Origin of the sequence: Streptomyces sp. SLBN-31, from assembly GCF_006715395.1 — a bacterium.
Lineage (GTDB): Bacteria > Actinomycetota > Actinomycetes > Streptomycetales > Streptomycetaceae > Streptomyces.
Window position 1 is genome coordinate 1,877,181 of sequence record NZ_VFNC01000001.1, and the last position, 113,772, is coordinate 1,990,952.

The following is a 113,772-nucleotide window of genomic DNA, read 5'->3' on the forward strand; positions in this document are numbered from 1 at the left end:
ATCAACCCGCGGGTGATCGAGTTGTACGAGGAGGGCGTGACGGTCGCAGCCGCGCTGCCCCGTCTCGGCGACGAGGGCGCGTACGGCATCCCCGCGACCCAGGGCCCCGCCGAACGGGCTGTGCTGCGCATGCTCCGGAACGGACACGCACCCGAGGGGGCGTAAGGAGCGTGGTTCTTTTCCCCGCAGCCCTCCGGTCCGATGTCCGCCTCGTCCAGCGCCCGCTTCCTGCATGGACCGCCCCGCCCCTTCCGGCTCGTACCGGCATGGCCGGCAGAGGTGACTCGGTGCTTCCGGGTACCCGTCCGCCGGCGGGTCCGGACACGACAGGCCGGGCAGGGGCCGAGCCGAGGAGGTACGGAATGGGACTGAGGAACCAGGTGGTCGTGGTGACCGGCTCGTCCAGCGGGATCGGACGGGCCACGGCCGAGGTGTTCGCCCGCAAGGGGTGCGCCGTGGTGCTGGCCGCGCGCCGCGAGGAGGCACTGGAAGCGACCGCCCGGGAGTGCGCGAAGCACCGTGGGGCGCGGACGCTGGTCGTGCCGACCGACACGACGGACGTCAAGGCGGTCGACGATCTGGCGCGGCGTGCCGTGGAGGAGTTCGGCCGGATCGACGTCTGGGTCAACAACGCGGCCGTCAACGCCTTCGGCCGTTTCGAGGACGTACCGCTCGAGGACTTCCGCAGGGTCCTGGACGTCAATGTGATGGGCTACGTGTACGGGGCCCGAGCGGCTCTGCGGGTGATGCGGGAGCAGGGTACGGGCACCCTGATCAACATCTCCTCCATCGCGGGCGCCGTCGCGCAGCCGTACAGCCACCCCTACAGCATGTCGAAGCACGCTGTCCAAGGGCTTGGATCGAGCCTCCGGCAGCAGCTACGGGTGGAGGGAGTGAAAGGCGTTCACGTGTGCACCGTGATGCCCGCGACCATCGACACCCCCCACTTCGAGCAGGCGGCCAACTACACCGGGCGCAAGGTGGTCGCCATGCCGCCCGTCTACAGTCCCGAGCGGATCGCCAAGGCCGTCGTGAACCTCGCCCGCCACCCCCGCCGTGAAGTGGTGGTCGGCCCCGCGGGCCGCGCACTGGTGCGCCAGGCGCGCAAGGCACCGGGACGCGCGGAACGGGTGATGGCGCGGCAGACGGACAAGAGCCACCTCGACCACGACGAAGAGGCCCCGGACACGCACGGAGTGCTGCACGTGCCGGCTCCCGGGGAGGGCGCGGTGCACGGCGGCTGGAACGGGCGGCGGCGCACCGCGGTGCGCAGGACAGCCGTCGCTGCCGCGCTGGCGGGAGCGGCCGTTGCCGCAGGGCGGCGGATGAGTCGGGGGCCGGTGGGCGTCTGACCCACACCCGGCCGTGTGCGGGGCGGGGACCGGCACACGGCCGGGTAAGTAGAGGTGCCCGCGTGGTGAGATGCCGTGGGGACGGGCGCTGGGACTCGTCTCGGGGCCGGCGAGTACGTGGGACGCCGCAGGCAGCCGACTGTACGGCCCCGGCCCTCTCGTTCCTCGACGTGGCCCTTGTGCCGACCGTGGATGTGGAGCGTGGCCGCCACCGCATCTGACCGACATTCACGCCGCGACAGCGGTCCGGTCCAACTCCGCTGGGCTCTGTCACCTCGGCCCGCCTCGGAGCCGCACGAGCACCGTGTCGCTCTCGCGGTTCACCAGTTCGCGGCATCGTCGCCCATGGTCTTCGAGCGGGCCCCTTTTCCACGTGGCCGTCAGCCCGCCGCCCGTCCTGCGCCGTGGACCGGCGCCGGAACACGAACGGATTCGATGACGAACCCGCTGCGTACGCGGCTCGGCACGCGGTTCAGGGGGATTCGCAGGTCCTGTTCGGGCACGTCGTACTCCAGCCGTGCCAACCGTGGCCCGAGGGTCCCCAGCAGAGCGATCGTGATGTCCTCACCGGGGCAGCGGTGGCCGGCGGTGCGGTCGCCGCCGCCCTGCGGGACGAGTTCGTCGCGGTGCGGCGGCCGATCGAAGAAGCGGTCCGGGTGGAAGGCGTACGGCTCGCCCCACAGGTCGGGGTCGTGGTTCTGCCCGTACAGGTCGAGCAGGATCAGCGTGCCGGACGGGATCGGCTCTCCCCGCCACTCCAGGTCGGTGACGGCCCGGCCGCCGAGGAAGGGGGCGAAGGGGTAGAAGCGCCGCAGTTCGTGGGCGAACGCCACGGCGTACGAGGGATCGTCCTCGCGCAGCCGCTCCCGGACGTCGGGCCTGGCACGCAGGGCGTGACCGGCGTAGGCGACGAACCAGCACACCGCCACCGTCGGACGGATGACATTGAGGAGTTCCACCGCGGCGGTGTGCGGGTCGAGGAACCCGTCGTCGGCGTCCCGGTGGCGGACCACCACGTCCAGCACCGACCCGGCCGGTGCGGTGACCGTCCCTTCCCTCACGTCCTCGACGAGGCGCCCCAGCCACGCCTCACACCGGGCCCGCGCGCGGCGAGCCCGCCAGTGGCGCGGTCCCGGCGTGGCGAAGCCGTCGACCATGGCGACCAGGTCCCGGGCGACCGGCCCCGCGTCGTCCAGGGGGACCCCGGCCCACTGGCAGACACCTCGGGTGAGCACCCGGCTCGCCTCGTCGAACAGCACGACCGACGGACGGCCGGGCCAGGACTCCACGACCTCGTCCCACGCCGCGGCGACTCGTTCCACCAGGCCGGCGACCGCCTCAGGGCTGGTGAGCAGCGACAGGAACATCCCCTTGCGTACCCGGTGAGCCTGCCCGTCCAGGGTGTGCACGGCTCCATGACCGAACAGTGTGCTCAGCACCGGCCCGGGAAGCGCCGTCCCTCGCTCCACATGCCGCTCGTCGTAGAAGAACCGCACTGCTTCGGGGCCGTGTACGGCGACGGCGTGCTGTCCCATCAGCCGGGCCCGCACGAGAGGTCCGGCGGTACGGCGCCGACGGTCGGGCAGCCAGGCGTATCCCTTGGCGAGGACGGCGAGTGAGCTGTCGACGATCGGGGCACCAGGATTTCGATTCATGGATCCTTGGGTCCCCGGCACCGCCCACCGAAAACGCGGGCCCGCTCACACTCACTCGAACCGGGAGTGCCCTGTCACTCCGGAAGAAACCGGGCAACCGCCGGACGGCCGAGTGCATGTCACCCGTGGATCACGGGTGGAGCTGGTCAGAGCCGGTCACGACGCTCGGTGCGGACCCGCTGAGCGATGTCGCGCAGCTTGATGTTGTGGTGCTGGGAGAGCCGGCGCAGCACGTCGAAGGCGTCGCTCTCGCTGAGCCGGTGGCGTTCCATGAGGATGCCCATGGCCTCGCCGATGGCGTGCCGGGTCTCCATGGCGTGCTGGAGCTGGTCGATGGTGCGGGCGTCGGCGAGGGCCACCGCGGCGTGCGACGCCAGCAGCCAGCTCGCCGTCTCGAATTCCTCGGTGAAGGCTCCCGGGCTGCGGGCGTACAGGTTCAGCGCGCCGAAGTCCTCGTCGAGGGTGTAGAGCAGGACCCCGGTCATGCTGCCGAAGCCCAGCTCGTGTGCCGCCGCGGCGAACTTCGGCCAGGTCGGCTGGGGCTGGGTCATGTCCGCGATCCGGTACACGCGCTCACCACCGGCATGACGGGCGAGATCGAAGCAGGGCCCCTCACCCAGTTCCCCCTGCAGGCGATCGGCCTCCTCGACCATCTCCCCGCACGCTGACACCGTCACGGCTCGGCCCTTGCGCACCGCCAGGATCCCGGCCGCGTCACAGCCGTCCACCAGCTTCACCGCCGACGCCGCGATCTCGTCCAGCGTCCCCTGCACCGAATCCTGCGCCAGCAGATCCCGGGCGAGCACCGCCATCGCCTCGGCAAACCCGCGCCACTCCATCGCTCACCACCCGCCCAGATCATCAGTGCGGTCACACTACCTCCAGCCGTTCGGCTCCGACTGGCCGAGCACCTCGACCCGAGCGCCGCCGAAAACGCACCCTCCTCGCCGGGCATCGCCTTTCCTCTCCGTCAACCTCTTGGTCAAGGGCCGCGCTGCCGCCCACGGCGCTGTGTCAGGGCGTCAGGTCGTCCTGGCCGGTGTCGCGCCATTCGGCCAGCAGGACGGTGGCGTCGTCGTCGAGGTGTCCGTCGTGGTGGTCCAGGACGGCGTGGGTGAGGCGGCGCAGTGTCTCGTGGACGGTGAGGCGGTCGGCGTGATGGCGGACGACGAAGTCGACGAAGCGGTCGAGGCCGAACAGTTCACTCTTCCTGTTGCGGGCTTCGACGACTCCGTCGGTGTAGAGCAGCAGCCGGTCACCGGGCTGGAGCTGTTCGTGGCAGACGGTCACCGGCAGGCCCAGAGCGACACCCATGGGGCCGGCCGGAGGGCATTGCAGCTCGCTCGACCACCGACCGTCGCGGATGAGTACGGGCAGGTGGTGGCCGCGGTTGATCCACTCCAGCCGGCCGGTGGTCAGGTCGAGGTCGGCCAGGATGCCGGTGACGTAGCGGCTGGTGCCGAACTGCTCGATGAGGGCTTCCTCCACCGCTTGGCTGGTCTCCGCCAGGTCGGCGCCCTGGCGGCGGGCGTTGCGGCAGGTGGCGACCGCCATGTTGGCGGTCAGCCCGGCGGTGGCGTCGTGTCCCATGGCGTCGAATATGGACAGATGCAGGGTGTCTCTGGAGACGGCGTAGTCGAAGGCGTCCCCTCCGACCTCGTACGCCGGCTCCGACGCGGCACCGACGGTGGAGGTACGGCCGGCGAAGGCCGAGGGCGGGGTGAGGTGCCACTGCATCTCCGCGGCCACGCTCATCGGCGCCGTACGGATCAGGCGGGCGTAGGAGTCGCTGTGGGAGCGTTTGCTCAGCAGCAGCAGCGCCACCATCGACGCCAGGGCCCGCAGCGCTTGGGGGACGGTCTCATCGTCGGCCGCGGTGTCCGCGCGCAGCACCCCGAGGCGCTCGACACCGTCGGTGATCGGTACCCACCACCGGCGCAGGTTCCGCCTGCCCGTCCGGTCCGGTTCCGTGACCAGATCCACGCGCTGGAAGGCCAGGCCGGCCACGGTGCCGTGCACCGTGAACCGCAGGCCGCCTTCTCCGGCGTCGGGCCCCCTTCCGGTCACCTGGCGCAGGATCTTCCCCTGCAGGTCCACCACGAAGAAGGCCACCTCGTGAAGGCCCACCGCGTCAAGGTGCGCGGCCACCATCTCGGGCAGGTCCTCCAGCGCCGCGACATGGCTGACCAGCATGAGGTCGGTGAGCGCGCTTGTCACCTTCGCGTAAGCGGTCACGAGGTGAACCTCCTCCTCCTGGTCCGGGACCGCCACAGCCCCTCCAGACGCGGCTGCGGCTGACGGCAGTGCCCGACGTGCCAATGCCACCACACACCCCGACCGCAGCACGGGGGAGGTCATTCCGCCTGCCCCTGTCGGCGCATCTACGAGGGGCGGGATCCGTCGGCTGTCCGCGAGCGGCGTCCCACGAGCAGGATCGATCACTCCGAAGGCGGCGGACGGCCCGCTGCCCGGCCATGACGGCCGCGACGGACAGCGGGTCGACAGCCCATGCTGGCAGGCATCACATTCCCCCACGTCGCCCAAAGTCGTGCACGGCGTCTGCCGGACCGATCGCGGGGGCGGGCATCCAGCTGTCAAGGCGACGAAGGGGCGGCCATCCACGCGGAAGCCGCCCCATCGTCATGTGAGTTCAGCCGCGCACGATGTTCTGGGCCTGTGGACCCTTCTGTCCCTGGCCGATATCGAAGGTGACATGCTCGCCCTCGGTCAGCTCCCGGTATCCGCTGCCCTGGATCTCGGAGTAGTGCGCGAACACGTCCGGGCCGCCGCCATCCTGGGCGATGAACCCGAAGCCCTTCTCAGAGTTGAACCACTTCACGACGCCGCTGGCCATACCACTCTTGTCCTTCATCTACGCTCGGGAGCGGCCCTGGAACGGGGCCCGCCCCAGCTCCTGCGTCTACAGGAACCCACAGCCGTTGTACCCCCGACCAGCCCACTTATCCGACGGACGACACGCTCCGCTCGGACACCGGGCTGTGCCGGGCTGCGCCGACTTCCGGGAGAACCCCCTGTGCGGCATGTCGTGCGGCACTGCTTGCGGGGTGGCCGGTTCAGGACGGCTGCAGTGATCTCGGCGAGTGTCTGTCCGAGCGAGGAACTGCTGCGGTACCTGACGGTCCACCAGGTCAATGTCGTGCGCACGGCCCTCGAGGACGTCAATCAGTAAGAGGGACGCGCTGTCGCTCGTGACGCTCGTTTGACGCTCCGGCCGCCTCGCAGCCCGTCTCCGAGGCGGGAAAACATCGTCTGACCTGCACTTTTTCTCGTCCGCTTCCTTATAACGTCTTTCCTATGACCCACCAGATCGGTGTGCCGCGATCCTTGGACCGGTCGAGAAGAGCTCCTGAACTGCGGTCGTGCGGGCGCACAAGAAGATGCGGTGCGGGCGTTCAGTAGATGGGGCCGTAGGGGCTCCAGTGCCCGAGGAAGGGTTTCAGGTCGTCGGCCCGTGGGTTGGGGATGTTGGGCAGCTGGGGCGGTGTGTTCAGTGGGTCGAGGCGCTCCACGGTGGCTGCTGCCCAGCTGATCCATGTTTCGGCTTCGGTTCTGGCCTGGACCGGTGGCATGGCCTCGACTCGTGTGCGTACGGCGCTCACGTATTGGGTCAGTCGGGTGGCGTGGCGCCATGCCGCTTCCTGGGCTTCAAGGTGCTTGACGCGGTAAGCCTCCGCGTAGCGGATGCGGGCTTGTTCCATGGCGGCTTCCCAGCGGATGTGCTTCTGGCGTGCTGCTTCGGCCTCGTCCTGGCGTCTGCGTTCGGCGGCTTGGCCGCGAAGCGTGACCTCCTGTGCGATCTCGGCGAGCCGGTCTTCGAGGGCGTGGCCGGGAGCGTCGGCCCATTCGCTCGCCCGGTGTGGCTGGCCGCCGCTGAGGATGATGCGGAGGCGTTCGGACGGGGTGTAGTCGAAGCGGGGGATTCTGACCCAGGAGTGCTTCTTGGCCTCGGCGAGTTCCTTCTCGGTGGCGACGTGCTCGGTCCGGTCCTGTTCCTGGAGGACGAGAATCCCCACGGGCTGGCCCTGTGCGGTGATGGTGAAATGAGGATGTGCCCTGCGGCGGCGATGGGACGGGGGTGCGAAGCCGGTTTGCCGGGCCGAGCAGGTGTGTCCTTCGGCCTCGGTGGTGGTGATCAGTGCCTGGATGAGTCGGAGAGCGCGTCCTTGGACGGGCTTGGTCAGGCCGAGCGGCTGGCGTTCGTTCTGCATGGCCCGGATAACGGTGTGCGGCCGAGTGAGCCGCGAGGGCACGGGGACGGGGTCGAGGACGGCAAGGCGCCAGGCGGGGATGTCGACGAGCTTGATCTCGTACCCGTCGCGGCACCAGTTTCCGTACAGTTCCTTCGTCTCCGGAATCCTTCCGGATCTGCGTGCGGCGGCGACGCGGGACGGCCACTTCTCCAAGTCGGGACCGCTGCCGCTCTTGACGATCCTGCCGTCGGCCTCCGCGAGTTCTTGCAGCAGCTGCTCCGTGAACGTCACGCGAGGCTGTGATGGAGGGCTTGGCTTCCGCTGGGTGGGCGACTTTTCCTGCGCTCGGATGGACGGGGGTCGTGGAGCGGCGACTTGAGTCTCCCGCGGGCGTGATCCGCGGGGAGGGTACGTGCCGTGTGCCAGGTAGTGCTGGCCGGCGCTCGTCAGGGCGACGCTCCACTGCCCGGCCTTCCGGGAGAGCGTTACCAGGCCCCGGTTGTGCAGTGCCTGACAGGTGGTCTTGTAGGAGCTGGTCTCCCAAATGCCGGCAGGACACCCGGCTTCCACCCACTGCAACACCGAGAGCTGCCGCTCATTGACCCGCCGTTCCAATGGTCCGGTCTCAACCGCGGCGGCGACCGCCAAGCTAACGCGACCCTGCACCGGATCGTGCAGACCCGCCTGCGCGTCGACCCGCGCACCCAGGACTACTACGAACGTCGCAGCAAGGAGGGCAAGACCCGGCGCGAGATAGTCCGAAGCCTCAAGCGCTATGCGGCCCGGGAGGTTTTCCAACTGGTCAGACTGTGCAGTCGTAACCTCCGTTATAGGGGCAGTGTGATCGCTCGTGACCACGTGAGGACCCCCGTCGGCTTGCTTCGCCGGGGGTCCGGCTGTTAGCCGGCGGCCCTCCGCGTGCCGGAACCGTGCCCGCTCCGGCCGCTCCCGCCTCATTCGCCCCTGCCGCCTCGCTTCACGGCAGATCGTCAGGGAAGGAGGTGAGGCCGACGGGAGCGCAGGCCGTTACTGGGGGCGGCGTCCGGTGATGTCCCCGCCAGGGTCGTCAGGCAGGGCGATGCGGGCGGTGATGCGTTTGCCGACCGGCTCCCGTTGAGCCTCGAAACCCTGGGCGACGGCCATGACGATCTCCAGCCCGTGCTGCCCGACTCTGCCCGCATCGGCGGCCCGCGCCACTGGCAGGACGGGATCGCTGTCCCACACGACCACTTCCACGACGGCGCCGATGACGCGCAGTTCCATCAGCACGGGCCCAGGGGCGTATTTGCGGGCGTTGGTGACGAGCTCGCTGACCACCAGTTGGGTCAGGTCCATCGCGCGAGCGGACACCGGAGGCCGTGCTTCGCCTGGACACGGGTGAGGAAGTCCACCGCCCGGTGTCGGGCCTCAGCGATCACGTGCCCGTCACCGTCCAGCGCGACGGTGTCCTGTATCCGAGGGGCGTCCGGCATCACGCTGCCCTCACCCTCGGGGACTGATTCAGCCGGGTCCACCCTCGTTCCCCCTTCAGTCGTCCTGCGCGTACCCGGCACTCTGCCTCACATGTCCCGTGAGAACGGCATAAAGGGCCGCACACGCGTTCGCCGTAGCATCGAGGCAGGTTTACCGGCGCACTGTCACGCCGGGCCTTGAGGTCCCATCAACGGGCGCGGTCGAGGGAACGGTGACAGATATCCGCGGAGCAGCCCGGCCCGGCCACTGTCGATCCGCCACACCGCCATCAGCGGCATCCGGGTGGTCACCACGCACGGCGAGATCGACCACGCCGTCAAGGACATGCGCAGCGAGGCCCTCCTGTCCTACGACGGCGCGGCTGCCGAAGCCGACACAGCGTCCGTGACCGCGGGGCTGCCCCTGAGCGAAGGCGCTGAGTCTTTCGAAGCCGCCGAGCTGCAACTGAGCCTGGTGATGTGCAGCCCTTCCACACCGGCGCACTGGCGCAAGATCCGTTCCACGCCCGCGGACTGGCCGTGGTGCGGGAAGGCACGGCTGGAGGCGCTGAAGGCGGCCGCCCGGTCACGGAAATCGGTGGCCGCATTCTGGAAGAACCTCTGCAGGAGCCCTCGGGGGGCTGGAACATCCGGTGCTCCCCACAGAGCTGATCGTCGGTGAGCTGGTCACCAACGCCGCCCGCTCCGGCGGCGCCCCAGTGGGCCTGCGGCTGATTCGGGATCATCGTCTGATCTGCGATGTCTCCGATCTGAGAAGGTCAACGCCGAGTGAATCAATATCTGTTCCCGAGGGATCAGTTTTTGGAGGGTCGCGCAGCGGGAGTTTTTGCCGCGAAGAGCGGAGTGGAATTATCCAACGCACAGGGGCGGCTCCGGCGTGCTACTGTCTATCTCAGTTGCAGTTGTGGTTCCCAAAACTTCAAGTGCCCCCGCCAGGCTTCTGCCGGGCGAGAGGACTTTTGTATTTCCGGTCATTTCCGGTCGGGGTAATCATCGCGGCGACACGGCGTCCGCGCAGTGCGGACGCCGATGCACTGCCCCAAAGGAGATATGACATGGCTGCTGGTACCGTGAAGTGGTTCAACGCGGAAAAGGGCTTCGGCTTCATCGAGCAGGACGGTGGCGGCGCCGACGTGTTCGCCCACTACTCGAACATCGCCGCGCAGGGCTTCCGCGAGCTGCTCGAGGGCCAGAAGGTGAACTTCGACATCGCGCAGGGCCAGAAGGGCCCGACGGCCGAGAACATCGTTCCGGCCTGACGCTCACGCGCAATCCGTAGCTGGGGCCCGCATCCCTCGGGGTGCGGGCCCCAGCTGCACGTGTATTCCGCAGCGGCTTTTGCCCGCGGGACGACTCGGAGGAACCCGCAGTACCACCACAAGCGGTTCCTCCCCCAGGGCGCAGGCGCGTCCTGAAGCGCTGCACCGCAGCGGGCGCCCGGATCTCAAGGTCCCCATCGCGTCACCCATTTCAGCACCTGTGCCCACGGATGTTTCCGCCGGCCAGATCTGCTTTCTTTTGTCACCGGTCCATACTTGTAATTCTCCGTGCCATGCATCGCGGCGGGAATTCCTTGATATGTGCCACATCGAGGAAGGTTCCGCATGAACCGCACGTACACGAACGACCGCTCCGCCCGCGCCCGCGCCCGTGACGGCCGTGCCGATGCCGGAAGGGGCGGCAGCGGCTACGGCTCGCGGGCACCGCGTCGTACCGGCGGCCCCGTCCGCTCCGGCGGTTACGGCCGTCGGCCCGCCGCCGTGCAAGGTGAGTTTGCGCTGCCCCGGACGATCACCCCCGCGCTGCCCGCCGTCGATGGCTTCGCCGATCTCGGCATGCCTGAGCAGTTGCTGGCCGAACTCGGCAGGCAGGGTGTGACCGCGCCGTTCCCGATCCAGGGAGCGACGCTGCCGAACTCCCTGGCGGGCCGTGACGTCCTGGGCCGCGGTCGCACCGGTTCCGGTAAGACCCTGGCCTTCGGCCTCGCCCTGCTCGCGCGTACCGCTGGGCAGCGTGCTGAGCCCCGTCAGCCGCTGGGGCTGATCCTCGTCCCCACGCGTGAGCTGGCACAGCAGGTGACAGACGCGCTGACCCCGTACGCCCGTTCCGTCGGGCTGCGGCTGGCCACGGTGGTAGGCGGCATGTCGATCGGCAGGCAGGCCGGCGCGCTGCGCGGCGGAGCCGAGGTCGTGGTCGCGACACCGGGACGGCTCAAGGACCTCATCGACCGCGGCGAGTGCAGGCTGAACCACGTGGGCATCACGGTGCTGGACGAGGCCGACCAGATGGCCGACATGGGTTTCATGCCCCAGGTCACCGCGCTGCTCGACCAGGTGCGCCCCAAGGGGCAGCGGATGCTGTTCTCCGCCACCCTGGACCGCAACGTCGACCTGCTGGTACGCCGCTACCTGACCGACCCCGTCGTGCACTCCGTCGACCCGTCGGCCGGTGCGGTCACGACGATGGAGCACCACGTCCTGCACGTCCACGGCGCCGACAAGCACGCCGCCACGACCGAGATCGCCGCCCGCGACGGCCGCGTGATCATGTTCCTGGACACCAAGCACGCCGTCGACCGGCTGACCCAGGACCTGCTCAACAGCGGGGTGCGGGCCGCCGCGCTGCACGGCGGCAAGTCGCAGCCCCAGCGCACCCGCACGCTGGCGCAGTTCAAGACGGGGCACGTCACCGTGCTGGTGGCGACCAATGTCGCGGCGCGCGGCATCCACGTCGACAACCTCGACCTGGTCGTCAACGTCGATCCCCCGACCGACCACAAGGACTACCTCCACCGCGGAGGCCGCACCGCCCGCGCCGGTGAGTCCGGCAGCGTCGTCACCCTGGTCACGCCGAACCAGCGCCGAGGCATGGTGCGTCTGATGTCGGACGCCGGAATCCGGCCGCAGACCACCCAGATCCGCTCGGGCGACGAGGCCCTGAGCCGGATCACCGGCGCCCAGGCCCCGTCCGGCATCCCGGTCGTCATCACCGCACCTGTGGTCGAACGCCCCAAGCGCAGCGCCACCTCCCGAGGCCGCCGTCGCCCCGCCTCGGCGACCAGGCGCACCCCCGGACGCCAGTCCGGCTTCGGCGCGGTGGCCTAGAACTTTCGTGATCAGGAAGCCGGCCCATCTCTGCAGGAGGCACCTTTTGACGCTGATTCAGACACAGTCCCAGTCGGCGGACGCCGACCCCGCCCACAGGACAGCGGTGGAGGCCATGGACGCGGCCGGACCGCAGGTCTGTGACGACATGAGCGTCGAGGTGGCGCTGGCCGTCATGGCTGCCGCCCGCACGGTCCGACTGGTCGTCTGCGACCAGGACGGCCAGTGCACCGGCCTGGTCACCCATGCCGAACTCGCCGCCGTCCGTGACAGCTCCGACTACACGGACCGTGTCCGCCTGCGAGACATCCTCGGCGACCACGGTTCGTTCGCCTCACCCGTGACCACGATGGCCGAAGCCGAGCACGCGATGCGCACCCGTCGGCTCGGTGTCCTGCCGGTGGTCGACGAGCAAGGCAGCGCCCTGGGCGTCCTCGCCCTCTCCCGCTGAAACACCCGGCCCCTGATCGGACCGTTCTTCCCTTCTCTCTGTGAGGCCACATGCGCTGCGTCATCGCCCGCTTCCCCTTCGAGCTCACCAAGGCTGGCGTGCTGGAATCGATGAAGGGCATCAAGCCCGAACCGGTCACCGGCCAATCGGTGATCATCGGCCGCCGCCACTACCCCGTCAAGCAAGTCGGCCAGGTCATCACGCGCCAGGACCGCCGTGACTTCAGCGCCGCCGAAGTCCTGCGGGCCATGGCTCAGCTCGGCTTCACCTGCCGCGCCGTTCCCAAGGCAGCGCCCCTGGGCATTCTCAGCACGATGCAGCACGCTTCCGCGATGCTCGGCACCCCCGTCATGGCCTGATCGGGTAAACAGACACGAGCCGACACCTGAGCAGCAATGTCGGCCCGACCCGTACGCCGGTCGGGCCCACACCTGTGCAGCGGGTTCCCGTCACCGTTGCCCTGCAGGATCCGGGCGACAGGGAACTGCAGGCGCGTGGGCGGCCCGTCCTCCTTCACGGGGCGTCGAAGACGGCGGGTGAACTCGCCCGAGTGGGCGAAATCCCACGGCACAGCCGACACCCTCTGCCTCCACAGCGCTTCGGCTGCCGGCCGACCGGGTGACGGCAGCGCCACCGGTGGCCGCGGCCAGGGACTTCTGGTGCTACCCGACCCCTGTGCCCCGCCCTCCACCTGCCAACCCCGCAGAGCCCCAGTGCTTGCCTGAGGGGGCGGAGGACCACGGCCGACGCATGACGGCACCCGCTGCCGTGAGCCCGTGTCTCCGCAGCCCGCGGACTGCTCGCGTCAGGGGCCGTACCGGTTCGCCACCAGCTGCTCGATCATCCCGGGATCGTCGAGGGCGGCCCAGGGCCTTCTGTCACGCTCGTCAACGGCCGACCTGGGGGCGTCACGGCTAGAAACGTCCGTGCCGGTCGGTGGTGTTCTCACGAGACGCAGTGTTGGCCGGTGCCGCCGACGGTAGCCGCGGCGCAGGCGCGGCGACGCCACGCCCAGCCCGACATGCCACGCGGTGGTGGGTCACTGTGAGCGCCGGACAAAGCCTCGCAGCTGCTTGAACCATCCATGGGTACCGGTCGAGGCGGAGCACCTCATCTTCCAGCGCCCGGAAATCTATACCCGCTGGAGTAGACATTGGCCGACGGTGTGGTTAGGGTTTCTGTCGTAGCCGAGATCAAGAGAGGCCCGGCAGAGATGAACTGCCGGGCAGCAGTACGCAGTTGCAGTTCGCAGGACGGTGCGGTGGTGGAGTTCCGAAGCCAGAGCGGTTGCAGGACGGCGACGGGACTGACGACCGGACCGGGTGGCCCGCAGTGATCAGGGGCCGCCATGAGCAGTACCGCAGTGGCAGTACCAGTAAGTGAAGGTTCGCTGTACCCAGCAGTGAAGTTAGTGAGCAGTACCTCGGTGAAGGCGTCGGCTGCGGGCGCGCGCACCGGGAGGTTCGGCAGTGGAGTTCCAAGCCAGAGCAGACGCAGGAGGGGCGACGGGGCTGGTTGCCGAAGAGTGGCGCTGTTCGAGGCCACCAGCAGTTCGCAATACCAGTAGTACGCAGTTCCCGTTAGTGAGTAGTTGATCAAGAGGGAAGAACGGAGGAGCCGAGCGCCATCAGGATCGCCCGGGCGGAAGTCTTGGACCCGGGTACCGCAGGACATCGATAGTGAGGTGGTCTCCGGTCGAGCAACCGCGATCCCCGCGCCCCCGACAGCGTCTCGGTCGGGTCTGCGGAAACAGAGGGCCGGTGCAGTATCAGGGCCGGCAGATGGTGTAGTAGTTCCTTCGGGGCCCTGGTGCCAGTACGGCGCCAGGGCCCCTCAATGCGTGCCACAGAACAGAGAGGTGCAATGACAGCAGACGACATGTTCGGCCGTCTCGATGACGACGACTACCCCGCCTACACCATGGGCCGGGCCGCCGAGATGCTCGGCACCACGCAGAGCTTCCTCCGTGCCATCGGCGAAGCCCGCCTCATCACCCCGCTGCGCTCCGCGGGCGGACACCGCCGCTACTCCCGCTACCAGCTGCGCATCGCCGCCCGCGCCCGGGAACTCGTCGACCAGGGCACTCCCATCGAGGCCGCCTGCCGCATCATCATCCTCGAAGACCAGCTCGAAGAAGCCCGGCGCATCAACGCCGAATACCGCCGCGCCACCGAGTCGGCGAACCAGACCGCAGCAGCGTGAGATGAGCGTGCCCCTCCGTGTCGGCGGGCACCGCACGCATGCTCTGCCGTGTGGCGTCGTTTCCTGTGGTGACGCGGCGTGTGGCCGTGTAGCGTCTGCCTCAGCTGTCGTGGTTCGGAATTCCCTCTTGCCCACGCCTTCGGTGTGGGCGTTTTGCTGTGCTGTGCCGCAGGGACCAGGGCGATCACCTCTGCCTTCCACATGGAGTGGTAGGCGTTCATCGACTGGAAGGCATCAGACATGGCAACGGGAACTGTGAAGTGGTTCAACGCGGAGAAGGGCTTCGGTTTCATCGCCCAGGACGGCGGCGGCCCGGATGTCTTCGCGCACTACTCCGCGATCAACTCCACGGGGTTTCGTGAGCTCCAGGAGGGCCAGGCCGTGACGTTCGACGTCACCCAGGGCCAGAAGGGTCCGCAGGCCGAGAACATCACCCCGGCCTGACCTCACAGACCCGCCCGAGGGATCGCGCACACTGCGCCCGGTGAGCGCCGCCCGTGTGGTCTTTGCCGTCCACCGGGCGAAGCGCCTGCTCTCGTGCAGGGCTGCAAGATCAGGGGCCGCGCAGCCGTGGCTGCGCGGCCCCTGATCTGTTGACACGGGTGTGACCTCGGCCGAACTACCTGACCTCAGTTGCTTCGAGCGTCGTCCGGTTCGTGTGCCGCATGCCCTGCGCCTCTGCGCGCGCAGTTCGGAGCGGTAGACGGTCAGGTGCCCGTCCAGGCGGCGAGGAAGGCTTGCCGTCCATCCGGATCGTCCCATCTGCGGTCCGCATGCAGAACGCGCCAGGCGGTGAGCTCGAGATCTCGGAGCCACAACTCGCCGATGACCTGGGTCTTGAGGTCGGGCAAATGGTCGGACTCGGCGAGGGCTTGACCGATCACCTCTCCGGCCGCCACGCGCTGGGGCGGAGTCATCTCATCGATGGCCGAGAGGATCTGCCTGGCCAGGGCCGTTCCCTCTCCTTCCAGAGAACGCAGCACCTGAGCCTTCATGTTGACGGGTAGCAGGTACGCGGTGCCCGACGACCTCCACAGGTCCGACCAAAAGCGTTCGCCTGCCTCGGTGGGGGCAGGCAGCGCGGCCAGCAGCCCGAGGAGACGGCCGGTGGCCGCGTAACCATCGGAGTGGGCGGCTGCGACGACTGCGATGCCGGCGACGCCCTCCACATCGAGCCGGCCGGCCTCGAGATGCGGAGCCAGGTCCAGTTGGTGTTCCAACTGGTCTGCGAGGGCGGTGGATACGTGGGGGCGGACGTCAGGAAGCATCGGCGATCCTTGCGCGTAGGCGAGCGAAGATGCCCGTTCGGAAGCCCTGATCTTTCCCATGGTCGGCCGTTTTACTCGGCTTCGGCAGGCCCGATCGGCGGGAGGGTCAACGGGACTGGAGTTCACGCGGTGGAGAGTCCGGGCCCGGCGACGTGGCTCTGGGGTTCTGGACCGACCTCCCATGAATGCCTGCCGGAGTGAGGTCTTTTAGCATTACCGCATTGCTGCCAGTGACGCCCAGTCGCCCGGGGGAGAACGAGAAGCAGTGTCCCGTGATGCCGCTGAAGTCGAATACGGTCACGCCGCCTCAGCGCGTGGAGAGCGCCGTGAAGGCGGGCTACCCGACGGATCGCAAGGCGGACACGCAGGGGAGAAGGCTCACTCGGTCTCCGCCCTGGCGGAGTGGGCGGCCGACCTCGCCGAACCGATCAAGCCTAAATTGCGTGGCTGGCTCCATGCCGGAATGGTCCCCGCCGCACTGATCGCGGGCGTCGTACTCGTCTGCCTGGCCCGTACTCCGCAGGCAGTCCTGGCCTGCGCCGTGTACTCGGTCACCGCCTTGCTGCTGTTCGCAACGAGCGCCGTCTACCACCGTGGCACCTGGGGACCACTGGGCGAGGCTCTTCTACGACGACTCGACCACGCCAACATCTTCCTGATCATCGCCGGCACCTGCACCCCCCTGGCCGTGCTCCTCCTGCGGCCTGAACAGCGGTCCATGCTGCTGTGGATCGTATGGACTGGGGCATTGGCCGGCATCGTGTTCCGGGTCCTGTGGGTCGGAGCCCCGCGATGGCTGTACACCCCGTGTTACCTGGCCCTGGGGTGGGCGCCGGTGCGCTACCTGCCCGACTTCCTGCACACCGGCGGAGCGGCCGTAGTCGTCCTGATCGTTGTCGGCGGTCTCCTCTACAGCGCGGGCGCGGTCGTCTACGCCCTGCAGCGGCCCGACCCCTCACCCCGCTGGTTCGGCTACCACGAGGTCTTCCACGCCCTGACCGTGGCAGCCTTCACCGCGCACTACATCGCCATCTCCCTGGCCACCTACTGAGGGCGCGGCGACGAGTACTGCCTCGCTCGCCGCTAATACTTCCTCCAACTTCCCCCACCACTCCGAGGATTGGTGGCGAAGGGCCTGTTCCACCTGCTCGTCACCGGTGTGGTGGTCCTGACCGCTGTCTTCGTCCCTGTCAGGCGGCGCCTGGGCCGCCTCCGGAGGCGCCTGCCCCGGTGAACGCCGCCATCCTGGGCAAAGCACCCCTGGGGCGTCCGCCCAAGGGCCCGCAGCAGCCGGGACCGGAGAAGGCCCGAGTCATCGTCCGGGAACGCTCTGCCTCGTCCGCGACGGGGCGGACGCGTCGGTGAGGTCGGCACCGGTGTCGTCGGCCCGCCGGGAGTGGCCGACGCCCTGCCAGTCCAGGCACATGACCGTCGCATCGTCCTGCAGGTGACCGTGGTGGGCCTCGACGATCGCCGCGATGAGGGTGCGGGCGGCCTCGCGGGGGTGGAGCGCGCGCGTGCGCACGATCAGGTCGGGCAGATCGAGGCTGCCTGCGTTGCACTCCAGCATGCCGTCGGTCAGCATCACCAGCCGGTCGCCCGGCCGCAGGTCCAGCGATTGGACCCGGTAGCTGTGAGGGGCAGGAAAGCCGAATGGCATATCGATCTTCGGAACGATCTCCCGCACCTGTCCGTCCCGCATCCGCAGCGGCCAGGGATGCCCGGCGTTGATGAACTCGGTCTCGCCGTCGATCAGGCTTATCCGCAGAAGCTGACCGTCACGTAACCCTGGCGGCCGTGCTCGCGCATGGCCTGGTCTGCCTGGCGGGCCTGTTCGGCCAGGCCGGCGCCGGCCCGTCGGGCCCGGCGCAGCGCGCCCACCAGCAGGGTGGCCAGCAGTGCGGCGTCGAAGTCGTGACCCATGGCGTCGGTGACGGAGAGCTGGACCGTGTCCCGGTCGATCACGTAGTCGAAGGTGTCACCCCCTACATGGTCGGCCGGCTCCAGCGCCCTGGCCACCGCGAATTGCGCCGCCTCACACGCCAGCGACGACGGCAGCAGCCGGTGCTGGATCTCCGCGGCCAGGCTCAGTGGGACGGTACGGCGGCCCCACTGGTACACGTCGGTGTAGGACCGGTTCGCGATGACGATGTAAGCCAGGGCGTGCGCGGTCTCGCCGATCTCCCGCATCACCTCCGCGTCCGGCGCCGCGGGCAGGAACAAGTGAAGTGGCGAAGCTGCGCCGCTCTATCGTCGGCTGCCTTCACCAGGGTTTGTGCGCGGGCGCGGACCCGGCGGAGGCCGCCCAGCGAGCAGGCAACAGCGTGGAGGTTCGCTGTCCCCGTACGCGAGGTGTCTCGATGACCGGCGCAGCGCAGCGTTCAGTATTGCTCGGTCTCCACGAAACCCGCGTCCGGTGCGTCGTCGGCGCCGAAGGCGTCGGCAGCGGCGGTCGGGTCGAATCCGGGCGGGCTGTCCTTGAGGCCCAGGCCCATGCCGGCCAGCTTCGCCTTGACCTCGTCGATCGACTTCGCACCGAAGTTGCGGATGTCCAGGAGGTCCGCCTCGGAGCGGGCCAGGAGCTCACCCACCATGTGAACGCCCTCGCGCTTGAGGCAGTTGTACGAACGGACCGTGAGCTCGAGCTCCTCGATCGGCAGCGCCAGGTCGGCGGCCAGGGCGGCGTCCGTGGGGGACGGGCCCATGTCGATGCCCTCGGCGTCGATGTTCAGCTCACGGGCCAGACCGAACAGCTCGACCAGGGTCCTACCGGCCGACGCCAGGGCGTCACGCGGACGCATGGCCTGCTTGGTCTCGACGTCGACGATCAGCTTGTCGAAGTCGGTGCGCTGCTCGACACGGGTCGCCTCGACCTTGTACGTGACCTTGAGAACCGGCGAGTAGATGGAGTCGACCGGAATACGGCCGATCTCCTGGCCCAGCTGCTTGTTCTGGACGGCGGAGACGTAGCCGCGACCGCGTTCGACGGTCAGCTCCATCTCCAGCTTGCCCTTGCCGTTGAGCGTGGCGAGGACGAGGTCGGGGTTGTGCACCTCGACACCGGCCGGGGATGCGATGTCGGCGGCGGTGACGAGACCCGGGCCCTGCTTGCGCAGGTACATCACGACCGGCTCGTCGTGCTCCGAGGAGACGACCAGCTGCTTGATGTTGAGGATCAGGTCGGTGACGTCCTCCTTGACGCCCGGCACGGTGGTGAACTCGTGCAGCACGCCGTCGATGCGGATGCTGGTGACAGCGGCGCCGGGGATCGAGGACAGCAGGGTACGGCGCAGGGAGTTGCCGAGGGTGTAGCCGAAGCCCGGCTCCAGCGGCTCGATCACGAACCGGGAGCGGAACTCGTCGACGACCTCTTCGGTCAGGGACGGACGCTGAGCAATCAGCACGGGGTATTGCCTCCAGTGGTTTGGCGCCCGCTGTGCGACGCCGTAGACACCACGAAGGGTACGGGCGGTACAGACGATACGGCCTCCGTGGGCTGCGCTGCACTTCCTCGTGGTGCACGGCCCCCGCAACCGCAACTGCCGCACGGGATGAGCCTCAGTGCTCATCCCCGATGGCGTGACCTTGTACTCGGGTCCTTCGGGGTGGGCTCCTGATCGAGGTGCACCGGGGATGGTGAGGCTGGAGTCCGCCGGTGGTGAGCGGAACATAGACCATGATCGCCGGTTGGCCAAACCGGCGATGGTGACGACCATTGAAGTTGTCCCATTCGGCTGAGCTCGGCGGGGGACCCGTACCAGACAAGGTGACCGCGGCGCCCTTCGCTGAAATGCAGCGGCGCCTGTGCCTGCGTGGAAGGGTTCCACGCCCTCGAGGAGAGTGAGCAGTCCTGTCTAATCGGGAGGCGAAGGTCGAGTACGCGCGCATCACGAACCGTCGCTACGAAGGGACGTTCATCGAGCCCAACGAGATCACGGTGATCGAATGCTGGATCAGTGGCTCGACAGGAAGGCGGAGGATCTGGAAGAGAGCACCGTTTACAGCTACAAGATGACCCTGGCTCGTGTCCGGGGGAAGCTCGGGCACATTCGGCTCCAGGAACTGACCGAGGACCACGCCGAGGCGTGGATGAGGTGGGCGCTTGGGGAGGGCCGCGTTCGTGGTGACAAGGCGGGTGCGGGCCTGGGGGTGACCTCGGTTGAGATGTCCCTGGCGCGGCTGAAGGAGGCACTGAACCGGGCAGTGGCCCGGCGCCGGATTGCCGCGAACGTTGCCCAGGAAGTCACGATCCCTCGGAAGGCGCGCAAGGCGGAACGCAGTGCCAAGGCAGTCGTGCAGCCCTGGAACGTCGAGGAGGTTCATGCCTTCGTGCGCGCGGTGAAGGACGACCGCCTCTACGCGCCTCTCCTTCTCTCGCTGATGGGCCTGCGGCCGGCGGAGATCTGTGGCATGTGCTGGGCCGATGTCGACCTGAGCGCGGCGACCTTGACTGTTGCCAACACGCGGATGCTGATGGGGAACAAGACCGTGGTGGAGAAGGACACGAAGTCCCTCGCCGGTGAGCGGCAGCTTCCCCTGCCCGATCTGGTTCGGGAGGCGCTGGCGCGTCTCAGGGCCATGCACGTGGCCGAGGAGCTGGCGGCGGGGAAGAGGTATGAGGACAGCGGGTACGTGCTCGTGGACGAACTCGGCAGGGCGCTCAACGGGCGGCAGCTGCGCGAGCGGGCGTACAAGGTCATGGACGAGCACGGGCTGCGCCGGGTCCGCTTGTACGACGCTCGCGCGAGTTGCTTCACGTACCTGGCGAACAACGGTGTGCCGGATCACCTGCTGGCCCGGTGGGCCGGGCACACCGACGTCAAGACCACGAAGCGCTGGTATGTGAAGCCGGGTGTGGAGGATCTTCGGCCGGCGGCGGATACGTGGGGAGGTCTGGCGAGCGTCTCCACCCCCGCTCCTGCATAGAGTGTGAGATGTGGGAGCGTGGGCGGGTGAGTGAGACGAACGTCGAAACCCTGCAATACCGCTTTGACGGGCCAGAACAGGCGCCGGTCCTGGTCATGGGATGCTCCCTCGGTGCTACATGGCACATGTGGGACCGCCAGGTCCCGGAGCTGACCAGGCAGTGGCGTGTCTTCCGCTTCGACCTGCCGGGACACGGCGGCGCACCCGCCTACCCGGCCGGGTCGGTCACCGAGCTCACGGAGCGGCTGCTGGCCACCCTCGACCGGCTCGGCGTGCAGCGCTTCGGCTACGCGGGCTGCGCGCTCGGCGCCGGCCTCGGCCTGGAGCTCGCCCTGCGCCACCCGGAGCGGCTGGCCTCGCTGGCGGTGATCGCCGCCTCGCCGCGCTTCGGCACGGCGGACGAGTTCCGCCAGCGCGGGGTGATCGTGCGCACCAACGGGCTGGACCCCATCGCCCGTACGTCCCCCGACCGCTGGTTCACCACCGGGTTCGCGGCGACGCAGCCCGCGATCACCGACTGGGCCGTGCAGATGGTGCGCACCACGGACCCCGGCTGCTACATCGCCGCCTGCGAGGCGCTGGCCTCGTTCGACGTGCGGGGTGAGCTCGGCCGGGTCGGTGTGCCGACCCTCGTCCTCGTCGGTTCGGACGACCAGGTCACCGGTCCCGCCGAGGCCCGCACCCTGGTCGCCGGCATCCCCGACGCCCGTCTCGCCGTCGTGCCGGGCGCCTCCCATCTGGTGCCGGTCGAGCAGCCCGCCGCCGTCACCGACCTGCTGGTCCGGCACTTCTCCACCGCCTGGCAGCCCGGCTACGTAGAGTCCTCCACCGGCCAGATCGCGATCCCGGCGGCCCCTCTCAAGGCCGCCATCGCCGCCCAGCCGCAGCCCCGGCAGCCCGCGCCCATCGCCGAGATCGCACCGCCCGCCGCCGTCCCCTCGCCGGCGGCCGGACACCCCGACCTGTACGACACCGGCATCAAGGTCCGTCGCGAGGTGCTCGGCGACGCGCACGTCGACCGGACGCTGGCCGAGACCGACGCGTTCTCCGGGGACTTCCAGGAGCTCCTCACCAGATACGCGTGGGGCGAGATCTGGAACCGGCCCGGCCTCGACCGTCGCTCGCGCAGCTGTGTCACCCTCACCGCCCTCGTCGCCGGCGGCCACCTCGACGACCTCGCCGCCCACACCCGGGCCGCCCTGCGCAACGGCCTCACCCCCCTCGAGATCAAGGAGGTGCTGCTGCAGGCGGCCGTCTACTGCGGCATACCGGCGGCGAACAGCGCCTTCAAGGTGGCGCAGCAGGTCATCCGGGAGGAGACGACACCCGAGGAGTGACCCCGGGCCCGGGTGGGTCGGCGGGCGGGTACGACGGCAGGATGGATCCATGAAGCTCACCAAGAAGTCGCACTCGTGCGTGCGCCTCGAAAAGGACGGGCGCACGCTCGTCCTCGACCCCGGGGGATTCAGCGAGGAGGACGCGGCGCTCGGCGCGGACGCGATCCTCGTCACGCACGAGCACCCCGACCACTTCGACGAGGGGCGGCTGCGGGCGGCCATGGAGGCCGACCCGGGCGCCGAGATCTGGACCCTGGCCTCCGTCGCCGGGCAGATCTCGGCCGCCTTCCCCGGCCGCGTGCACACCGTCGGCCACGGCGACACCTTCACCGCCGCGGGCTTCGACGTCCAGGTCCACGGCGAGCTGCACGCGGTGATCCACCCGGACATCCCGCGCATCACCAACGTCGGCTACCTGATCGACGGCGGCAGGGTCTTCCACCCCGGCGACGCCCTCACCGTCCCCGACCACCCCGTCGAGACGCTGATGCTCCCGGTGATGGCCCCCTGGAACAAGATCTCCGAGGTCATCGACTACGTCCGCGAAGTCCGGCCGCAGCGCGCCTACGACATCCACGACGCCCTGCTCACCGACCTCGCCCGCCCGATCTACGACCGGCAGATCGGGGCCCTGGGCGGCTCGGAGCACCTGCGGCTGACGCCGGGCGGCACGGCGGAGGTCTGAGCCCGGACGGCGGGCGGGAGGCGTTGTCAGTGCCGCCGGGTAGGTTGTGGGGCATGCGCATCGCGACCTGGAACGTGAACTCGATCACCGCCCGCCTGCCGAGGCTTTTGGCCTGGCTGGAGAGCAGCGGCACCGATGTGCTCTGCCTGCAGGAGGCCAAGCTGGCCGAGGAGCTGTTCCCGTTCGACCAGCTGCGCGAGCTGGGCTACGAGGCGGCGGTGCACGCGACCGGCAGGTGGAACGGCGTGGCGGTGCTCTCCCGCGTCGGCATCGAGGACGTGGTCAAGGGCCTGCCCGGCGACCCCGGTTACGACGGCTCCACCGAGCCCCGAGCGATCTCGGCGACCTGCGGCGAGGTCCGCGTCTGGTCGGTGTACGTACCCAACGGCCGTGAGGTGGACCACCCGCACTACGCGTACAAGCTCCAGTGGTTCGAGGCCCTGAGGACCGCCGTCGCCGGCGACGCGGCCGGCAGCCGCCCCTTCGCGGTCCTCGGCGACTACAACGTCGCGCCGACGGACGACGACGTCTACGACAGGGCCGCCTTCGAGGGCCTCACCCATGTCACCCCGGCCGAGCGCGCCGCCCTCGCCGCCCTGCGCGAGGCGGGCCTGTCGGACGTGGTCCCGCGCCCCCTGAAGTACGAGCACCCCTTCACGTACTGGGACTACCGCCAGCTGTGCTTCCCCAAGAACCGCGGCATGCGCATCGACCTGGTGTACGGCAACGAGCCGTTCGCGAAGGCGGTCAAGGACGCGTACGTGGACCGGGAGGAGCGCAAGGGCAAGGGCGCCTCGGACCACGCGCCGGTGGTCGTGGACCTGGACGTCTGACGCCTCACAGCAGCCTGAGGTCCACCGACCGGGCGAGCGCCGCCAGTCCCGCGTCCCCCGGGTGCAGATGATCTCCGCTGTCGTACACGGGCAGCATCCGCGCCGGTCGTGCGGGGTCGCGGACGACGGCGTCGAAGTCGAGGACGCCGTCGAACGCGTCCGTCGCCCGGACGAACTCGTTGACCGCGACCCGCTCGGCGTCCACGGCGGGGGTGCACCTGGCCTCGCCCTCGCACGGCAGGACGGTCGCCACCAGCATCCGCAGCCCCCGCGCGTGCCCCCGGCCGGCGATCTCACGCAGCCCGGCGATCACCTGCTGCGCCGTCGTGCCCCGCCGCACGTCGTTGACGCCCTCGAAGACGATCGCCGTGCGCGCCGAGGTCTGGGCCAGGGCGTCGCGGTCGAGGCGGTGCAGCGCGCTCACACCACCGGTGTCCGTGGACACGCCGTCCCCGGGATACCCGTCGCTCACCACCTTGTTCCCGGAGATGCCCAGGTTGAGCACCCCGTAGCGGGGGACCCGGTGCTGCTCGCGCAGCCGGTCGGCCAGCACGTCGGGCCAGCGCCGGTTCGCGTCCCGCGTCGAGTTGGTGCCGTCGGTGATCGAGTCCCCGATCACGGCCACCGCTCCCGGCCCGCCGCAGACGTCCACACCGGTCAGCAGCGGCCAGCCGGTCAGCGTCGTGGTGAACGCCGCCGCGGAGCCCTCCGCCGTGTGGTCGCCGGGCGCGCTCAGGTACGACCGCTGCATCGCGACCCGGTGCACGGGCGCGGCCGTCACCGGGTCCGGCAGGTGGAAGCTCACCAGCAGGTTGGTGTCCTCCGGCACCGCGAAGGACAGCGGGTCGCTGAACACCTGTGCCCCCGCGGGGATCTCGGCCCCGGCCGCTCCCCGGAAGGACACCGGCACCGGCGCGTCCAGTGCCGCCGCCCCGGCCGCCTGCACGGCCACGGTCGCGCTGCCGATCCGCACCGGAGCCGCCGCGAAGGTGTTGTCGAACCGCAGCCGAGCCCGCGGACCGCCCGCCGACGTGTGCACCACCAGCCGCAGCGTCCTGTCGCTCCACGGCCCCACGGCCGGATACCCGGACGTCGCCGCCGCCCAGCTCCCCGTCCAGCCCGCCCCGGACGCCCGGACGGCCAGCGCGAACACGTGCAGGCCGGTCGCCCGCGGCAGCCGGACCGAGGCGACCGGGCGATCCCCGACCAGCGGCACGGTCACGACGTACAGCCTGGCCCGCTCGGTGAGCCGGCCGCCCGGGGTGTTGACGTGGGGAAGTGCCACCGCCTTCGTGGCGAGCGGCCCGGTGCGCCAGTCGGGAGCCGTCAGCACGTACGAGGAGCGGGTGCCGTTCGTGTACGACACCGAGCCCGCGCCGCCCGGCTCGCCCCCGCCGGTGCCCGTGACCAGGAAGGCGAGCGCGTCGCCGCGCCCGCGCACCCGCACGGACTGTCCGTCGGCCCGGACGTTGTCCGGCTCGCCCGGCTGCCGGTCCGGCCAGGTCAGCCGGGCACCCTGCACGGTCAGCGCACGGCCCGGCGTCCATCCCGCGGCCGCCAGATCGGCCGCCGAAAGGGAGGCGCCCGAGCAGTCCAGGTCCGCCGCGGCCGGCCGGGAGTCGTCACTGACGGCCCTGTTGTCGAAGAGCCACTCCAGCGGCAGCGGCTTCGCCGGGCGGCCCGCGACGGCCTCGGCCTGGGCCGAGACGGCCGGCACCAGGGCGGCGAAGAGGACGATGGCGATCGTGAAGCCCCGAACCCGTCGGCTCACGCTCCGACTCCTCCCGCTCACCCGTGGGACGAAAGACGCAGGGTGAAGCTAGGGAGGCGGGAGGGGTCCGTCAACGAGGCGTGCACGGACTCGGCGCGAAATCACCCCGAAGTGACCATCCGCGCGCCTGTGGTGCGCACGCCGGTGCGAGTGACAGGCTGGACGTATGAAGATCCCTTTTCTGGGCCACCGGCACGAGGAGTACGGCGCCCTCGATCCCGAAGGCATCGCCGAACTCCTCGCCGAGTGTGAGCTGCTCCGGTCGCTGGCGTCCCGAGAGGGCGTACAACTCGACGACTCCGCCGCGTCGTTGGAGGACCTCGACCAGGTCGTGCCGCGCTGGCGGGACGACGAGGAGGTGCTGCCCTGGCTCGGCAACGACGCGGGGCTGTACCTGGGCACGGTCATCGTGCGCACGGTCCCCGGCGCCGCCTGGGAGATCCGCTCCGACGGCCAGCCCGTCGTCCTGCTCGAATCCGGCCGGGAGTTCGACGTCGTGGAATCCGGCCAGGAATGGGCGGCCAGCGGCGCGCCCGAGCTCTCGCAGCTGTACGCCGAGGTCGCGGAGTCGTAAATACGGCTAATGCCCGAAAAGTGCGTGTCGCGTATCAACTGGACGCCGGGCCTGGATAGTTTGCGGCAACCACGACACAGCTGAGAGTGAGTAGGGCTGCGTATGGCCGTCGATCCGTTGATCGAGCTGCGTGACGTCGACAAGAACTACGAGGAGGGGGAGGTGCTCGTGGTCCCGGCGCGGCTTACCGGCGGCCGTCGGCGGCGCGGGGCCGTCACCCGCGCCCTGGCCACGGAGCCGGAGGCGCCGCGGTGCGGCCGGCCTGCCCCCATGCCCACCCCGGAGGCGATCGCCGTCACCGACGAGCCGGGCCCCGCCCGCTCCGCCGCCGACCGGGTCCTGCTCCTGCGGCACTGAACCCCCACACGTACCGACAGAGCCGAACCCGCCCGGCGGCGGCCGGAGATCACTGCTCGCGCAACGGAATCGACACGTACGACGGGTCGTCCGCCGGTGAGGAGAAGGTCAGCTGCGCGCCGGACGGGTTGTGCTCCATGTAGAGCGGGTCGACCGTGTCGACGACCAGGGCCAGCCGGTGCCCCGCCGGGACGTCGTAGGCCGTGGAGAACAGCTCCAGGTCGACGCCGAACGATTCGCCGGGCGTGCGGCCGTGGAAGGTGTACGGCGCGTTGCTGACCAGCTTGCCGAGGCCGAGCGGTCCCACGTCGTACAGGTAGGCGACGAGGGTGCCGCTCTCCTTGGTCGGGGTGAGCGTCGTGTGCAGCTTCGCGGTGCCGCGCACCCGGCGGCCCGTGGCGTACTTCTCCGACTGCCATACGGCCGCCCAGCGGCGGGGGAGCAGGGGGATGGCCGCGACCGGCGGTATCCGGGCGACCTGGTCGAGGATGCTGGACAGGAAGACGATCCCGCCGTCCGCTCCGGAGTCGACGTTGGTGTGGATCGTGGTGGTGCCGCCCAGGGCGATCCTGTCACGTGTCTCGCCCACCGACTTCCAGTCCGGGTATCCCTCGTAGCCGCCCGTCGAACGGGGCTTGAGCTGGACCGGCTGCTCGCGGTCGATGCCGTTGTCCGCGCCCTTGAGGTAGTGGTCGAACCAGCGCTCGGTGTCCGTCCAGACGTCGTTGGGCAGTCCGAACAGCCCGGTCAGCTCGGCAGTCGCGTGGTCGCCGGGGCGGAACTCCAGTCTCTTCGGGACGGTCAGCTTCTCGTAGAAGTCGGCGTACTGGTTGGCGGGGAAGACCGTGTCGCCCCAGGCGTTGGCCATCAGGACGGCGGCGCCGTTCTTGTTCAGCTGGTCCACATATGTGGCGGCAGAACGTTTCTTCCCCCAGTCGATGAGGTCCTGCTCCTTGGCGAGGTTGGAGGCGTAGAAGTCGTCGAAGACCTGCCGGACCTCGGGGTCCTGCCGGCCGGTGACCACGCTCACGCCGTCCAGCAGGGCCGCCGCCTGGACGTGCTGGGTGCGGCCGGAGTAGATCGAGCCGATCAGGTCGGCCCAGCCGCTCAGCGAGGCGACCGCCTTGATCCGCTTGTCGTGCGCGGCGGCGAGCAGGCTGATCCCGGCGCCGTAGGAGACCCCGCCCATGCCGATGTGGGCCGCGTCGGCCGGGGTGTTGGCGAGCGCCCAGTCGATGACCTTGGAGGCGTCGGCCGTGTCCTGCGGGCCTGCCACCTCCACCTGCCCGCCGGACTGCCAGAAGCCGCGCACGTTGTAACCGACCACGATGTAGCCGGAGTCGGCGAGCTTCTGCGCCTGAGCGAGGTATTCGACCTGAGGGAAGCCCCAGCTCGTGGGGAGCACGATCAGCGGGTGGCGACGGGTGCCGTCGGCGCCCGCGGGCAGGGTGACGTTCGCCTTGAGGATCGTGCCGCCGTCACCGGTGATGTCGACGAATCGGACGGCGCTCGTCGCCTGGGCGGCGGGGGCGAGCCCGAGGACGCCACCGGCGATCAACGACGCGGAGACGGCGCCCACGGCGGTCGTGCGCAGGGCCCTGCGATGGTGTCCCACGGTCACTCCTCACTTGGTCAGAGCAAAGTGACCAGACGGTAACCGCACCGCTTTACCGGAAGTAACCCGTCGGTAAGTTACGTGCCAGTAACGATTGTTGGGATGTGAATCAATTCAGGACGACCGGTGGGAGTTGCGTGGAGCCGGTGTCGTCGTCGCGGCCGGGGCAGGCGGGGTGGTCTGGGCCGCCCGCGTCACGTCGGCGACCAGCTCCACCACATCGGGGCCGTAGGCCTGCGAGTTGACGACCTTGAGCAGGAGCACGAAGGACTTGTTGCCGTACTTGCGCGCCAACTGCTCGTGATGGCGGGCGAGATACCGCGTCGCGGCCTGGTTGGTGATCGCGCGCTGGCCGCAGAAGAGGAACACCGGGCGGGACTGTCCCGTGGTGATCCGGGCCAGCAGGACGAACTCGGTGATGCCGGGTTCCATCCGGTAGCGCTCGGTCCCGATCTGGAAGGCGCCCCGGTCCGGCCCCGGTTCGGGATCGATGTTGACCCGTACGCCCGGCAGCATGGCCGACATGTGGGCGAGCATCCGCCGGTTCGACCCCGGTCCGCCCACGCAGAACTCGGTGCGCTCGCCGAAGCCCTGCTGCGCCGCGTCCTGAGTGACGACCTGCGCGTTCGCCCCGCAGTCCTTGATGAGCGCGGACAGCTCCAGCAGGGCGAACACGTCGTACCGGTGCACCGCCAGATCCGGGCTGCCCGCGTCGCGGTTCACGACCAGCAACGTCTCGGAGTTGTCGGGCAGCCCGAAGAACGCCTGCTTGCGGCGGAGTTTGCGCTTCCACAGGTAGGTGCGGGCGAGCCAGCCGAGCGCGGCACTGATGCCCGCCGCGATCACTCCCAGCACGATGTTGCGCACGTCGTCATTCATGGGCGCGCATGCTAGCGGGCCCACGCAAACCCGTGTTCGAGGCACGCGTCCGCGCCTTCCTGACGTGGCCATGAGGATGGCATAGGCTGCCCGGACGGCCCTTCACTGGAGGTACGGATGCGTCGCCCTGTCGCGAGAAAACTGTCGGTCCTGGCGATCTCGGCCGCCGTGGTGACGGTGGGGGCGGCGGCGCCACCCACGGACGCGACGAGGGGCACCCCCGCGAAGGTCCCGGTCGCCGTCGGCTACGGGGGAGCCGTCGCGAGCGTCGACGCGGACGCCTCCGCGGCCGGTATCGAGGTCCTGCGCAAGGGCGGCAACGCGGTCGACGCGGCCGTCGCCACGGCCGCCGCGCTCGGCGTCACCGAGCCCTACTCCTCCGGCATCGGAGGCGGCGGCTACTTCGTCTACTACGACGCCAAGTCCCGCACGGTGCACACCATCGACGGCCGCGAGACCGCCCCGCTGACCGCCGGCTCCGACCTCTTCCTCGAGAACGGCAAGCCGCTCGCCTTCGCCGACGCCGTCAGCAGCGGCCTGAGCGTCGGCACCCCGGGCACGCCAGCCACCTGGCAGACGGCGCTGGACCGTTGGGGCAGCAGGAGACTCGGCACGGTGCTCAAGCCCGCCGAGCGGATCGCCCGCGACGGGTTCGTCGTCGACGACACCTTCCGCTCGCAGACCGCCGCTAACGAGACCCGCTTCCGCTACTTCCCGGACACGGCAGGGCTGTTCCTGCCGGGCGGGCAGCTGCCGGCGGTCGGATCCACCTTCAGGAACCCCGAACTCGCCCAGACCTACAAGGAGTTGGGCAGGAAGGGCGTCGGGGCGATCTACCACGGCGACCTCGGGCGGGAGATCGTGAACACCGTCGAGAAGCCCCCGGTGGACCCGGCCTCGGGCTGGAACGCGCGACCGGGCAAGCTCACCGAGAAGGACCTCGCGGCCTACGCCGCCAAGCTCCAGGCGCCCACCGAGACGGCGTACCGCGGCCTGAAGGTGTACTCGATCGCACCGTCCTCCTCCGGCGGCACCACGGTCGGCGAGGCCCTCAACATCCTGGAGAACGCGGACCTTTCGAAGGCGAGCGAGGTCCAGTACCTGCACCACTACATCGAGGCCGCCCGGATCGCGTTCGCCGACCGCGGCCGCTGGGTCGGCGACCCGGCCTTCGAGGACGTACCGACGAAGGAACTGCTGTCGCAGAAGTACGCCGACTCGCGAGCCTGCCTCATCAAGGACGACGCGGTGCTGACCAGCCCGGTGGCACCGGGCGACCCCCGGCATCCCGCGGCCTGCGGTTCGGGCGGCACGGCGGCCCCGACGACGTACGAGGGCGAGAACACCACCCATCTGACGGTCGCCGACAAGTGGGGCGACGTGGTGTCCTACACGCTGACCATCGAGCAGACCGGCGGCAGCGCGATCACCGTGCCCGGGCGCGGGTTCCTGCTCAACAACGAGCTGACGGACTTCTCCTTCGCCCCCGCCAACCCCGCTGTGCACGACCCGAACCTGCCCGGCCCCGGCAAGCGTCCGCGCTCGTCCATCTCCCCGATGATCGTCCTCGACCGGCACAACAGGCCCGTGGTCGCCGTGGGTTCACCCGGCGGGGCGACCATCATCACCACGGTGCTGCAGGTGCTGACCGAGTTCCTCGACCGTCACCTGCCGTTGGTCGACGCGATCGCCGCGCCGCGGGCCAGCCAGCGCAACGCCGCAAAGACCGAGCTCGAACCCGGCCTCTACGACAGCGACTTGAGGACCCGGTTGGAGGCCATCGGGCACTCGTTCTCGCTGAACCCCGAGATCGGGGCGGCCACCGGGGTGCAGCGGCTGCCGGGCGGCAAGTGGCTGGCGGCCGCCGAGACCGTGCGACGGGGCGGGGGATCGGCCCAGGTGGTGGATCCGGTCCGCTAGACCGCGACCGCGGGGACCGGTCGCCCGGTCCCCGCGGTCTCAGGCCACCTGCCCGGCGCGGAAGTCCAACGCACCGCCGGACACGTCCACCGTCACCCGGCCGCCCTTCTTGACCGTGCCGTCGAGCAGCAGCAGGGACAGGCGGTTGTCCACCTCGCGCTGGATCGTGCGGCGCAGCGGGCGGGCGCCGTACTCCGGCTGGTAGCCGCGCTCCGCCAGCCAGTCCACCGCCGCGTCCGTGAAGTCGACCGCGATGTCCTGGGCCTGCATCAGGCGCCGCGTCCGCTCCAGCAACAGTTCGGTGATGCGCCGCAGCTGATCACTCGTCAGCTGACGGAAGACGACGATCTCGTCGATGCGGTTGAGGAACTCGGGGCGGAAGTGCTCGCGCAGCGGACGCAGGATCTGCTCGCGCCTGGCCTCCTCGTCGGCGTCCGCGCCGCCCGCCCCGAAGCCGATGCCGGCGCCACGCCGGGTGATGGCCTCGGAGCCGAGGTTGCTGGTCATCACGATGACCGTGTTGGTGAAGTCGACCGTGCGGCCCTGGGAGTCGGTCAGGCGGCCGTCGTCGAGCACTTGCAGCAGGACGTTGAAGACGTCCGGGTGCGCCTTCTCCACTTCGTCCAGGAGAAGCAGCGAGTACGGGTGCCGGCGGACCACCTCGGTGAGCTGGCCGGCCTCCTCGTGGCCGACGTAACCGGGCGGGGCGCCGACCAGACGGCTGACGGTGTGGCGCTCCTGGTACTCGCTCATGTCGAGGCGGACCATGCGCTCCTCGCTGCCGAACAGGGCCTCGGCGAGCGCGCGGGCCAGTTCCGTCTTGCCCACGCCGGTCGGTCCGAGGAAGAGGAAGCTGCCGATCGGGCGGTCCGGGCTGGCCAGTCCGGCGCGGGAGCGCATGACCGCCTCGGAGACCACGGCGACCGCCTCGTCCTGGCCGACGACCCGCTCGTGCAGGTGCCCCTCCAGGCCGAGCAGCTTCTCCTTCTCCTCCTGGGTGAGGCTGGCGACCGGGATGCCCGTCTGCCGGGACACCACCTCCGCGATCGCCTCGGCCGTCACCTCCAACTGGCCCTCGTCGGCCTGGTCCTCGCCCGAGGTGTCGGCGATCCGCTGCTTCAGCTCCGCGATACGGTCCCGCAGCTGGGTCGCCCGCTCGTAACTCTCGTCGGCGACCGCCTGGTCCTTGTCGCAGGTCAGCTGCTCGATCTCGCGCTCCAGGGTCCGTACGTCCGTGCCCTTCGTGCGGGCGCGCAGCCGAACGCGGGCGCCCGCCTGGTCGATCAGGTCGATGGCCTTGTCGGGCAGGCGGCGTTCGGTGAGGTAGCGGTCGGACAGCTCGACGGCGGCGACCAGGGCCTCGTCGGTGTAACGGACCTGGTGGTGGGCCTCGTAGCGGTCGCGCAGACCGCGCAGGATCTCCAGGGCGTCCGGGACGGAGGGCTCGGGCACGAGGATGGGCTGGAAGCGGCGGGCCAGGGCCGCGTCCTTCTCGATCCGGCGGAACTCCTCCAGCGTCGTCGCCCCGACGATGTGCAGCTCGCCCCGGGCCAGCGCCGGCTTGAGGATGTTGCCCGCGTCCATCGAACCGCCCTCGCCGCCACCGCCCGCACCGACGACTGTGTGCAACTCGTCGATGAACACGATCAGTTGGTCGGAGTGGGCGCGGATCTCACCGACGATGTTGTTGAGCCGCTCCTCGAAGTCGCCCCGGTAACGGGTGCCCGCGACGACACCGGTCAGGTCCAGGGCGACCACCCGTCGGCCGATCAGCACGTCGGGGACGTCGCCGTCCGCGGTCCGCTGGGCGAGCCCCTCCACGATGGCGGTCTTGCCGACGCCCGCGTCCCCGATGAGCACCGGGTTGTTCTTGCCGCGCCGGGACAGCACCTCGATGGTCTGCTCGATCTCGTCGTCCCGGCCGATCACCGGGTCGATACGGCCCTGCCGGGCCAGGTCGGTCAGGTCGCGGCCGTACTTGTCGAGGGTGGGTGTGCCCGTCGAGCGCGGCCGTTCGGGGCGGGGCTGGGCCGTCTCCGGCTGCTCGGGCGGCAGTCCGGCCGGGGCGAAGCGGGCCGAGTTGAGGATGTGCCCGGCGGCCGAGTCGGGGTTGGCCGCGAGCGCGCTGAGGACGTGCTCGGGGCCGATGTAACCGGCGCCGCTCGCCCGCGCCAGGTCGTGCGCGTCCAGCAGGGCGCGCTTGACGGCCGGGGTCAGCGACAGCGAGGTGGGCGCCGGTGCCTCCTCGGGGGTGTGCTGGACGGGGCCGGAGCGTTCGTCGATCTCCGACGCCAGCGAGTCGGGGTCCGCGCCGGCCCGGCTGAGCAGGCTCCGGGTCGGCTCGGCGCTCAGCGCGGCCCGCAGCAGATGCTGGGTGTCCAGGTCCCGGCTGCCGTGCTCGGCCGCGTACTGGGCGGCGCCGCGGACCAGTTCCCGGGCAGGCTGACTGAGCAGACGGCCTATGTCGATCTGCCGGGGGCCCTGGCGGGGTCCGCCGAAGAAGCGGGCGAAGAATTCCTGGAAGGGGTCCGATCCGAAGTCGCCGGGACCGGGGAAACCGCTGGTCATGAGCGTTCGTTCCGTTCCGGCGTCCCGGCGCCTGGCGGGACGCGCTCGCTGATCGACGTGCCGGTCCACGCGGGTGCCCCTGCAGGGCCCGGTTACACCACCTTGGCACGGCCCCCGGACGGGGGCACGTCCAGCGGGGCCGACGGGGGCGGGCGGCCGGTACGCCGGGGTCCGGCGGCGGTGGCCCGGCAGTGGTCCGACGGGCGGGACGACGTCGGTGCGGGCGGTCAGTCGAAGGGCCGGAGTCCACGCTCGCGCGGGGTGGACGGGGGAGCAAGGCCGACTCAGGGGGCGGACGGAGGGGCCCACGCTCGCGCGGGGTGGACGGGGGAGCAAGGCCGGCTCAGGGGGCGGACGGAGGGGCCCACGCTCGCGCGGGGGTGGACGGAGGTGCAAGGCCGGTTCGGAGGCGGACGGACGGGCCCACGCTCGCGCGGGGTGGACGGAGGTGCAAGGCCGGTTCGGAGGCGGACGGACGGGCCCACGCTCGCGCGGGGTGGACGGAGGAGCAAGGCCGGTTCGGGGCGACCCGACAGGCCCACGCTCGCTCGGGGGCGGGATGCGCACCGCTTGGTCGGGCTCGGCGCTCGCGGCTTGTGCCGCCCGTGGGAATCACCGCTCGCTGAGGATCCGCGGCCCGTCGTCGGTGATCGCCACCGTGTGTTCGACGTGGGCCGCGCGGGAGCCGTCGTTCGTGCGCAGGGTCCAGCCGTCCGCCGCCTCGTGGTAGCCGTCCCGGCCGCTCGCGATCAGCATGGGCTCGATCGCGAGGGCCATGCCGTGGCGCAGTGGGAAACCCCGGCCCGGACGGCCCTCGTTGGGCACCGAGGGGTCCTCGTGCATACGGCGGCCGATGCCGTGGCCACCGAAACCCTGCGGGATGCCGTATCCGGCGTCCCGGCACACCGTGCCGATCGCGTGCGCGATGTCGCCGGTGCGGTTGCCGACCACCGCGGCCTCGATGCCGGCCGCCAGCGCCCGCTCCGCCGTCTCGATCAGTCGTACGTCGGCCGGGCGCGGCTCGCCCACGACGAAACTGATCGCCGAGTCGCTCGCCCAGCCGTCCAGTTCGGCCCCGCAGTCGATGGAGACGAGGTCGCCGTCGCGCAGCCGGTAGCCGGTCGGGATGCCGTGCACGATCGCGTCGTTCACCGAGGCGCAGATGACGGCGGGGAAGGGGACCGGCGCGAAGGAGGGGCGGTAGCCGAGGAAGGGGGAGGAGGCACCGGCCTCCCGCAGCACCCCGCGGGCCACCTCGTCCAGCTCCAGCAGGGAGACGCCCACGTCCGCGGCCTGCCGTACGGCCGTCAGGGTCCGGCCGAGCACCTGGCCCGCCGCGTGCATCGCGTCGATCGATGTGTCTGTCTTCAGCTCCACCATGCCAATTACTATACCGGCTTACTCGACCGGGTTGAAATGCGGGATTAGAATGGCGGCATGGTGCGCACCCCTCTCACCCCCGAAGAGCGCGAACGCGGCGAGCGTCTCGGGCGGTTGCTCCGCGAGGCCCGCGGCGGGCGAAGCATGACGGACGTCGCGGCGGCGGCGGGTATCTCCGCGGAGACGCTGCGCAAGATCGAGACGGGACGGGCGCCGACACCGGCCTTCTTCACGGTCGCCGCGCTCGCCCGCACGCTCGGTCTGTCGATGGACGACCTAGTGGAACGGTGCGCTCTGCTGGTCGTGTGACGCTCATCGGTCAAGATCCCGTAATGAGCTCTCCGCGCGCCCGATGCAAACTGCCCGTAGCACCGCCGTAACACAACTGGTGTTGCCTACGGAACCGGAGTGCTCCGGTCTGGCGGGAGTTGAGCGATGGCTGTGGATCAACTCCCGGGACAGGTACGGGAGTTCGCGAACTACCTGAGCGGCCTGCTGGCACGCCTGGACCAGCGTGGCGGCTGGTGCGCGGTGTTCTGGCAGCGCGACCCCGACGGCATGCGGGCCTGTCTCGACGGGCGCGAGGTGCCGCCCTGGGACGTCATGGAGGCGCTGCTGCACGACCTCGCGGCCGCGTTCGGCCCCGGCGCGGCCGCCCCGGAGCAGGAGCGGGCCCGCGCACTGCACACCGCAGCGCTCACCGCGTACGACGCCCGGCCCGGCGGCCGGGACGCCCTGAGCGACCGGCTCGACGTGATGCTCCGCGAACAGCGCTACGCGGCCGAACGGCAGGCCGGGCTGGGCCGCCTCCTCGCCTCCGCCGCCACCCGCCAGGAGGCCGAAGCCCTCCGCCTCGACCTCGCCTGGGCCCGCGACGACCACGACCGCGCCACCGCCCGGTGCGCCGAACTCCGCGCCCGCATGGCCGAGGCGGATCGGCGCGCAGCGGGCGAACGGGTGTCGGCGCTCCGTCACGGCCATCTGCCGGAGAGTGCCGGGTACCGCGTCGACGCCACCCCACCGAGAGATGCCGCACCGTCCGGCGACGCCACCCCACCGAGAGATGCCGCACCGTCCGGCGACGCCTGGGCGGGCCGAGGGACCGCGGGCGCGGACGACGGTGCGCGTCGGCAGACCGGGCCGTACCACTCCGGCGCTCCGGCCACGCGGCCGAACTCCGCCCCGCGCGCCGCCGCCGCATCGGCCTCGCACTCCCCGGACCCAGGGTTCCGGACCCCGTCCCAGGCACCCGACCTGCGCGAACGGCACGACCCGCACGCTCGCGAAGCCCCCGGAGCCGCGGGCCCCGCGCCCGCTCCCACCCCGTTCGCTCCCGAAGCCTCCGTCTTCGAAGCCCGCGGTTCCGATCCCCACGCCTTCGATGCCCGCGGTTCCGAGGCTCGCGGTTTTCATCCCGCCGCCCCCGAGGCTTCCGCACTCGAAGTTCCGGGGGCAGAAGCCCCGGCCCCCGAAGCCCCCACCCCTGAAACCCCCGCCCCCAAGCAACGCAAGCGCCGCCGCGGTAGCGCTCGGTTCGCCGGGATGGTGGAGGAGGCCGCTTCCGTCGTCGCGCCGCCGGCAGGCGTGCCCGGCGCTGCCGCTGCCGGTCCTGCCGCCACCGGGGGCCGCACCCCGCGCGGAGCCCGGTTCGCCGGGGCCGAGGAGGCTTCCGAGTGGCGGCCGGAGCCCGAGGCGGAGCCGGTGGACGCGGCCGGGCCGCGGGAGGTGGCCGAGGCGGTCGGGAGGCTGGTGCGGCTGCGTGCCGAGGGACGCAGCGGTGACGCGCACGCGCTGCTCGTCGAGGCCGCGCACTGGCCCGCCGCCCGGTTCCCGCTGCTCGCCGTGGAACTGCACGAGAAAGGGCTCGGCTTCGACTGGACGACACTGCTGTGGGAGGCCGCCTCGCTGCCCGCCGACCGGCTGGTCGCCGCGGCGGACGCGCTGGTCGCGGCGGGGCGTGCGGCCGACGGCGAGCAGATCCTGCGGCAGGGCGTCGTCCGGCCCGCCGCGGAGATCGGGCAGGCCGTGCTGGGCCTCGCGGCCGAAGGGCGACGGCGCGAGGTCGGCGCGCTGCTCGACGCCTACGTCCGAGTCCGCACCCCGGAGGAGGCGGCCCGCAGCGCGGAGCCCGATCCCGGCACCCTCGTACCCCTTCTGCTGGAGGCGGCGCACGGTGTGTCGGACGAGCGACACTGGGATCTGGTGCACGCCCTCCGGGTAGCCGGTTTCACCGTCTGACGACCGCCTGACAACCTGCGCAGAATCCGCCGACACCCTCCAACCACCGGCCCCTCCGATCACCCACAGGAGTGCGAAACATGATCGACTCAGCGGGTTGACGGCGATGGTCTTGGCAAGGCTCTCCCGGAGGCTTACGTTCATCCCTCTACGGCCGTGTCTACGGGCGTAGAGGCTCTGACGTCCCCGCCGAAGGAGCAGCTCATGGCCAACGTCGTACGTGCCGCTCTGGTCCAGGCCACCTGGACCGGCGACACCGAGTCCATGGTGGCGAAACACGAGGAGCACGCCCGCGAGGCGGCCCGACAGGGTGCGAAGGTCATCGGCTTCCAGGAAGTGTTCAACGCCCCCTACTTCTGCCAGGTCCAGGAACCCGAGCACTACCGCTGGGCCGAGCCCGTGCCCGACGGGCCGACCGTCCGTCGGATGCAGGACCTCGCCCGGGAGACGGGCATGGTCGTCGTCGTCCCGGTCTTCGAGGTCGAGCAGTCCGGTTTCTACTACAACACCGCCGCCGTGATCGACGCCGACGGCACCTTCCTCGGCAAGTACCGCAAACACCACATCCCGCAGGTCAAGGGCTTCTGGGAGAAGTACTACTTCAAGCCGGGCAACATCGGCTGGCCGGTTTTCGACACGGCGGTCGGCAAGGTCGGCGTCTACATCTGCTACGACCGCCACTTCCCCGAGGGCTGGCGACAACTCGGCCTCAACGGAGCCCAGTTGGTGTACAACCCGTCGGCCACCCACCGCGGCCTGTCCTCCTACCTCTGGCGGCTGGAACAGCCCGCCGCGGCCGTCGCCAACGAGTACTTCGTCGCCGCCATCAACCGCGTCGGCCAGGAGGAGTACGGCGACAACGACTTCTACGGGACGAGCTACTTCGTCGACCCGCGCGGCCAGTTCGTCGGCGACGTCGCCAGCGACTCCAAGGAGGAACTCGTCGTCCGCGACCTGGACTTCGACCTGATCCAGGAAGTGCGCCAACAGTGGGCGTTCTACCGCGACCGACGACCCGACGCCTACGAGGGGCTGGTGCAGCCGTGAGCGACCTCTACGCACGCCATCGATCCGTCCTGCCGGACTGGCTCGCCCTCTACTACGAGGACCCGATCGAGATCACCCACGGCGAGGGCCGCCACGTCTGGGACTCGGACGGCAACAAGTACCTCGACTTCTTCGGCGGCATCCTGACCACGATGACCGCGCACGCGCTGCCCGAGGTGACGAAGGCGGTGAGCGAGCAGGCGGGCCGCATCCTCCACTCGTCGACCCTCTACCTCAACCGTCAGATGGTGGAACTCGCCGAGCGCATCGCCCAGTTGAGCGGCATCCCGGACGCCCGCGTCTTCTTCACCACCTCCGGCACCGAGGCCAACGACACCGCGCTGCTGCTCGCCACCACCCACCGGCGCAGCAACACGATCCTGGCGATGCGCAACAGCTACCACGGCCGCTCCTTCAGCGCGGTCGGCATCACCGGCAACCGCGGCTGGTCACCGACCTCGCTGTCCCCGCTGCAGACGCTCTACGTCCACGGCGGCGTCCGCACCCGCGGCCCGTACGCCTCCCTGAGCGACGCCGACTTCATCGCGGCCTGCGTCGACGACCTCAAGGACCTCCTCGGCCACACCCGCCCGCCCGCGGCCCTGATCGCGGAACCGATCCAGGGCGTCGGCGGCTTCACCTCGGGCCCGGACGGCCTGTACGCGGCCTTCCGCGAGGTCCTCGCCGAGCGCGGCATCCTGTGGATCGCCGACGAGGTGCAGACCGGCTGGGGCCGCACCGGCGACCACTTCTGGGGCTGGCAGGCACACGGGCAGAACGGACCGCCGGACATCCTGACCTTCGCCAAGGGCATCGGCAACGGCAGCTCCATCGGCGGTGTCGTCGCCCGCGCCGAGATCATGAACTGCCTGGACGCCAACAGCATCTCGACGTTCGGCGGCACCCAGATCACCATGGCGGCGGGCCTGGCCAACCTCACCTACCTGCTGGAACACGACCTGCAGGGCAACGCCCGGCGGGTCGGCGGTCTGCTCATGGAACGGCTTCGGGCCGTCGCCGCGCAGGTTCCGCACGTACGCGAGGTGCGCGGGCGCGGTCTGATGCTCGGCGTCGAACTGGTCAAGCCGGGGACGGACCGGGCCGATCCGGACGCGGCGGCCGCCGTGCTGGAGGCGACCCGCGCGGGCGGGCTGCTGATCGGCAAGGGCGGCGGCCACAACACCAGCGCCCTGCGCATCGCCCCGCCGCTGTCGCTGACCGTCGCGGAGGCCGAGGAGGGCGCCGCGATCCTCGAATCCGCTCTGAGGAGCCTGTAGTAGCCGTGCGCTGAGCAAGGGAAGACCCTGATGACCACCACCTTCGGGACCCTCGAACCCGCGCTGTCGGTGCGCCAGGTGCTGACCCTGGAACGGGTGCTCGCCGGGGAGCCCGAGGTGGTGGCCGGCGCGGGCCAGCTCGACCGGCCGGTGCGCTGGGTGCACGTCGCCGAGGCACCCGACGTGGGCGTGATGCTCAGCGGCGGCGAGATGGTGCTCACCACCGGGGTGCTGCTCGCCGGCGACGAGGAGAAGCAGGCCGAGTACATCCGGTCCCTGCACCGCGCCGAGGCGGCGGCCGTGGTCCTCGGCCTGGGACGCGCCTTCCCGGCGCCCCCGGACGTGATGCGCCGGGCAGCCGAGCGGTGCGGGCTGCCGATGGTCGTCCTGCACCGGCCCTTCCCCTTCGCCGAGCTGACGGAGGAGGTCCAGGCCCGGCTGGTGCGGCGGAAGTTCGCCGCCGTCAGCCTGTCGGAGTCCGTACGGACCGCCCTGACCGGCCTCATCACCGCCGGCGCCCCGCTGCAACGCCTCCTCGACGAGGTCGCCCAGCACAGCGCCTGCCCGGTCGTCGTCACCAACCTCGCCCACCGCGTCCTGGCCACCGCCGGGGAACGGCCGGCCGTGGACGACGTCCTGCGCGACTGGGAGCGCATCGCCAGGCAGGCCGGCGGCAGCGAGGGCGACGGCTGGATCCGCGCCGAGCTGGGCGGACGCGGAGAACGCTGGGGACAGATCGTGCTGTGCGGGCACCGCGGGGACACCGCCACCGGACGGCTGCTGGCCGACCGGGCGGCCGAGGCCCTCGTCCTGCACCGCATGCTCGGCGGCAACTCCGCCCACACCTGGGAGGAGCAGTCGGCGCAGAGCCTGCTGACCGACCTCGTCAGCGGGGTCGTACCGGCACGGCAGCTGCTGCCCCGCGCGCGGGCCGCCGGGCTGCCCGTCAACCGGCGCACCTTCGTGCCGCTGGTCGTCCGGGACGGCGAGCCCGCCCAACTGGAGCGGGTGCTGAGGATGTTGGGACTGCCCGGCATCGTCGCCGAGCTGGCCGACGGGGCCACCGCCGTGCTGCTGAGCCTGGCGCGGGACCAGGACGCCACCGTGCTCGTGGCCAACTTCGCGGCCCGGCTGCGCTCGGAGGCCGCCCGGACGGCCGTGGCCGCCGCCGACCCGCGCACCGCCTGGGACGACGTGCCCGCCGGACTGCGCGAGGCCCAGCACGTCGCCGACGCCGTGGCGGACTCCTCGGCCGCCCTCGACCTCCCGGCCGTCGTCCGCCTGAGGGACGTACACCTGCGCGGCCTGATCCGACTGCTGCGGGACGACCCGCATGTGCAGTCGTTCGCGGAGCGGGAGCTGGACGGGCTGCTGTGCTCGGGTGACGACGACCTGCTGCCGGTGCTGCGCACCTACCTCGCCACCGGCCGCAACAAGTCCCGCACCGCCCAGCTCCACCACGTCTCCCGGCCGGCGCTCTACCGCCGGCTGGAGGCGATACAGGGCCGGCTGGGCGTGGACCTCGACGACTTCGAGCAGGCGGCCTCGGTGCACATCGCGCTCCTCGCGCATGACGCGCAACAGGGGTGAAACATACGACGACCTGGGAAAACGGCGGTGAAACATGGGCCCACGACAGGGTGACACCGTGACACGCGGCACCGCCGCAGACGTGACACCGTGCAACTCAAAGCCTCTTTCCGGACTTCCTAGTCTTCTCGCACACCGAGCGACCGGAGGTCCCGATGAGCAGAGTGATTCGTGCCGCCCTCTTCCAGACCGCGTGGACGGGCGACAAGGAGTCGATGATCCAGGTGCACGAGCAGGCGGCCCGGGACGCGGCCGCGCAGGGCGCCCAGGTCCTGTGCTTCCAGGAGCTGTTCTACGGACCCTACTTCTGCCAGGTCCAGGACAAGGCGTTCTACGAGTACGCGGAGCAGGTCCCGGACGGCCCGATCGTCAAGCGCTTCCAGGCGCTGGCCAGGGAGCTGGGCCTCGTCCTGATCCTGCCGATGTACGAGGAGGAGCAGCCCGGCGTCCTCTACAACACGGCCGCCGTGATCGACGCGGACGGGTCCTACCTGGGCAAGTACCGCAAGCATCACATCCCCCAAGTCCCGGGCTTCTGGGAGAAGTTCTACTTCCGCCCCGGCAACGTGGGCTGGCCGGTCTTCGAGACGGCCGTCGGCCGGATCGGCGTCTACATCTGCTACGACCGCCACTTCCCGGAGGGCTGGCGGGCGTTGGGCCTGGAGGGCGCCGAGATCGTCTTCAACCCGTCGGCCACCTCGCGCGGACTGTCCCGCTACCTCTGGCAGTTGGAGCAGCCGGCGGCGGCCGTCGCCAACGAGTACTTCGTCGGCGCGATCAACCGGGTCGGTGTGGAGGACCTGGGCGACAACGACTTCTACGGGACCTCCTACTTCGTGGACCCGGAGGCCCAGTTCGTCGGCGAGGTCGCCTCCGACAAGGAGACCGAACTCGTCGTACGCGACCTGGACCTGGCCAAGCTGCGCGAGGTCCGCGACCGCTGGCAGTTCTTCCGGGACCGCCGGCCCGACGCGTACGCCCCGATAACGGCGCCTTAGCAGCCGGCAGTCGTCCCCGTGCCCCGACGGGGCGCGGGGAACTGCGCGACCAGCCCCCGACGACCCGCACTTTTCGACAACCGAACGGAGCGTGAACCCATGGTCGGCCGCACCCTCGTCCGCGGCGGTCTCGTCATCACCGCATCCGACGAACTCCACGCCGACGTCCTCATCGAGGACGGCCGCATCACCGCCCTGGCTGTCGCCGGCACTTCCGCCGCCGAGGCCTTCACCGCCGAGCGGACGATAGACGCCACCGGGAAGTACGTCATCCCGGGCGGTGTCGACGCCCACACCCACATGGAGCTGCCGTTCGGCGGCACCTTCGCCTCCGACACCTTCGAGACCGGCACCCGGGCCGCCGCCTGGGGCGGCACCACCACGATCGTCGACTTCGCCGTGCAGAGCGTCGGGCACTCCCTGCGCGAGGGGCTGGACGCCTGGCACGCCAAGGCCGAGGGTAACTGCGCGATCGACTACGGCTTCCACATGATCGTCTCCGACGTCAACCAGGAGACGCTGAAGGAGATGGACCTGCTCGTGGAGGAGGGCGTCACCTCCTTCAAGCAGTTCATGGCCTACCCCGGCGTCTTCTACTCCGACGACGGCCAGATCCTGCGCGCCATGCAGCGCTCCGCCGAGAACGGCGGCCTGATCATGATGCACGCCGAGAACGGCATCGCGATCGACGTGCTCGTGGAACAGGCGCTGGCCCGCGGCGAGACCGACCCGCGCTACCACGGCGAGGTCCGCAAGGCCCTGCTGGAGGCCGAGGCCACGCACCGCGCCATCAGGCTCGCGCAGGTCGCGGGCGCGCCGCTGTACGTCGTGCACGTCTCGGCGATGGAGGCGGTGGCCGAGCTGGCGCGGGCGCGCGACGAGGGGCTCCCGGTGTTCGGCGAGACCTGCCCGCAGTACCTGTTCCTGTCGAGCGACAACCTCGCCGAGCCCGACTTCGAGGGCTCGAAGTACGTGTGCAGCACACCGCTGCGGCCGAAGGAGCACCAGGCCAAGCTGTGGCAGGGGCTCAGGACGAACGACCTCCAGGTCGTCTCCACCGACCACTGCCCGTTCTGCTTCGTGGGCCAGAAGGAACTGGGGCGCGGCGACTTCTCGAAGATCCCGAACGGCCTCCCCGGCGTCGAGAACCGCATGGACCTGCTCCACCAGGCCGTCGTCGACGGGCACATCAGCCGCCGCCGCTGGATCGAGATCGCCTGCGCCACCCCCGCCCGGATGTTCGGCATGTACCCGAAGAAGGGCACCATCGCCCCCGGCGCCGACGCGGACATCGTCATCTACGACCCGAACGCCGAGCAGGTCATGTCCGCCGAGACGCACCACATGAACGTCGACTACTCGGCCTACGAGGGGAAGCGCACCACCGGCCGGGTCGAGACGGTCCTCTCGCGCGGCGAACCCGTCATCACCGAGCGGGAGTACACCGGACGCGCCGGACACGGCGTCTACACCCCGCGCTCCACCTGTCAGTACCTCAACTAGGAGTGGCGCACATGGACTTCGGACTCGTCCTGCAGACCGACCCACCGGCCTCGAAGGTCGTCAGCCTGATGAAGCGCGCCGAGCGCAACGGCTTCACCCACGGCTGGACCTTCGACTCGGCCGTGCTGTGGCAGGAACCGTTCGTGATCTACAGTCAGATCCTGGCGAACACGCAGAAGCTGACCGTGGGCACGATGGTGACGAACCCCGGCACCCGCACCTGGGAAGTCACCGCCTCCACCTTCGCCACCCTCAACGACATGTTCGGCAACCGCACCGTCTGCGGCATCGGCCGCGGCGACTCCGCGATGCGCGTCGCGGGCCGCAAGCCCAACACGCTGGCCCGCATCAGCGAGGCGATGAAGGTCATCCGGGCCCTCGGCCGGGGCGAGGAGGCCGACCTCGGCGGCGCGGTCGTCAGGTTCCCGTGGATCAAGCCCGGCGCCGAACTCCCCGTATGGATGGCCGCGTACGGGCCCAAGGCCCTGAAGATGACCGGCGAGGAGGCCGACGGGTTCATCCTGCAGCTGGCGGACCTCTACCTGACGGAGTACATGGTCAAGGCCGTGAAGGACGCGGCCGTGACCGCGGGCCGCGACCCCGCCGACGTCCGCATCTGCGTCGCCGCCCCCGCCTACGTCACCGAGGACGACTCGCCCGAGGCCCTCGCCCACGCCCGGGAGCAGTGCCGCTGGTTCGGCGGCATGGTCGGCAACCACGTCGCCGACCTTGTCTCCAAGTACGGCGAGCACTCCTCGCAGGTCCCGGAGGAACTCACCGACTACATCAAGGCGCGGGAAGGGTACGACTACTCCCACCACGGCCGCGCGGACAACCCCGACACCCAGTTCGTGCCCGACGAGATCGTCGACCGGTTCTGCGTCATCGGCCCCGTCGAGAAGCACATCGAGAAGCTGAACGCCCTGCGCGAACTGGGCGTCGACCAGTTCGCCGTGTACGACATGCACGACGCGCAGGAAGCCGTGATCGACGCGTACGGCGAGAAGATCATCCCGGCCCTCAACGCCTGACCCTCCTCCCCATCCCCCCACTCCAGAACTCCCCTCCCCACCTCCCCGGGGAGGGGAACCCGGAGACCCGCACGGCCTTTCCGGACCACCCTTCATCGATTGGCCTGCCCATGACCGACACCGCTCCCACGGCCATACCGCCGACCGCTCAAGTCACCCTCGCCGACGGGCGCGTGGAGATCGCGCCCGGGGCTCCGCTGCCCAGCGGCCCGTACGCGAACGAGGACCTGCTTCCGGTCCCGATCGAGAAGCGCACCTGGACCACGTACAACTTCTCCGCCCTGTGGGTCGGCATGGCCCACAACACGGCCTCCTGGACCCTCGCCTCCGGTCTGATCGCCGTCGGCATGGACTGGAAGCAGGCGGTGCTCACCATCGCCCTGGCCAATGTGATCGTGCTGGTCCCGATGCTGCTCACCGGGCACGCGGGGCCGAAGTACGGCATCCCGTTCCCGGTGTTCGCGCGTGCCTCCTTCGGCGTCCGCGGCGCCAACCTCCCCGCTGTGGTACGGGCGTTGGTGGCCTGCGGCTGGTTCGGCATCCAGACCTGGATCGGCGGCGAGGCGATCTACTTCCTGGCCGGCAAGCTCATCGGCAACGGCTGGTCCGACGCAGGGAAGATCGGCGCCTACCCCTGGACGATGTGGCTGTCGTTCGCGATCTTCTGGGCGATCCAGGTCGCGATCATCTACCGCGGCATGGACACGATCCGCCGCTTCGAGAACTGGGCGGCGCCCTTCGTCATCGTCGGCGCGCTGGTGATGCTGGTCTGGATGAGCAACAAGGCGGGCGGCTTCGGCCCGTTGCTCGACCAGCCCTCCAAGCTCGGCTGGGGCGGCGACTTCTGGAAGCTGTTCTGGCCGTCCCTGATGGGCATGATCGGCTTCTGGTCCACTCTGTCGCTGAACATCCCGGACTTCACCCGGTACGGCAAGAGCCAGAAGGCCCAGACGTGGGGCCAGGCCCTCGGACTGCCCACCACCATGACGCTGTTCGCGCTGCTGTCGGTGCTGGTCACCTCCGGTTCGCAGAAGGTGTACGGCCAGGCGGTGTGGGACCCGGTACAGCTGGCCGCCAAGACCGACAACGTCTTCGGCCTGCTGTTCGCCCTGGTGACCGTACTGGTGGCGACCCTGTCCGTGAACATCGCCGCCAACCTGGTCTCGCCGGCCTTCGACTTCTCCAACATCGCGCCCAGGAAGGTCAGTTTCCGGGCCGGGGCGCTCGCCACCTGCATCATCGGCGTGCTGATCTTCCCGTGGAAGCTGTACTCCGACCCGCAGGGCTACATCTTCACCTGGCTCGGCCTGGTCGGCGGCCTGCTCGGCACGGTCGCCGGCATCCTCATCGCCGACTACTGGATCCTGCGCCGCGGAAAGCTGGACCTGGTCGACCTGTACCGCTCGGGCGGCCGCTACTGGTACGAGGGCGGCTGGAACTGGCGGGCCGTCGTCGCCTTCGTGACGGGCGGCGTGCTGGCGATCGGCGGCGCGAGCTTCAAGCCACTGATCGACGGACGGCCCGTCCCGGCGCTGAAGCCGCTCGCCGACTACGGCTGGGCGGTGGGCCTGGGCACCTCGATGGCCGTCTACCTGGCCCTGATGCTGCTGCGCGGCCGACAGCGCCTGGAGGCCTGAAAACCCTGCGGAGGGCGGCCGGTGAACGCTACCGGCTGCCCTTCAGCGCGGCCACGGCGTCCTTCGCGGCCTTGATGGCACCCTTGTTGATCTCGTCCGTGCCGGGTGCCTTCTTCGTCTCGAAGTCACTGCCGTTGTAGGTGGTGACCACCAGGACGTTGGACACCTGGGCGATCACCACGCCCTCCCGGGTCTGCTGCTTGTCCTCGGTGGTGAGGTTCACGACCGAGTAGCCCGCGTCCCCGAGCCCCGGTACGGCACCCCCGCCGCTCTTCTCCGCGGTCCGCTCCTTGAACTCCTTCTGCGCCGCCGCGTCGGAGTCCAGAACCTCGAAGGAGACGTCGAGCCAGCGGTAGTCGTAGCCCTTGAGAGCGTTCCAGGAGCAGGTGCGGCGCAGCTTCTCGTCGGTGGACCTGATCTCCTTCCCGGCCGTCTTGGCGCCCGGGACGAGCGACTTGACCGTCGCCGTGGCCACGCTGCCGCACGGCGCGGGGGCGGCGCCGTACGACTTGGTCGCCGCTGCCGCCGTCGACGGCGCGGGGGGCGCCGAAGTGCTCTTGTGCTCCGCCTCGTTGGTGTGCTGGTCGGCCGGCGTCGCCGGGCTCGACGACAGCGCCCAGCCCACCGCGGCGAGCACGACGACGGGGGACAGGCGCGCGGTCAGAGCGAGCGGCAGAGGAAATTCACGCACGGGCACACTTCTCGGTGGGGGACGGTGTGCGGAGGAGTCCGCACTGCGGACGGAGCGCCAGTCTCACATGAGTCCCTGTGAGACGGAAGTGTCAACTCGCTCCGTGCTCGGGCGGTCACGGAGGCCGGTGCCGACGGGCCGTGACCAACCGGGCGCCGCCCGAGCAAGCGGCGACGATCCCCTCGTATGCGCATAAAACCACTCTGGAACCACTGAAATCGGATAAAGGGTTCGCCGTCGTCAGGACGTGGCGCGCTGCGCGGCCGACAGCGCGAGTGCGCTCTCGATGCGGTCCACGGCCGCGAAGGCGCCGTACGCGACGAGCCGGAGCAGCTGCTCGTCGTTGTGCCAGGGCATGTGCCAGGCGGCCACGTCCTCGTCCGTGATCCGGTACGGCGCGAGCGCGGCGAGCAGCGCCAGGCGCGCGCCGGGCCGCTCACGCCGGGTCGGGAAGCCGCGCAGGACGGCCGAGGGGTGCTCGCCGTCCCAGTCCCGCAGGGCGTGATGGACGAGGGCGCGCTCGGCCGGGTCGAGAAGTTCGGCGCCGGTGCGGGCGGCCGCGCGCAGCGCCGCGTAGGCCGGGCCCACGGGGGAGCCGAGGGCCCAGTCCGGTCCGGGGCCGAGCGTGTCGAGCAGTGGCAGGGACGCGCCGGGTTCGGCTTCGCGGCGGACGGTGCGCCCCAGGGCGCGGCCCGCGAGACTGCGCACCGCGCGGAACCGCTGGACGCCGCCCGGCATGAGCTGTTCGGACAGCAGCGCCGAGGCGACGCGGTTGATGAAGTGGAAGGTGAGCATGGTCCCCAGATAGGCGGGCGCGTGCTCCTCCGGGAACGGGTACGGCCGCAGCGCGGCCCCCGGGGCGCGGCTGGCGAGCCCCCAGTCGAGCACGCGCGTGTGCTCCTCGCTCTCCGGATCGTCCCCGCGGGCCAGCCGCTCGGCCAGCGCGTGGTCGCCCGTCGCGTGCAGCAGGACGGTGTGCGCGTCGACGCAGAACGGGCAGTTGTTGGACAGCGAGACCCCGAGCGCCGCCAGCTCCTTGCCGGTGCGGCTGCCCGGGCCGGCGATCAGCGACTCGCGCATCAGCGCCCAGGCGGGAACGAGGAGTTCGGGCGCCGAGGACAGGACCATGAAGGTGGCGGGCCGGTCGATGCCGAAGTCGGCGGCGATCTGCGCGTGGATCTCGGCGACCCGGCCGGTGGCCGACTTGGGCGACGGTGGCTGTGTGTACCTGAACGGTGTGGACATGCACAGCAGCATGCGTGGCGCGGGCGGCCCCGGGCGTCGTCCCCGTGGAGGCACTTGGCGGTACGACGACGAGGCCGCCGGGACCGCGCACTACTGCGTGGGGAGTAGCCGGGGAGCCGTCCACAGGGGTGACGCCGCTGTCGGCGCCGCCCTCTACTGTGCCTGCATGAGCGGGCACTTCACCCCACGCAAAGGGCTCGCCGACGTGGCCCTCGCGGTCGTCGTCGGTGCTCTCGCCGTGACCACGGCAGCCTTCGGCCGGGACACCACGGCCGTCGACTACGCCCTCGTCGCCCTGTCCTCGGCCGTCCTGGCGTTCCACCGTGTGGCCCCGCGCACGGTGGCGCTCGTCGCCGCGCTGTGCGGTGCCGGATACGTGCTGCACGCGCACCCCGGTCCGCTCTCGGCGCTGCCGGTCTTCGTCGCCGTGGCGACGGCGGCCGGCGCGGGACACCGGGGGTGGGCGGCCGTGGCGAGCGGGGTCTTCCTGGGAGGATGGCTGGCGACGGGCCCGACGACCCACGACGTGGTCGAGCGGACGGCGCTGCTCGCCGGCTGGTTCCTGTGCGCCGTGGTCGCGGGACAGGCCGACCGCAACTGGCAGGCGTACCTCCGCCAGACCGAGCGGCGAGCGCTGGAGGCCGAGCGGACCAGGGAGGAGGCCGCCCTGCGCCGCGCCGGTGAGGAACGCCTGCGCATCGCAAGGGAGTTGCACGACTCCCTCACTCACAGCATCTCGATCGTCAAGCTCCAGGCGGGCGTCGCCGTCCACCTGGCGAAGAAGCGCGGCGAGGAGATACCGCCCGCGCTGCTCGCCATCCAGGACGCGAGCGGCGAGGCCATGCGCGAACTGCGCGCCACCCTGGAGATCCTGCGCTCCGACGACGAGCCCACCGGCACGCCCGCGCTGCTGGTCGAGCGGGCCCGCGCGGCGGGCCTCACCGCCGAACTCACGGTGACCGGCGAGGAACGGCCACTGACGGCCACGGTCGACCGCGCCGTCTACCGCATCGTGCAGGAGGCCCTGACCAACGCGGCCCGGCACGCGGGCCCGGCCAAGGTGAACGTCCGGCTCGACTACGGGGACGACGACCTGGCGATACGCGTCGAGGACGACGGCACCGCCGACCCGTCCCGACCTCCCGCCCCCGGCGTGGGTCTGACCGGCATGCGTGAACGCGTCACGGCACTGGGCGGCACACTGGACACCGGCCCGCGCGCGGAGGGCGGTTTCGCGGTACGGGCGCGGCTGCCGCTGGGGGAGACGCGGTGAGCGGGGCGGGCTCGGGGGTGCGGGGACGGTTGCCGTTGGGGGAGGCGGGATGAGCGGGGCGGGCTTCGGGGCGCGGGCGCGGCCGGGTGAGTGGGGGGCGGCTTCGGGGTGCGGGGACGGTTGCCGTTGGGGGAGGCCGGATGAGCGGGGCGGGCTTCGGGGCGCGGGCGCGGCCGGGTGAGCGGGGGCGGCTTCGCGGTGCGGGGACGGCTGCCGCTGGATGGGAGGCGGGCTTGGGGGCGCGGGCGTGGCCGCCGACCGGGAGCTCGGGCGGCCGGGGCGGCTTCGTCCCGCGCATCCCGCTGGCGAAGGGGGAGTGGAGATGATCCGGGTCGCGCTCGTCGACGACCAGGCGCTGATGCGCGCGGGGTTCCGCGCCCTGCTGGAGGCCGAGGACGGCATCGAGGTGGTGGGCGAGGCGGCGGACGGCGAGCGGGGCCTCGCCCTCGTCCGCGCGCACGTCCCCGACATCGCGCTGATCGACGTCCAGATGCCGGTGATGACGGGCATCGAGGCGACGCGGCTGATCGCCGCGGACCCCGCTCTGGCGGCCGTACGCGTAGTGATCCTCACCAATTACGGCCTCGACGAGTACGTCTTCGAGGCGCTGCGGGCGGGCGCCAGCGGCTTCCTCCTGAAGGACACCGAACCGGCCGACCTGCTCCAGGGCATCGACGTCGTCGCCCGGGGCGAGGCGCTGCTGTCCCCGTCGGTTACACGCACTCTGATCGGCGAGTTCGTCTCCCGGCCGCCGGACCGGGCGACGGCACCCGGCCTCGACTGCCTGACCCGCCGCGAACGCGAGGTGACGGCTCTGGCCGCCCGGGGCCTGACCAACGAGGAGATCGCCGGGCACATGGTCATCAGCCCGTTCACGGCCAAGACCCACATCAGCCGCGCCATGACGAAACTAGGGGCCCGCGACCGGGCCCAACTGGTCGTCTTCGCCTACGAGTCGGGGCTGGTGGAGCCGCGCCGGCCGTGAACGGTCGCCCGCGCACCGGACTGGAGGGCGGCCCGAGCAGTGCCCGAGGGATCGCGAAAATCTTCGTGGACCCCTCGGACGGGTAGAGGCAGCCCCACAGGTGTGATCGCACTCCGGAACGACCGGGGCGCGCGAGCGGCGAGGTGAGAGATGCAGTTCACGACCCGGCCGACCCTCCAGGGCACCTTCGGCATGGTGTCCTCCACCCACTGGCTCGCCTCGCAGTCCGCGATGGCCGTGCTGGAGGACGACGGCAACGCCTTCGACGCGGCCGTCGCCGGGGCGTTCGTGCTGCATGTCGTCGAGCCGCACCTCAACGGCCCCGCCGGCGAGGTGCCGATCCTGCTCGCGCCGGCCGGCGGCGAGGTGCGGGTGCTGTGCGGACAGGGCGTCGCACCCGCCGCAGCGACCGTCGCCCACTACCGGGGACTCGGCCTGGACCTCGTGCCCGGCACCGGACCGCTCGCCGCAGCCGTCCCCGGCGCCTTCGACGCCTGGATGCTGCTGCTGCGCGACCACGGGACGAAACCCCTCGCCGACGTCCTCAAGTACGCCGTCGGATACGCCGAACACGGGCACGCGCCCGTGGAGAACGTCGGCGCGACCGTCGAGACGGTCCGCGAGCTGTTCGAGACGGAGTGGACCTCGTCGGCCGAGGTGTACCTGCCGGACGGTCGGCCCCCGCATCCCGGCGAGCTGCTGCGCAACCCCGCCCTCGCCGCCACCTGGAAGCGGCTGCTCACCGAGGTCGCCGGCAGCGGGGACCGGGTCGCCGAGATCGAGGCCGCGCGCGAGGTGTGGCGCTCCGGCTTCATCGCCGAGGCCCTGGTACGCCAGTCCGCCCGCCCCACCATGGACACCAGCGGCGAGCGCCACACCGGCACCCTCACGGCCGCCGACCTCACCGGCTGGTCCGCCACCTACGAGAGCCCGGCGACGTACGACTGGAACGGCTGGACCCTGTGCAAGGCGGGCCCCTGGAGCCAGGGCCCCGTCCTGCTCCAGCAGCTCGCCCTGCTCCCGGCCGAGCTGCCCGCCCACGGCTCCGCCGACTACCTCCACCTGCTGATCGAGGGCTGCAAGCTCGCCATGGCCGACCGGGAGGCCTGGTACGGCGACGCCGCCGAGGTGCCGGTCGACGAGCTGCTGTCCGCCGAGTACAACACCGCCCGGCGCGCGCTCGTCGGCGACAAGGCCTCGTACGAGCTGCGCCCCGGCAGCCCCGGCGGACGCGCACCGCGGCTCAGCGCGCACGCGCACGTGGTGGTCACCGATGAGCCGGGGTTCAGCCCCATGGGCGCGGGAGAGCCCACCGTGGCGAAGAGCCCTGCCTCCCCGGTGCCCGGTGAGCCGCCCGTCTCCCCGGACGGCACCACCCGGGGCGACACCTGCCACCTCGACGTCGTCGACCGTTGGGGGAACATGGTCGCCGCCACCCCCAGCGGCGGCTGGCTGCAGTCCAACCCCGTCGTGCCCGAACTGGGCTTCCCGCTCGGCACCAGGCTGCAGATGACCTGGCTGGAGGAGGGCCTGCCGAACTCGCTCACCCCCGGCCGCCGCCCCCGCACCACCCTCACCCCCTCCATCGCCCTGCGCGACGGCGTCCCGGTGATGGCGTTCGGCACGCCCGGAGGCGACCAGCAGGACCAGTGGCAGCTGCACTTCTTCCTGGCCGTCGCGCTGCGCGCACCCGTCCGCGGGGGCCTCGACCTGCAGGGCGCGATCGACGCCCCGAACTGGCACAACGACAGCTTCGCGGGCTCCTTCTACCCGCGCGGCATGCGACCGGGAAGCGTGACCGTGGAGTCACGGACGGGCTCGGACGTCGTCGAGGAGCTGCGCCGGCGCGGCCACCACGTCACCGTGGGCGACCCGTGGTCCGAGGGACGGCTGTGCGCGGTCGCACGCGATCCACGTACCGGCATCCTGTCGGCGGCGGCGAACCCGCGCGGGATGCAGGGATACGCCGTCGGCCGGTGAGCCGGAATCTCCGAGTTCACTCCGATTCCACCGGGTGTCCACCGGCCGGGCGGGGATTGTCAGTGGCGCGTGTTCTCATGGAGCCATGATCGACGACACGGAAACCAACGAAGAGTTTCTCGCCGGACACGAAGAGTTCCTCACCAAGCACGCGGCCGACGTCGAGGAGGCGGTCCGCGCCGCCGCCGCGGCCGAGATCATGCCGCGCTTCCGCCGGCTCGCCGCCCACGAGGTCGACCAGAAGAACGGACCGCACGACCTCGTGACCGACGCCGACCGGCTGGCCGAGCGGTACCTCACCGGGACGCTGGGCGCCCTGCTGCCCGGCTCCGTCGTGGTCGGCGAGGAAGCGGTGCACGCGAACCCGGCGACGTACGAGGCGATCGGCGGCGACGCCCCGGTCTGGATAGTCGACCCCGTCGACGGCACCCGTCAGTTCGTGCACGGCGACCCCGGGTTCTGCACGCTGGTCGCCCTCGCGCACCACGGGGTCCTGCTCGCCTCCTGGACGTACGCACCGGCCCGTGGACAACTCGCCACCGCCGTGCGGGGCCAGGGCGCCTTCCTCGACGGCGAGCGACTCCACGCCGGCTCACCCGCACCCGGCCGGGACCTCCAAGTGGCCACCTCCCACCCGGACTACACCACCGACGACCAGAAGCGCGCCCTGCTCGGCCTGTGGACCGACGGCGTCGCGCCGCGCGCCTGCGGCTCGGCCGGCCTGGAGTATCTCGCCATCGCCCGCGGCGAGTCCGATGCGACCGCCTTCTCATGGGAAGCGGCATGGGATCACGCCGCGGGCCTGCTGCTGGTCGAGGAGGCGGGCGGCGCCCACCTGACCGTCACCGGCGAGCCCTTCCGTATCACCGGGGGCAACGCCCTGCCGTTCACCGCGGCCCGTGACGCGGCCACGGCCCGCAGGGTGGTGGGGCTGCTGTCGGCCACTGCCTGACCCGACGGGCCGTCCCGGCAGTCGGTACCCGAGCCCCGGGGCTGTCAGACCCCCGGCATATCCTGATGCCCAGTGGCCATCGGCTGACGAAGGGGTCCGAGGTGCCGTCGATGCTGGATGCTGTCGTGGTGGGTGCGGGGCCGAACGGACTGACGGCCGCCGTGGAGCTGGCCCGCCGCGGCTTCTCCGTGGCCGTCTTCGAGGCCCGCGGCACCGTCGGCGGGGGTGCCCGCACCGAAGAGCTCACCCTGCCCGGCTTCCGGCACGACCCGTGCTCCGCCGCCCATCCGCTGGGCATCAACTCCCCGGCGTTCCGCGCCCTGCCCCTGGAGCGGTACGGCCTGAGGTGGCTGCACGCCGAGCTGCCCATGGCCCACCCCTTCCTCGACGGCAGCGCCGCCGTGTTGTCCCGCTCGGTCGCCGAGACGGCCGCGTCGTTCGGCTCCCGGGACGCGGGCGCGTACCGCAGGCTGGTCGCGCCGTTCCTGTCCAAGTGGGACACCCTCACGCGCGACTTCATGTCCCTGCCGCTGACCGCGCTGCCCCGCGACCCGGTGACTCTCGCCCGCTTCGGGCTCGCCGGCCTGCCCCCGTCGACCTGGCTCACCCGCCGCTTCCACGACGAGCCGGCCAAGACCCTCTTCGCCGGCCTCGTGGCCCATGTGATGGCCCCCCTGAACGGTTTCGCGACCGGCGCCATCGGTCTCGTCTTCGCGCTCGCCGCCCACGCGCGGGGCTGGCCCGTCGCCGAGGGCGGCTCCCAGTCGATCTCGGACGCCCTGACCGCCTACCTCAAGGACCTCGGCGGCCTGGTCCATACCGACTACGAGGTCAAGCGCCTCGACGACCTGCCGCCCGCGCGGGCCTACGTCTTCGACACCTCACCCACCGCCCTGGCCCGCATCGCCGGCTTCGGCCGCTACTACGAGAACTACAAGTACGGCCCCGGCGTCTTCAAGATCGACTACGCGCTGGACGGCCCGGTCCCGTGGACCGCCGAACCGGCCCGGGCCGCCGGCACCGTCCAGATCGGCGCGGACAGCAGGGAGATCGGGGCCGCCCTGCGCGCGGCCTCCCGGGAGGGCAGGGCACCCGACCCGCCCTTCATGATCACCGTCCAGCCCGGCGTCGTCGACCCCACCCGCGCACCCGAGGGCAAGCACGTCTTCTGGGCGTACGCGCACGTCCCGAGCGGCTGGACGGGCGACCTCACGGACGTCATGGAGCGCCAACTGGAGCGTTTCGCCCCGGGTTTCCGCGACCGCGTCCTGGCCCGCGCCACCGCCGGCCCGGCCGAACTCGCCGCCCGCAACGCCAACTACATCGGCGGTGACATCGGCACCGGCGCGGTGGCGGGACTGCAGATCCTGCTGCGCCCCAAGCTGTCCCTGTTCCCGTACCACACCCCCCACCCGGCGGTCTTCATCTGCTCCTCGGCGACCCCACCGGGCCCGGGTGTACACGGCATGTCCGGTCACAACGCGGCGAAGGCGGTCTGGCGCAGGCTGCGGCAGACGGGCTGACGCGCCCACCCGCCCTCGACGGCCCTGCGCCGCCCAAAGCGGGCCCCGCCCGGTGCCGTCGGGTATACAGGCAGCCATGACCAGCATCACCCTCGTCCGGGGCGACATCACCCAGCAGTCCGTCGACGCCGTCGTCAACGCGGCGAACTCCTCCCTCCTCGGCGGCGGTGGCGTCGACGGCGCCATCCACCGGCGGGGCGGCCCGGAGATCCTCGAGGAGTGCCGCAGGCTCCGCGCGTCCCTCCCCCACTCTCAGCTTCGCTCGAGCGGGGGGACCCCCATCGGCAAGGGCCTCCCCACCGGCCGGGCGGTCGCGACGACCGCCGGCCGGCTGGACGCGCGATGGGTGATCCACACGGTCGGCCCGGTCTGGTCGGCCACCGAGGACCGCTCCGACCTGCTCGCCTCCTGCTACCGCGAGTCGCTGCGCGTCGCCGACGAACTGGGCGCCGTGACGGTCGCCTTCCCGGCGATCTCCACCGGCGTGTACCGGTGGCCGATGGACGACGCCGCCCGTATCGCGGTCGAGACGGTACGCGGGACGCCGACGGCCGTCGAAGAGGTGCGGTTCGTCCTCTTCGACGACGCCGCGTACGAGACCTTCGCCCAGCGACTCGGCTGACCCACGCTGCCGTCCCTTGCCGTCAAGGGCCTGTCGTTGAACGCCTTCCCGCCTTCTTGGACGGCGTACGTCATTCACGAGCGGCTGCCGGCCCTCGGAGGACCGGCAGCCGCGTCGTGCGGTCGTCCGGCTCAGCCGTCGATGCGGTGCGTGCTCCAGAACGACGTCAGGTCCGTGGTCGTCGCGGCCTGCGCCGCCGCCTTGAACTCGGCCGTGGTCGACACGCCGTACCAGTGCGAACCGGCGTAGTCCTTCAGCAACTTGGTCATCGCGGTGTCGCCGATCAGCCGGCGCAGGTCGTGCAGGGCGCACTTGCCGTAGCCGTAGACGACGGTGGAGTAGCGGGAGGAGTGGGCGTCCCAGTACGCCATGGAGTTGGTGATCTTCTCCGCCGACGATGCCCAGGAGACGCTGTTCCAGCAGCTGGTGCCGGTCTTGCCGAGGGCGAGGTCGGTGGCGTAGTCGGTGAACGCCTCGTCCAGCCAGGGGCTGTTGTACTCGTCGTCGCCGACGATGCCGTACCACCACTGGTGGCCGATCTCGTGGGTGAGCGCGGTGGTGCTGACGAGGTCGAGGACGAAGCCGGGGTACTCCATGCCGCCGAACCAGTAGTTGTTGTCGATGACGGCGTCCAACTCCCCGTAGGGATAGGCCCCGAAGCGCGCGGCGTGCGCGTCGACGGCCGTCTTCGCCGTGCTGAGCATCGACTGGGCGTCGGAGGAGCTGATGTTCGAGACGGAGTAGACGTTGATCGCGGTGCCGGCGGTGGAGGTGCCGGAGATCTTGCTGAACGGCCCGGCCGCCCACGCGAAGTCACGCACCTTGGAGGCGGTCGCCGTGGTGACGGTGCGTCCGCTGGAGCCGGGGGTGTCGACCGAGGTGCCGGTGGCCGGGACCAGCAGGGTGCTCGGGTGGTCGAGGGTCACCTTGAAGTCGGCGGCCAGGGAGTAGAACGACTCGCCGTTGTTCGTGTACGGGTCCAGGTGCCAGCCGGCGCCGTCCTTGACCGCGAGGACGGGCAGCGCGTTGCCGATGAAGCTGAACGCCCCGTCGTGGCCGAACCGGTCGGCGCCGCTGGGCACGGTGATGCCCAGGTCGAAGCCGATCGTGGCGGACTGCCCCTGCGCCAGGGGTGCGGGCAGGGTGACGGGCAGGGCCGTGCAGCCGACGGACGGCGAACCGGCCGTACCGCCACTGACGTTGGTGACCGTGATCGGCATCGCGTCGCAGGTGCCGTGGTAGTTGTCCCACAGCCGCAGGTACACCTCGTTCAGCGCCGTCGAGGAGGCGTTGGTGAAGGTCGCGCTCTCGTGGCCGGTCCAGACGGTACCGCTGGTGTTGCTGCTCAGGCTGACGGTGTACGAGGGTGCGGCCGGGGTCCGCGTCGAGTCGGCCGGCGGGGTCGTGCCGCCCGAGGTGTCGAGGGCGACGTCGTCGAGGACGAAGCTGGTCTGGAGGCTGGAGTCCTCGGTGCCGGTGAAGGCGAGGCTGACCGTCTGGCCCGCGAAGGACGAGACGTCGAGGGTCTTCTTGACGTACCCGGTGTTCTTGTCGAGGTTCGAGTAGGTGGCCAGGGCCGTGCCGCCGATCTTCGCCGTCAGCTTGTCGTAGGCGGTCGAGGAGGTCGTCTCGGTGGTGTCGATGTGGAGCCAGAAGGACAGGGTGGCGGTGGAGCAGCCGGACGGGATCGTGACGCTCTGGGAGAGCGTGTCCGTGTGCGTGGCGCCGGTGCCGTCCAGCCAGGCGTAGCTCGTGCCGCCGTGCGGGGTCTCGCCGGAACGGCTGGTGATCACGCTCGTGGACGACTGCGTCCACGGTGAAGTACCGCTCTCGAAGCCGCCGTTGGCGACGACCTGGGCCGGGGTGCAGGCGGCCGCGGCGTCGGGCGCGGCGGTCGCCGGACCGGCGGGGAGAAGGGACACCCCGGCCAGTGCGGTGACGGCGAGGGCGCGCACGGCGACGGATCTGTGGGGGATGGTTCTCACGCGTGACTCCTTTGCGGCGGCCGTGGTTACGGCCTGCTCGGCGACCGCCGGACCGGCTGGGGTGCGCCGGGGGCGGCCATGGACTGCGTGCATCGATCGATTGACGGGAGCATGCCACACCTCCTCCGTCGTGAACCCTCTGTGTGGCAAAGGTCCTTTGAGCCTGACGTGCCCTCGGCACAGCGAGCGTCGCCGACCGCCGGCCGTGCAGGGACGTCGAGTGGCGGCGTGGGCCCCCGGTGGGTGTCCGTCAGCCGCGATGTGTCGAGAGGTGGCCGGTCTCGCCCTGGGCGGTTTCGATGCCGTTGTGGAGGTCGGTGGCCGCTTCGAGGGCCGCGCCGGCCGAGAGGGTGACGCAGGCCAGGAGCAGGCAGGCCAGGGCACGCGGGAGGAGCTGGCCGACGGGCGCGGAGCGGTTCAGCAGGGCGGTGACGCGGCGTGGGACCGGGCCCGCGGTGGCCGTCAGGGACAGCCGCGGCCGGGGCGCGGGGCCCGCCGCACCGGCGGCGAGCGCGGCGCGGCCGACCGCGCGGGCGGTCAGGGCGCGGTCGCCGGTCGCCCGCGCCGCGGACTCGTCGGCCCAGCGCTCCAGGGCGTACGACAGCGGCGCCCGCAGGCCGCGCAGGGCGGGATGCAACGCCACGGCCAGCTCCGCGCCGGCGAGGAAGAGATGGTGGCGGCCCATGAGATGGGCGCGCTCGTGCGCGAAGAGCACCTCACGCTCCCGGGCGCTGAGGGCGCGCAGCATCCCGGTGGTCACCACGATGCGGCCTGGCCGGCCGGGCAGCGCGTAGGCGTCGGGACGTACGTCGCGCCGCACCCACAGGTCGCCCGCGCCCGGCTCGCACGCGCACTGGCGATGGGCGGCGCGCAGTTCCCGCAGATGGCGGCGGGCCCGCCAGGGCACCAGCACGCCCAGGCCGGCCAGCGCGAGGGCGGCCAGGACCGCGGCCGGCACGGTGGCGGGCGAACCGTCGCCGAGCAGGTGCGGGGACAAGTGGCCGAGCGCCGCCACGAAGGGCAGCCGCAGGGCGCCGTCCAGCGCGAGCAGCGCCAGCGCCGCCGTACTGGAACCGGCGAGGACCAGCGCCAGGGCGGTCAGCGCCCACGCGGCCGTCCGCGGCGGCAGCAGCTCGGCGCCACGCCGGGCCACGGGCACCGCGAGCAGCGGCACCAGGAGCGGGAGCCACACGGCGTACATCACAGGGTTCCTCCAGAGACCGCCGTCGCGCCGGACGACTCCGAGCGGCCGGTCACGCGGTGTCGTCCGCGCCGGCGGCACCGTCCGCCAGCAGACCGCGCAGCAGCCGCTCGTCCTCGGGGCTCAGATCGGACACGAAGCGGGCCAGGACGGTGCCGCGGTCCCGGTCCTTGTCGAGTTCGGCGTGCATACGGCGGGCGGTGAGGCCGGGGGAGTCCTGGGTGGGGGCGTAGGCGTAGCCGCGCCCGGAGCGTGCCCTGGTCACCACGCCCTTGGCGTGCAGCCGGGTGAGAATCGTGGTGACGGTGGTGCGGGCCAGTCCGTCGCCGAGCTCCAGCTGGACGGCGCCGGGGGTGAGCGGACCGTCGGCCGCCCACAGCGCGGCCAGGACGCTCGCCTCCAGCTCGCCCGCCGGCCGTCGTTCCGGGCGCCCGTCGTCCGGGCCGTCGAACGGCTCGTCAATCTGCCCGTGGGGCATGGGAACGCTCCTCGACACTTATTCGTCTACAGTTCAGTAGACGGTCTACATGACTGTAGTCGCCAGGCGCGGGCCGCCGCCCGCTCCTTCCACGTTCAGTACGAGTTCCAGTATGAGAGGGGTCGCCCGCATGGCAGCTGCCCAGTTCGCCGTGGCCCAAGCGGTGAACGTCCTGGACGCGGGGTCCCTGCTGTCCGCCTTCGGCGCAATCGGCGTCGCCGCGGTGCTGTTCGCCGAGACCGGCCTGCTGGTCGGCTTCTTCCTGCCCGGGGACTCGCTGCTGTTCACGGCGGGGCTGCTGTGCGCGAACGGCGTCCGCGGCTCCGTGCACCTCTCGCTCGGGCAGGTGCTGGCCGCGGCCGTGGTGGGAGCGCTGCTCGGGGCGCAGACCGGGTACTGGATAGGGCGTCGCGGAGGCCGTGCGCTGCTGGCGCGCAGCAGGGCGAGGAAGCTGCACGAGGGCGCGGCCCGGGCCGAGGAACTGCTCGCGCGGTACGGCCACGCGAAGGCCGTCGTGCTGGCCCGCTTCGTGCCGGTGGTGCGCACCGTACTGAACCCGCTGGCCGGCGCACTGGACGTGCCGGTGCGGGTTTTCACGCTCTGGCAGGTGGCCGGCGGCCTGGTGTGGACGATCGGTCTCGTGCTCGGCGGCTACGCCCTGGGCTCCTCGGTTCCGAACGTCGACCGCTACCTCCTTCCCATGGTCGCCGTCGTGGTCCTCGTTTCCCTGACCCCGCTCGCTCTCGAGGCACGCCGCGCGCGTGCCCGCCGCGCCTCTTCGGAGGTCTCCTCATGACTGCCCTCGCGTTCGGCGGCGCCTCGGTCGACGGCGGCCTCTACCTCTGGATCACCGGTCTGGCCCTTGACTCGCCGCACGTCGTGGACACCACGGTCGCCGTCTGGTCCGACTACGGCCTCGCCCTGTTCGGCGTGCTGATGCTCGCCGCCTGGTGGCGGGCCCGCGGCGCGGGGCAGGCCCGGATGGTCCGGTCGCTGGCGGCCCCCGTGATCGTCGTGCTCTGCTACGTCGCCGACGTCCTGGTCAAGTCGGCCGTCGCCGAGAACAGACCCTGCCGCATGCTGCACACCGTCACCGTCGAGGCGTGCCCGGCGGTGGGCGACTGGTCCTTCCCCAGCAACCACGCGGTGATCGCCGGAGCCGCGGCGGTGGTCGTGGCCCTGACGGACCGGACGCTGGGCCGGGTCGCGGCCGTGGCCGCCCTCCTGATGGCCGTCTCCCGGGTCTGGATCGGCGTGCACTATCCGCACGACGTCGCGGTGGGGCTCGCGTTCGGCGCCCTGCTCGCGTGGCCGCTGATGCTGCTGGCGGACCGCGGGGCGCCCTTGGTGGAACGGGCGGCCGGGACCAGGTTCGGGGAACTGGTGACGGGCGCGCAGAGCGGTGGCTGACCGCATGGCGCGGCCGGGTCGGTCGGAGCCGCCGACGAGCGCGGCCGCGGGTGCTGGTGCGGGGGAGCCGGGCGCGCGGTTCCCGCGCAGGTGAGAGGAGTCGTCGTGGGCGTCTGCGTCGAAGGTCCCGCGTGAACGAGGCGTGGCGGGCGGTGCGGTCCGGGACGGTCCGGGCCGGAGTCCTGTGTGCCGCGTTGTTCGGATGCCTCGCGGTCCTGGTGGGCGTACGGCACGGGTCCCCGCTGCCCGGGGACGGGGCCGTGCACACGTGGGCCATCGGACACCGGCCACCGGTCGCGCAGGCCCTCGCACGGGGCATCACCGCGACCGGGACGGGAATCTGGCCGTACCTGGTCGTCGCCGTGGCCGGGCTGATCGCGGGGCGGGACGCCGGGGAGCGGTTGAGGACGGTGCCGTGCGCCCTCGCCGTGCTGCTCGCCGGGCAACTGCTGCGAGAAGCGGTGATGGAGTCCTTCGCGCGGGCCAGGCCCGACCCGGCCGACTGGGCCGCGTACGCCTCCGGGTACGCCTTCCCCTCCGGCCACACCACGACCTCCGCCCTCGCCGCGGGCCTGCTCTGCTGGGCCGTCACCCGCCGTTCGCGCCCCGACCTGGCGCGTACGACCTGTGTGCTCGCGGTGTGCTGGGCGGCCGCCGTCGGAGCGACCCGGGTCTACCTCGGCGTGCACTGGACCAGTGACGTCCTCGGGGGCTGGCTGCTCGCCACCGCCTGGCTGAGCCTGTGCGGCTGGGGTCTGACCCGGTGGCGGCCGCGGTGGTGGCGGCCGGCCGGGGACTCCGGTCCGACGCCGCGGGACACCGAACCGCCGCGGACACCCGCGGCGCCCTCCCGGCCCTCACCGGAACCCCCGCCCGCGCCGACGTCCCCGGAAGACTGAGCCCCCGTCGACGACGCGAGCCGCCACCGCCTCACAGGGCCCTGGCGCGCACCAGCCCGCCCAGCACCAGCAACCCCGGCACCAGGGGAAGCCACACGGTCAGCAGCCGGTAGCCGATGACCGCCGACACGCTGACCCCCGCCGGCGCCCCGGCCGCCGTCAACGACCAGGCGAGCGCGGCGTCCAGGGAACCGAGCCCACCCGGGGTCGGCAGCAGTACGGCGGCGCTGCTCGCGGCGAGATACGCGAGGGCCACCCGCCCGGCCGGAAGAGGCACGTCCAGGGCCCGTACGACGGCCAGGACGACGCCCGTGTGCAGCGCGGCGAACAGCAGCGAGCCACCCCACAGGGCCACCGCCCGCCCCGGACGCTCGTGCACACCGCGCACATCGGCCACCGCGCAGGCCAGTCCGCGCCGCAGCCGGGTCCGCAGCAACAGGGCCGCACCGGCGACCGCCACCGCGGCCCCCGCGCCCACGAGCAGCGGCAACCGGCCCACCGCCGGCGCCCGCAGGGTCCCGGGCCAGGCCATGGCGAGCCCCGCGATCAGAGCACCCCGGACCACGGTGCCCGCCGCGCCCTTCACCGCGAGAGCCGTCGCGGCGCGGCCGGGCGGCAGTCCGCACCGCATCAGGAAGCGCACGTTGACCGCACCGGCGCCCAGTCCGGCGGGCAGCACGTGGTTCGCCGCGGACGCAGCGAACTGCGCAGCCACCAGCCGGCGTACGGGCAGTGCCTCCCGTACCGCCCCCTGCAGCGCGAGCGCCGCGCATCCCCAGGTCAGCACGCTGAGCAGGGCGGCGAGCGACAGCCAGCCGCGGTCGGCGACGGCCAGCCGGTCCGCTCCCGCGTCCAGCACCGGCCAGTGCCGTACGGCGAGCCCCGCGGCCCCCGCTGCCACCGTGACCCCCAGCAGGCTCTGCCACGGCAGCCGCCGGCCGACACTCGTGGACGGGCCGGCCGGCGTGCTCATGCCCCGTTCCGAATCGCCGCGGATGGCCGCTCCGGCGAGGGTGCGGAAGAGGCGGGGGACGTTCTCGTCATCCTCATCCCTCCCGGCCCTACAATCTGTAAGGTCCCGTTTCACCCTACAACCTGTAGGTCGAGGAGACGCCGGAGGCGGGTAAGGGGCAGGTGCGAGTCGGTGACCGAGGGAACCTACGCACCGTAAGGTGGTGGCCATGGCAGGCACGACCCCTCGCGGCAGAGCCGAGCGACGCAGCCCCGGGGAGCTGGAGAGCGAGATCCTCGCCACCCTCTGGGCCACGGAACACGCCCTCACCCCCGCCGAGATCCAGTCCGAACTCGGCGACGGGCTCGCCTACAACACCGTGCACACCATTCTGCGCCGCCTGCACGACAAGGATCTCGTCCTGCGCGACGCCGACGGACGGCGCGGCGCCTACCGTCCCGTCAAGAACGCCGCCGAGATGACCGCCGAGGCCATGCATCGGGCCCTGGACCGCGGGCCCGACCCGATAGCCGCCCTGCAGCAGTTCGTGACCGGGCTGAGCCCCGAGGAGGAGAGCGCCCTGCGCCGGCTGCTGGGCGACGGCGGTGCGTGACGGGCCCGGCCGGCGCAGTCGTACGGCATACGGGTTCAACGGCGGGACAGGAGGCGGCACATGAGGATCGACGTCTACACCCCGCTGCTGCTGTCGCTGCTGCTCGGCGTGGCCGGTCCGCGGCTCGCCAGGTTCGGGACGCCCGCGGCGGCGGCCCGTGCGCTGACCGGTGCCGCGGTGCTCACCGCAGGCGCCTGTCTGTGGGCCCTCGCGCTGCTGACCGCGACCCTGGCCGGCGAGGCCCTGCCGGTCGTCGCCCACGCCCGCGCCGGTGGCCGCGCGCTGCCCGAGCCGGTTCCGGACGCCGTGGCACTCCTCGCGCTTGTCGTCCTCGCGGTCGCCGTCGGCCGGATCCTGCGCGCGGTCCGGGCTCATCGCGCCACCCGCCGCACCCTGCGCCGGCTGTGCGAGGGCCACCCGCCCGGCACCGAACTCGTTGTCGCCGCCTCGCCGCGACCCCAGGCCTTCGCCGTGCCCGGTGATCCGGGCCGGATCCTGGTCACCAGCGCCATGCTCGCCGCCCTGCGCCCCGCCGAACGCCGGGCCCTGCTCGCCCACGAGCGCGCCCACCTCGCCCACCGGCATGCGTTCTACGTCCACGCGGCGACCCTGGCCGCGGCGGCGAACCCGCTGCTCCTGCCGGTCCGCGGGGCCGTCGCCTACCTGGTGGAACGCTGGGCCGACGAACAGGCCGCCGGCGCGGTCGGCGACCGCGGCACCACGGCCCGCGCCCTGGCCCGAGCCGCCCTGGTCTCCCACCGCGCCGACTGCGCCCTGCACTTCGCCGACCGCGCCGTCACCCGCCGCATCGCCGCCCTCCTGAGCACCCCACCGCGCCGCCTGCGTCCCGTCGCCGCGGCCATCCTGACCGTGGGCGCCCTGGCCGCCCTGGGAGCGGCGGACGCCACGGGGGATCTACTGAGCCTGCTGACGGGAGGGGCACTGTAGGCACACGGGCCGGTCGGAGACCCGGGCCGAAGCCGGCCATCCTGCCCCGCCGGCACACACGCGGCTCGCGCCCCCACCGACGGCGCTGCCGCGCCCCACAGGTGCGAGCAAATCCCGCCCCGGCCCACCGCCCGATGCTCCCGGCCGACGCCAGCCGTCCCGTCCCCCGGCCCCGCGTGCCCCGCCCCGGGCGGCCGCCCCGTGCTCTCGGCCGACGTCAGCCGTCCCGGCTCTCCGTCACGCGTGCCTCGCGTCGCACACCCGCGGCTGCGACCACCGCCGTTCCGGCCGCCAGTACCACCGCCAGTGCCGCGTACCCGTACGCCAGTGTCGCCGTCGTGGCGACCGTGGCCACCAGCAAGGGGCCGCCCGCGTCGCCCAGTTCGCGTCCCAGTTCGGCCGCGCCCATGGTCTGTCCGAGCCGTTCCGGCGGGGTGGCGGAGGCCAGGGCCGCGAAGCCGAGCGGTGTGATCAGGCCGGTGCCGACGCCGATGAGGACGGCGGCGAGCAGGAGGCCCGCAAGACCGGGCAACATCGCGCAGGCCAGACCCGCCGCGGCCAGCAGCAGCCCCGCGGTGAGCCCGGTGCGCGCGCCGAGCCGCCCCGCGTCCAGCGCCCGGCCGGCCCGCGGCTGGACGACCGCCGCGCAGGCGGCCAGCACCGACACCGCGGCCCCCGTCGCCACCGTCCCGAGCCCCGCCACCCTGCCGGACACCGGCAGGAACCCCACGCCGACCGACAGCGCGGCCGTCGCCCCTGCGAGCGCCGCCGTCGGCACGACGAACGCCTGGTCCGCGAGCCGCCGCGCCAGGTCCAGCACGGTCTGCCGGGCCCGGGGGAGCGGCGGTACGACGGGTACGGCGACCAGCGCCCACACCGCGACGGCCGCGCCGAGCACCGCGAGCACCGTGAACAGCAGCCGCAGCCCGCCCGCCCACACCAGCACCCCGCCCAGCAGCGGACCCAGCGTGTACCCGATCGACTTGTAGAAGCCGTAACTCCCGAACGCCCGCCCCTGCTTGGCCGCCGGATTGAGCCGCGAGACCAGCGCGGAGGCGGCCGGCGAGAACGCGGACGCAGCCGCCCCCTGCCCGAGCCGCGCCGCCCACAGCCACCCCGGGCTGTCCGCGAGGACGTACACCGCGGACGCGACCGCGAAGCCCAAGAGCCCGCCCAGCAGTACCGGCCGCGCCCCGATCCGGTCGGCGATCGTGCCGAACACCGGCTTCAGCAGCACCTCGGCACCGTCGTACAGGGCCAGCAGACCGCCCAGGACCAGCAGCGAGGTGACGGCGTCACGACCGGCGCCCCCGAGGTTCGCGGCGATGCCGTGCGCCCCGAAGGCGGTGGTGAACCCGGCGGCGTACAAGGGCCACATCCGCCCTCGCGCGGGGTCACTCCCCGGCGTCACTGATCCCCAGCCGCAGGTGCTCGACGTGGTACACGGCCTGGTCCAGGAGCTCGGCGACATGGTGGTCGTGCAGCGCGTAGACCACCGACCGCCCGCGGCGCTCACCGACGACCAGGCCCAGGTTCCGCAGCAGCCGCAACTGGTGCGAGCACGCGGACTGTTCCATCCCCACCTCGGCCGCCAGCTCGGTGGCCGGCAGCGGCCCCTCGCGCAGTCGTGCGAGGATCAGCAGCCTGGAAGGTGTCGACAGGGCCTGAAGCGTGGTCGCCACCTTGGCGACGTTGCCCGCGTCCAGACGGACGCGCTCGGTGACGTCCTGCGCGGCGGCGGCTCCATGACCCATGCGGGCATCCTACCCAGCGGGCGCCGGCGGCCGAAGGGCCGTTCACGCGCATGGTGCTCCCGGTGATCCGCGCCGTCCCAGGGCAGCAGAGGTTCATGTCGGATTCTCGCCAGCCCGGCCCGCGCCCATCGCCGATGCTGGACCCATGCAGAACGGGATGCACACCGACCGAGAGCGCTGCGTACGGGCCGTCCAGTCCAAGGACGCCCGCTTCGACGGCTGGTTCTTCACGGCAGTCCTGACGACCCGCATCTACTGCCGGCCCAGCTGCCCGGTCGTCCCGCCCAAGCCCCGCAACATGACCTTCTACCCGAGCGCCGCCGCCTGCCAGCAGGCCGGGTTCCGCGCCTGCAAGCGCTGCCGCCCGGACACCAGCCCCGGCTCCCCGGAGTGGAACCAGCGCGCCGACCTCGTGGCCCGGGCGATGCGCCTGGTCGCCGACGGTGTCGTCGACCGCGAGGGCGTCCCCGGCCTCGCCGCCCGCCTCGGCTACAGCACCCGGCAGATCGAACGCCAGCTGCTCGCCGAACTCGGCGCGGGCCCGCTGGCCCTCGCCCGCGCCCAACGCGCCCAGACGGCACGCCTGTTGATCGAGACCACCCCGCTCCCCATGGCGGAGATCGCCTTCGCGGCCGGCTTCTCCTCGATCCGCACCTTCAACGACACCGTCCGTGAGGTCTTCGCCCTCTCCCCGAGCGAGCTGCGCGCCCGCCTGCCGAAGAACAGGAACCCGGCGACCACGCCCGGCACCCTCGCCCTCCGCCTCCCCTTCCGTACCCCGCTCAACCCCGACAACCTCTTCGGCCACCTCGCCGCGACCGCCGTACCCGGCGTCGAGGAGTGGCGCGACGGCGCCTACCGCCGCACGCTGCGCCTCCCCTACGGCCACGGCATCGCCTCCCTCACCCCGCAGCCGGACCACATCGCCTGCCGCCTCACCCTCAGCGACCTGCGCGACCTCCCCGTCGCCATCAGCCGCTCCCGCCGCATGCTCGACCTTGACGCCGACCCGGTCGCGATCGACGAACAACTGCGCGCGGACCCTCTGCTCGCCCCGCTGGTCGACAAGGCCCCCGGCCGGCGCGTCCCACGCACCGTCGACGAGGCGGAGTTCGCCGTACGGGCGGTCCTCGGCCAGCAGGTCTCCACGGCCGCCGCCCGCACCCACGCCGCCCGCCTGGTCACCGCCCACGGCGATCCGGTGGACGATCCCGAAGGCGGTCTCACCCACCTCTTCCCGACCCCCGAGGCCCTGGCCGCCGTCGACCCCGAGACCCTGGGGATGCCCCGCAGCCGCCGCACCACCTTGACCACCCTCGTCGCTCAACTGGCCGCCGAAGAGATCCACTTGGGCCCGGAGAGCGACTGGCCCCAGACCCGCGCCCGCCTCCTCGCCCTCCCCGGCTTCGGCCCCTGGACGACGGACGTCATCGCGATGCGCGCCCTCGGCGACCCCGACGCCTTCCTCCCCACCGACCTCGGAATCCGGCGCGCCGCACAGGAGTTGGGCCTGCCCTCCACCCCGGCGGCCCTCACGGCCCGCGCGGCGGCCTGGCGGCCCTGGCGGGCGTACGCGGTCCAGTACCTGTGGGCGACCGACAGCCACCCGATCAACTTCCTCCCGGTGTAAGAAAAAAGCAGGGACCTCCAGTGAGACGACACACCGTCACCGACAGCCCGTACGGCCCCCTCACCCTCGTCGCCGAGGACGGCACCCTCTGCGGTCTCTACATGACCGACCAGCGCCACCGCCCACCACAGCAGACCTTCGGCGACCGTGACGACAGCCTCTTCGGCGAGGCGCGGGAGCAGCTGAAGGCCTACTTCGCGGGCGAGTTGAAGCAGTTCACCCTCCGACTCCACCTCCACGGAACCCCGTTCCAGCGCACCGTCTGGGACCAGCTCCGCCGCATTCCCTACGGCGAGACCCGCTCCTACGGCGAACTCGCCGACGCCCTCGGCAACTCGGGCGCCTCCCGCGCGGTCGGCCTCGCCAACGGCAGGAACCCGATCGGCATCATCGTCCCCTGCCACCGCGTCGTCGGCGCCGACGGCAGCCTCACCGGCTACGGCGGCGGCCTGCCCCGCAAACGCCGACTGCTGGACTTCGAACGGGCGTCGGCCCTCTTCTAGCGCCGACCGCGCCGACCGCGCCGACCGCGCCGACCGCGCCGACCGCGCCGACCGCGCCGACCGCGCCGTCCGCCTACGAAAGCGGACGCACAGGACCGTCCCCGCCCCCATCGCCCAGCGTGCGCAGCAATTTCGGCAGGGCGGTGCCGATCGGCTCCCGGATCACCTCGTCCGCGATCTCGTCGTACGGCGTCGGCTCGGCGTTGACGATGACGAGCCGCGCGCCGTGGTCGGCCGCGACACCGGCGAGTCCGGCGGCGGGCTGCACCTGGAGACTGCTTCCTACGGCGACGAACACCTGGCACGCCTTGGCGATGGCGACAGCCTGGCCGAGGACCTCCGGGTCGAGACGTTCGCCGAACATCACGGTCGCCGACTTCAGGACCCCGCCGCACTGCAGGCAGGCCGGGTCCGCCTCCCCGGCCTCGACCCGGGCCAGGGCGTCCTCCATGGACCCACGGGCGCGGCAGCCCGTGCACACCACCTGCCGTGCGGTGCCGTGCAGCTCCAGCACCTTGCGCGCGGGCATCCCGGCGAGCTGGTGCAGCCCGTCCACGTTCTGCGTGATCACCCGCACCGGCACCCCGGACCGCTCCAGCTCGGCCACGGCCCGGTGCGCCGCGTTGGGTTCGGCCCCCAGCGCCCGGCTCTCGAGCCGCATCAGCCACGACCGCCGCCGGATCTCCGGATCGCCCATGTAGTACTCGTACGTCACGAGCTTCTCGGCCTCCGGGTCCCGCCGCCACAGCCCGTTCGGCCCGCGGTAGTCGGGAATGCCGGAGTCGGTGGAGATACCTGCGCCGCTGAGGACGGCGACGAGGGGCTTGGACATGGCACCGAGGGTAGATCGCGCGATCCGGGCCCGGCCAGCGGATATCGGCCGCTGTCGGACCCTGCCTCTACGCTCGGCACATGAGCGTCTCCCTCTACTACCGCGCGCGCCGCGCCCTGCCGCCGTCCGAGGCCGAGTCGGCCGAGGTGGAGCGCATCGTCGCCGCGCACCTGGCCGCGTTCCCCTACGACGACCAGGAGTGCCTCACTCTGTACGCGAAGAACGCCGACGAGCCGGACGAGCTGCTCGCCGGTTCCACCAAGATGCCGCTGGACCCGGGCCGCCTGCTGCCGGTCGTGGCCTCGGTGCTCGACGCGCTGACGGAGCTGCGCCGCGCCCTGCCGGACGGCGAGTGGCACGTGCACATGGACGACCTGGACATCCCCTGGGACGAGGACGCGGGATACGCCCTGCCCGGTATGAGGGACCCCGACCTCATCGCCGAACTCGGCGGCCCCTGAAAGGTGCACCGGGCGGTGTCAGCCCACCCGCCGGCCGTTCTCCAGCTCCGCCGTCCCCGAGCCCTCGGCCAGGACGTCCAGGGCGGCCAGGACGCGGCCGCCGAGGGTGCCCAGGAGGTAGTCGCCGAGCTCCGCGCGCTCCACCAGCCGCCAGGACAGCAGTTCCTCCTCCTGCAGGCGGATCGCCTTCAGCTCGTCCTCGCCGAGGACTCCGCCGTCGTAGAGGTAGGCCACCAGCGGCGGCCAGCCCGGCCGGTACACCCAGTCCACCGCGAGCAGCCGTCCAAGCTCGCGGTCGAGGCCGATCTCCTCCAGCGTCTCGCGGCGCGCGCCCTGGCGCGGGGTCTCGCCGTCGTCGGACTCGATCGTGCCGCCGGGCAGGGCCCAGCCGTCACGGTAGTTGGGCTCGACGAGCAGGACCCGGCCCGCGGTGTCACGGAACAGGGCGGCGGCACCGGAGAGGATGCGGGGCAGACCCGCGACGTAGGCGGCGAAATCTTCAGAGCTGCTCATCCAGGAAGGGTAACCAGCCACCGCGCTCACTCCTCCTCGCCCGCCAACCGGACCGTCCGCTCCGCCAGATCGCTGATGCGGGCGCCGTCGAAGCCGAAGACCGCGCTGCGGACGGTGTCCTCCAGGGGGTCCGTCCACTGCGGCGGGATCGCGGCCGCCCCGGTCAGGACGCCGGCCACCGAGCCCGCCGTCGCGCCGTTGGAGTCGGTGTCCAGGCCGCCGCGGACGGTGAGCGTGATGGTCCGGGTGAAGTCGCCGTCGCCGTACAACAGGCCCGCGGTGAGCACCGCGACGTTCGGGACGATGTGGATCCAGCCGAGCCCGGCGGTCTCCTCGGCGACCGTCGTCAGCGTGTCCTCCCAGGTCATCCGGGTGTCGTGGAGCGAGACGACCCGGCGCACGGTGCGCGCCAGACGGCTGCTCGCCGGGATCACGGCCAGCGCGGCGTCCACCGCGTGCCGGACCGTGGTCGCCGTGAACGCCGCCGAGATCAGCGCCGCCGCCCACATCGCGCCGTACACGCCGTTGCCGGTGTGCGACAGCACCGCGTCCCGCCGTGCGAGGGAGGCGGCCCGACGCGGGGCGCCGGGACAGGTCCAGCCGTAGATGTCGGCGCGGATGAGGGCGCCGATCCACTCCTGGTACGGGTTGTCGTAGGTCGCGGTCAGCGGCGGTTTGAGACCGTTCGCGAGATTGCGGTACGCCGCCCGCTCCGCGGTGAACGTCTGCAGGTACGGCAGTCTCAGCAGCCACAGGTCGCCGACCTGCTCGGTGCTGAAGCCGAAGCCGTGGGTCTCCAGCAGGTCCAGGCCGAGGATCGCGTAGTCGACGTCGTCGTCCCGGCAGCTGCCGTGGATGCGGCCGCGTACGCACTGGCGCCACTCGGGGCGCAGTTCGAACCCGTCGCTCTCGACGGCCGGCTCGGGGAGGTAGTCGGTCAGGGGCAGGGCGGCGGCCTGCCGCAGATAACGGTCGATCCGGTCCCGCGTCCACAGGTCGCCCCGCTCGACCGGCTTGCCGAGCATGTTGCCCGCGATCCGGCCCAGCCAGCCCCCGAGGACGCGGTCGGTGAGCTCTTGTTCGGTGCCCACAGGGGTCATGCTTCCGGTTTACCCAATTCCGGGGGCGCGTGTGCGGTTTCGGGCGTCCGCACAGGCGCTCCCCACGGCGCTCGTACGGTGCTCCCACGCCGTTCTCAGGCTCTGGGCGGGGCATGACGGCGGGGGTGTGCTCCGGTTAAGGTCGCAGCGGCGCGACTGGCCTTGACGTGCGCGAGGCCCGGAGAGCGAGGGGAAAACAGGTGACACAGCGCGTGCTCATCGCCGCGGACAAGTTCAAGGGGTCGCTGACGGCCGTGCAGGTCGCCGAGCGCGTGACGGCCGGCCTGCGCCGGGTCGTGCCGGCCGTGGAGGTGGCGTCGCTGCCGGTCGCGGACGGCGGCGACGGGACCGTGGACGCCGCGGTCGCCGCGGGCTTCGAGCGGCGGGAGGTGCGCGTCGCCGGGCCCCTCGGGCACGAGGTGACCGCGGCCTTCGCGCTGCGCGGCGACACGGCGGTCGTGGAGATGGCCGAGGCGAGCGGGCTGCAGCGGCTGCCCAAGGGCGTCTTCGCGCCGCTGACGGCCTCCACGTACGGCTCCGGCGAGCTGCTGCGGGCCGCCCTCGACGCGGGCGCCCGCACGATCGTGTTCGGTGTCGGCGGCAGCGCGACCACCGACGGCGGCGCCGGGATGCTGTCGGCGCTGGGCGCACGCTTCCTGGACGCGGACGGCGAACCGGTCCCGCCGGGCGGCGGCGGGCTGGACGACCTGGCCACGGCGGACCTGTCGGGCCTGGACCCGCGGTTCGCGGACGTGGAACTGGTCCTGGCAAGCGACGTCGACAACCCGCTGACCGGCCCGAAGGGTGCCCCGGCCGTCTACGGCCCGCAGAAGGGCGCCTCTCCGGACAACGTGGCGGCCCTGGACTCGGCCCTCGCGCACTACGCGAAGGTGCTGGAGGAGGCCGTGGGCCCGAAGGCGGCCGAGTACGCGGCCTCCCCGGGCGCGGGCGCCGCCGGCGGCATCGGGTACGGCGCCCTCCTGCTCGGGGCCCGCTTCCGCGCCGGCATCGAGGTCATGCTCGACGTACTGGGCTTCGCCCCGGCCCTGGAGCGGGTGGACCTGGTCATCACCGGTGAGGGGTCCCTGGACGAGCAGACCCTGCACGGCAAGGCCCCGGCCGGCGTCGCCGCAGCGGCCCGCGCGGCGGACAAGGAGGTCGTCGCGGTCTGCGGACGGCTCGCCCTGCCCCCGGAGGCCCTCGGCCGGGCGGGCATCCGCCGGGCGTACGCCCTGACGGAGATCGAACCGGACGTCGCGAAGTGCATCACCGACGCCGGCCCGATCCTGGAACGGGTGGCGGAGCAGATCGGGCGTGACTTCCTGACCTGACGGTCGGCCACGGGACGTCCCGGCCCGGCCGAGAGGCCACGGGAGCGGGCATGACGAAGGGGCCCCGAGCCGTCCGGCTCGGGGCCCCTTCGTCGTCGTACGACAGCGTCCGCTACGGCAGCTGTGCCGCCCGTGCCTCGCGGCGGTTGTCGCGGAAGTTGTTCACCCGGCGGGCCGTGGCGAACAGCGGGATGACCGCGCCCGTGACCAGCTGCAGCGCGCAGCCGGTCTGCAGGAGCAGCTGGCCGCTGGGGGCGTCGAAGGCCCAGGCGGCGAGCAGACCCATGGACACGACGATCCACGACAGCATCGCGACCGCGAGGCGGCCCCGCGGCTTCGGATACTCGACCCGGCTCACCATCAGCCAGGCGGTGCCCAGGATCGCCAGCAGCGTCGCCACGAAGGGCAGCTCCAGCAGGACGATCGAGACGACCGTCAACGCGCCGAACGGCGAGGGCATGCCCTGGAACATTCCGTTCGGGACGGTCACGCACGAGAAGCGTGCCAGGCGCAGTACGACGGCCAGGAGCACCACGATCGCCCCGACCGCGGCCACTCTCTGGTGCGCGTCGTCGGCGACCATGCCGTACACGAGGACGAAGTACGCCGGCGCCAGGCCGAAGCTGATCAGGTCGGAGAGGTTGTCCAGCTCCGCGCCCATGGGGGAGGAGCGCAGCTTGCGCGCGACCAGGCCGTCGAACAGGTCGAAGACGGCGGCGCAGAGCATGAGGATGACCGCCGTGGCCGCGCTGTGGCGGGCCATGCCGGTCTCCTGGTCACCGGTGAGGTGCGGGATCAGGATGCCGGTGGTGGTGAAGTACACCGCCATGAAGCCGCACGTGGCGTTGCCGAGGGTGAGGGTGTCCGCTATCGAGAGGCGGAGAGAAAGAGGCATCTCCTCCTCGTCGTCGACCTCGTCCGCCCCGGGCACCCAGCCCGCCTGGGTATCAGGATCAATCACGGTCAATGCGAGTCACCCCAGCCACGGTCTTCTGACCGACCTCGACCGCCACCTCCACACCCTCCGGCAGGTAGATGTCGACGCGCGAGCCGAAGCGGATCAGACCGATACGGTCGCCCTGCTCGACCTTCGTGCCCTGCGGGATGTAGGGGACGATACGGCGGGCCACCGCGCCGGCGATCTGGATCATCTCGATGTCACCGAGTTCGGTGTCGAAGTGCCAGACAACGCGCTCGTTGTTCTCGCTCTCCTTGTTGAACGCCGGAACGAACCCGCCGGGGATGTGCTCGACCGACGTCACCGTGCCGGAGAGCGGCGCCCGGTTGACGTGGACGTTGAGCGGGCTCATGAAGATCGCGACGCGAGTGCGGCCGTCCTTCCACGGCATGATGCTCTGCACCACACCGTCGGCGGGGGAGATGACCCGGCCCGGGGCGATCTCACGCTCGGGGTCGCGGAAGAACCACAGCATGCCGGCCGCGAGCGCGGTGGCGGGCACGGCCACGGCCTTGGCGACGCCGGAGCGGCGGGCGCGGGCCAGGCTGAGGGCTGCGGTGGCGACGGTCGGGAGAAGCCACGGCGATGCTCCGCGCGCAAGACGTACGCCTGCCAGGCTGTCGCGTGGTGCAGAGGTTTGGCTGTGGGGCATGGATGACCTTCGTAGCGGATGATGCCGCGCTGTAACGGGGGACGGCGGCTTTCCGGGGATCGTACCGGTCGACGGCCACAACTGGGCAAGCCAAGAAGCCGAGTCGGCGGCCGAAGAGTGTTGACGGGGTGTGATCTTCTTCTCCAAGAAAACACCCCGTATCCGGACATCTAACCCTGGAATCGATACTCTTCGAGCAACCTGCGACCGATGATCATTTTCTGGATCTCGGCGGTACCTTCACCGATGAGGAGCATCGGTGCCTCACGGTAGAGACGCTCGATCTCGTACTCCTTCGAGAAGCCGTAACCACCGTGAATCCGGAACGCGTCCTCCACGACCTCCTTGCAGTACTCGGAGGCGAGGTACTTCGCCATGCCGGCCTCAAGGTCGTTTCGTTCCCCGGAGTCCTTTTTGCGTGCGGCGTTCACCATCATCGCATGCGCGGCCTCGACCTTGGTAGCCATCTCGGCGAGCTTGAACTGGATGGCCTGATGCTGGGCGATCGGCTTGCCGAAAGTGTGACGCTGCTGGGCGTACTGGACCCCCAGCTCAAAGGCACGCTGAGCGACGCCGCAGCCACGCGCCGCCACGTTCACGCGGCCAACCTCGACGCCGTCCATCATTTGGTAAAAACCTCGGCCGGTGACGCCGCCGAGCACCCGATCGGCCGGAATCCGCAGGCCATCCATGATCAGCTCGGTGGTGTCGACACCCTTGTAGCCCATCTTGTCGATCTTCCCGGGGATGGTGAGGCCGGGGCGGACCTCTCCGAAGCCGGGCTCCTTCTCGACGAGGAAGGTCGTCATGGACTTGTGGGGCGCGGTGCCCTCGGGGTGTCCTTCATCACTTCGGACGAGTACGGCGACCAGACTCGACGTTCCGCCGTTCGTCAGCCACATCTTCTGGCCGTTGAGGACGTATTCGTCACCGTCCTTGACCGCCTTGGAGGTGATGGCGGACACGTCCGAGCCGAGACCCGGCTCCGACATGGAGAACGCGCCGCGGATGTCGCCGGCCGCCATGCGCGGCAGGAAATGGTCCTTCTGCTCCTGCGTGCCGTGCTGCTTGAGCATGTACGCCACGATGAAGTGGGTGTTGATGATGCCGGAGACCGACATCCAGCCGCGGGCGATCTCCTCGACGCAGAGCGCGTACGTCAGGAGCGACTCGCCCAGACCCCCGTACTCCTCGGGGATCATCAGGCCGAACAGGCCCAGCTCCTTCAGGCCGTCGACGATCTGCTGGGGGTACTCGTCGCGGTGCTCCAGCTCGGTGGCGACCGGGATGATCTCCTTGTCCACGAAGTCGCGGACGGTGGAGAGGATCTCCTGCTGGACGTCGGTCAGACCGGCGGTCTGGGCGAGGCGTGCCATCGGGCTCAGCCCTCCTGAAGTTCCGGGCGGCCGGGCTGCTCGCCGCCGCGCTCCTTGATGTACGTCTCGGTCGGCACCATCACCTTGCGGCGGAAGACGCAGACCAGCGTGCCGTCCTGCTTGTAGCCCTTGGTCTCGACGTAGACGATGCCGCGGTCGTTCTTCGACTTGGACGGCCACTTGTCGAGCACGGTCGTCTGGCCGTAGATCGTGTCGCCGTGGAAGGTCGGCGCCACGTGCTTGAGCGACTCGATCTCCAGGTTGGCGATCGCCTTGCCGGAGATGTCCGGCACGCTCATGCCGAGCAGGAGGGAGTAGATGTAGTTGCCCACGACGACGTTCTTGCCGAAGTCCGTCGTCTTCTCCGCATAGTTGGTGTCCATGTGGAGCGGGTGGTGGTTCATGGTGAGGAGGCAGAACAGGTGGTCGTCGTACTCCGTGACCGTCTTGCCCGGCCAGTGCTTGTACGTCGCCCCGACCTCGAACTCCTCGTAGGTGCGTCCGAACTGCATCGCGCTCAGGCCTCCGGGATCTCGAACTTCGACGTACGGGTCATCCCCGCCGCGCGGCCCTTGCCCGAGATGACCAGCGCCATCTTGCGGCTGGCCTCGTCGATCATCTCGTCGCCGAGCATCGCCGAGCCCTTCTTGCCGCCCGCCTCGGACGTGTAGTAGTCGTACGCGTCCAGGATCAGCTCGGCGTGGTCGTAGTCCTCCTGGGAGGGCGAGAAGATCTCGTTGGACGCCTCGACCTGGCCCGGGTGCAGCACCCACTTGCCGTCGAAGCCGAGCGCGGCGGCGCGCCGGGCGACCTCGCGGTAGCCGTCGATGTTGCGGATCTGCAGGTAGGGACCGTCGATCGCCTGGAGGTTGTTGGCGCGGGCGGCCATCAGGATCTTCATCAGGATGTAGTGATAGGCGTCCGCCGGGTAGCCGGGCGGCTGCTCGCCCACGACCAGCGACTTCATGTTGATGGAGGCCATGAAGTCGGCCGGGCCGAAGATGATCGTCTCGACGCGCTGGGAGGCCTGCGCGATCTCGTTGACGTTGTTCAGGCCCTGCGCGTTCTCGATCTGCGCCTCGATGCCGATCTTGCCGACCTCGAAGCCCATGGTCTTCTCGATCTGCGTCAGCAGCAGGTCCAGCGCCACGATCTGCTGGGCGTCCTGCACCTTCGGCAACATGATGCAGTCGAGGTTCTGGCCGGCGCCCTCGACGACCGTGACGACGTCGCGGTACGTCCACTCGGTCGTCCAGTCGTTGACCCGCACGACCCTCGTCTTGCCGGTCCAGTCACCTTCGTTGAGGAACTTGACGATGGTGTGCCGCGCCTCGGGCTTGGCGAGCGGCGCGCACGCGTCCTCCAGGTCGAGGAAGACCTGGTCGGCGGGGAGACCCTGGGCCTTCTCCAGGAAGCGGGGGTTCGAGCCCGGCACGGCCAGGCAGGAGCGCCGCGGGCGGAGACGGTTGACGGTCATGCGGGGACCTCCAGGGGGTCGAGCTTGTTCGCTTTCCGGATCTCGTCGACGATGCGGCCGATGATCCCGGTGATGTCGAAGTCCTTCGGGGTGAAGACGGCGGCCACTCCGGCGGCCCTGAGCTGCTCGGCATCTCCATTGGGGATGATCCCACCGGCGATGACGGGTATATCTGTGGCACCGGCCACACGCAGCCGTTCCAGGACGTCCGGCACCAGCTGGGCGTGCGAGCCGGAGAGGATGGACAGGCCGACCGCGTGCACGTCCTCGGCGAGGGCGGCGTCCACGATCTCCTCGGGCGTGAGGCGGATGCCCTGGTAGACCACCTCGAAGCCGGCGTCGCGCGCCCGCACGGCGATCTGCTCGGCGCCGTTGGAGTGCCCGTCCAGGCCGGGCTTGCCGACCAGGAAGCGCAGCTTGCCGACACCGAGGTCGCGGGCGGTGGCGTCGACCTTGCGCCGCACCTCGCTCAGCGCAGAGCCCGCCTCGGCGGTCACCGCGACCGGCGCGGAGGAGACTCCCGTCGGTGCCCGGAACTCGCCGAACACCTCGCGCAGGGCCCCGGCCCACTCGCCGGTCGTGACACCGGCGCGGGCGCACTCCAGGGTGGCCTCCATGAGGTTGTCGGTGCCCTTGGCGGCCTCCTTCAGCCTCTCCAGCGCCTTGCAGGGGCGTGGGTAGTTGAAGGGCGGCTGGTAGCGGGTGTCGCGCCAGTGCTGCAGGCCCGCGATCACCCGTGCCTCGACGGCCGGGTCGACCGTCTGGATGGCCGTGTCGAGATCGGCCGTCAGCGGGTTCGGCTCGGTCGTCTCGAAGATGTTGACGCCGACGATCTTCTCCTGCCCGGACTCGATGCGGGCACGCCGCTCGGCGTGCGAGGAGACGAGCTGGGCCTTGAGGTAGCCGGACTCGACGGCGGCCATCGCGCCGCCCATCTCCTGGATCCGCTCGATCTCGGCGAGGGAGTCCTCGACGAGCTGGGCGACCTTGGCCTCGATCACCTTCGAGCCCTCGAAGATGTCCTCGTACTCCAGCAGGTCGCTCTCGTGGGCGAGCACCTGCTGGATGCGCAGCGACCACTGCTGGTCCCAGGGGCGGGGGAGGCCGAGGGCCTCGTTCCAGGCCGGGAGCTGCACGGCACGCGCGCGTGCGTCCTTGGAGAGGGTCACGGCCAGCATCTCCAGCACGATCCGCTGGACGTTGTTCTCCGGCTGCGCCTCGGTCAGACCGAGGGAGTTGACCTGGACGCCGTAGCGGAAGCGGCGCTGCTTGGGGTTCTCGATGCCGTACCGCTCCAGCGTGATCTTCTCCCAGATCCGCCCGAACGCCCGCATCTTGCACATCTCCTCGATGAAGCGGACGCCCGCGTTCACGAAGAAGGAGATGCGGGCGACGACGTCCCCGAACTTCTCCTCGGGGACCTGTCCGGAGTCGCGCACGGCGTCGAGGACCGCGATCGCGGTGGACATCGCGTACGCGATCTCCTGGACCGGCGTGGCGCCCGCCTCCTGCAGGTGGTAGCTGCAGATGTTGATCGGGTTCCACTTCGGCATGTGGGAGACCGTGTACGCGATCATGTCCGTCGTCAGGCGGAGCGAGGGGCCCGGCGGGAAGACATGCGTCCCGCGGGACAGGTACTCCTTGACGATGTCGTTCTGGGTCGTGCCCTGGAGCCTGGTGACGTCCGCACCCTGCTCCTCGGCGACGACCTGGTAGAGCGCCAGCAGCCACATGGCGGTGGCGTTGATCGTCATCGAGGTGTTCATCTGCTCCAGGGGGATGTCCTGGAACAGCCGGCGCATGTCACCGAGGTGCGCGATCGGTACGCCGACCCGGCCGACCTCGCCGCGGGCGAGGATGTGGTCGGAGTCGTAGCCGGTCTGCGTCGGCAGGTCGAACGCCACCGACAGACCGGTCTGGCCCTTGGCGAGGTTGCGCCGGTACAGCTCGTTGGACGCCTCGGCCGTGGAGTGGCCGGCGTACGTGCGCATGAGCCACGGCCGGTCCTTCTCCCTCGCCGCTTCGGCATTCTGACGCTCAGTCATCTATGACCCCGGGTGTCTCAGATGTTGCGGAAGCGGTTGATGGCGTCGATGTGCTTGGCGCGCATCTCCTCGTCGCGCACGCCGAGGCCCTCCTCGGGGGCGAGGCACAGCACGCCGACCTTGCCCTGGTGGAGGTTGCGGTGCACGTCGTACGCGGCCTGCCCGGTCTCCTCCAGGGAGTAGGTCTTCGACAGCGTCGGGTGGATCTTGCCCTTCGCGATCAGCCGGTTGGCCTCCCAGGCCTCTCGGTAGTTGGCGAAGTGCGAGCCGATGATCCGCTTCAGCGACATCCACAGGTAGCGGTTGTCGTACTCGTGCATGTAGCCGGAGGTCGAGGCGCAGGTGGTGATGGTGCCGCCCTTGCGGGTGACGAAGACGCTCGCGCCGAAGGTCTCGCGGCCGGGGTGCTCGAAGACGATGTCGATGTCCTCGCCGCCGGTGAGCTCACGGATGCGCTTGCCGAAGCGCTTCCACTCCTTGGGGTCCTGGGTGTGCTCGTCCTTCCAGAACTTGTAGCCCTCGGCGTTGCGGTCGATGATCGCCTCGGCGCCCATCGAGCGGCAGATGTCCGCCTTCTGGTCGCTGGAGACGACACAGATCGGGTTGGCGCCGCCGGCCAGCGCGAACTGGGTGGCGTAGGAGCCGAGTCCGCCGCTGGCGCCCCAGATCAGGACGTTGTCGCCCTGCTTCATGCCGGCGCCGTTGCGGGAGACCAGCTGCCGGTAGGCGGTGGAGTTGACCAGGCCGGGGGCGGCGGCCTCCTCCCACGACAGGTGACCGGGCTTCGGCATCAGCTGGTTGGACTTGACGAGCGCGATCTCGGCGAGGCCGCCGAAGTTCGTCTCGAAGCCCCAGATGCGCTGCTCGGGGTCGAGCATCGTGTCGTTGTGACCGTCGGAGGACTCCAGCTCGACGGAGAGACAGTGCGCGACGACCTCGTCACCGGGCTTCCAGGAGTTCACGCCCGGGCCGGTGCGCAGGACGACGCCCGCGAGGTCGGAGCCGATGATGTGGTACGGCAGGTCGTGGCGCTTGGCCAGCTCGCTGGTGCGGCCGTAGCGCTCCAGGAACCCGAAGGTGGACAGCGGCTCGAAGATCGAGGTCCACACGGAGTTGTAGTTGACCGAGGAGGCCATGACGGCCACCAGGGCCTCGCCCGGGCCGAGTTCGGGCAGCGGCACCTCGTCGAGGTGCAGCGACTTGCGGGGGTCCTTCTCGCGGGTCGCCATGCCCGCGAACATCTCCGTCTCGTCCTTGTGCACGGTCATCGCGCGGTACGACTCGGGGAGCGGCAGAGCGGCGAAGTCGGCCGACGTCGAGTCGGTCGACTGGATCGCGTCCAGGATGTCCTTCACGGTCACGGTGTTGCCTCCGGCGAATGGCGTCTTGAGGGGAGACGCTGAGGGTCACGTCGGTGTGCTGCTGAGGGTTTTATGAAGGTGCCGTCGGTTCGGCGGTCGTGCTGTTCGGCAGCGCTTTGTGGCGCGGGAGGGTGCCTGTGACGCAGGCGTCCGGGCGCGCAAGCCATGGGCTTGAGGGGACAGCCGACGTGCGCATGGTCTCTGCACGCCGGCCGCCCGGACTCCTTCAAGGTATGACACCGCGTGTCACGTGACAAGGCACTGAGTGCCAGGACTTGCTCTCAGGTGAAATCTTTACGTAACAAATGAGCGATGATCGATCGAATCGCCTCTGAAATCCGCGTGAAAAGGGGCGCTGACATGGCAAAACGGCCACCCCGAGGGGTGGCCGTCATCACAGGTCGATCTGCCGCTCAGCGCTCCTTGAGGGCCTGCTCGATGGTGCGCATGACCTCGTCCAGCGGCGCGTCGGTACGCGCCACCGCCACCAGGACCTCGCCCTGGGCGGACACCGAGGCGGGGGAGGCGGCCGCCTTCGGCGCGCCCGACCGGCCGGCCCCGATGCCGGTCCCGAACGTCTTGCGCACGATCGCGAAGGCGTGGTCGAGCTGCGCCTCCACGTCCCCCTGCCCGCCGGCCCGCAACCAGCGCCGCAGCACGTGGTTGTGGGCCGTGACCACCGCCGACGCGGCGACCTCCGCCAGCAGCGGGTCGTCGTTGGCGTCGTCGTCGTGCGCGTGCTCGTCGAAATGACCCAGGAGGTAGCGGGTGAAGAGGCGCTCGTAGCGGGCCACCGACGCGATCTCCGCCTCGCGCAGGGTGGGCACCTCGCGCGTCAGCTTGTAGCGGGCGACCGAGATCTCCGGCCGGGCCGCGTACATCCGCATGACTTCCTTGATGCCGCGGCACACCGTGTCCAGGGGGTGCTCGTGCGCGGGAGCCGCGTTCAGCACCGCCTCGGCCCGGATCAGGGTGTCGTCGTGGTCGGGGAAGATCGCCTCTTCCTTGGAGCGGAAGTGACGGAAGAAGGTGCGGCGGGCGACCCCGGCCGCGGCCGCGATCTCGTCGACGGTGGTCGCCTCGTACCCCTTGGTCGCGAACAGCTCCATGGCCGCGGCCGCCAGTTCTCGGCGCATCTTGAGCCGCTGGGCGGCGGCACGGCTGCCTGCGGCACTCTCCGGCGCGTCGGGCGTAGCTGGTGTACGTGAGGACTTGGCGGGCTGGGACATGACCCGAACGTACTGCATGTGCGCAGCTTGGCGCGCATGTACCGGGGTTCCCCCGCCCGCCGCGGGCGGGGGAGTGCCGGGTCCGGCGGACGCGGGGTGGCCGCCCGGTTCGAGCAGTCCGCCCCAGTCCTTCTCGCCTCTGAACCAGTCGCCGACGCCGTCAGCGCCGGGCATACTCACGGAAGCCACGGCCGGTCTTGCGGCCCAGGCAGCCCGCGGCCACCAGGTGCTCCAGGAGCGGGGCCGGCGCGAGGCCCGGGTCGCGGAACTCGCGGTGCAGGACCTTCTCGATGGCCAGGGAGACGTCGAGGCCGACGACGTCCAGCAGCTCGAAGGGGCCCATCGGGTAGCCGCCGCCCAGCTTCATCGCGGCGTCGATGTCGTCAAGGGACGCGTAGTGCTCCTGCACCATCTTGATCGCGTTGTTGAGGTACGGAAAGAGCAGCGCGTTCACGATGAAGCCGGCCCGGTCGCCGCAGTCGACGGCATGCTTCCTGATCTTGACGCAGACCTCGCGGACCGTCGAGTGGACGTCCTCGGCCGTCAGCACCGTACGCACGACCTCGACGAGCTTCATCGCCGGTGCCGGGTTGAAGAAGTGCATGCCGATCACGTCCTGCGGGCGCGAGGTGGCGCGGGCGCAGGCGACGACGGGCAGCGAGGAGGTCGTGGTGGCCAGGACCGCGCCGGGCTTGCAGACCTTGTCCAGCGCCTGGAACAGCTGCTGCTTGACCTCCAGGTCCTCGGCGACCGCCTCGACGGCCAGGTCGACGTCCGCGAAGGCCTCGTACGAGCCGGCCGGGGTGATCCGCTCCAGGGTCTGTGCGGCGGCCTCGGCCGTCATCCGCCCCTTGTCGACCGAACGCGAGAGGGACTTGCCGATACGGGCCTTGGCGGCCTGCGCCTTCTCCTCGCTGCGGGCGGCCAGGACGACGTCGTAGCCGGCCTTGGCGAAGACCTCGGCGATGCCGGACGCCATGGTGCCGGAGCCGGCGACGCCGACGGAGCGGACCGGACGGCCGGGCACCGTCAGGTCACCGGAGGCCGGCGTCAGCGTGTCCGGGATGACCGTCGCGCTGCCGGGAGCCTCGTAACTGTAGAAGCCGCGGCCCGACTTGCGGCCCGTCAGACCGGCCTCGCTGAGCTGCTTGAGGATCGGCGCGGGTGCGTGCAGCCGGTCGTGGGACTCGGCGTACATGGCCTCGAGGACCGTGCGCGCGGTGTCGATGCCGATCAGGTCGAGCAGGGCGAGCGGGCCCATCGGCAGACCGCAGCCCAGCCGCATCGCGGCGTCGATGTCCTCCCGGGAGGCGTACTTCGCCTCGTACATCGCGGCGGCCTGGTTGAGGTAGCCGAACAGCAGCCCGTCGGCGACGAATCCGGGCCGGTCGCCGACCGCGACGGGCTCCTTGCCGAGGTCGAGGGCGAGGTCGGTGACGGCCGCGACGGCGGTGGGCGCGGTCAGGACCGAGGAGACGACCTCGACCAGCTTCATCGCGGGCGCCGGATTGAAGAAGTGCAGGCCGAGCACGCGCTCCGGGCGGGCCGAGTCGGCGGCCAGACGGGTCACGGACAGGGCGTTGGTGCCGGTCGCCAGGATCGTCTCCGGGCGCACGATCCCGTCGAGCTCACGGAAGATCTGGTGCTTGATCTCGTACGACTCCGGCGCCACCTCGATGACCAGGTCGGCGTCGGCCGCCGCACGCAGATCGGTGGAGGTGCGCACACGGGCGAGGACGTCGGCGCGTTCCTGCTCGCTCAGCCGCCCCTTCTCCACGGCGCGGGCGGTGGCGGCCTCCAGGGCGGTGACCGCCTTGGTGGCGGCGGCCTCGCTGATGTCGATGCCGACGACCTCGCGGCCGGCCTTGGCGAGGACCTCGGCGATACCGGTGCCCATGGTGCCGAGACCGACGACGGCAACGGTCCGGAGCGGGGACTGAGGGGGCTGGGACAGGGGAGTGGCCATCGCGGACTCCAGGAATGAGGGTGACGACTGGGAGCGCCCCCGGGTGCGCCAGGGGGGCCCGGCCGAAGCCGTGCCATGGCGCACCGGGTGCGTGGATGAATGCGGGTGTTGCCGGGCTGCGAGCGCACACGCCCGGTGCCGTCACCGAGGGCGTGCACACGCCCGGAGCGAACGGCGGGAATCCGACCGGCCCTGTCCCGGGGCCGGGTCGTGCTGCGGTACATGAGGTACCGAACCGACTGCTCTCACGACGGCTGCGTCACCAGGCCGCCGCAAGGGGGTGCGAGTGGTAACTCGCTCGTCTGAGCTTAACCGGTGGGTAACGAGCGCGCCAGACCTCGTGTTTGTGATGTGCGTCCCGAGCGGTCGGCGGCCCCTCTAATCTCGGTGCCATGGACGAAGAGTTGCGATCACTCACGGAGCGTTTACGGCAGGAGTCCGGAGGGTCCGTCGCGTACGACCGGCTGGTGGCGACCGACGACCTCGACGAGCTGGCCGGCGTCCTCACCGAGCCGGGGCAGCCGCTGTGGGCCAGGGAGCTGGCCGGGTTCCGGCTGGGCGTCGCCGGCGACCGGCGTGCCTTCGAGTCCCTCGTCCTGCTGCTGAACCACCGTGACCCGCAGCGCTGCGCCTCCGCCGCCTACGCCCTCGCCCGGCTCGGCGACCCCCGCACGGCACGCGCCGCGGCCGCCCTCGCCACCAACGAACTCCGTGTCGCCTACGCCCTGCACCCGGTCCGCCTGCTGACGCGGCTGCGTGCCCCGGAGTCCGTACCGGCACTGATCACGACGCTGCAGCGCAGGCTGCGCCCGCACGATCCCTACCGCCGGGTCGCCCTCGCCTGCGTGGAGGGGCTCGGCACGCTCGAGGACGCCCGGGCCCGGCCGGTGCTCAACGACGCCCTGGCGCATCCGGCCCTCGCGGAGGCGGCGGTGCGGGCGCTGGCGCGGATCCCGAAGCAGCGGTGACGTGGGGCCGGCCGCCCTGCCGATCACTCGGCGAGCACGGCGAGCGCCTCGACCTCCAGCAGGAACTCCGGCCGGACCAGCGCCGCGACCTGCACCGCCGAGGCCGCCGGCAGGCGGTCGTCGGGTATGTGCTCGGCGCGGGCCGCGCGGATCGCCGGCATGTGGGCCATGTCCGTGACGAAATAGGTGAGTTTGACGACGTCGTCGAAGGAGGCGCCGGCGGCGGCCAGACAGCGGCGGAGGTTCTCGAAGACCTGGCGGGCCTGGGCCTCGGGGTCGCCCTCGCCGAACGGCTTGCCGTCCTCGTCGACCGCGACCTGTCCGGCGACGGCGACGAGGCGGCCGGTGCCCATGACGACATGGCTGTACTGGGCGGCGGGGAAGACCCCGTCGGGGGCGGGAATCCTGGTCAGCTCACTCATGCGTCCATGGTGGACCAAGGGTCTGACAACGCCCGCCCCCGACCGGGCCGCCGGCCGGTCAGCCGCGGAAGCCCACCAGGCCGTGCAGCGCGGAACCGCGGGCCGACGGCGAGGCCGCCTTGGAGGTCGGCGGCTTGGGATCGGGCAGCTTCGGACAGGCCGCGTCGATCTCGCCGCCGCCGCGCGGCACCGTGCCGTCGGACAGGTACTTCGCGAGGTGCTTGTCCAGGCAGGTGTTGCCGCTGAGCGTGATGCCGTGGTTCCCGCCGCCCTCCTCGACGACGAGGCTCGAACCGGCCAGCATCCGGTGGACCGTCAGACCTCCCACGTACGGCGTCGCCGCGTCGTTCGTCGCCTGGAACAGCAGCACCGGCGGCAGCTTGCCGTTGGCGATGTTCACCGGGCGCGGGGAGTCCGTCGGCCAGAACGCGCACGGCGCGTTGTACCAGGCGTTGTTCCACGCCATGAAGGGGGCCTTGTCGTACACCTCCCAGTTGTCCTTGCGCCACTGGTTCCAGTCGCGCGGCCAGGCCGCGTCGCGGCACTGCACCGAGGTGTAGACGCTGTAGCCGTTGGCCCCGGAGGCGTCGACCGCGCCGAAGTTCTCGTACGCCTCCACCAGCGGATCGGTGTTCTTGTCGTTCACGTAGGCGGCGAACGCCTCGGCGAGGTAGGGCCAGTAGCCGTTGTAGTAGCCGCCGGGCATGAAGGTGTCCTCCAGTTCGGAGGCGCCCACCTTGCCGCCGGCCGGCTTCTTCGCGAGCGCCCCGCGCATCGCGTACCACTCGGCCTCGATCTTCTCCGGATCGGTGCCCAGCTTGTACGTCGAGTCGTACTTGGCGATCCAGGACATCAGGGCCCGGTGGCGGTCGTTGAACGCCTGGTCCTGTGCGAGGTTGTCGTCGTACCAGACACCCGTCGGGTCGACGATCGAGTCCAGGACCAGGCGCTTGACGCGCTGGGGGAAGAGCTTGGCGTAGACCGCGCCCAGATACGTGCCGTAGGAGTAGCCGAGGTAGCTGGTCCGCCGGTACCCGGTCGCCGCCCGGATCGCGTCCATGTCCCGCACGGTCTGGACGGTGTCGATGTACGGCAGCACGCTCGCGTACTTGCGGCCGCAGGCGGCGGCGAAGGACTTGGCGCGCTGCAGGTTGGCCCGCTCGATCACCGGTGAGCTCGGCACGGAGTCGGGGCGCACCGCGTCGAAGTGGCCCGGCTCGCAGTCGAGGGCGGGCCTGCTCCTGCCCACCCCGCGGGGGTCGAACCCGATGACGTCGTAGCGGGACGCGACCGACCTGGGGAGCGAGGACGCCACGAACCCGGCCAGGGTGAGGCCGCTGCCGCCCGGACCGCCGGGGTTGACCAGCAGCGGGCCGAGGCTCTTCCTCGTGGTGTGCTTCACCCGCGACAGGGCGAGGGTGATCTGCTTGCCGTACGGGTGCTGGTGATCGAGCGGGACCTTGAGGGACGCGCACTGGAGCGTCGGATGGTCGGTGGTGCCGCAGCTCTTCCAGGTGAGTGTCGCGGCGTGGGCGGTGTCCGCGGTGCCCGGGGCGCTCGCGTCGGCGGGGACGGCCGTGACGGTCCCGGCCACGACGGCGGCGGCGCACAGCACGGCTGCGCGTTTTCTCATGGAGTCCTCCCAGGACGGAGGGGGTCGGGCCGCGAATGTCACGGTCCTCGCCGAATCGTCCCGGACCGTGGCCCCGGAAGAACTCGTTCTGGCGATACTTGACCCGATCGGGCCGAGGGATGCGCTCGATTGCTCTCAGATCAGCGAAAGTTGGGTCGGTTCGGACACGGCGGGCTCGGCCGGCTCCGGCTGCCGGATCCGCCGGGGCATGCCCGCACGCGCGGGGCCGATCCCGTACTCCTGGGCCAGCTCGTGCACCTGACGGGTGATCCGGCGCTGGTACCACTTCGGGGCGTAGGCGCCGTCCGCGTACAGGCGCTCGTAGCGCGCCACCAGGTGCGGGTGCCGCTGGGCCAGCCAGGCCATGAACCACTCGCGGGCGCCCGGGCGCAGGTGCAGCACCAGGGGGGTGACGGAGGTGGCGCCCGAGGCCGCTATGGCCCGCACGGTGGCGCGCAGTTGGCCCGGCTGGTCGCTCAGGAACGGCAGCACCGGAGCCATCAGCACGCCGCACCCGATGCCGTGGTCCGTGAACGCCCGCACCACCTCCAGGCGGCGCTCCGGCGCGGGCGTGCCGGGCTCCACCGTGCGCCACAGCTCGGGGTCGGTGAAACCGACCGAGACCGAGATACCGACGTCCGTCACCTGGGCCGCCTGCACGATCAGGTCCAGGTCGCGCAGGATCAGCGTGCCCTTGGTCAGGATCGAGTAGGGGTTCGCATGGTCGCGCAGGGCGGAGAGGATGCCCGGCATCAGGCGGTAGCGGCCCTCGGCGCGCTGGTAGCAGTCGACGTTGGTGCCCATCGCGATGTGCTCGCCCTGCCAGCGGCGTGAGCCCAGCTGGCGGCGCAGCAGCTCCGGGGCGTTCACCTTGACCACGATCTGGGAGTCGAAGTCGAGCCCCGAGTCGAGGTCCAGATAGGTGTGCGTCTTGCGGGCGAAGCAGTACACGCACGCGTGCGAGCACCCCCGGTAGGGGTTGACCGTCCACTCGAAGGGCATCCGCGAGGCGCCCGGCACCCGGTTCAGGATCGAGCGGGCCCGCACCTCGTGGAAGGTGATCCCGCGGAACTCCGGCGTGTCGAAGGTCCTGCTCACGACCGCGTCCGCGCCGAACAGCGCGGCGTCGGCCGCCCGGCTGTGGCCGCCGGACTCCACTGTGAGGTTCTCCCAGCGCATGACGCCTCCTCGGTGCCGCTACCCCGAGAGTGAAACACGTGTTCGAATTATCGTGCAAGGCCTGTTTCTGATCGCTTCCGACGCCCTCGAGACGCCTCCGTGGCGACCTGCGCCACCCCGATTTGGGTGGTCGTGGGCGGGGGTGGTTGGCTTGCCCCAACCCCGAGAACGCAAGCCCTGGAGGAAATCGATGGCGCAGGTCGAGGCCACTACTGAGCGGGTCGTCGCGGCGGACGCGGAGAAGGTGTTCGACGCCCTCGCCGACTACAGCGGCACGCGCGCGAAGCTGCTGCCCGAGCACTTCAGCGAGTACGAGGTGCGCGAGGGCGGCGACGGCGAGGGCACCCTCGTCCACTGGAAGCTCCAGGCCACCAGCAAGCGCGTCCGCGACTGCCTCCTGGAGGTCACCGAGCCCACCGACGGGCAGCTCGTGGAGAAGGACCGCAACTCCTCCATGGTCACCACCTGGACGGTCACCCCCGCGGGCGAGGGCAGCTCCCGTGTGGTCGTCACCACCGTGTGGAACGGCGCCGGCGGCATCGGCGGCTTCTTCGAGAAGACCTTCGCGCCCAAGGGCCTCGGCCGTATCTACGACGCGGTGCTCGCGAAGCTCGCCGCCGAGGTGGAGAAGTAAGTCGGCGGTGAACGGGGGGCGTTGCCCCTCGTGGCTCCCGGCACCGGTGCTCTCACCGGTTTGAGTGGATCTCCGCTCGGCGTGCCCGCATTCCGTAACTCGCCGCGTTTGCTCGCAGTTGTCGCTTACGCGGGAATTGTGCGGCAGGCGCGACGAGGGGAGCGGTACGTGGGCGGGACCACTCTGGCGCACGAGGAGGCGGCGCCCGCGCGGACCGATGCCCCGGCACCGGCGGCGACGGCCGAACTGAGCCCGCGCCGGGTGCGGTTGGTCTTCCTCGGGCTGATGCCGGCGCTGCTGCTCGCCGCCCTGGAGCAGATGATCGTCGCCACCGCGCTGCCCCGTATCGTCGGTGAGCTGCACGGCCTCGACCGGATGTCCTGGGCGATCACCGCCTACCTGCTCACGGCCACGGTCGGACTGCCGGTCTACGGCAAGCTCGGCGACCTCCTCGGCCGCAAGGGCGTCTTCCAGTTCGCCATCGTCGTCTTCGTGATCGGAGCCGGACTCGCCGGCCGCGCGCAGTCCATGGACCAGCTGATCGCCTTCCGAGCCGTCCAGGGCGTCGGCGCGGGCGGCCTGATGACCGGCGTGCAGGCGATCATCGCGGACATCGTGCCGCCGAGGCGGCGCGGCCGCTTCATGGGACTCATCGGCGCTGCCTTCGGGCTCGCGTCGGTCGCCGGCCCTCTGCTGGGCGGCTACTTCACCGACCACCTCTCCTGGAGGTGGTGCTTCTACTTCAACGTCCCCTTCGGACTCGTCACCCTCGTCGTCGTCACCGCCGTACTCAAACTGCCGAAGCCGCGAGGCCGACGGTCCATCGACGTCACGGGCGCCCTGCTGCTGACCGCGGTCTCCACCTGCCTGGTACTGCTGACCAGTTGGGGCGGCACCGAGTACGCGTGGCGCTCGCGGACGATCCTCGGCCTGGGCGCCGGGGCCGCGGTCGCCGCCGTCCTCTTCCTCGTGGCCGAGCACTTCGCCGCCGAACCCCTCATCCCGCTCAGGCTGTTCAGGGACCCCGTCTTCGTCGTCACCGGCCTGGTCGGCCTGGTGACCGGGGTGGCGCTGTTCGGCGCGGCCGGCTACCTGCCGACGTACCTGCAGATGGTCGACGGGGCCGGCGCCACCGAGTCGGGTCTGCTCATGCTGCCCATGATGGGCGGCATCGTGGGCGCATCCGTCGTCTGCGGCCGGCTCATCAGCCACACCGGGCGTTACAAGGCCTGTCCCGTGCTCGGCAGCGCCGTCTCCTGCGTCGGCATGTGGCTGCTGTCCCGCCTCCAGGCCGACACGCCCCGGCTGCAGTACAGCCTCTGGATGACCGTCCTCGGCGCCGGCATCGGCATGGTGATGCCGGTCCTGATCCTCGCCGTGCAGAACTCCGTGCGCCCCGTGGACCTCGGCACGGCGACCAGCGCGAACAACTACTTCCGGCAGATCGGCGGCAGTGTCGGCGCCGCGGTCTTCGGCACCCTCTTCGCCGGCCGGCTCGCCGACGCGCTCGACGAACGCCTCCCCACGGGCGCGGGCGCCCGGCTCCCCGACCCGCAGTCCCTCACCCCGCAGCTCGTGCATGCGCTGCCCGCACCTCTGCGGGAGGACTACATCCGGGCGTACGCCGACGCCATGCCCCGCATCTTCCTCTATCTCGTCCCGGTGCTCGCCCTCGGTGTGCTCTTCGCCTTCTTCCTCAAGGAGAAACCACTGGTGTCCCACAACGCAGCCGAAACGGACCCGGCGACCGCGGACGCCAGGGTCCCGCGGGTCCGCTCGCCGCACATGGGCGGCATCCCCGTCTGCGGCACGGTGCAGCACTCCGACGGGACCGGTGTGGCCCGCGCGGCGCTCACCCTGATCGACGTGACCGGGCAGCAGATCGGCCGGGGCGCGAGCGGCGAGGACGGCCGGTACGCGCTGTCCACGCCCGGCACGGGCTCGTACGTGCTCATCGCCGCCGCGGGCGGCCACCAGCCCCAGGCCGTCACCGTCACCGTCGGCGAGCGCCCCGTCGAGCTGGACATCGTCCTGGGCGGCGCCGGACGCCTCGCCGGCCAGGTGCGCACCGCCGACGGGACACCCGTACCGGACGCCACGGTCACCCTCACCAACGTGCACGGCGAGGTCGTCGCCACCACCCGCAGCGGACGCGAGGGCGGTTACCTCGTCACCGAACTCGTCGCCGGCGAGTACACCCTGGCCGCCAGCGCCTACACCTACCGCCCGGTCGCGCTCCCGGTCACCGTCCAGGCCGCCCGCGAGACCCGCCAGGACATCGAACTGGCCGGCGGCGCGCTGCTGCGCGGCACCGTCCGCGCGAGCGGCGGACGGCTCGTGGAGGACGCGCGCGTGACACTGCTCGACGCGGCGGGGAACGTCGTCGACTCGCTCACCACCGGAGCGGACGGCACCTTCCGCTTCGTCGACCTGGCGACCGGCGAGTACACCGTCATCGCCTCGGGTTACCCGCCGGTCGCCACCGTGCTCCAGGTGGCCGGCGGCGGCCGTACCGAGCGCGACCTGCAGCTGGGCCACGAGGACTGACCGGGCCCCGGTGTGCGCCCCCCGCGCGCGGGCAGTCGCGCCGGGCATCAATTCGCGCATTGCCGCACACCGCCACCGGCGGGAGCCGTACGGTGGAGCAGGCGGCACAGATCTTGCCGAGCCATGGGGAGAGAGGGCCTGGGCCATGGAAAGTGGCGCTGACCGTGGCACCGAGAGGGACACACCTCCCAGCCTCGGAACCGGGAACGGCGCGGCGGACGGCCATGGCGCGACCGGCCGGGTCCCGCTGGCCGTGGTCGTCGTGGACCGCGGCGGCCTCGTCTCCCACTGGAGCACCGGCGCACGCCGTCTGTTCGGCGTCCCCAAGGAGGAGGCGATCGGCCGCGCGGCCGTCGACCTGCTGCCGGTCTCCGGCGTGCTGCCCGAGGAGGAGGACATCCCGGAGTACGGGGCGTTCGCGGCCTACGACGGACTCGGCCCCGGCCTCGAGTCGTCGCTGGACGGCAGGTTCTCCTACCCGGCAGCGGGCCGCGCCCGCCTGACCGTCCCCGGGCGGGGCGAGCCGGGCCGCGTCGACGTGCTGTGGTGGGCGTACCCACTGGTGGGCCCCGGCCGGGAGCGGCTGCTCGTGCTCGCCGCCGACACCGCGCGGCTCCACCGGGACGAACCCGACGACGACCCGGCCTTCGAACGGATCGCGCCCGGCTTCGCCCTGCACACCGACTTCCCCGGGGCCGAGGAGCTGGCAGGTCGGCTGCCCGAGATCCTGCCCAGCATGAGCGTCGGCGAGAGCGCCCGGATCGTCGCGCAGGTCCTCGAACTGGGCTACCCCGTACTGGAGTTCAGCCAGAACGACCGGGTGCCCGTCACCCCCGACTGGGGTGTGCCCCGGCGCGCGCAGCGCCGGGCCCGCCGCGAGCGCGCCGCGCGCGCCGTCGCCGAAGGATTACCGATACCGCGGGAACTCGCCGACGACGGCGAGGACCTGGAGTACGCCGCCGTACGCGAGCGCCTGGAGTTCCTCAACGAGGTCAGTGGCCGCATCGGCACCTCCCTCGACCTGGCCACGACGATCCTCGAGGTCAGCCGTGCCGTCGTACCCCGCTTCACCGACGTCGCCGGCACCTATCTGCGCGAACAGGTCGTCGCCGGCGAGGGGTTCCCCGAGGGCATCCCCGACACCACCACCATGTGGCACCGGGTGGCCGTGGAACACACCGACGAGCCGGGCCGCTGGGACGACGTCGTGCCGGTCGGCGAGGCCATGCCCTTCCCGGCGCACACACCGTTCTTCCAGTGCATGACCACCGGCGAGCCCGTCCTGGTGCCGCGCATCAGCGAGGAGATGGGCCACGCCATCGCCTCGCAGTTCGAGAAGCGGGACATCCGGCCGCTGATCAACCACCGGTCGATGCTGGTCGTACCCCTGAAGGCACGCAACGTCGTCCTGGGCTTCATGATCCTGCTGCGTCACCCGGAGCGGCCCGTCTTCAACGACATGGACCGCGTCACCGGCGCCGAACTCGCCGCCCGCGCGGGCCTCGTGCTCGACAACGCGCGCATGTACACCTACCAGGAGAGCGTCGCCGAGACCCTCCAGGACAGCATGCTGCCGCACATCCCGCCGCGCATGCCGGGCTGCGACATCGCCACCCGCTACCTGCCCGGTACCCTGCTGGGACGCGTCGGCGGCGACTGGTTCGACTCCGTGAAACTGCCCGGCGCCCGCACCGCCCTGGTCGTCGGCGACGTCATGGGCCACGGCCTCAACTCGGCCGCGATGATGGGCCAGTTGCGTACCGCCGTGCAGACCATGGCCGCCCTCGACCTGCCGCCCGCCCAGCTCCTGCGCAACCTCGACGACCTCGCCCAGCGCCTCGGCGACAACTACCTCGCGACCTGTCTGTACGCCGTCTACGACCCGATCGCGAGCGAACTGCACCTCGCCAACGCCGGACACATCCCGCCGGTGCTGGTGCGGGCCGAGGACGGCCGCAGCGAGCTGCTCGATCTGCCGACCGGCGCGCCCATCGGCGTCGGCGGGGTGCCGTTCGAGGCGGTACGCGTGCGCGTGGAGCCCGGCGACCGGATCGTGATGTGCACCGACGGGCTGGTCGAGGTGCGCGGCGAGGACATCGGCGTGGGCCTGGCGACCCTCAGCGAGTCCGCGGCCCACCCGGCCGCGTCGATGGACGACGCCTGCGACGCCATCATCCGCGCCCTCGCCGCGACCTTCTCGGCAGCGGGCCGCGGCGGCCGCAAGGACGACGTCGCCCTCCTGATGGCCCGGCTCAACGGCATCGACGCCGACGACGTCGCCGAGTGGCGGCTCTCCCTCGACCCGGTCGAGGTCTCACGCGCGCGTGCCGTGGTCCGCGAACAGCTCTACGACTGGGGGCTGGCCGAACTCGCCGCCCAGACCGAGCTGTTGGTGAGCGAACTCGTCACCAACGCCGTACGGCACTCCCACCGCCGGCCGGTCCTGCTGCGTCTGGTCCGCGGCGACACCCTGCTGTGCGAAGTGGACGACGACGACCACGAACTGCCGACCCTCCTCAGCGCCGGACCGGGCGACGACTCCGGGCGCGGACTGCGCGTGGTGAGCACCCTCGCGCGCGAGTGGGGCACCAGCCGTACGACGACCGGCAAGACCGTGTGGTTCGAGCTGACACTGCCCCGGCGCTGACGGCCCACCGGTCACTCACGCACCACAGGACGGCGTGCGTCGCGCCACGGGCGCACAGGTGTCGAAAGCGGCGTGAAGGAATGCGTCACGCGCTTGTAGCCGTGCCGGGGGCGCGGTAGACCGTACTGGCCCGTCACTCGGGACGGGTTCGCGGCGCACCCTGGGGAGTCGGACATGAGTGTGACGAGCAGGTACCGGGAGGCCTGGGAGGGCTTCTGGCGTGAGGCCCCCGAGGACGAGGGGGCCGTCTTCTGGGACGCGGAACCGGCCCTGACCGCCGGCGTCCATCTCGGCCTGTTCGCGCCCCATCTGGTCGACTCGGGGTTGGCCATGGTGGACCTGGGCTGCGGCAACGGCACCCAGACCCGTTTCCTCGCCGACCGCTTCCGGCACGTGGTGGGCGCCGACCTGTCGCCCGCCGCCGTGGAGCATGCCCGGTACGCCGACCCCGCGGGCCAGGCCACCTACCGGGTGCTGGACGCCGTGGAGAAGAACGAGACCGAGGCGCTGCACGCGGAACTCGGCGACGCCAACGTCTACATGCGCGGCGTCCTGCACCAGACCGAACCCGACGACCGGCAGGCCATGGCGGACGGCATAGCCACGCTCGTGGGCGAGCGGGGGCGTGCCTTCCTCGTCGAGCTGTCCGAGACCGCCAAGCCCGTCCTGCTGGGCCTGGCGCAGAGCCCCTCCGGCCCGCCGCCCAAGCTGGCACCGGTCTTCCGGCACGGCCTCGCACCCGGTGAGGTCGCCGACGACGACGTGCCCGGCTATCTGGAGGCGGCCGGCCTCACGGTACTGGCGGCCGGTGAACTGCCCCTCGTCACGACCGAGTTCACCGTCGACGGCACCCGGATCGAGCTGCCCTCGAAGTGGCTGGTGGCGGGCCGCGCGGGCTGAGGGCGCCGCGTCAGCGCACCAGTGAGATCCGCGGCGGCCACAGCACATCGCCCGCCATCAGCAGGCACGGCCCCAGATGCACCGGGCACACGGCCAGCGCCGGCCGCCGGGACGCCGGTCGTCCGCCGCCGGATCGTGCTTCGTCATGGGCCCTCGCCTTCGGCATCGACGGAACTCCCATCCGACGCCGCCGCGCCCGCCGGCGCAACCCGGGGCTCCTCCGAAGCAGCGAGTCCTGGAACCGGACCCGTCCCGGCGCGTAACGTGGCGCATCATGAAGATCCTGATCAGCGCCGACATGGAAGGTGCCACGGGCGTCACCTGGCCGGCCGACGTGCTGCCGGGGACACCGCAGTGGGAGCGCTGCCGCTCGATGTTCACCTCCGACGTGAACGCGGCCGTGCTGGGGTTCTTCGACGGCGGGGCGGACGAGGTCGTCGTCAACGAGGCCCACTGGACCATGCGCAACCTGCTCCTGGAACGGCTCGACGAGCGGACGCAGATGCTCACCGGACGGCACAAGTCGCTGTCCATGGTGGAGGGCGTGCAGCACGGCGACGTGGACGGGATCGCGTTCGTCGGCTACCACGCCGGCGCCGGCGCGGAAGGCGTCCTCGCCCACACCTACCTCGCCAACTCCATCACCGGGGTGTGGCTGAACGACGTCAGAGCCAGCGAGGGACTGCTGAACGCGCACGTCGTCGCCGAGTACGGGGTGCCCGTCGTCCTCGTCACCGGCGACGACGTGGCCTGCGAGGACGCCCTCGGGTACGCGCCGGAGGCGCTGAAGGTCGCCGTCAAGGACCATGTCTCGCGGTACGCGGCCGTGTGCCGCACGCCGGCCAGGACCGCCGCCGACATCCGCGCCGCGGCCAAGGAGGCGGCCCGGCTGGCGGTCCGTCACGAACCGCTGCGAGCGGGCCCGTTCACCATCGCCCTGGAGTTCGACGCCGAGCATCTCGCCATGGCCGCCACCGTCGTGCCCGGCGTGGACCGGATCGGGGAGCGCAAGGTGGCGTACACCAGCGGGACCATGTACGAGGGCATCCGTACCTTCAAGGCGGTCACCACGATCGTCTCGGCCGCGGTGGAGGAGCAGTATGGCTGACCAGCAGGCACTGGACGAGGTGGTCCGGTTCACCTCCGACCTGATCCGGATCGACACCAGCAACCGGGGCGGCGGCGACTGCCGGGAGCGGCCCGCCGCCGAGTACGCGGCCGAGCAGCTGGCCGGGGCGGGTCTCGAACCCGTCCTGCTGGAGCGGACCGAAGGGCGCACGAACGTCGTCGCCCGCGTCGAGGGCAGCGACCCGTCCGCCGACGCGCTGCTGCTCCACGGTCACCTGGACGTCGTCCCGGCCCGGGCCGGGGACTGGAGCGTGCCCCCCTTCTCCGGCGAGATCCGCGACGGGGTCGTGTGGGGGCGCGGCGCGGTCGACATGAAGAACATGGACGCGATGATCCTCGCCGTGGTGCGGCAGTGGGCGCGCGAGGGAGTCCGGCCCCGGCGGGACGTCGTCGTCACCTTCACCGCCGACGAGGAGGACAGCGCCCGCGACGGCTCCGGCTTCCTCGCCGACGAGCACCCCGGCCTCTTCGAGGGGTGCACCGAGGGCGTCAGCGAGTCGGGCGCGTTCACCTTCCACGACGGCAGCGGCCGGCAGCTCTATCCGATCGCCGCCGGCGAGCGCGGCACCGGCTGGCTGAAGCTCACCGCACGCGGGCGCGCCGGGCACGGCTCCAAGGTGAACGCCGAGAACGCCGTCACCCGCCTCGCCGCCGCGGTCACCCGCATCGGCGAGCACGAGTGGCCACTGCGGCCGACCCCGACCGTACGGGCCGCGCTGGCCGAACTCGCCGCGCTCTACGGCATCGACGGCGGGCTCGACGACGTCGACGCGCTCCTGGACAAGCTCGGACCGGCCGCCGAGCTCGTCGAGGCGACCGTTCGCAACAGCGCCAACCCGACCATGCTGGAGGCCGGTTACAAGGTCAACGTGATCCCGGGCGAGGCCGTCGCGTACGTCGACGGACGGTATCTGCCTGGCGGCGAGGACGAGTTCCGCGCCACCCTCGACCGGCTGACCGGACCGGACGTCGACTGGGAGTACCACCATCGCGAGGTCGCCCTGCACGCCCCCGTGGACTCGCCGACCTACGCCCGGATGCGGGCGGCCGTCGAGGAGTTCGCACCCGAGGGCCACGTGGTGCCGTACTGCATGTCGGGCGGCACGGACGCCAAGCAGTTCTCCCGGCTCGGCATCACCGGCTACGGGTTCACCCCGTTGAAGCTGCCGGAGGGGTACGACTACCAGGCCATGTTCCACGGCGTCGACGAGCGGGTGCCCGTGGAGGCACTGCACTTCGGCGTCCGGGTACTCGACCGGTTCCTGCGCACGGCCTAGGCGAGTCGGAGGAGACGTGCAGACGCTGCCGTACGGTTCCTGGCCCTCACCCATCGACGCGGCGCTCGCCGCCGCGCACGACGGGCACCCCGAGTACGTCGGCTTCGTCGGTGACGAGGCGTGGTGGACCGAGCCCCGGCCCGAGGAGGGCGGCCGGCGCACCCTGGTGCGCAGACGGGCCGACGGCCGCGAGGAGTCGGTGCTGCCCGCGCCGTGGAACGTGCGCAGCCGGGTCATCGAGTACGGCGGACACCCCTGGGCCGGCGCGGTCCTGGACGGCCGCCCGGTCGTGGTGTTCGTGAACTTCGCCGACCAGCGGCTCTATCGGTACGAACCCGGTGGCGAACCGCGGCCGTTGACGCCGTTGTCGCCCGTCGGCGGCGGACTGCGCTGGGCCGAGCCGCGGCTGCTGCCTGACCGGGGCGAAGTGTGGTGCGTCCTGGAGGAGTTCACCGGCGACGGTCCCACCGACGTACGCCGGGTCCTGGCCGCCGTACCACTGGACGGCTCGGCCGCGCAGGACCGCGACGCCGTACGCGAACTCGGCGACGACGCGCACCGGTTCGTCACGGGCCCCCGGATCTCGCCCGACGGACGCCGCGCCGCCTGGCTCGTCTGGGACCATCCGCGGATGCCGTGGGACGGCACCGAGCTGGTCGTCGCCGAGGTCCTGGACGACGGCACGCTCGGCCCGCCGCGGAACGTCGCCGGCGGGCCGCGGGAGTCGATCGCGCAGGCCGACTGGGCGGCCGACGGGTCCCTGCTGTACGTGAGTGACCGCACCGGCTGGTGGAACCTCTACCGCGACGGCACACCCTTGTGCCCCCGCGAGGAGGAGTTCGCCGGGCCGCTGTGGAAACTGGGCCACCGCTGGTTCGCCCCGCTGGAGAACGGGCTCGTCGCCGTGGTGCACGGCCGTGGCGCCACCGCCCTCGGCGTACTCGACCCGGAGACCGGCGAGATCGTCGACGCGGCCGGTCCCTGGACCGAGTTCGCGCCCACGCTGGCGGTGCACGGCGAGCGGGTCGTCTCCGTCGGGGCGAGCCCGCGCAGCGCCTACGAGGTGGTCGAGCTGGACACCCGGACCGGACGGGCCCGGGTGGTCGGCGCCGAGCACGAGGACGCCGTGGACCCCGCCCACTACCCCGAGCCGCAGATCCGCACCTTCACCGGGCCCGCGGGACGCGACATCCACGCCCACATCTACCCGCCCCACAACCCCGGTTGCGTCCCGCCCGGCGACGAGCTGCCGCCGTACGTCGTCTGGGCGCACGGCGGCCCCACCAGCAGATCACCGCTCGTCCTGGACCTGTCCATCGCCTACTTCACCTCCCGCGGCATCGGGGTCGCCGAGGTCGACTACGGCGGTTCGACCGGGTACGGCCGCGAGTACCGGGAGCGGCTGCGCGAGCAGTGGGGTGTCGTCGACGTCGAGGACTGCGCGGCCGTCGCCCTCGCCCTGGCCGACGAGGGCACCGCCGACCGGGACCGGCTCGCCGTCCGCGGCGGCAGCGCGGGCGGCTGGACCACGGCCGCCTCGCTCACCCAGACCGATGTCTACGCCTGCGGCACGATCATCTACCCCGTCCTCGACCTCGCCGCCTGGGCCGAGGGGGAGACCCACGACTTCGAGTCGCGGTATCTGGAGTCGCTGGTCGGACCGCTCGCCGAGGTGCCCGGACGGTACGCGGAACGCTCGCCCACGGAGCACGCCGACCGCGTCACCGTGCCGTTCCTGCTGCTCCAGGGCCTGGACGACGTGATCTGCCCGCCCGCGCAGTGCGAACGGTTCCTGGAGCGGATCCGCGCGCAGCGGGTGCCGCACGCCTACATCGCCTTCGAGGGCGAGGGGCACGGCTTCCGGCGCGCCGACACCATGATCCGCTGCATGGAGGCCGAACTGTCCCTGTACGCGCAGGTGTTCGGGCTCAATCCGCGTGGTGTTGCGACCCTGGAGCTGTCCAAGTGAGAGAAGCGGTACGACAACTCGTCCGGCCGTCCCGGCTCGCCCCCGGCGCCCGTGTCGCCGTCGTCGCGCCCAGCGGACCGGTGCCCGAGGAGCGGCTGCAGACCGGCCTCGACGTGCTGCGGGGCTGGGATCTCGATCCGGTCGTCGGAGCCCATGTGCTCGACCGGCACGGGGAGTTGACCTACCTCGCGGGTGAGGACGCCGACCGCGCAGCCGATCTGCAGGCCGCCTGGTGCGACCCCTCGGTGGACGCGGTGCTGTGCGCGCGGGGCGGTTACGGCGCGCAGCGGATGGTCGACCTCCTCGACTGGGAGGCGATGCGGGCGGCCGGGCCGAAGGTGCTCGTCGGCTTCAGCGACGTCACCGTGCTGCACGAGGCGTTCGCCGCCCGGCTCGGCCTGGTCACGCTGCACGGGCCGATGGCGGCCGGCGTCGACTTCATCAAGAACGCCCGCGCGCAGGAACACCTCAAGGCCACCCTCTTCGCGCCGGAGTCCGTCCGCACGATCACCTCGGGCGGCAGCACCCTGGTTCCCGGGCGGGCGCGGGGCGTCACGCTCGGCGGCTGCCTGTGCCTGCTCGCCGCCGAACTGGGCACCCCGCAGGCCCGGCCCGGCGCCCGCGGCGGACTGCTGTGCCTGGAGGACGTCGGCGAGGAGACGTACCGCCTGGACCGCTATCTCACCCAGCTCGGGCGCGCGGGCTGGCTGGACGGGGTGCGGGGGGTGCTGCTCGGGTCGTGGGAGCAGTGCGAGCCGTACGAGAGGGTGCGTCCGCTGCTCGTCGAACGGCTCGGCGGGCTCGGCGTCCCGGTCGTCGAGGGGTTCGGATTCGGGCACTGCGCGGGCGCCCTGACCATCCCCTTCGGGGCGGCCGCGGCGCTCGACGCCGACGCGGCCACGCTGACCCTGGACGAGCCCGCGCTGCGCTGACCGGAGCCGGCCCGACGTAGGCTGGCCGGATGCCGCACAGCGCTTCCCGCTATCTCGCCGAGGGGCCCCGGGTGGGGATACGCCACTTCACCTACGGGGACGGCACCGAGTTCACCGCGCGGGCCCGGGAGAGCAAGGACCTGCACCATCCGTGGCTGTTCCCGCCGGACACCGCGAACGCGTACACCGCCTACGCAGGGCGGCTGATCGAGGACCCGACCAAGGCCGGGTTCCTGGTGTGCGAGAAGGACGACGGCGCCATCGCCGGGTTCATCAACATCAACAACATCGTCGAGGGCGGCTTCCAGTGCGGCGCGCTCGGCTACGGCGCCTTCGCGCACGCCGCCGGCCGCGGGCTGATGCGGGAGGGACTGCGGCTGGTGGTGGGTCACGCGTTCGGGCCGATGCGACTGCACCGCCTGGAGATCAACGTGCAGCCGGACAACACCTCCTCGATCGCCCTGGCCCGCTCCTGCGGCTTCCGCCTGGAGGGCTTCTCCCCGGACATGCTCTTCATCGACGGGGCGTGGCGCGACCACGAGCGGTGGGCGATCACCGTCGAGATGACGGGATGACCCACGGGGCGGCCTTTGCGCAATCCTGACCGGTAGCTCCCCTGGCCGGATCACCGGTCAGCGGCTTCCATGGTGATCGTGACGACGATCCGACGTGAGGTACTGACCATGCCGGCGGCGGAGCTGGGCCCGGACAATCCGCTGCCCCCACTGCGGCTCCCGCACGAGGTACACCGCATCGAGGACCGCGAACGCGACGAACTGCCGCGTGACATGGCGCGTCAGGCCGGCTACGAGCCACTGCGCAGCCTGCTGCCGGTGCGGGTGCGCGACCAGTACGGGCGCTCCCGCGAGCCATGTGACATCGACGCCCTCGTGATCGAGAACGACCGGCTGCGCGCCACCGTCCTGCCGGGCCTCGGCGGCCGTGTCGCCTCCCTTGTGCACAAGCCGACCGGTCGCGAACTGCTGTACCGCAACCCCGTGTTCCAGCCGGCCGCCTTCGCCCTCAACGGCGCCTGGTTCTCCGGCGGCATCGAATGGAACATCGGCGCCACCGGCCACACGACCCTGTCCTGCGCACCCCTGCACGCGGCCCGCGTCGCCGCCCCCGACGGCGGCGAGATGCTCCGGCTGTGGGAGTGGGAGCGCCTGCGCGACCTCCCCTTCCAGGTCGACCTCTGGCTGCCGGACCGCTCCGACTTCCTCTACGTCGGCGTCCGCGTCCGCAACCCCCACCAGAGGCCGGTGCCGACGTACTGGTGGTCCAACATCGCCGTCCCCGAGACGCGCCGGGTCCTCGTGCCCGCGGACGAGGCCTGGCACTTCGGCTACGAACACCGGTTGCGGAAGGTGCCCGCTCCCACCCACGCGGAGATCGAGCAACACCCGTACGCCGCCGACTACTTCTACGACCTGCCCGAGGAGCGCCGCCGCTGGGTCGCCGCGCTCGACGAGGACGGGCACGGGCTGGTGCAGACCTCCACCGATGCGCTGCGCGGGCGCAAGCTCTTCATCTGGGGCAAGGCGCCCGGCGGCCGCCGCTGGCAGCAGTGGCTCACCGAACCCGGCACCGACGGCTACCTGGAGATCCAGGCGGGCCTCGCCCGCACCCAGTTGGAGCACGTACGACTGGACGCGGAGAGCGAGGTGTCGTGGCTGGAGGCGTACGGTCCGCTGAACTCGCCGCCGACCGCCGGCGAGGTGGAGGCCCGCCTCGAAGCGGCCCTGCCGCGCGCCGGAGTCGACGCCGCGTACGCCGCCTGGAAGCCGTGCGCCGACACCGAACCGGACGGGATCCTCGCCACGGGCTCCGGCTGGGGCGCCCTCGAAGTGCTGCGCGCCGATTACAAGTTGCCCGGCACGCCCTTCGAGGAGTCCGCACTCGGCGACGCCCAGGCGCCCTGGCTGCACCTCCTGCGCGCCGGGTACCTCCCCGAGCCGCGCCGGGTACGGCCGCCCGGTCAGACGCTCGTCGCCCCGCACTGGCGGGACATGCTGGAGACCGCGCCGGCCACCCCCCTCACCGAATACCACCTGGGCGTCGCCCAGTGGCATGCCGGCGACCGGGCGCAGGCCGTGCGCAGTTGGGAGCGGGCACTGCAACTCTCCCCGTCACTGTGGCCGTTGCTGCGCTGCCTGGCCGTCGCCGACCAGGTGAGCGGCAATCCCGAGCGGGCCGCCGACCGGTACACGGAGGCCTTCGACGACCTGTGCGCCGAGCGGCGCGACAACGGCGAGTCGTGGACGGCGGCCACGGCCGCGCTGGGCCGCGAGGCGATCGAGGCACTGCTCGCCGTGGGACGCACCGCGCAGGCGCGCGCCGTGTGGGACCGGCTCCAGCCGGCCGTCCGGCGGCGCGGCAGGTTCCGGCTGATCGAGGCCGGGCTACTGCTCGGGGAGGGCGGGCCCGAGGAGGCGCGGGACATCTTCCGCGCCGGCTTCGAGGTCGCCGACCTGCGGGAGGGGGCGGAGACGATCGGCCGGCTGTGGGCGAGGCTGAGCGACGAACCGCTCCCGGCGCACTACGACTTCCGCATGCGGCCGCCGGAGGCGTGAGGGGCGTTACGCGTTGCGGTCCGCGTACTCGTACACCGTGCCGTCCGGGTGCATCGCGATCAGGTTGCGGCCCCCCGGTGTCGGCAGCGGCCCGGCGACGATGCGGGCGCCCAGCTCGGTGAGCACCCGGTGGGCCTCGTCGAGGTCCTTCACCGCGATCGTCGCCGCGACCTTGCGCAGCACCTCCAGCTCGGCCTCGGGCCCGCTCATCAGCAGAAAGCAGCCGACCGCGGCCACCTGCACGCCACCTCGTTCGAAGCGGAGGGCGGGGCCGCCCGCGAGGCGTTCGTAGAAGGGGACCGCGGTCTCCAGGTCGTCGACGCAGATACGCAGCGTGGCTCCCAGAATGTCCATGCCGACGAGCCTAGTTGGGACGGCCGGGTGAGGTGATCCGTTCCGGTGATCACCCCGCTCCCGGCCGCCACTCGGGCGTGGGTCAGCCCATCGCCTTGCGTACGACGTCACGGGTGCGGTCGATGACGGCCGCCATCGGCCCCACGGCCACGTTCTTCAGGGCGGTGTCGGTGCCCGGGTGCGGCCGGGTCGGTGCCAGCGCCTCGGCCGCCCGCACCGCGCGGGCCAGGGCCTCCAGCCTGCCGCGGTCGGCGACCCGCGCGAAGTGCGCGAACTCGTACCGCTCCTCGTTGTCGGCGTGCGCGAGGACGTCCTGGCGCAGGGCCGCGAACTCGCTCAGGAACTCGGGCGAGTCCGGATCCATGTCATCCAGCCGGGAAAGGGCCTGCTTGGCCCTCTCCTCCTCCTCGATCCGGTCCTTGACGACCAGTTCACCGCCGTCGATGTTCCTGCGCGCGAAGGGGTGGACGACCTCTTCCTCGGCGGTCTCGTGCACCGCGAGGAGCCGGACGAGATCGTGGAAGTGCCGCTTCCGGTCCTCGCCCTTGGTGTTCGCCACCTCGTCGAACAGCTCTCGGATCCGGGTGTGCTGCTCCTTGAGCAGCTCCACCACGTCGGTGCGCTCCGTCATCGCTGTGACTCCTGTGATGGGTTGTTTGTGAGGGTTTCGCCGTGCGAGCCGGGCGGGTACCCGGCGCCCTGGGGCTGACGCGCTGCTTTCCGGCCGTGACGGACCGCGTTATGCGTACGGGCGTACGGGTACCCGGCGGTCATGGAAGGCTTGGATCATCTGGAGCATCTGGACAAGCACCTGGTCGACGAGCTGGCGCAGGTGGCGCGCGAGACCGTGCGCGACGAGCTGCGTGAACAGACTCGCAAGCAGCGCCGCAGGGCCATGCTGTACGGCGCGTCCGGCGCCGTGGCCCTCTACGCGGGAGCGGCCGTCGCCCTCGCCGTCGGTCTGGCGCTCGCGACCGCTCTGCCCGACTGGGCCGCCGCGCTGATCACCGCGGTGATCCTGGGCGTCGTCGCCTACGCCCTGCGCAGCGCGGCCCGTCCCTCCGCGTCCCGGCCCACCCCGGAGCACGCGGCGGAGATGGCGGGCGCCACCGAGCGCGACCGCACCCACGGCGCCACTCCGCCGTACCCGCCCGTGCCGCCCGTGGCGCCCGGCGGCGCGGCCGGCGCGAGCGGCGCGCCCGTGGCCGGAATGCCGGCGACCGGCGTGCCCGGGACACCGGCGCCCACGCAGGAGAACATCGATCCCGAGCTGCCGCACCACCGGGGATGACGCGAGTGCGCAAGCGCTGGGGAGTGCAGGTACCCGGGAGCCCCCGGACGGTCGTGGTGACCGGCGCCAGCGGCGGCGTGGGCCGGGCCACGGCCGTGGCCTTCGCCGCCCGGGGCGACCGGGTCGCCCTGCTGGCCCGGGGACGCGAGGGGCTCGCCGCGGCCGCCGACGAGGTGCAGCGCGCCGGCGGCGAGGCGCTGGTCGTCCCCGTGGACATGGCCGACGCCAAGGCCGTCGACGACGCGGCCCAGCAGGTCGTCGACACCTTCGGGCACATCGACGTCTGGGTCAACAACGCCTTCGCCGGGGTCTTCGCGCCGTTCACCGAGATCACCCCGGACGAGTTCAAGAGGGTCACCGAAGTGACCTACCTGGGTTACGTGTTCGGCACCAGGGCCGCCCTGCGCCACATGCTGCCGCGTGACCGCGGCACGATCGTGCAGGTCGGCTCCGCGCTGGCGTACCGCGGCATCCCGCTGCAGTCGGCGTACTGCGGCGCCAAGCACGCCATCCAGGGGTTCAACGAGTCGCTGCGCTGCGAGCTGCTGCACTCCCGCAGCGGTGTGCGCACGACGATGGTGCAGCTGCCCGCCGTCAACACCCCGCAGTTCGACTGGGTGCTCAGCCGGATGCCGGGTCAGGCCCGGCCGGTGGCCCCCGTCTACCAGCCCGAGGTCGCCGGACGGGCGATCGTGCACGCCGCCTCGCACGGCCGGCGCCGCGAGTACTGGGTGGGCGGCTCCACCGTGGCCACCCTGATCGCCAACGCGGTGGCCCCCGGGGCGCTGGACCGGTACCTGGCACGGACCGGGTTCGAGTCCCAGCAGGACAAGGGCGAGCACGGCGAGTCCGCCAACCTGTGGACACCCGTGGACGGCCCGCACGGTCGGGACTTCGGGTCCCACGGGCGGTTCGACGAGGAGTCCCACGGGAGCAGCCCGCAGGACTGGATCTCCCGCAACCGCACCCGGGCCGGCGCGGCCCTGACCGCCGGCGCCGCAGTCCTGGCCGCCCGCAGACTGACCCGCCTGGTCCGCCACTAGGGCGGAGCTAGGGTCTGTCGTTTGGATCAGGTCGGCTGCAGGGGGCGGTGCGTTGCGGCCGAGTCGAGCGGGGCCTGGTGCGTGCAGCCGCAAGGCGGAGGAGGGAGTCGACGCGGAACGTCGGCGAGTGACGACAACGCGGCAGATGGGCGTGCCAGGCCCCGCGACGCCGAGCTGATCCGAACGACAGGCCCTAGCCGACCCGGTACTGCGTCACCTCGTCGGTCAGGAGCGTCAGGCCGTGGCCCACGCCGGCCAGGGGGCGTACCGAACCGCCCGTCGGGTCCAGGGCTCCGTCGAAGAACATGTCCTCGATGCGGACGTGGTCGTGGAACCACTCCATATGGCGGATGTTGGGCAGCGAGGCGGCGGCCGCCGCGTGGGCGTGGGGCGCGCAGTGCGTGGAGACCTCCAGGCCGTGGGCCTGGGCCAGGGCGGCGGCGCGGAGGAACTCCGTGATGCCGCCGCAGCGCGTCGCGTCGATCTGCAGGCAGTCGACCGCGCCCGCCGCGATCATGCGGGCGAAGTAGGGCAGGTCGTAGCCGTACTCGCCGGCCGTGACGTCGCAGACCAGGACGTCGCGCACCAGACGCAGGCCGGTGAGGTCGTCGGAGGAGACCGGTTCCTCGAACCAGCCGACGCCGTGCTCGGCGAGGGCACGGCCCACCCGGACGGCCTGCTTGCGGGTGTAGGCGCCGTTGGCGTCGACGTACAGCTCCGCCTCGTCGCCGATGACATGGCGCGCGGCACGGATCCGGGCCAGGTCGCGGGGGACCGCCCGGCCCCAGCCCTCACCGATCTTGATCTTGACGCGCGGGATGTGCTGTCCGTGCACCCAGCCGTTGAGCTGGGCGGCCAGATGCGTGTCGTGGTACGTCGTGAAACCGCCGCTGCCGTACACCGGGACCTCCTCCCGGCAGACGCCCAGCAGCCGCGCCAGCGGCAGTTCGAGCAGGCGGGCCTTGAGGTCCCACAGGGCGATGTCGAGCGCCGAGATCGCCCCCGCGGCCACGCCCGGGCGGCCCGCGTTGCGCACGGAGCGGCACATCGCGTCGTGCGTGGCCGGGATGTCGAGGGCGTCCCGGCCCTCGACCAGTGGGGCCAGCTGTCCGCGCAGGAAGTCGGCGACGGCGGGCGGACCGTACGTCCAGCCCGTGCCGGTCGCGTCACCCGCCGACACCTCCGTGATCACCATCGTCGTCGAGTCCCAGGACAGGGTGCCGTCGGCCTCCGGGGCGTCCGTGGGCACGGTGTAGACGGAGACGACGGGCCGCTGGAGCTTCATCGCCGCCCCCTCAGGCCTGCTGGAGCTGCGGCAGCACCTTCGTCCGGTAGAAGTCGAAGAAGCCGCGCAGGTCGGGGCCGATCTGGTTGACGTAGACCCGGTCGAAACCGGCGTCCGCGAACTGTTTCAGCTCCGCCACGTGCTCGTCGACGTCGTCGCCGCACACCCGGTTCTCGCGCACCATGTCCTCGGTGACCATCTGCTGCGCCTGCTCGAAGTGCTTCGGGGAGGGCAGCACCTGGCTCAGTTCGCCGGGCAGCTGCTCGTTCGCCCACAGCCGGTGCACGGTCCGTACGGCCTCGTCCCGGTCGGTGTCGTAACAGACCTTGGTGCCGCCGCTGACCGGCTTCCCGCCGCCCCCGCCCTTGCGGTACTGCTCCACCATGGCCGCGTCCGGCATCATCGTGATGTAGCCGTCGCCGACCCGCGCCGCCAGCTTGGTGGCGGCCGGCCCGAAGCCGGAGATGTCGATCGGCACGGGCTCCTCCGGCACCGTGTACAGCCGGGCGTTCTCCACCGTGTAGTGCGGGCCGCGGTGGTTGACCTCCTCGCCGCTGAACAGCCGGCGCATGATCTGGATGGCCTCCTCCAGCATCTCCAGGCGGACGTGCGCGGGCGGCCAGTGGTCGCCGAGGATGTGCTCGTTGAGCGCCTCGCCCGAGCCGAGGCCCAGCCGGAAGGCACCGTTCGTCATCACCGCGCTGGTCGCCGCGGCCTGCGCCACCACCGCCGGGTGCATCCGCACGGTCGGGCAGGTCACCGCCGTCTCCACCGGCAAGGACACGGCCTCGGACAACGCGCCGATCACCGACCACACGAACGGGCTCTGGCCCTGTTCGTCGTTCCACGGGTGGTAGTGGTCGGAGATCCACAGCGACTGGAACCCGGCCTGCTCGGCCATCCGCGCCTGCTCGATCAGCTCCGCGGGACCGTACTGCTCGCACGAGAGGAAATAGCCGTACTCGGGCATGGGGGAGTGCCTCCGCGACGTCGGCGGTTGTGGTCCGGGTCCGGGTACCCGGGGGCCGGAGCGGCAACCGGCGCACGTTTGGCGGCCCTGACCAGGGGGACGCGGAAGTTTCCGCACGACGTACGCGAGAGCGCCGGAGGCGAACCGTGGCTCGACCCCGCATCCTGATCGTCGGAGCCGGCTTCGCCGGGTACCAGACGGCCCGCACCCTGTCCCGGCTGATGCGGCACAGGGCCGAGGTCACCCTGCTGAATCCGACCGACTACTTCCTGTACCTGCCCCTGCTGCCCCAGGTCGCCGCCGGCATCCTGGAGCCGCGCAGGGTCACCGTCTCCCTCTCGGGCACCCTGCCGCGCGTCCGGCTGGTCCTCGGCGAGGCCGACGCGATCGACCTCGACGGGCGCACCGTGCACTACACCGGGCCGGAGGGCGACGGCGGGACTCTCGCCTACGACCGGCTGGTGCTCGCGGCCGGCAGCGTCAACAAGCTGCTGCCCATCCCCGGCGTCGCCGAGCACGCGCACGGCTTCCGCGGGCTGCCCGAGGCGCTGTACCTGCGCGACCACGTGACCCGGCAGGTGGAGCTGGCCGCCGCCGCGGACGATCCGGAGACCTGCGCCGCGCGCTGCACCTTCGTGGTGGTCGGCGCGGGGTACACCGGTACCGAGGTCGCCGCGCAGGGGCAGCTGTTCACCGACGCGCAGGTCCGCAAGCATCCGCTGCGGCGGGGCATGCGGCCGCGCTGGCTGCTGCTCGACATCGCCGAACGGGTCCTGCCCGAACTCGACGAACACCTCTCGCGCACCGCCGACGCCGTGCTGCGCCAGCGGGGCGTCGACGTGCGCATGGGCACCTCCGTGAAGGAGGCCACGCGCGAGGGGGTCCTGCTCACCGACGGGGAGTTCGTGCCCACCCGCTCGCTGGTGTGGTGCGTGGGCGTACGGCCCGATCCGCTCGCCGAGTCCATGGGGCTGCCCATGGAACGCGGCCGGCTGCTGGTCGATCCGCACCTGCAGGTGCCGGGCCGGCCCGAGCTGTTCGCCGCCGGGGACGCGGCCGCCGTACCCGACCTGGAGAAGCCCGGCCAGTACACCCCGATGACGGCACAGCACGCGTGGCGGCAGGGCAAGGTCGCGGGCCGCAACGTCGCCGCGTCGCTGGGCCAGGGTGAGCGGCGGGCCTACAGTCACCGGGACCTGGGGTTCGTCGTGGATCTGGGCGGGGTCAAGGCCGCCGCCAATCCGCTCGGCGTCCCGCTGTCCGGCCCGCTCGCGGGCGCGGTCACCCGGGGCTACCACCTCGCCGCGATGCCCGGCAACCGTGTCCGGGTCGCCGCCGACTGGCTCCTGGACGCCGTACTGCCGCGCCAGGCCGTCCAGTTGGGCCTCGTACGCTCCTGGTCGGTGCCCCTCGACACGGCCTCTCCGGAACTCGCCCGCGTGGCGGGCCACCCGGAGGACTCGTCCCGGAGCGGGGCCCGCTCGGGCCCGGGTGCGGCCACGGCCGAGGACGCCGCCGAGGACACCAGGGACACGACCGAACAGGCCGCCGCAGCCGTGGAGAACCAGCCGGGCGAGCCTGCCAAAAACCAGCCGGGCGGCGAGCCCGCCAGGAATCAGCCGGGCGGAGAGCCCGCCAGAAGCCGGCCCGGCGGTGAGCCCGCGAAGAATCAGCCCGGCCCGCCGGCCGGTGGCGAAACGGGTGGGAAGGCGCGTGATGGTGAGGGCGCGCAGACTCCCGGACCCGTCCGCCGTCCCGACACCCCCGCCGAAGGAGACGCATGAACACCACCGAACTCACCGAGCTTGCACAGCAGTTGAGGGTCGACAGCGTGCGGGCCGCGGCTGCCGCCGGGTCCGGGCACCCGACGTCCTCGATGTCCGCCGCGGATCTGGTGGCCGTACTGATCGCCCGCCACTTCCGCTACGACTTCGACCGCCCCGCCCACCCCGGCAACGACCGCTTCGTGCTGTCCAAGGGACACGCCTCGCCGCTGCTGTACTCCGCCTACAAGGCGGTCGGCGCCGTCGACGACGAGGAACTGCTGAGCTTCCGCAAGCTCGGCAGCCGGCTCGAGGGGCATCCGACCCCGCGCAGGCTGCCGTGGGTCGAGACGGCCACCGGCTCGCTCGGCCAGGGCCTCCCCGTCGGCGTCGGCATCGCGCTGTCGGGCAAGCGGCTGGAGCGCAGCGGCTACCGCGTGTGGGTGCTGTGCGGGGACAGCGAGCTGGCCGAGGGGTCCGTCTGGGAGGCCGCCGAACACGCGGCGTACGAGCATCTCGACAACCTCACCGCGATCGTCGACGTGAACCGGCTGGGCCAGCGCGGACCCACCCGGCACGGGCACGACCTCGACGCCTACGCCCGCCGCTTCCAGGCGTTCGGCTGGCACACCATCGAGGTCGACGGGCACGACGTGGACGCGATCGACCGCGCCTACGGCGAGGCGGCCTCGACCGTCGGCCAGCCCACCGCGATCCTCGCCCGCACCCTCAAGGGCAAGGGCGTCGAGGCCGTCCAGGACCGCGAGGGCCTGCACGGCAAGCCGCTGCCCGACGCCGACGAGGCCATCGCCGAACTCGGCGGCCCCCGCGACATCCGAGTCCAGGTGCACGAACCGCCCGCCGCCCGCATGCTGCACGCCGTACGCGCCGGCCACTACGAACCGCCCCGCTGGGGCAAGGGCGAGGAGGTCGCCACCCGCAACGCCTTCGGTGAGGCGCTGGCCGCGCTCGGCAGCGGCCGCGGTGACGTCGTGGCCCTCGACGGCGAGGTCGGCGACTCCACGCGCACGGAGGCCTTCGCCAAGGAACACGCCGAGCGCTACTTCGAGTGCTACATCGCCGAGCAGGAGATGGTCGCCGCCGCCGTAGGCCTCGCCGCCCGCGGCTGGGTGCCGTACGCCTGTACGTTCGCCGCGTTCCTGACCCGCGCGTACGACTTCGTGCGCATGGCGTCCATCAGCGGGGCCGGCATCAACCTCGTCGGCTCGCACGCGGGCGTCGCCATCGGCCAGGACGGGCCCTCCCAGATGGGTCTCGAGGACCTGGCGATGATGCGGGCCGTGCACGGCTCGACCGTGCTGTACCCCTGCGACGCCAACCAGACCGCCCAGCTCGTCGCCGCGATGGCGGGCTGCGAGGGCGTCCGGTACCTGCGTACCTCCCGCGGCGAGAGCCCGGTGATCTACGGCCCCGACGAGGAGTTCCCGATCGGCGGCAGCAAGGTGCTGCGCTCCTCCGCCGACGACCGGCTGACCCTGGTCGCGGCCGGCGTCACCGTGCACGAGGCGCTGGCCGCCGCGGACGCGCTGGAGCGGGACGGAATCCGGGCCCGGGTCGTCGACCTGTACTCGGTCAAGCCCGTCGACCGGCTCACGCTGCGCCGGGCCGCGGAGGAGACCGGCTGCCTGGTCACCGTGGAGGACCACCACGAGGAGGGAGGCCTCGGTGACGCCGTCCTGGACGCGTTCCTCGACGGCCGGCCCGTGCCCCGGCTGGTGCGGCTCGCCGTGCGCGGCATGCCCGGCTCCGCCTCGCCGGACGAGCAGCTGCACGCGGCCGGCATCGACGCCGAGTCGATCGCGGCTGCCGGGAAGCTGCTGGTGGAGGAGGCGGTCGTGTCGTGAGCCGGGACGACGGCGGACGGACCGTGCGGGCCGGGCGACGGACGGTGCAGATCCACCGGGCGGACAAGGTGCTCTTCCCGGGAGGCGGCGACGCGAAGGAGTACACCAAGGGCGATCTCGTCGACTACTACCGGTCGGCCGCCCCGTTCATGCTGGCCCACCTGCGTGGCCGTCCGCTGATGCTGGAACGGCACCCGGACGGCATCGACGGCCCGCGCTTCATGCAGAAGAACACCCCCGAGAACTACCCGGACTGGATCACCCGCGTCGAGCTGGCCAAGGAGGGCGGCACCGTCTGCCACACCGTGTGCGACGACGTGGCCACCCTCGTCTACCTGGCCGACCAGGCGGCCGTCACCCTGCACCGCTGGCTGTCCCGGGTGGACCGGGTGGACCGGCCCGACCGGATGGTGTTCGACCTGGATCCGGCGGGTGACGACTTCGCGGCGGTGCGCGAGGCGGCCCGGTGGCTGGGCGAGCTCCTCGACGAGCTGAAGCTGCCCTCCGCCCTGATGACCACCGGCTCGCGCGGCCTGCACGTCGTGGTGCCCCTGGACGGCCGGCACGACTTCGACGAGGTACGGGAGTTCGCCCGGGACGTCGCCGAAGCCCTCGCCGGGGCCCATCCCGACCGGCTCACCACCGCCGCCCGCAAGAAGGACCGCGGGGACCGGCTCTACCTCGACGTGGGCCGCAACGCCTACGCGCAGACCGCGGTCGCACCCCTCACCGTCCGCGCCCTGCCCGGGGCGCCGGTGGCCACCCCCGTGGACTGGGCCCAGCTGGACGACCCGGCCGTGCACGCGCGCCGCTGGACGATCGCCGACGCGGTCGAGCAGGTCCGGGGCGACCCGTGGGCCGGCCTCATGAGCAGGAAACGCGCTCTCGGACCCGCCCGTCGCAGGCTGGACGCCTTGCGCGGCTCGTGAAGGTTTGGCGGCTGATATTGCGGCCACCCGCAAACAAGAGGTGGCCATGTCTGACACAAAAGACTCACAAGAATCCCAGAATTCACAGAAGTCACAGAATTCGGACAAAGGGAACGGCATGACGAGCAGGCGGTCGAACCCGATGGAGGTGCTGCGCAACGCGCGCACCCAGCTCGCGGAGCTGACGGGCATGGCCCCCGAGAGCGTCTCGTCGTTCGAGCAGACGGACGACGGCTGGTGTCTCGAGGTCGAGGTCCTTGAACTGGCGCGAGTGCCGGACACGATGAGCCTGATGGCGAGCTATCAGGTCGACCTCGACAGCGACGGTCAACTGACCGGATACCGACGCGTCCGGCGATACGAACGCGGGCGGGCCGACGCACACAGGCCTGGCGGCCGTTAGGCCGCGCACCCGCTCACACTTCCGAAACCACAGACAAGGAGGCGCGGTCGGCATGACCGTTGTCCCGGCACAGCAGACCGGCGGTGGGGGCGGTTCCAGCGGCCTCTACGACGTTCTGGAACTCGTCCTCGACAGGGGTCTGGTCATCGATGCGTTCGTACGGGTCTCCCTGGTCGGCATCGAGATCCTGAAGATCGACGTGCGTGTCGTCGTGGCCAGCGTCGACACCTACCTGCGCTTCGCCGAGGCGTGCAACCGGCTGGACCTCGAGTCCGGCCCGCACAAGAACCCCGGCCTGCCCGACCTGGTCGGTGAGATGACCGAGTCCGGCGCGCGCGGCAAGTCCAAGGGTGCGCTCTCCGGAGCCGCCGAGACCATATCCGGCGCCTTCAAGCAGGCGCGTGACGAGGGGCGTGAGACGGAGACCGAGTCCCGGCCCCGCGCCCGCAAGTCCACCGCCTCGCGCAGGAAGGAGGAGCAGGAGTGAGCACGTACGTCTACGGCATCACCGCGAGTTCGCACCCCGCGCTGTCGGAAGACCTGGTGGGCGTCGGCGACCCGCCCCGCCAGGTGCGGGTCCTGCAGGCCGGCGAGCTGGCGGCCGTCGTGAGCGACGCGCCCGAGGGGCTGCGGCCCAAGCGCAAGGACCTGCTCGCCCATCAGGCGGTACTCGCCGAGGCCGGCGCCGCGGGCGTGGTGCTGCCCATGCGCTTCGGTAGCGTCGCACCGGACGACGACACCGTCACCGGTGTCCTCACCGAGCGCGCCGACCACTACAAGGAGCGGCTGGGCGCCCTGGAGGGCAAGGTCGAGTACAACGTCAAGGCCTCCCACCAGGAAGAGGCCGTGCTGCACCGCGTGATGTCCGAGAACCCGGAGATCCGCGCCATGACCGAGGCCAACCGGCAGGCGGGCGGCGGTAGTTACGACGACCGGCTCAGGCTCGGCGAGATGGTGGTGGCCGCGGTCAAGGCCCGCGAGGCCGAGGACGCGACCGAGGTCCAGCAGGCCCTCGAACCCCTCGCCGCGGACGTGGCCGCCGGCCCCGAGTCCAGCGGCTGGCTGCTCAACGTCTCCTTCCTGGTGGACCGCGACTCCGCCGACGAGTTCCTGGCCGCGGTGGACCAGGTCCGCAACAGCCATCCCCACATCGAGCTGCGCGTCAACGGGCCACTGCCCCCGTACAGCTTCGTGGAACCGGGCCCCGCCGAGCACGCGAGCTCCGCGGCAGGTCCGGGCATCGCCCAGGAGTGAGACCCGTGGGACTGATCAAGGAGCTGGTCCTGCTGCCCTTCGCCCCGGTGCGCGGAAGCGGCTGGGTGATCGGGCAGGTCGTGCAGGAGGCGGAGCGGATCTACTACGACCCCTCCACGATCAGGGCCGAACTCGCCCGGCTCGAAGAGCAGTTGGAGGCCGGCGAGATCGACGAGGAGGAATTCGACCGACAGGAGGACGAACTCCTGGACCGGCTTGAGACCGGCCTCCGCAGAAGCGGGGCCACAGGCAACGGGACGGCACGATGAACCGAGTGGGACTGGGCCTCGCGGTAGGGGCCGGATACGTCCTCGGACGTACCAAAAAAATGAAAATGGCGTTCGCGCTCGGCGGGCTCGTGGCCGGCAAGCGGATGCATCTGAGTCCGCGCGCGCTGGCGGACCTGATGTCCCAGCAACTGCAGAACAACCCGCAGTTCAAGGAGATCGGCGACCAGCTGCGCGAGGACCTGCGAGGAGTGGGCAAGGCGGCCTCCGGCGCGATGGTGGAACGGCAGATCGACGCCCTCGCCGACCGCCTGCACGGCCGTACCGCCCAGGTCCGCGACCAGCTGTCGGGCGTGGCCGGCAAGGCGACCGGCGGCCTCGACTCCGACGAGGAGGACGAGGACGCCGGGCGGGAGGACACTGAGGAGGAGGAACCCCGCGAGGAGTACGACGACGAGGAACCGGAGGCGGAGGAAGAGGAATCCTCGGACGCCGAGGACTCCGAGGACGCTGAGGACTCCGAGGACTCCGAGGACTCCGAGGACTCCGACGAGGACCGGGAGCCGGTGAGGCGGACCGCCAAGAAGGCGGCCAAGAAGGCACCGGCCAAGAAGTCGGCCGCGAAGAAGGCCCCGGCCAAGAAGACGGCGGGCAAGCGGACCGCGAGCAAGCAGGCCCCGGCGAAGAAGGCCGCCAAGAAGACGGCCGCGGCCGGGAGCGCCGCTCGCGGAGCCCGCTCCCGCCGGCCGAAGG

Annotated in this window: 101 protein-coding genes and 2 pseudogenes (2 of these 103 running past the window's edge); 62 read left to right on the forward strand and 41 right to left on the reverse strand. The window is 71.5% G+C overall.

The genetic code is table 11. The annotated features are described in order from the left end of the window. Both FBY22_RS08620 and FBY22_RS08625 read left to right on the forward strand, forming a co-directional pair. Positions 1-165 carry the end of a DNA topoisomerase IB gene (locus FBY22_RS08620; protein WP_142143806.1) on the forward strand. Its footprint begins 870 nt before the window's first position, so 165 of the gene's 1,035 nt are visible here — the last part of the coding sequence; its start codon lies beyond the left edge, outside the window; its stop codon occupies positions 163-165. Positions 166-362: 197 nt separating this feature from the next. After that, positions 363-1,352, forward strand: a complete 990-nt coding sequence (locus tag FBY22_RS08625) for an SDR family oxidoreductase (RefSeq protein WP_142143808.1) — start codon at positions 363-365, stop codon at positions 1,350-1,352. Between the two features lie 380 nt (positions 1,353-1,732). Here the strand turns inward: FBY22_RS08625 and FBY22_RS08630 are convergent, their stop codons facing one another. From FBY22_RS08630 to FBY22_RS08660, 6 genes and pseudogenes are all read right to left on the reverse strand, one after another. After that, the gene (locus tag FBY22_RS08630) at positions 1,733-3,007 is read right to left on the reverse strand and encodes a cytochrome P450 (protein ID WP_142143810.1); all 1,275 of its coding nucleotides are present in this window, start codon (positions 3,005-3,007) and stop codon (positions 1,733-1,735) included. Between the two features lie 146 nt (positions 3,008-3,153). Continuing rightward, positions 3,154-3,846 carry a GAF and ANTAR domain-containing protein gene (locus FBY22_RS08635; protein WP_142143812.1) on the reverse strand — a complete coding sequence of 231 codons (693 nt, stop codon included), beginning with the start codon at positions 3,844-3,846 and terminating at the stop codon, positions 3,154-3,156. 175 nt (positions 3,847-4,021) lie between these two features. Continuing rightward, positions 4,022-5,200 carry a PP2C family protein-serine/threonine phosphatase gene (locus FBY22_RS08640; RefSeq protein ID WP_142147457.1) on the reverse strand — a complete coding sequence of 393 codons (1,179 nt, stop codon included), beginning with the start codon at positions 5,198-5,200 and terminating at the stop codon, positions 4,022-4,024. A gap of 457 nt (positions 5,201-5,657) precedes the next feature. Beyond that, positions 5,658-5,861: a cold-shock protein gene (locus FBY22_RS08645; protein ID WP_142143814.1), complete on the reverse strand. Its 204-nt coding sequence runs from the start codon at positions 5,859-5,861 to the stop codon at positions 5,658-5,660. Positions 5,862-6,420: 559 nt separating this feature from the next. Further along, on the reverse strand, positions 6,421-7,509 hold the full coding sequence (locus FBY22_RS44750) for a hypothetical protein (RefSeq protein WP_260844755.1): 1,089 nt from the start codon (positions 7,507-7,509) through the stop codon (positions 6,421-6,423). A 735-nt stretch (positions 7,510-8,244) separates the two neighbouring features. After that, positions 8,245-8,690, reverse strand: a pseudogene (locus tag FBY22_RS08660) (ATP-binding protein). A gap of 283 nt (positions 8,691-8,973) precedes the next feature. Between FBY22_RS08660 and FBY22_RS08665 the strand changes: the two are divergent. From FBY22_RS08665 to FBY22_RS08695, 7 genes are all read left to right on the forward strand, one after another. Beyond that, positions 8,974-9,351 (forward strand): hypothetical protein, encoded by a 378-nt coding sequence (locus FBY22_RS08665; protein ID WP_142143816.1) that lies wholly within the window; start codon positions 8,974-8,976, stop codon positions 9,349-9,351. 394 nt (positions 9,352-9,745) lie between these two features. After that, positions 9,746-9,949: a cold-shock protein gene (locus FBY22_RS08670; protein ID WP_003973099.1), complete on the forward strand. Its 204-nt coding sequence runs from the start codon at positions 9,746-9,748 to the stop codon at positions 9,947-9,949. Between the two features lie 345 nt (positions 9,950-10,294). Next, positions 10,295-11,794, forward strand: coding sequence for a DEAD/DEAH box helicase (locus FBY22_RS08675; protein ID WP_142143817.1), 1,500 nt, complete (start codon positions 10,295-10,297; stop codon positions 11,792-11,794). A 46-nt stretch (positions 11,795-11,840) separates the two neighbouring features. Next, entirely contained in the window at positions 11,841-12,245 is a 405-nt protein-coding gene (locus tag FBY22_RS08680; RefSeq protein ID WP_142143819.1) for a CBS domain-containing protein, read from the forward strand. A 50-nt stretch (positions 12,246-12,295) separates the two neighbouring features. After that, positions 12,296-12,604: an SCO5918 family protein gene (locus FBY22_RS08685; RefSeq protein WP_142143821.1), complete on the forward strand. Its 309-nt coding sequence runs from the start codon at positions 12,296-12,298 to the stop codon at positions 12,602-12,604. A 1,504-nt stretch (positions 12,605-14,108) separates the two neighbouring features. Next, a complete protein-coding gene (locus tag FBY22_RS08690; RefSeq protein ID WP_142143823.1) occupies positions 14,109-14,447 on the forward strand; it encodes a MerR family transcriptional regulator in 339 nt (112 codons plus the stop codon). Between the two features lie 240 nt (positions 14,448-14,687). Beyond that, positions 14,688-14,891, forward strand: coding sequence for a cold-shock protein (locus FBY22_RS08695; RefSeq protein ID WP_030212004.1), 204 nt, complete (start codon positions 14,688-14,690; stop codon positions 14,889-14,891). Positions 14,892-15,154: 263 nt separating this feature from the next. Here the strand turns inward: FBY22_RS08695 and FBY22_RS08700 are convergent, their stop codons facing one another. Next, complete coding sequence (locus FBY22_RS08700) at positions 15,155-15,715, reverse strand: hypothetical protein (RefSeq protein ID WP_174267109.1); 561 nt, start codon at positions 15,713-15,715, stop codon at positions 15,155-15,157. A gap of 394 nt (positions 15,716-16,109) precedes the next feature. On the opposite strand from FBY22_RS08700, the gene FBY22_RS08705 reads away from it, so the two are divergent. Continuing rightward, positions 16,110-16,766 carry a hemolysin III family protein gene (locus FBY22_RS08705; RefSeq protein WP_260844970.1) on the forward strand — a complete coding sequence of 219 codons (657 nt, stop codon included), beginning with the start codon at positions 16,110-16,112 and terminating at the stop codon, positions 16,764-16,766. Positions 16,767-17,027: 261 nt separating this feature from the next. On the opposite strand, the pseudogene FBY22_RS08710 reads toward FBY22_RS08705, so the two are convergent. Together FBY22_RS08710 and FBY22_RS08715 are read right to left on the reverse strand one after the other, a co-directional pair. Beyond that, positions 17,028-17,944, reverse strand: a pseudogene (locus FBY22_RS08710) (PP2C family protein-serine/threonine phosphatase); the annotation flags it as partial. A gap of 152 nt (positions 17,945-18,096) precedes the next feature. Then, positions 18,097-19,119, reverse strand: a complete 1,023-nt coding sequence (locus tag FBY22_RS08715) for a DNA-directed RNA polymerase subunit alpha (RefSeq protein ID WP_142143827.1) — start codon at positions 19,117-19,119, stop codon at positions 18,097-18,099. A gap of 541 nt (positions 19,120-19,660) precedes the next feature. On the opposite strand from FBY22_RS08715, the gene FBY22_RS08720 reads away from it, so the two are divergent. Genes FBY22_RS08720 through FBY22_RS08735 form a run of 4 tightly spaced genes read left to right on the forward strand, consistent with a single transcriptional unit; the run spans position 19,661 to position 23,496 of the window. Further along, positions 19,661-20,641 carry a site-specific integrase gene (locus tag FBY22_RS08720; protein ID WP_260844757.1) on the forward strand — a complete coding sequence of 327 codons (981 nt, stop codon included), beginning with the start codon at positions 19,661-19,663 and terminating at the stop codon, positions 20,639-20,641. Between the two features lie 26 nt (positions 20,642-20,667). Continuing rightward, positions 20,668-21,978, forward strand: a complete 1,311-nt coding sequence (gene pcaC / locus FBY22_RS08725; protein WP_142143829.1) for a 4-carboxymuconolactone decarboxylase — start codon at positions 20,668-20,670, stop codon at positions 21,976-21,978. 49 nt (positions 21,979-22,027) lie between these two features. Next, complete coding sequence (locus FBY22_RS08730; protein ID WP_142143831.1) at positions 22,028-22,663, forward strand: MBL fold metallo-hydrolase; 636 nt, start codon at positions 22,028-22,030, stop codon at positions 22,661-22,663. Between the two features lie 53 nt (positions 22,664-22,716). Continuing rightward, complete coding sequence (locus tag FBY22_RS08735) at positions 22,717-23,496, forward strand: exodeoxyribonuclease III (protein WP_142143833.1); 780 nt, start codon at positions 22,717-22,719, stop codon at positions 23,494-23,496. A 4-nt stretch (positions 23,497-23,500) separates the two neighbouring features. Here FBY22_RS08735 and FBY22_RS08740 read toward each other — a convergent pair whose 3' ends face one another. Further along, the gene (locus FBY22_RS08740; RefSeq protein WP_142143835.1) at positions 23,501-25,267 is read right to left on the reverse strand and encodes an SGNH/GDSL hydrolase family protein; all 1,767 of its coding nucleotides are present in this window, start codon (positions 25,265-25,267) and stop codon (positions 23,501-23,503) included. Between the two features lie 166 nt (positions 25,268-25,433). Here FBY22_RS08740 and FBY22_RS08745 point away from each other — a divergent pair, with 166 nt between their 5' ends. Together FBY22_RS08745 and FBY22_RS08750 are read left to right on the forward strand one after the other, a co-directional pair. Further along, positions 25,434-25,841, forward strand: coding sequence for a DUF6278 family protein (locus FBY22_RS08745; protein WP_142143836.1), 408 nt, complete (start codon positions 25,434-25,436; stop codon positions 25,839-25,841). Positions 25,842-25,943: 102 nt separating this feature from the next. After that, the gene (locus tag FBY22_RS08750; RefSeq protein WP_142143838.1) at positions 25,944-26,198 is read left to right on the forward strand and encodes a hypothetical protein; all 255 of its coding nucleotides are present in this window, start codon (positions 25,944-25,946) and stop codon (positions 26,196-26,198) included. 49 nt (positions 26,199-26,247) lie between these two features. Here the strand turns inward: FBY22_RS08750 and FBY22_RS08755 are convergent, their stop codons facing one another. Then, entirely contained in the window at positions 26,248-27,813 is a 1,566-nt protein-coding gene (locus FBY22_RS08755) for a CocE/NonD family hydrolase (protein WP_142143840.1), read from the reverse strand. 114 nt (positions 27,814-27,927) lie between these two features. Continuing rightward, positions 27,928-28,692: a hypothetical protein gene (locus FBY22_RS08760; RefSeq protein ID WP_174267110.1), complete on the reverse strand. Its 765-nt coding sequence runs from the start codon at positions 28,690-28,692 to the stop codon at positions 27,928-27,930. A 117-nt stretch (positions 28,693-28,809) separates the two neighbouring features. Between FBY22_RS08760 and ggt the strand changes: the two genes are divergently transcribed. Continuing rightward, positions 28,810-30,612, forward strand: a complete 1,803-nt coding sequence (ggt, locus tag FBY22_RS08765) for a gamma-glutamyltransferase (RefSeq protein ID WP_174267111.1) — start codon at positions 28,810-28,812, stop codon at positions 30,610-30,612. Between the two features lie 39 nt (positions 30,613-30,651). Here ggt and FBY22_RS08770 read toward each other — a convergent pair whose 3' ends face one another. Beyond that, positions 30,652-33,180: an ATP-dependent Clp protease ATP-binding subunit gene (locus FBY22_RS08770; protein ID WP_142143842.1), complete on the reverse strand. Its 2,529-nt coding sequence runs from the start codon at positions 33,178-33,180 to the stop codon at positions 30,652-30,654. Between the two features lie 612 nt (positions 33,181-33,792). Then, positions 33,793-34,560, reverse strand: a complete 768-nt coding sequence (map, locus tag FBY22_RS08775) for a type I methionyl aminopeptidase (RefSeq protein WP_142143844.1) — start codon at positions 34,558-34,560, stop codon at positions 33,793-33,795. A 57-nt stretch (positions 34,561-34,617) separates the two neighbouring features. Between map and FBY22_RS08780 the strand changes: the two genes are divergently transcribed. From FBY22_RS08780 to FBY22_RS08820, 9 genes are all read left to right on the forward strand, one after another. Next, entirely contained in the window at positions 34,618-34,869 is a 252-nt protein-coding gene (locus FBY22_RS08780; protein ID WP_142143846.1) for a helix-turn-helix domain-containing protein, read from the forward strand. A gap of 126 nt (positions 34,870-34,995) precedes the next feature. Beyond that, positions 34,996-36,798 carry a hypothetical protein gene (locus FBY22_RS08785; protein ID WP_142143848.1) on the forward strand — a complete coding sequence of 601 codons (1,803 nt, stop codon included), beginning with the start codon at positions 34,996-34,998 and terminating at the stop codon, positions 36,796-36,798. 204 nt (positions 36,799-37,002) lie between these two features. After that, on the forward strand, positions 37,003-37,845 hold the full coding sequence (locus FBY22_RS08790) for a nitrilase-related carbon-nitrogen hydrolase (protein ID WP_142143850.1): 843 nt from the start codon (positions 37,003-37,005) through the stop codon (positions 37,843-37,845). Next, positions 37,842-39,122, forward strand: coding sequence for an aspartate aminotransferase family protein (locus FBY22_RS08795; RefSeq protein ID WP_142143852.1), 1,281 nt, complete (start codon positions 37,842-37,844; stop codon positions 39,120-39,122). The genes FBY22_RS08790 and FBY22_RS08795 overlap by 4 nt, the downstream gene beginning before the upstream one ends. A gap of 30 nt (positions 39,123-39,152) precedes the next feature. Next, on the forward strand, positions 39,153-40,712 hold the full coding sequence (locus FBY22_RS08800) for a PucR family transcriptional regulator (RefSeq protein ID WP_142143853.1): 1,560 nt from the start codon (positions 39,153-39,155) through the stop codon (positions 40,710-40,712). A 155-nt stretch (positions 40,713-40,867) separates the two neighbouring features. Next, a complete protein-coding gene (locus FBY22_RS08805; RefSeq protein WP_142143855.1) occupies positions 40,868-41,710 on the forward strand; it encodes a nitrilase-related carbon-nitrogen hydrolase in 843 nt (280 codons plus the stop codon). Between the two features lie 99 nt (positions 41,711-41,809). Continuing rightward, positions 41,810-43,213 carry a dihydropyrimidinase gene (gene hydA / locus FBY22_RS08810; protein ID WP_142143857.1) on the forward strand — a complete coding sequence of 468 codons (1,404 nt, stop codon included), beginning with the start codon at positions 41,810-41,812 and terminating at the stop codon, positions 43,211-43,213. An 11-nt stretch (positions 43,214-43,224) separates the two neighbouring features. Further along, on the forward strand, positions 43,225-44,244 hold the full coding sequence (locus tag FBY22_RS08815) for a TIGR03842 family LLM class F420-dependent oxidoreductase (protein WP_142143859.1): 1,020 nt from the start codon (positions 43,225-43,227) through the stop codon (positions 44,242-44,244). A 110-nt stretch (positions 44,245-44,354) separates the two neighbouring features. Further along, positions 44,355-45,881 carry an NCS1 family nucleobase:cation symporter-1 gene (locus tag FBY22_RS08820; RefSeq protein ID WP_142143861.1) on the forward strand — a complete coding sequence of 509 codons (1,527 nt, stop codon included), beginning with the start codon at positions 44,355-44,357 and terminating at the stop codon, positions 45,879-45,881. A 28-nt stretch (positions 45,882-45,909) separates the two neighbouring features. Here the strand turns inward: FBY22_RS08820 and FBY22_RS08825 are convergent, their stop codons facing one another. Further along, positions 45,910-46,572, reverse strand: a complete 663-nt coding sequence (locus tag FBY22_RS08825; protein WP_142143863.1) for a hypothetical protein — start codon at positions 46,570-46,572, stop codon at positions 45,910-45,912. A 240-nt stretch (positions 46,573-46,812) separates the two neighbouring features. After that, a complete protein-coding gene (locus FBY22_RS08830; protein WP_142143865.1) occupies positions 46,813-47,817 on the reverse strand; it encodes a carboxymuconolactone decarboxylase family protein in 1,005 nt (334 codons plus the stop codon). Between the two features lie 166 nt (positions 47,818-47,983). Between FBY22_RS08830 and FBY22_RS08835 the strand changes: the two genes are divergently transcribed. The 6 genes from FBY22_RS08835 to FBY22_RS08860 all read left to right on the forward strand — a co-directional run bounded on the left by FBY22_RS08835 (position 47,984) and on the right by FBY22_RS08860 (position 55,152). After that, positions 47,984-49,090, forward strand: a complete 1,107-nt coding sequence (locus FBY22_RS08835; RefSeq protein ID WP_142143867.1) for a sensor histidine kinase — start codon at positions 47,984-47,986, stop codon at positions 49,088-49,090. Between the two features lie 322 nt (positions 49,091-49,412). After that, the gene (locus FBY22_RS08840) at positions 49,413-50,075 is read left to right on the forward strand and encodes a response regulator transcription factor (RefSeq protein ID WP_142143869.1); all 663 of its coding nucleotides are present in this window, start codon (positions 49,413-49,415) and stop codon (positions 50,073-50,075) included. Positions 50,076-50,225: 150 nt separating this feature from the next. Beyond that, positions 50,226-52,055 (forward strand): gamma-glutamyltransferase family protein, encoded by a 1,830-nt coding sequence (locus tag FBY22_RS08845; protein WP_142143871.1) that lies wholly within the window; start codon positions 50,226-50,228, stop codon positions 52,053-52,055. Positions 52,056-52,140: 85 nt separating this feature from the next. Then, positions 52,141-53,007, forward strand: coding sequence for an inositol monophosphatase family protein (locus FBY22_RS08850; RefSeq protein WP_142143872.1), 867 nt, complete (start codon positions 52,141-52,143; stop codon positions 53,005-53,007). A gap of 110 nt (positions 53,008-53,117) precedes the next feature. After that, a complete protein-coding gene (locus tag FBY22_RS08855; protein ID WP_174267112.1) occupies positions 53,118-54,530 on the forward strand; it encodes an NAD(P)/FAD-dependent oxidoreductase in 1,413 nt (470 codons plus the stop codon). A gap of 76 nt (positions 54,531-54,606) precedes the next feature. Next, positions 54,607-55,152 carry an O-acetyl-ADP-ribose deacetylase gene (locus tag FBY22_RS08860; RefSeq protein WP_142143874.1) on the forward strand — a complete coding sequence of 182 codons (546 nt, stop codon included), beginning with the start codon at positions 54,607-54,609 and terminating at the stop codon, positions 55,150-55,152. 131 nt (positions 55,153-55,283) lie between these two features. On the opposite strand, the gene FBY22_RS08865 is transcribed toward FBY22_RS08860, so the two are convergent. The 3 genes from FBY22_RS08865 to FBY22_RS08875 all read right to left on the reverse strand — a co-directional run bounded on the left by FBY22_RS08865 (position 55,284) and on the right by FBY22_RS08875 (position 58,816). Further along, on the reverse strand, positions 55,284-57,137 hold the full coding sequence (locus FBY22_RS08865) for a M1 family aminopeptidase (RefSeq protein ID WP_142143876.1): 1,854 nt from the start codon (positions 57,135-57,137) through the stop codon (positions 55,284-55,286). A gap of 250 nt (positions 57,138-57,387) precedes the next feature. Then, on the reverse strand, positions 57,388-58,338 hold the full coding sequence (locus FBY22_RS08870) for a M56 family metallopeptidase (RefSeq protein ID WP_142143877.1): 951 nt from the start codon (positions 58,336-58,338) through the stop codon (positions 57,388-57,390). A 52-nt stretch (positions 58,339-58,390) separates the two neighbouring features. Further along, positions 58,391-58,816: a BlaI/MecI/CopY family transcriptional regulator gene (locus FBY22_RS08875; RefSeq protein ID WP_142143879.1), complete on the reverse strand. Its 426-nt coding sequence runs from the start codon at positions 58,814-58,816 to the stop codon at positions 58,391-58,393. Between the two features lie 130 nt (positions 58,817-58,946). On the opposite strand from FBY22_RS08875, the gene FBY22_RS08880 reads away from it, so the two are divergent. From FBY22_RS08880 to FBY22_RS08890, 3 genes are all read left to right on the forward strand, one after another. Then, complete coding sequence (locus tag FBY22_RS08880; RefSeq protein ID WP_142143881.1) at positions 58,947-59,612, forward strand: DedA family protein; 666 nt, start codon at positions 58,947-58,949, stop codon at positions 59,610-59,612. Beyond that, entirely contained in the window at positions 59,609-60,226 is a 618-nt protein-coding gene (locus FBY22_RS08885) for a phosphatase PAP2 family protein (protein WP_142143883.1), read from the forward strand. Before FBY22_RS08880 ends, FBY22_RS08885 begins: the two co-directional genes overlap by 4 nt. A gap of 131 nt (positions 60,227-60,357) precedes the next feature. Continuing rightward, positions 60,358-61,125, forward strand: a complete 768-nt coding sequence (locus FBY22_RS08890) for a phosphatase PAP2 family protein (protein WP_260844758.1) — start codon at positions 60,358-60,360, stop codon at positions 61,123-61,125. Between the two features lie 31 nt (positions 61,126-61,156). Here FBY22_RS08890 and FBY22_RS08895 read toward each other — a convergent pair whose 3' ends face one another. Further along, positions 61,157-62,098, reverse strand: a complete 942-nt coding sequence (locus tag FBY22_RS08895) for a lysylphosphatidylglycerol synthase domain-containing protein (RefSeq protein ID WP_142143885.1) — start codon at positions 62,096-62,098, stop codon at positions 61,157-61,159. Positions 62,099-62,306: 208 nt separating this feature from the next. On the opposite strand from FBY22_RS08895, the gene FBY22_RS08900 reads away from it, so the two are divergent. Further along, on the forward strand, positions 62,307-62,690 hold the full coding sequence (locus FBY22_RS08900) for a BlaI/MecI/CopY family transcriptional regulator (protein WP_142143887.1): 384 nt from the start codon (positions 62,307-62,309) through the stop codon (positions 62,688-62,690). Between the two features lie 60 nt (positions 62,691-62,750). Continuing rightward, complete coding sequence (locus FBY22_RS08905; RefSeq protein ID WP_142143889.1) at positions 62,751-63,638, forward strand: M48 family metalloprotease; 888 nt, start codon at positions 62,751-62,753, stop codon at positions 63,636-63,638. Positions 63,639-63,855: 217 nt separating this feature from the next. On the opposite strand, the gene FBY22_RS08910 is transcribed toward FBY22_RS08905, so the two are convergent. Both FBY22_RS08910 and FBY22_RS08915 read right to left on the reverse strand, forming a co-directional pair. Then, complete coding sequence (locus FBY22_RS08910) at positions 63,856-65,016, reverse strand: MFS transporter (RefSeq protein ID WP_142143890.1); 1,161 nt, start codon at positions 65,014-65,016, stop codon at positions 63,856-63,858. Between the two features lie 16 nt (positions 65,017-65,032). Continuing rightward, positions 65,033-65,392, reverse strand: coding sequence for a metalloregulator ArsR/SmtB family transcription factor (locus FBY22_RS08915; RefSeq protein ID WP_058922177.1), 360 nt, complete (start codon positions 65,390-65,392; stop codon positions 65,033-65,035). A 157-nt stretch (positions 65,393-65,549) separates the two neighbouring features. Here FBY22_RS08915 and FBY22_RS08920 point away from each other — a divergent pair, with 157 nt between their 5' ends. Beyond that, the gene (locus FBY22_RS08920; RefSeq protein WP_142147470.1) at positions 65,550-67,022 is read left to right on the forward strand and encodes an AlkA N-terminal domain-containing protein; all 1,473 of its coding nucleotides are present in this window, start codon (positions 65,550-65,552) and stop codon (positions 67,020-67,022) included. Positions 67,023-67,042: 20 nt separating this feature from the next. After that, positions 67,043-67,525: a methylated-DNA--[protein]-cysteine S-methyltransferase gene (locus FBY22_RS08925; protein ID WP_142143892.1), complete on the forward strand. Its 483-nt coding sequence runs from the start codon at positions 67,043-67,045 to the stop codon at positions 67,523-67,525. Positions 67,526-67,598: 73 nt separating this feature from the next. On the opposite strand, the gene FBY22_RS08930 is transcribed toward FBY22_RS08925, so the two are convergent. After that, positions 67,599-68,357 carry a Sir2 family NAD-dependent protein deacetylase gene (locus tag FBY22_RS08930; RefSeq protein ID WP_142143894.1) on the reverse strand — a complete coding sequence of 253 codons (759 nt, stop codon included), beginning with the start codon at positions 68,355-68,357 and terminating at the stop codon, positions 67,599-67,601. 80 nt (positions 68,358-68,437) lie between these two features. Here FBY22_RS08930 and FBY22_RS08935 point away from each other — a divergent pair, with 80 nt between their 5' ends. Further along, positions 68,438-68,818, forward strand: a complete 381-nt coding sequence (locus FBY22_RS08935) for a hypothetical protein (RefSeq protein WP_142143896.1) — start codon at positions 68,438-68,440, stop codon at positions 68,816-68,818. Positions 68,819-68,836: 18 nt separating this feature from the next. On the opposite strand, the gene FBY22_RS08940 is transcribed toward FBY22_RS08935, so the two are convergent. Together FBY22_RS08940 and FBY22_RS08945 are read right to left on the reverse strand one after the other, a co-directional pair. After that, the gene (locus FBY22_RS08940; RefSeq protein WP_142143898.1) at positions 68,837-69,331 is read right to left on the reverse strand and encodes an NUDIX hydrolase; all 495 of its coding nucleotides are present in this window, start codon (positions 69,329-69,331) and stop codon (positions 68,837-68,839) included. Positions 69,332-69,357: 26 nt separating this feature from the next. Beyond that, positions 69,358-70,431, reverse strand: coding sequence for an ADP-ribosylglycohydrolase family protein (locus FBY22_RS08945; protein WP_142143900.1), 1,074 nt, complete (start codon positions 70,429-70,431; stop codon positions 69,358-69,360). Between the two features lie 200 nt (positions 70,432-70,631). Between FBY22_RS08945 and FBY22_RS08950 the strand changes: the two genes are divergently transcribed. Continuing rightward, entirely contained in the window at positions 70,632-71,762 is a 1,131-nt protein-coding gene (locus tag FBY22_RS08950) for a glycerate kinase (RefSeq protein ID WP_260844759.1), read from the forward strand. A gap of 112 nt (positions 71,763-71,874) precedes the next feature. Here the strand turns inward: FBY22_RS08950 and pssA are convergent, their stop codons facing one another. The 9 genes from pssA to FBY22_RS08995 form a co-directional block, all read right to left on the reverse strand. Beyond that, the gene (gene pssA, locus FBY22_RS08955; protein WP_142147473.1) at positions 71,875-72,693 is read right to left on the reverse strand and encodes a CDP-diacylglycerol--serine O-phosphatidyltransferase; all 819 of its coding nucleotides are present in this window, start codon (positions 72,691-72,693) and stop codon (positions 71,875-71,877) included. 22 nt (positions 72,694-72,715) lie between these two features. Then, positions 72,716-73,372, reverse strand: coding sequence for a phosphatidylserine decarboxylase (locus FBY22_RS08960; protein ID WP_058922170.1), 657 nt, complete (start codon positions 73,370-73,372; stop codon positions 72,716-72,718). 170 nt (positions 73,373-73,542) lie between these two features. After that, positions 73,543-74,748: an acyl-CoA dehydrogenase family protein gene (locus FBY22_RS08965; RefSeq protein WP_103783615.1), complete on the reverse strand. Its 1,206-nt coding sequence runs from the start codon at positions 74,746-74,748 to the stop codon at positions 73,543-73,545. Positions 74,749-74,753: 5 nt separating this feature from the next. After that, positions 74,754-75,260 carry a MaoC family dehydratase gene (locus FBY22_RS08970; protein WP_059195327.1) on the reverse strand — a complete coding sequence of 169 codons (507 nt, stop codon included), beginning with the start codon at positions 75,258-75,260 and terminating at the stop codon, positions 74,754-74,756. Between the two features lie 5 nt (positions 75,261-75,265). Further along, positions 75,266-76,225 carry a CoA ester lyase gene (locus FBY22_RS08975; protein WP_142143902.1) on the reverse strand — a complete coding sequence of 320 codons (960 nt, stop codon included), beginning with the start codon at positions 76,223-76,225 and terminating at the stop codon, positions 75,266-75,268. Then, a complete protein-coding gene (locus FBY22_RS08980) occupies positions 76,222-78,270 on the reverse strand; it encodes a protein meaA (protein WP_142143904.1) in 2,049 nt (682 codons plus the stop codon). Before FBY22_RS08980 ends, FBY22_RS08975 begins: the two co-directional genes overlap by 4 nt. A gap of 17 nt (positions 78,271-78,287) precedes the next feature. Continuing rightward, on the reverse strand, positions 78,288-79,631 hold the full coding sequence (gene ccrA / locus FBY22_RS08985; protein WP_142143906.1) for a crotonyl-CoA carboxylase/reductase: 1,344 nt from the start codon (positions 79,629-79,631) through the stop codon (positions 78,288-78,290). A 413-nt stretch (positions 79,632-80,044) separates the two neighbouring features. Beyond that, on the reverse strand, positions 80,045-80,860 hold the full coding sequence (locus FBY22_RS08990; RefSeq protein WP_260844761.1) for a TetR family transcriptional regulator: 816 nt from the start codon (positions 80,858-80,860) through the stop codon (positions 80,045-80,047). 160 nt (positions 80,861-81,020) lie between these two features. Continuing rightward, positions 81,021-82,826, reverse strand: a complete 1,806-nt coding sequence (locus FBY22_RS08995) for a 3-hydroxyacyl-CoA dehydrogenase family protein (protein WP_142143909.1) — start codon at positions 82,824-82,826, stop codon at positions 81,021-81,023. 392 nt (positions 82,827-83,218) lie between these two features. Between FBY22_RS08995 and FBY22_RS09000 the strand changes: the two genes are divergently transcribed. Then, positions 83,219-83,794, forward strand: coding sequence for an adenylosuccinate lyase (locus tag FBY22_RS09000; protein WP_142143911.1), 576 nt, complete (start codon positions 83,219-83,221; stop codon positions 83,792-83,794). Between the two features lie 23 nt (positions 83,795-83,817). On the opposite strand, the gene FBY22_RS09005 is transcribed toward FBY22_RS09000, so the two are convergent. From FBY22_RS09005 to FBY22_RS09015, 3 genes are all read right to left on the reverse strand, one after another. Next, positions 83,818-84,216 (reverse strand): RidA family protein, encoded by a 399-nt coding sequence (locus FBY22_RS09005; protein WP_142143913.1) that lies wholly within the window; start codon positions 84,214-84,216, stop codon positions 83,818-83,820. Positions 84,217-84,274: 58 nt separating this feature from the next. Then, entirely contained in the window at positions 84,275-85,849 is a 1,575-nt protein-coding gene (locus FBY22_RS09010) for an alpha/beta hydrolase (RefSeq protein ID WP_142143915.1), read from the reverse strand. A 135-nt stretch (positions 85,850-85,984) separates the two neighbouring features. After that, entirely contained in the window at positions 85,985-87,028 is a 1,044-nt protein-coding gene (locus FBY22_RS09015; RefSeq protein ID WP_142143916.1) for an Rv2578c family radical SAM protein, read from the reverse strand. A 190-nt stretch (positions 87,029-87,218) separates the two neighbouring features. Between FBY22_RS09015 and FBY22_RS09020 the strand changes: the two genes are divergently transcribed. The 10 genes from FBY22_RS09020 (at position 87,219) to FBY22_RS09065 (ending at position 101,635) form a co-directional block, all read left to right on the forward strand. Then, positions 87,219-87,662: an SRPBCC family protein gene (locus tag FBY22_RS09020; protein WP_142143918.1), complete on the forward strand. Its 444-nt coding sequence runs from the start codon at positions 87,219-87,221 to the stop codon at positions 87,660-87,662. A gap of 168 nt (positions 87,663-87,830) precedes the next feature. Next, on the forward strand, positions 87,831-90,209 hold the full coding sequence (locus FBY22_RS09025; protein ID WP_174267113.1) for an MFS transporter: 2,379 nt from the start codon (positions 87,831-87,833) through the stop codon (positions 90,207-90,209). 145 nt (positions 90,210-90,354) lie between these two features. After that, on the forward strand, positions 90,355-92,856 hold the full coding sequence (locus tag FBY22_RS09030) for a SpoIIE family protein phosphatase (protein ID WP_142143920.1): 2,502 nt from the start codon (positions 90,355-90,357) through the stop codon (positions 92,854-92,856). Positions 92,857-93,030: 174 nt separating this feature from the next. Further along, entirely contained in the window at positions 93,031-93,756 is a 726-nt protein-coding gene (locus FBY22_RS09035; RefSeq protein ID WP_142143922.1) for a class I SAM-dependent methyltransferase, read from the forward strand. Positions 93,757-94,030: 274 nt separating this feature from the next. Further along, entirely contained in the window at positions 94,031-94,864 is an 834-nt protein-coding gene (locus tag FBY22_RS09040; RefSeq protein ID WP_142143925.1) for a M55 family metallopeptidase, read from the forward strand. After that, a complete protein-coding gene (locus tag FBY22_RS09045) occupies positions 94,857-96,161 on the forward strand; it encodes a M20/M25/M40 family metallo-hydrolase (RefSeq protein ID WP_142143926.1) in 1,305 nt (434 codons plus the stop codon). Before FBY22_RS09040 ends, FBY22_RS09045 begins: the two co-directional genes overlap by 8 nt. Positions 96,162-96,177: 16 nt before the next feature. Continuing rightward, complete coding sequence (locus FBY22_RS09050) at positions 96,178-98,130, forward strand: prolyl oligopeptidase family serine peptidase (RefSeq protein WP_142143928.1); 1,953 nt, start codon at positions 96,178-96,180, stop codon at positions 98,128-98,130. Continuing rightward, the gene (locus FBY22_RS09055) at positions 98,127-99,062 is read left to right on the forward strand and encodes an LD-carboxypeptidase (protein ID WP_142143930.1); all 936 of its coding nucleotides are present in this window, start codon (positions 98,127-98,129) and stop codon (positions 99,060-99,062) included. The genes FBY22_RS09050 and FBY22_RS09055 overlap by 4 nt, the downstream gene beginning before the upstream one ends. 29 nt (positions 99,063-99,091) lie before the next feature. Beyond that, positions 99,092-99,637, forward strand: coding sequence for a GNAT family N-acetyltransferase (locus FBY22_RS09060; RefSeq protein WP_142143932.1), 546 nt, complete (start codon positions 99,092-99,094; stop codon positions 99,635-99,637). 69 nt (positions 99,638-99,706) lie between these two features. Next, positions 99,707-101,635 carry a DUF5107 domain-containing protein gene (locus tag FBY22_RS09065; protein ID WP_142143933.1) on the forward strand — a complete coding sequence of 643 codons (1,929 nt, stop codon included), beginning with the start codon at positions 99,707-99,709 and terminating at the stop codon, positions 101,633-101,635. Between the two features lie 6 nt (positions 101,636-101,641). On the opposite strand, the gene FBY22_RS09070 is transcribed toward FBY22_RS09065, so the two are convergent. Continuing rightward, positions 101,642-101,989, reverse strand: a complete 348-nt coding sequence (locus FBY22_RS09070) for a VOC family protein (protein ID WP_142143935.1) — start codon at positions 101,987-101,989, stop codon at positions 101,642-101,644. A gap of 82 nt (positions 101,990-102,071) precedes the next feature. After that, entirely contained in the window at positions 102,072-102,620 is a 549-nt protein-coding gene (locus FBY22_RS09075) for a hemerythrin domain-containing protein (RefSeq protein ID WP_142143937.1), read from the reverse strand. Between the two features lie 141 nt (positions 102,621-102,761). On the opposite strand from FBY22_RS09075, the gene FBY22_RS09080 reads away from it, so the two are divergent. Both FBY22_RS09080 and FBY22_RS09085 read left to right on the forward strand, forming a co-directional pair. After that, the gene (locus tag FBY22_RS09080; RefSeq protein ID WP_142143939.1) at positions 102,762-103,280 is read left to right on the forward strand and encodes a phage holin family protein; all 519 of its coding nucleotides are present in this window, start codon (positions 102,762-102,764) and stop codon (positions 103,278-103,280) included. After that, positions 103,277-104,323 carry an SDR family oxidoreductase gene (locus tag FBY22_RS09085; RefSeq protein ID WP_142143941.1) on the forward strand — a complete coding sequence of 349 codons (1,047 nt, stop codon included), beginning with the start codon at positions 103,277-103,279 and terminating at the stop codon, positions 104,321-104,323. Before FBY22_RS09080 ends, FBY22_RS09085 begins: the two co-directional genes overlap by 4 nt. A 193-nt stretch (positions 104,324-104,516) precedes the next feature. Here FBY22_RS09085 and FBY22_RS09090 read toward each other — a convergent pair whose 3' ends face one another. Next, positions 104,517-105,608: an enolase C-terminal domain-like protein gene (locus FBY22_RS09090; protein WP_142143943.1), complete on the reverse strand. Its 1,092-nt coding sequence runs from the start codon at positions 105,606-105,608 to the stop codon at positions 104,517-104,519. A gap of 10 nt (positions 105,609-105,618) precedes the next feature. Then, a complete protein-coding gene (locus tag FBY22_RS09095) occupies positions 105,619-106,578 on the reverse strand; it encodes an LLM class F420-dependent oxidoreductase (protein WP_142143945.1) in 960 nt (319 codons plus the stop codon). Positions 106,579-106,724: 146 nt separating this feature from the next. On the opposite strand from FBY22_RS09095, the gene FBY22_RS09100 reads away from it, so the two are divergent. The 8 genes in view from FBY22_RS09100 to FBY22_RS09135 are tightly spaced (at most 52 nt apart) and all read left to right on the forward strand, a layout consistent with a single transcriptional unit that may run on beyond the window. Continuing rightward, positions 106,725-108,362 carry an NAD(P)/FAD-dependent oxidoreductase gene (locus FBY22_RS09100; protein ID WP_142143947.1) on the forward strand — a complete coding sequence of 546 codons (1,638 nt, stop codon included), beginning with the start codon at positions 106,725-106,727 and terminating at the stop codon, positions 108,360-108,362. Further along, the gene (locus FBY22_RS09105; protein WP_142143949.1) at positions 108,359-110,206 is read left to right on the forward strand and encodes a transketolase; all 1,848 of its coding nucleotides are present in this window, start codon (positions 108,359-108,361) and stop codon (positions 110,204-110,206) included. Before FBY22_RS09100 ends, FBY22_RS09105 begins: the two co-directional genes overlap by 4 nt. Next, entirely contained in the window at positions 110,203-111,135 is a 933-nt protein-coding gene (ligD, locus tag FBY22_RS09110; protein WP_142143951.1) for a non-homologous end-joining DNA ligase, read from the forward strand. The genes FBY22_RS09105 and ligD overlap by 4 nt, the downstream gene beginning before the upstream one ends. 46 nt (positions 111,136-111,181) lie before the next feature. Further along, a complete protein-coding gene (locus FBY22_RS09115) occupies positions 111,182-111,538 on the forward strand; it encodes a gas vesicle protein (RefSeq protein WP_142143953.1) in 357 nt (118 codons plus the stop codon). A gap of 52 nt (positions 111,539-111,590) precedes the next feature. Then, a complete protein-coding gene (locus FBY22_RS09120) occupies positions 111,591-112,025 on the forward strand; it encodes a gas vesicle structural protein GvpA (RefSeq protein WP_142143955.1) in 435 nt (144 codons plus the stop codon). Continuing rightward, positions 112,022-112,792 carry a GvpL/GvpF family gas vesicle protein gene (locus FBY22_RS09125; RefSeq protein ID WP_142143957.1) on the forward strand — a complete coding sequence of 257 codons (771 nt, stop codon included), beginning with the start codon at positions 112,022-112,024 and terminating at the stop codon, positions 112,790-112,792. Before FBY22_RS09120 ends, FBY22_RS09125 begins: the two co-directional genes overlap by 4 nt. A gap of 5 nt (positions 112,793-112,797) precedes the next feature. Then, entirely contained in the window at positions 112,798-113,061 is a 264-nt protein-coding gene (locus FBY22_RS09130) for a gas vesicle protein GvpG (protein ID WP_142143959.1), read from the forward strand. Continuing rightward, positions 113,058-113,772, forward strand: the 5' portion of a protein-coding gene (locus FBY22_RS09135; protein ID WP_142143961.1) for a DNA primase. 14 nt of this gene lie beyond the right edge of the window; 715 of the gene's 729 nt are visible here — the first part of the coding sequence; the start codon lies at positions 113,058-113,060; its stop codon lies beyond the right edge, outside the window. Before FBY22_RS09130 ends, FBY22_RS09135 begins: the two co-directional genes overlap by 4 nt.

Bases quoted from the DNA above. Each gene is read 5' to 3' on its own strand.
- FBY22_RS08845 (WP_142143871.1), top strand. From the start codon at position 50,226: ATGCAGTTCACGACCCGGCCGACCCTCCAGGGCACCTTCGGCATGGTG.
- FBY22_RS08965 (WP_103783615.1), bottom strand. From the start codon at position 74,748: ATGGCACGCCTCGCCCAGACCGCCGGTCTGACCGACGTCCAGCAGGAG.
- FBY22_RS08760 (WP_174267110.1), bottom strand. From the start codon at position 28,692: ATGAATGACGACGTGCGCAACATCGTGCTGGGAGTGATCGCGGCGGGC.
- FBY22_RS08905 (WP_142143889.1), top strand. From the start codon at position 62,751: ATGAGGATCGACGTCTACACCCCGCTGCTGCTGTCGCTGCTGCTCGGC.
- FBY22_RS08635 (WP_142143812.1), bottom strand. From the start codon at position 3,846: ATGGAGTGGCGCGGGTTTGCCGAGGCGATGGCGGTGCTCGCCCGGGAT.
- FBY22_RS08790 (WP_142143850.1), top strand. From the start codon at position 37,003: ATGGCCAACGTCGTACGTGCCGCTCTGGTCCAGGCCACCTGGACCGGC.
- FBY22_RS08980 (WP_142143904.1), bottom strand. From the start codon at position 78,270: ATGACTGAGCGTCAGAATGCCGAAGCGGCGAGGGAGAAGGACCGGCCG.
- FBY22_RS08815 (WP_142143859.1), top strand. From the start codon at position 43,225: ATGGACTTCGGACTCGTCCTGCAGACCGACCCACCGGCCTCGAAGGTC.
- FBY22_RS09010 (WP_142143915.1), bottom strand. From the start codon at position 85,849: ATGAGAAAACGCGCAGCCGTGCTGTGCGCCGCCGCCGTCGTGGCCGGG.
- FBY22_RS09035 (WP_142143922.1), top strand. From the start codon at position 93,031: ATGAGTGTGACGAGCAGGTACCGGGAGGCCTGGGAGGGCTTCTGGCGT.
- FBY22_RS08895 (WP_142143885.1), bottom strand. From the start codon at position 62,098: ATGAGCACGCCGGCCGGCCCGTCCACGAGTGTCGGCCGGCGGCTGCCG.
- FBY22_RS08750 (WP_142143838.1), top strand. From the start codon at position 25,944: ATGGCCGTCGATCCGTTGATCGAGCTGCGTGACGTCGACAAGAACTAC.
- FBY22_RS08785 (WP_142143848.1), top strand. From the start codon at position 34,996: ATGGCTGTGGATCAACTCCCGGGACAGGTACGGGAGTTCGCGAACTAC.
- FBY22_RS09080 (WP_142143939.1), top strand. From the start codon at position 102,762: ATGGAAGGCTTGGATCATCTGGAGCATCTGGACAAGCACCTGGTCGAC.
- FBY22_RS08640 (WP_142147457.1), bottom strand. From the start codon at position 5,200: ATGCTGGTCAGCCATGTCGCGGCGCTGGAGGACCTGCCCGAGATGGTG.
- FBY22_RS09075 (WP_142143937.1), bottom strand. From the start codon at position 102,620: ATGACGGAGCGCACCGACGTGGTGGAGCTGCTCAAGGAGCAGCACACC.
- FBY22_RS08975 (WP_142143902.1), bottom strand. From the start codon at position 76,225: ATGACCGTCAACCGTCTCCGCCCGCGGCGCTCCTGCCTGGCCGTGCCG.
- FBY22_RS08920 (WP_142147470.1), top strand. From the start codon at position 65,550: ATGCACACCGACCGAGAGCGCTGCGTACGGGCCGTCCAGTCCAAGGAC.
- FBY22_RS09040 (WP_142143925.1), top strand. From the start codon at position 94,031: ATGAAGATCCTGATCAGCGCCGACATGGAAGGTGCCACGGGCGTCACC.
- FBY22_RS08875 (WP_142143879.1), bottom strand. From the start codon at position 58,816: ATGCCCCACGGGCAGATTGACGAGCCGTTCGACGGCCCGGACGACGGG.
- FBY22_RS08805 (WP_142143855.1), top strand. From the start codon at position 40,868: ATGAGCAGAGTGATTCGTGCCGCCCTCTTCCAGACCGCGTGGACGGGC.
- FBY22_RS08625 (WP_142143808.1), top strand. From the start codon at position 363: ATGGGACTGAGGAACCAGGTGGTCGTGGTGACCGGCTCGTCCAGCGGG.
- FBY22_RS08970 (WP_059195327.1), bottom strand. From the start codon at position 75,260: ATGCAGTTCGGACGCACCTACGAGGAGTTCGAGGTCGGGGCGACGTAC.
- FBY22_RS09060 (WP_142143932.1), top strand. From the start codon at position 99,092: ATGCCGCACAGCGCTTCCCGCTATCTCGCCGAGGGGCCCCGGGTGGGG.
- FBY22_RS09115 (WP_142143953.1), top strand. From the start codon at position 111,182: ATGTCTGACACAAAAGACTCACAAGAATCCCAGAATTCACAGAAGTCA.
- FBY22_RS09065 (WP_142143933.1), top strand. From the start codon at position 99,707: ATGGTGATCGTGACGACGATCCGACGTGAGGTACTGACCATGCCGGCG.
- FBY22_RS08670 (WP_003973099.1), top strand. From the start codon at position 9,746: ATGGCTGCTGGTACCGTGAAGTGGTTCAACGCGGAAAAGGGCTTCGGC.
- FBY22_RS08720 (WP_260844757.1), top strand. From the start codon at position 19,661: ATGCTGGATCAGTGGCTCGACAGGAAGGCGGAGGATCTGGAAGAGAGC.
- FBY22_RS08930 (WP_142143894.1), bottom strand. From the start codon at position 68,357: ATGTCCAAGCCCCTCGTCGCCGTCCTCAGCGGCGCAGGTATCTCCACC.
- FBY22_RS09090 (WP_142143943.1), bottom strand. From the start codon at position 105,608: ATGAAGCTCCAGCGGCCCGTCGTCTCCGTCTACACCGTGCCCACGGAC.
- FBY22_RS08880 (WP_142143881.1), top strand. From the start codon at position 58,947: ATGGCAGCTGCCCAGTTCGCCGTGGCCCAAGCGGTGAACGTCCTGGAC.
- FBY22_RS09085 (WP_142143941.1), top strand. From the start codon at position 103,277: ATGACGCGAGTGCGCAAGCGCTGGGGAGTGCAGGTACCCGGGAGCCCC.
- FBY22_RS09095 (WP_142143945.1), bottom strand. From the start codon at position 106,578: ATGCCCGAGTACGGCTATTTCCTCTCGTGCGAGCAGTACGGTCCCGCG.
- FBY22_RS09045 (WP_142143926.1), top strand. From the start codon at position 94,857: ATGGCTGACCAGCAGGCACTGGACGAGGTGGTCCGGTTCACCTCCGAC.
- FBY22_RS09000 (WP_142143911.1), top strand. From the start codon at position 83,219: ATGGACGAAGAGTTGCGATCACTCACGGAGCGTTTACGGCAGGAGTCC.
- FBY22_RS08935 (WP_142143896.1), top strand. From the start codon at position 68,438: ATGAGCGTCTCCCTCTACTACCGCGCGCGCCGCGCCCTGCCGCCGTCC.
- FBY22_RS08915 (WP_058922177.1), bottom strand. From the start codon at position 65,392: ATGGGTCATGGAGCCGCCGCCGCGCAGGACGTCACCGAGCGCGTCCGT.
- FBY22_RS08885 (WP_142143883.1), top strand. From the start codon at position 59,609: ATGACTGCCCTCGCGTTCGGCGGCGCCTCGGTCGACGGCGGCCTCTAC.
- FBY22_RS08900 (WP_142143887.1), top strand. From the start codon at position 62,307: ATGGCAGGCACGACCCCTCGCGGCAGAGCCGAGCGACGCAGCCCCGGG.
- FBY22_RS08800 (WP_142143853.1), top strand. From the start codon at position 39,153: ATGACCACCACCTTCGGGACCCTCGAACCCGCGCTGTCGGTGCGCCAG.
- FBY22_RS08770 (WP_142143842.1), bottom strand. From the start codon at position 33,180: ATGACCAGCGGTTTCCCCGGTCCCGGCGACTTCGGATCGGACCCCTTC.
- FBY22_RS08735 (WP_142143833.1), top strand. From the start codon at position 22,717: ATGCGCATCGCGACCTGGAACGTGAACTCGATCACCGCCCGCCTGCCG.
- FBY22_RS08990 (WP_260844761.1), bottom strand. From the start codon at position 80,860: ATGTCCCAGCCCGCCAAGTCCTCACGTACACCAGCTACGCCCGACGCG.
- FBY22_RS08870 (WP_142143877.1), bottom strand. From the start codon at position 58,338: ATGTACGCCGTGTGGCTCCCGCTCCTGGTGCCGCTGCTCGCGGTGCCC.
- FBY22_RS08730 (WP_142143831.1), top strand. From the start codon at position 22,028: ATGAAGCTCACCAAGAAGTCGCACTCGTGCGTGCGCCTCGAAAAGGAC.
- FBY22_RS08940 (WP_142143898.1), bottom strand. From the start codon at position 69,331: ATGAGCAGCTCTGAAGATTTCGCCGCCTACGTCGCGGGTCTGCCCCGC.
- FBY22_RS08945 (WP_142143900.1), bottom strand. From the start codon at position 70,431: ATGACCCCTGTGGGCACCGAACAAGAGCTCACCGACCGCGTCCTCGGG.
- FBY22_RS08675 (WP_142143817.1), top strand. From the start codon at position 10,295: ATGAACCGCACGTACACGAACGACCGCTCCGCCCGCGCCCGCGCCCGT.
- FBY22_RS08855 (WP_174267112.1), top strand. From the start codon at position 53,118: ATGCTGGATGCTGTCGTGGTGGGTGCGGGGCCGAACGGACTGACGGCC.
- FBY22_RS08690 (WP_142143823.1), top strand. From the start codon at position 14,109: ATGACAGCAGACGACATGTTCGGCCGTCTCGATGACGACGACTACCCC.
- FBY22_RS08780 (WP_142143846.1), top strand. From the start codon at position 34,618: ATGGTGCGCACCCCTCTCACCCCCGAAGAGCGCGAACGCGGCGAGCGT.
- FBY22_RS08835 (WP_142143867.1), top strand. From the start codon at position 47,984: ATGAGCGGGCACTTCACCCCACGCAAAGGGCTCGCCGACGTGGCCCTC.
- FBY22_RS09015 (WP_142143916.1), bottom strand. From the start codon at position 87,028: ATGCGCTGGGAGAACCTCACAGTGGAGTCCGGCGGCCACAGCCGGGCG.
- map (WP_142143844.1), bottom strand. From the start codon at position 34,560: ATGGTGGAGCTGAAGACAGACACATCGATCGACGCGATGCACGCGGCG.
- FBY22_RS09020 (WP_142143918.1), top strand. From the start codon at position 87,219: ATGGCGCAGGTCGAGGCCACTACTGAGCGGGTCGTCGCGGCGGACGCG.
- FBY22_RS08960 (WP_058922170.1), bottom strand. From the start codon at position 73,372: ATGCCCCACAGCCAAACCTCTGCACCACGCGACAGCCTGGCAGGCGTA.
- hydA (WP_142143857.1), top strand. From the start codon at position 41,810: ATGGTCGGCCGCACCCTCGTCCGCGGCGGTCTCGTCATCACCGCATCC.
- FBY22_RS08840 (WP_142143869.1), top strand. From the start codon at position 49,413: ATGATCCGGGTCGCGCTCGTCGACGACCAGGCGCTGATGCGCGCGGGG.
- FBY22_RS08700 (WP_174267109.1), bottom strand. From the start codon at position 15,715: ATGCTTCCTGACGTCCGCCCCCACGTATCCACCGCCCTCGCAGACCAG.
- FBY22_RS08820 (WP_142143861.1), top strand. From the start codon at position 44,355: ATGACCGACACCGCTCCCACGGCCATACCGCCGACCGCTCAAGTCACC.
- FBY22_RS08745 (WP_142143836.1), top strand. From the start codon at position 25,434: ATGAAGATCCCTTTTCTGGGCCACCGGCACGAGGAGTACGGCGCCCTC.
- FBY22_RS08645 (WP_142143814.1), bottom strand. From the start codon at position 5,861: ATGGCCAGCGGCGTCGTGAAGTGGTTCAACTCTGAGAAGGGCTTCGGG.
- FBY22_RS08630 (WP_142143810.1), bottom strand. From the start codon at position 3,007: ATGAATCGAAATCCTGGTGCCCCGATCGTCGACAGCTCACTCGCCGTC.
- FBY22_RS08850 (WP_142143872.1), top strand. From the start codon at position 52,141: ATGATCGACGACACGGAAACCAACGAAGAGTTTCTCGCCGGACACGAA.
- FBY22_RS09030 (WP_142143920.1), top strand. From the start codon at position 90,355: ATGGAAAGTGGCGCTGACCGTGGCACCGAGAGGGACACACCTCCCAGC.
- FBY22_RS09005 (WP_142143913.1), bottom strand. From the start codon at position 84,216: ATGAGTGAGCTGACCAGGATTCCCGCCCCCGACGGGGTCTTCCCCGCC.
- FBY22_RS09105 (WP_142143949.1), top strand. From the start codon at position 108,359: ATGAACACCACCGAACTCACCGAGCTTGCACAGCAGTTGAGGGTCGAC.
- FBY22_RS09120 (WP_142143955.1), top strand. From the start codon at position 111,591: ATGACCGTTGTCCCGGCACAGCAGACCGGCGGTGGGGGCGGTTCCAGC.
- FBY22_RS09070 (WP_142143935.1), bottom strand. From the start codon at position 101,989: ATGGACATTCTGGGAGCCACGCTGCGTATCTGCGTCGACGACCTGGAG.
- ggt (WP_174267111.1), top strand. From the start codon at position 28,810: ATGCGTCGCCCTGTCGCGAGAAAACTGTCGGTCCTGGCGATCTCGGCC.
- FBY22_RS08860 (WP_142143874.1), top strand. From the start codon at position 54,607: ATGACCAGCATCACCCTCGTCCGGGGCGACATCACCCAGCAGTCCGTC.
- FBY22_RS08995 (WP_142143909.1), bottom strand. From the start codon at position 82,826: ATGGCCACTCCCCTGTCCCAGCCCCCTCAGTCCCCGCTCCGGACCGTT.
- FBY22_RS08910 (WP_142143890.1), bottom strand. From the start codon at position 65,016: ATGTGGCCCTTGTACGCCGCCGGGTTCACCACCGCCTTCGGGGCGCAC.
- FBY22_RS08695 (WP_030212004.1), top strand. From the start codon at position 14,688: ATGGCAACGGGAACTGTGAAGTGGTTCAACGCGGAGAAGGGCTTCGGT.
- FBY22_RS08685 (WP_142143821.1), top strand. From the start codon at position 12,296: ATGCGCTGCGTCATCGCCCGCTTCCCCTTCGAGCTCACCAAGGCTGGC.
- FBY22_RS08830 (WP_142143865.1), bottom strand. From the start codon at position 47,817: ATGTCCACACCGTTCAGGTACACACAGCCACCGTCGCCCAAGTCGGCC.